Below are 115,343 nucleotides of genomic sequence, written 5' to 3'. Positions count from 1 at the left end.
TCGATGGAAATCGGCAAGCCGTTACCGAACATTTCGGCCACGGTGAAATCGCGAAAGAAGAAACTGGGGCCAAGATTGCCGTGCAGCACGTTGTTCATATAGATGAGATACTGCTGCCAGAGCGGCTCATTGAGGTTGTAGATCTTGTTGAGGTTTTCCATCACCTTGGGATCGAGCGGACGCTCAAGATCGAAGGGCCCACCGGGCGCCACACGGATGAGGAAAAAGGAAAGCGTGACAATGATGAACAATGTCGGGATAGCGGTTAGCAAACGCTTGAACACATATCGCAGCATAATGCGTCCTTCTGAGTGAAGTCTTCCGCGCTCATTCGCCTGATAAACGCAAGGCAAATACGCAGTTTGTCTGAAACCTGGCCAAGCCTCTCTATCGGCAACGGCACTATGGTACCGGCCAAAGAAGCGCAGAAGGCGGCTCGAATTGCAAAAGCCCCTATCAGGTTCACATCGTCTTTTTTCTTAATAAAGCTTTAACGCTTCTTTATTGGCAATTCCAACAACCAGACCGCAAAAGGAAATCCTTTTCACGGCGAACGGTCACAAAAGGGCTGCAATGCGCAGCCCTTTTGCGATTCGTGAACGGATCAGTCCTTGGACATCCAGCGAGACGGATGAACGTTCAGCAGGTTGTCTTCCCAGCCATGCAGCTTGTCGGAGACAAGGCTGAGGGAGCTGTAGTACAGCAGCGGGACATAAGGCAGGTTTTCCATGAAGATTTTCTCTGCCTTGAAGAGGATCGTGGCACGTTTGTCGAGGTCAACGGTCTTGGCTGCCTCATCCATCAGCGTATCATACTCGGCATTCTTCCACTGAGCATAGTTGAAGCCGGAATCGGATTCGACAAGCATCAGGAAGTTCTGCGGATCCGAATAGTCACCGATCCAACCCGCACGGGCAAAATCGAACGGAGCATGCTCACGCAGGTTTGCATAGTGGGTCTTGGTGTCGGTGTTCAGCAGAGTGGTCTTCACACCGATCTGCTTCCACATGTCGGCAATGGCGACAGCGGTGTTCTTGTGGTTTTCCGAGGTGTTGTAACGGATTTCCACTTCCAGAGGCTTGGCTTCGCTATAACCGGCTTCTTCAAGCAGTTTCTTGGCTGCGTCTTCGCGGTCGAGCTGGTCCATGTCCTTGTAGTCGGCATAGGCTGGTTCGCCGTAGTTGGCGATTCCAGGAGGAACCAGAGAATAACCAGCCAGCATGGTGCCACCCCAGATATCGTCAGCGAGGAATTCGCGGTCGATAGCCATGGACAGAGCCCGACGGACCTTCGGATCAGCCAGTTTTTCTTCGGTGGTATTCACGGCATAGTAGTAGGTGCCAAGATATGGAGCCACGCGGAACTGGTCACCCAGATTTTCACGCATGAAATCAACCTGTTCGACCGGAGCGTCGTTGTTGGAATCAAGCTCTCCGGCCTGGAAGCGACGCAGGGCAGCGCCACGGTCCTCGGTCGGATAATACATGACCGTGTCAATCTTCACGTCGGCAGCATCATGGAACATCGGGTTCTTGACGAGCTTGATGTGGCTGTTCGGAACGAACTCAGCCAACGTGAAAGCACCGTTGGAAACCATGTTGCCGGGCTTGGAGAAATCCTCGCCGAGTTTTTCCACGCTGGCCGGATGCACAGGAAGACCGGACTGGTGGCACAGCTGACCGAGGAAATACGGGGTCGGAGAATTGAGAGTGATTTCCAGCGTCTTGTCGTCGATCGCCTTCACACCGAGTTCTTCCTTGGGCAGTTCACCCTTGTTGACCTTCTCGGCATTCATGATCGGATACATGATCGTGGAATACTGGGCAGCTGTTGCAGGATCTTCAATGCGGCGCAGGGAATAAACAAAATCACCAGCGACAACAGGATCGCCATTGGACCATTTGGCATCGTCGCGCAGGGTGAAGGTGTAGACCAGACCATCCGGGGAGACGTCCCAGGCTTTTGCAACGCCAGCAACACATTTGCCATCTGCGCTGTAGGCCATCAGGCCTTCATACAGGTCGCGCAGGATATGACCTTCATAGACAGTTTGCGTCTTGTGCTGATCGAGCGTTTCCGGATCAGCCGCGTTGCCGCGGTTATAGACGACTTCAGCTGTCGCAGAGGTGGCTACGAGCGGAAGCGCGCAGACCCCAGCCAGCAAAAGGGCTGCAATAGAATTTTTCATGTGCGAAAATATCTCCCTGTTGTTCCCAAAAGGCTTATTCCGTTTATCGACTGTAGCTAATTCAATTAGTCCTACAATCGCAAGCAAAATGAGGAAGGCCTTCTATTTCTGTTCAAAAAGCGAACAATTTATTGTCTTTTATATCTAACTGACGAGCAGGCAGCTTCCTGCTCATGATGGTGGCTGCCGCCCTCGCGTAACCTCCGCCATTCCTCCCCGGTTCATCCGATGGACCGTGCAAAGGCAGGACTGAACGGACAAACGGACACACCGGACCGTCGGCGGCGACAAAACCTCGGTCTACCCTACAGCATTCATGAATGGTTTGACAAAAGGATATTCGGAACACAATGGCGCAGGCTCAAGGCAGCTGCAGGTGTCCTCAAAATGCGAACGCGCATCCCCCGGGCTGGTTTGCTTTCCAGAGGATGCGCGCTGCAGATGATCAGTCGATCTTGCCGCCGATGGCGACCATGACGCCGCGCAGTTCTGCGAGGCCTCTCAGGCGGCCAATTGCCGGATAGCCGGGGTTGGACCGGCGGGTCAGATCGTCAAGGATCTGGTGGCCGTGGTCGGGGCGGAACGGAACGGACTTGCCAACCTTGTCTTCCACAGCCTTGAAGTGACGGATCACTTCAACCATGTCGACGTCACCGGCCAGATGGTCGGCTTCGTAGAAGCTCTTGCCATCGCGCTTGGTCGAGCGCAGGTGGAAGAAATAGATGTAATCAGCGAACTCGTCGATCATCGCAGCCAGATCATTGTCGCCGCGTACGCCGTAGGAGCCGGTGCACAGGGTGAAGCCGTTGGCCGGGCTCCGGTTGATGGCCCGGAGAGCGCGCATGTCCTCGATGGTGGAGACGATGCGCGGCAGACCGAAGAGTGGACGGGGAGGATCATCCGGATGGATGGCCATGACCGCACCAACTTCGTCGGCAATCGGCAGAACGGTGTTGAGGAACTCGGCCAGATGCTCACGCAGCTGTTCGGCGCTGATGTCCTTGTAGAGGTTGAGCTGGGCGCGGAACTGCTCGATGGTGTAGCTTTCTTCCGAGCCGGGCAGACCAGCAATCATGTTGCGAACGAGCAGAGCCTTGTCGTCTTCGCTCATGGCGTCAAAGCAGGCCTTGGCCGATGCCTTTTCCTCGTCGGTATATTCGTCCTGAGCGGCAGGGCGCTCCAGAATATAGAGATCGAAAGCGGCAAAGCGATCGGCATCGAAGCGGAGGCAGCGAGCGCCGCTCGGCAGTTCCCATGCCAGATCGGTACGGGTCCAGTCCAGAACCGGCATGAAGTTGTAACAGACGTTGTTGACGCCTTCGAGAGCCAGATTGCGCAGGGATTCACCCCAGTTGGCAATCAGCTTCTTGTAGTCGCCACGCTGCAGCTTGATGTCTTCGTGCAACGGAATCGATTCAACAACAGACCAGACCAGTCCCTTGTCTTCGATCATTTTCTTGCGCTCGGCAATCGCCTCGCGGCTCCATACGGTGCCGTTTGGAATGTCATGCAGGGCAGTGACGATCCCGGTGGCCCCAGCCTGACGAATGTCGTCAAGGGATACCGGATCATTGGGTCCGAACCAGCGCCAGGTCTGTTTCATTTTTTGCCTCTTATTTCCAGTTTGTCTTCACTCTCCGGGCGGGGGTCATGTCCCGCAGAGAGCATGGTTCTCGTTATTCCCCGGCTCCGCCGCTTTTTCGTGGCGGGACCAGGCGGTCACTTGCTCAGCTTGACGACCTTGGGAGTCTTGAAAAGATCACCATCGAATTTGGGATCTTCCACGTCCGAAAGCACGAGCAGGGTATTGCGTACATTCTCCAGATGGTTCCACATGGCGTCCCTCGCCTTGCCGGGATCCTTGCGATTGAGCGCCGTCAGAATCTGCTGGTGGTCATCCAGCCACTGCTGACGATAGCTCTCGTCGAAAATCCGGGCATGCAGACCGTCCCAGATCTGGTTGCCTTTCCGCAGGCGCCACATGTCGCTGACCATGTCGATCAGCACGCCATTCTGAGTCGCTTCCGCGATCAGGCGGTGAAACCACTCGTCGCCATCGTAGTCGGCCTTGCCGCTCTCGATAGCCTGAATTTCCATGTCCAGAGCTTCCTGCATGCGCTGGATGTCGTTCTTGGTCACCATGGTCGCGGCAAAGGCTGCGATGTTGCTCTCCAGCAACTGCCGGGCCTGAAGCAGTTCGAAGGGGCCGATGTCGGAGCGCGCAATGGCACTCTTCTCGGACTGGTTCGGCAGCCGCTCGATATAGGTGCCAGAGCCCTTGCGAACGGAAACGAGGCCTTCGATTTCAAGCATGATGATGGCTTCGCGCACCACAGAGCGAGACACATCAAAATCCTCGGCAATCTGCCGTTCGGTTCGCAGTCGCGTTCCCACCGGAAGGTGCTGGTCGATCATTTCCTTTTTCAGCGCTTCAGCAACTTCCTGATAGCGTCTTTTTCCTGCTTCCGTGATCATAACTGGCCCTCGCTCAAAGCCATGTCAGGGATGATGCGCGATGCATCCAAGCGATCCCTGTTTCTTGCTGCTTGCCGTCTCTTGCAGGGAGCGCCTGCCACCATTGGCCCGCCTGTCCCGATCCGGTCCTTGCCCTATTGCTCGCCTTCCTCGCGTTTCTCGGCATAGAATGCCGAAAGCTTGTGAAAGGCTTCCTTTTTCGTTGCCTTGTCGCCGGCGATAAGGCCCTTCTTGTTGCGCCCCTGCTGGAAGATGTTCTGGCGCCGCTCCACCCGGAAATCATAAAGAATCCAAGGGGAAATGCCTTTTACATAGTCCAGCGCACGCAAGGTCGCGATCTGCTTCTCATAGACCTCGGTCTGATAGGCCTCACTGAAAAGGCCTCTGGCCGGACCCGTGGCGCTGATGTCGGCGTCGGCTCCCGTTTCGGAAATGACGACCGGCTTGTCCGGAGAGGAATTCACTCCGATTTCAACGAGATCCTCGAAGTTTTCTTCATACCAGCCGTAATATTCATTGATTCCGATCACGTCGATGAAATTCGACAGACGATCTTCGATCTTTTTCTTGGCGTGGTTGATAAGACAGGCCGCAGACGTCAAACGTGTAGGATCATACTGCTTGGCCGTCTCTGCCAGTCGGCGCATGAAGTCGAGCCGGGCATCGGTATCCGGATTCTCGTTGCCGACAGACCAGATGATGACACTGGCGCGGTTGCGGTCGCGCTTGATCAGCTCGATCAGCTGGTTTTGCGCGTCGCGGAAGGTTGCCGGATTTTCAAAATCGATCGCCCAGTAGACCGGAATTTCTTCCCAAAGCAGGAAGCCCAGTTCGTCAGCTATCCGCGCAGCTTTTTCGTGATGCGGATAGTGGGCAAGGCGCAGGAAGTTGCAGTTGAGATCACGGGCATGGCCAAAGCGGCGGCGCAGGTCTTCCTCGGTCGTCACCTTGCCCTTTTCCATGTCGTCTTCATGGACGGAAATCCCTCTCAGAAACAGAGGCTTTCCATTGAGGAACAGACCGGCTCCGATCTGCTCAATCTGGCGAAAGCCAACCCGGTCGCGCACTTCATCCTCGCCGAGGCGAGCAATAACATCATAAAGGCGCGGATTGGAGGGGGACCACAGGTCCGGGCTGACTTTGATCTCGGCTGACGCCAGGCCATCTTGGGAGGACGCGATGACTGTATTGATGCCGAGATCCGGGATCTGGATTTCAATCTGAGCACCCAGTGCATCAGGACCGTCCAGCGTCGCATCAATGGCGATGGCGCTATAGGTCCCATCCGGCACCAGTCTCACAAAGAGATCACGAATGACTGTTTTGGGGGTCGTGTAAAGCTCGACCTCGCGGTAGACACCGCCATAGTTGAACCAGTCGGTGTTGCGCATCGGCACCCGATCTGTCGTGCGGGTGTTGTTGACGCAGAGCATCAGCCAGTTCCGGCCTTCGCGGAGCTTGCCTGTCAGCTCGACGCAGAAGGGCGTGGAGCCGCCATAATGGTTGCCAAGAAATTCGCCGTTGAGAAAGACCTTGCAGTCATACTGCGCAGCGCCGATCCGCAGGAACTTGCGTTCGTCAGCCTTGAGGGCCTCCACATCGAGAGGACGGGTGTACCAGGCGCTGCCTTCAAAGAAATACCATTTTTCCTTCAGCATCTGCCAGTTGGACGGAATGACGACCTGTTCGCCCATATAGGGGTCATAATCATAAGGTTCGATGCGCTCTTCCGGATCGGCCGGCGTCATCTCAAACCATTTCTGCCTGAGGCCCGTATCGAGCAGATCCACACAGAAGTTCCAGGCACCATCAAGATTTTCTGCCGTGCGACCGCCAACAAACAGCAGCGTTTCATGATTGAGATTCTGCAGATTGTAAGGGGCATCATAAGCTTCGTCATGAAGACACTGCAAGGCGTTTTCCGCCAATTCAGAGCGCTCGAGAACCATCGGGATATCCTGTCGATTTTGGATCCTGCCTATTTCTGACATGCCCAGGCAGGTCGGGAAAACATGGCGGATTTGGCCCGCCATGCCTCAAGTCGTGTTCCCTCGGCGGACCAGCGCCCACCCCGGAACCATGCTACTGATCTTCAGCCAGTTGTTATTTGACAGCCTTGATGCGTTCGATCAGGTCAGCCAGACGAGCAGACTTGGCAGTCAACTCTTCATGCATCGGCATGACAGCCTCGATGAACGGAGCCTTGTCGACCTGAACAAATTCAACGCCCAGCTCAGACTTGGCTTTTTCGATTTCCGTGGTCACGATTTCGTTCCACAGCTGACGATGGTAGTCCATGGATTCATGGGCAGCCTGCTTGATGGCTTTCTGCTGATCTTCGGACAGGGCATCCCATTTCTTGGTCGACATCACCAGAACGGACGGGATCATGGTGTGTTCATCCAAAGAGAAGAACTTGGACACTTCACCGTGACGAGCCGTGGTCATGGCAGTCGGGTTGTTTTCTGCACCGTCGACAACACCCTGTTTCAGAGCGCTGTACAGCTCACCCCAGGTGATCGGGGTCGGGTTGCCGCCAAGCAGCTCAACCATGCGGATGGCCGAAGGTGACGGCTGCACGCGGATCTTCATGCCTTTCAGGTCAGCCGGTGTATTGATCGGCTTGTTGGCATAGAAGGAGCGAGCGCCTTCATAATAGTAGGTCAGACCGATGAAGCCCTTGTCCTTGGAAGACATCAGGATGTCATCGCCGATTTCGCCACCGAGGGATTTGAAGAAGTGGTCTTCGGAGGTGAACAGATAAGGCAGGTTCAGCGCGCTGTAGGATTCCTCGAACGCTTCAAGCTCGGAAGCGTTGGATTTTGCCATGGCAAGGGTGCCATTCTGAACCAGTTCCATGGACTCGCGCTGAGTGCCTAGCTGGGCGTTGGCGTAAACACGAATCTTCACATCACCATTGGTCAGTTCCTTAACGCGATCCGCGAAGAACTCCATGGATTTGTGAACAGGATGATCTTCCGGGTTGTTGTGGCTGATTTTCAAAGTCAGAGCACTTGCTGCAGTTGCAGACAGTGCGAAAGCCGCGCCGACAACAGCACTGATAATGGAAAGCTTACGAGTCATTTTTCCCTCCCGATTGATGTCTCAGTCGGATTGTTTGCCTTGGCACCTCCCCATGCAGGACGGAAGCGCCGTTTCCCCAACCGCAGGACATTTGCAATCCGAAACAGATCCAGATTGCGATCACCACGACTGGCCTAACCAATCATCTTTTTGGTTGACCAAACAATTCTCTATTTTGAAATTTTTGTCAATCAATTTTTATTTTGGTTGACCAATTTTGTTTTTTGCGCGATGTGTATAGCCAACAGAGATGCCGAATGGCACACCGTGTCTGTTTCGATTTTGCAGCCCGCGAACCAAAATGAGCACTAAAAACATGAAAACAAAGTGCTATTTTGGCAGCATTCGCAAAAACAGACCGATTGCAGCTGGTCAGCATCCCTCGCATTCGAGTGGCGGCAACGACTGAAGGAAAGTTGTTATCCAATTTGTCGCTGAACCACTTGCTGCCATATCGGGATTAGGCTGTTGATAAATTGGCCAACCAATTTCTCCCGACAGGCAGCGCTTCGCACCCGGATCCTGTCCGGGTTTAGAGTAAACAGCTATTGGAGTGCAGCCATGAAACAAGCTGTTCGCCTGGTAAACGCGGTTCTGGGAACCCTGACCGTCCTGGTCTTTACCATCCTTGTCGTCTGTGTTGTCTGGCAGGTGGTCTCACGTTTCATTCTTGGAACACCGAGCACCACCACCGACGAGATCGCCCGCTTCCTGTTCATGTGGGTCGCCTTCGTGGGGGCCGCTTACACATTGGGTCTCAAGCGCCATCTGGCAATCGACATCGTCACGCTGATCATCGACGGACCGGCGGTCCGCTACATTCGCGTCCTCGTCCTCCTGATCGTTGCCGCCTTTGCCGGTGTGGTCATGCTGTACGGCGGTCTCGAGTTGATGTTCAAGACGCTCGAATCCGGCCAGATGACCCCAGCCCTTCGCCTGCCAATGGGATATGTCTATGGTGCCATCCCCTTTTCGGGAGCCATGATGCTTTTCTATTGTGCAGCACTGATCGTTGAACTGTTCGATCCGGAAAGCGAAGCCGAAAATGCAGAGGCTTCAACTCCGGCAGCACCGGCCGACCAAGACTAACAGGACCGAAGAGAGAGTATCCAAACCATGGAATGGCAAGCAACTATCACGCTGTTTACGATCTTCATCGTCCTGATGGCATTCAGCGTTCCAATTTCCTTCGCAATCGGCATCGCAACCATGTTCACCTTCATGGTGATCAACATGTCGTTCGATCAGGCGATCTTCATCGTCGCCCAGCAGATGGCATCCGGCCTCGACAGCTTCACGCTGCTGGCGATCCCCTTCTTCATTCTGGCAGGCAACATCATGAACCGTGGCGGTATCGCCATGCGCCTCATCGAGTTTGCCAAGATCCTCGGCGGCCGTCTGCCGGGCTCGCTGGCCCACTGCAACGTGCTGGCCAACATGATGTTCGGCGCCATTTCCGGCTCTGCCGTGGCTTCCGCTGCCGCGGTTGGTGGTGTGATGTCGCCGCTACAGAAGAAAGAGGGCTATGATCCGGCCTATTCCGCAGCCGTCAACATCGCCTCCTGCCCTACCGGCCTTCTGATCCCGCCGTCGACCACCTTCATCGTCTACTCGCTCATCACCGGCGGCACCTCGATTGCAGCTCTGTTCGTCGCCGGTTACCTGCCGGGCATCCTGATGGGCCTGGGTCTTATGGTCGTTGCCGGCATCATCGCCAAGAGACGTGGCTATGGCGTTGCCGAACGGCCGACCCGCTCGGAAATGTGCCAGAAGACCAAGGCAGCCATCCTGCCACTGGGCCTTATCATCATCATCATGGGCGGCATCATCGGCGGCATTTTCACCGCGACCGAAGCCTCTGCCGTAGCGGTTGTCTACACCCTGTTCCTGGCACTCGTCTGGTATCGTGAAATCACGGTTCGCGACCTGCCGAGGATCATTCTGGAATCTGCGGTTACCACATCCATCGTGCTGCTGATGATCGGCTGCTCGATCGGCATGTCCAAGGCCATGGCCTTCTCGGACATTCCTTTCTACATCTCCGATGCCCTGCTTTCGATCTCCGATAATCCGTATGTCATCCTTCTGGTCATGAACATTGCCCTGCTGATCATCGGCACCTTCATGGACATGACCCCGGCGCTCCTCATCTTCACCCCGATCTTTCTGCCAGTGGTTCAGGATCTGGGCATGGATCCGGTGCATTTCGGTGTCATGATGACCTTCAACCTCTGCATTGGCATCTGCACGCCACCGGTTGGTTCAGCCCTGTTCATCGGCTGCTCCGTCGGCAAGGTGGCCATCTCCAAGGTGCTCAAGCCAATGCTGCCATTCTATGGCGTACTGGTCGTGCTGCTGCTCGCCGTCACCTACATTCCAGAGATCTCTCTGGTTCTGCCCCGCTTCTTCCTGGGCTACGGTGGCTAAGACCTCCGACGATCCGGGGTGGCGAAGGGCTTCCCTCGCCGCCCCTCCGAATGCCGAGAGACAAGAGCCAAAAACCAATTCAACCATATGAGCTTGTCAGCCGGACCGGCAGGATTTTGCTCAAGCTTGGGAGACCCTCATGTATCAGCTGAAAAAATGGACCCTCAAGAGCCAGACGGCCACAGGTGTCATTCTGGAAGTGGAAGGGCGACACAGTCTCCAGATCGATATTCTGGAAGACCGCATGGCGCGCGTTCAGCTTCTCAAGGACGGCAGCTATCGCCTTGATCGCAGCTGGACGGTTGCTCCAAATGGAAATGCCCCGCTGGAAGGCCGCAATCGCGCCTCGCTGGAAGGCTTTTCCTGCCCCTCCTTCACCACTGACCTGTCGAATGAGACCGTTACGCTTGCCACCGATCTGCTGAAGGTCACCGTGCGCAAGCCGCTTGGCCTTGTCTGGTTCGGCCGCGCCAGCACCAGCGACGACTGGCAGCAGATCGCCGAAGACCGCCCGACCGGCGCCTACATGCTGGGCCGCAAGGATCATGCCCACAGCCACTTCCTGCGCCGCGCCAAGACGGACAAATTCTACGGCCTTGGCGAGAAGTCGGGAGAGCTGGAACGCTCCGGCCGCCGCTTCGAAATGCGCAATCTGGATGCCATGGGCTACAACGCCAGCTCCACCGATCCGCTCTACAAGCATGTGCCGTTCACCATCACGCGGCTTGAAAGCGGCCTGTCCTATTCGCTGTTCTACGACAACCTCGCCCCTTGCTGGTTCGATCTGGGCAACGAGCTGGACAACTATCATCAGCCGTTCCGCTCCTACCGCGCCGAAGACGGGGATCTCGATTACTACTTCACGCTCGGCCCGACCATTCTGGACCTGAGCAAGGCGCACACGCAGCTGACGGGCGGCACCGCCTTTCTGCCACGCTGGTCGCTGGGCTATTCCGGCTCGACCATGTCCTACACCGACGCACCGAACGCGCAGGAACAGCTGCACGGCTTTGTCCGCCTCATCCAGCAGCATGACATCCCGTGCGACAGCTTCCAGCTGTCATCCGGCTATACCTCCATCGGCCCGAAACGCTATGTGTTCAACTGGAACACCAAGAAGGTGCCTGATGCAAAGGGCATGGCCAAGGTGTTCGCCGATGCTGGTCTCGAGCTGATTGCCAACATCAAACCCTGCCTCTTGCAGGACCATCCTCGCTATGGCGAGGTTGATCATCTCGGGCTGTTCGTCAAGGACAGTGAAACCGGCTTGGCCGAACGCTCCGTCTTCTGGGACGATGAAGGCAGCCATCTGGACTTCACCAACCCGGACACCCAGAAATGGTGGCGCGACAATGTCAAGACCGCCCTTCTGGACTATGGCATCAACAGCACCTGGAACGACAACAACGAATATGAGATCTGGGACCGCCAGGCTCGCTGCGAAGGTTTCGGCGACCCGATCGAGATCGACCTCATCCGCCCGGTTCAGCCGTTGCTGATGACCCGCGCCTCGAATGATGCTCAGGTGGATTTCGCGCCGGAAAAACGCCCCTACCTGATCTCCCGTTCCGGTTGTCCGGGCATTCAGCGCTATGCCCAAACCTGGTCTGGTGACAACCGCACCAATTGGAACAGCCTCAAATACAACATCCGCATGGGCCTCGGCATGAGCCTTTCGGGCCTTTACAACGTCGGTCACGACGTCGGCGGCTTCTCGGGCGACCGTCCGGATCCGGAGCTGTTCGTGCGCTGGGTCCAGAACGGCATCTTCCATCCGCGCTTCACCATTCACAGCTGGAACGATGACCACACGGTCAACGAGCCGTGGATGTATCCGGAAGTGACAGCCCACATCCGCAACGCCATCAATCTGCGTTACACGCTGCTGCCGTATCTCTATACCCTGCTCCATGATGCCGTGGTCAAGGACGAGCCGATGATCCGCCCGACCTTCCTCGACCATGAACATGACGAGCGCTGCTACGAGCCGACCGATGACTTCTTCCTCGGCCGCGATCTGCTGGTGGCCAACGTGGTGGAAGAAGGAGCCAAGACGCGCACCATCTATCTGCCGGACAATGGCGTGGGTTATTATGACTTCTGGTCCGGGGAATATTTCCACGGCGGTCAGGAAGTCACCGTACCGGTGGCGCTGGGCTCCATTCCGCTGTTCGTCAAGGCAGGCACGGTGCTGACCCTGTCACCAGGTGTCAAGCGTTCCGGTGCCGTTGCCGGCCAGCGTCGCCAGATCGTCGTCTATCCGCTTCCCGGACAGGGCAGCTGCTCGTTCGAGGCTGAAGTGTATGAAGACGCTGTCGACAATGTGGACGCTCTTTCGGGCAACCATCGCCTGACCAAATTCACGGTCACGCAGACCGCAACCACCCTTGATATCGACTGGCACCATGACGGCCAGTTCGACCCGGCCCTTGAAGGCTGCAAGGTCAGTGTTGCGACCCGCGATGCCCGCCTGTTGACCGTGTGTGGTCAACACTATGAAACCGGCACTCTGTTGCCATTCTGATCTGGAGATTTTCATGACCATTTCCGATTTGCTCAACGCTCCGGGCAACCCGCAACTGCCCGACTATGACCGCAAGGGTCTGCGCCCACGCCTCATCCATCTGGGCTTTGGCGCTTTCGCCCGCGCCCACTGGATGAGCTACCATCAGGACTTCCTGCTGAAGCATCCGGCCAGTGACTGGGGTGTCGTCGTCAGCGACATCCTGTTCGGGGCCGACCGTTTCGGACAGCTGGAAGAGAATGACCATCTTTACAGCGTTCTGGAACACGGCGACGCTGGCTCGAACCTGCGCATCATCGGCTCCATCGTCAAGACCGCCCATCCCGAGCGCGGAGGCATGGACGCCTTCTTTGCACCGTTCCTCGAAAAGGACGTGGCCATTGTTTCCATGACCATCACGGAAAAGGGCTACTGCCTGGCTGGTGGCAAGCTGGACGAAAGCAACCCGGCGATCAAACACGACCTCGAACATCCGCACGCACCGAAATCGGCCATTGGCGCTCTGGTGGAAGCCCTGCGTCGTCGTCGTGATGCCGGTCTTGACGGGTTCACCATTCTCAGCCTCGACAACCTGCCATCCAATGGCAAGCTGTGCCAGTTGGCCGTGACCAGCTTTGTCGAGAAGCTCGACGCCGAGCTGGCAAAGTGGATCAAGGCGAACGTAACCTTCCCTTGCTCCATGGTCGACCGCATCGTTCCGGCCCTCACTGACGAGAGCCGCGCATTGATCAAGGAAACCCTTGGTGGCATGGAAGATCCGAACGGCATCGTCTGCGAACCGTTCCGTCAATGGGTGATCGAAGACAATTTCGTCAAGGGCCGCCCGGCCTGGGAAGAAGTCGGCGCACAGTTCGTGCCTGACGTCGAGCCTTTCGAGGAAATGAAACTGCGTACCCTCAACGGCGCCCATTCGTTCCTCGCCTACCTTGGTTATCTGGGCGGCTATGAAACCATCGACGCCTGCATGGGCGACGAGAGCTACAAGAAAGCCGCACACACCCTGATGGTCAAGGAACAGCAGCCGACGCTTCATGTTCCCGGTGATGTGGATCTGGATGCCTATGCCGACGCCCTGATCGCCCGCTTCTCCAACAGCCAGCTCAAGCACAAGACCGCGCAGATCGCCTCTGACGGCAGCCAGAAACTGCCACAGCGCATGCTGGCCTCCATCAGTTGGCACATCGATCATGGCTCCGACTGGTCGCTGCTGGCGCTCGGCGTTGCCGGATGGCTGCGCTTCATGACCGGTACCGACGAGAAGGGTCAGCCAACCCCGATCAACGACCCGCTGGCCAACCAGATTGCCCAGAAGGCGCTGCAGTTGCCAAACTGGGAAGCCTACATCAACGGTGTTCTGCAGATGGATGCCATCTTCCCGGCAAAGCTGGCCCAGAACCCGGCTTTCGTAACGCGCATCAAGGCAACCTATTCGACCCTCGCCCAGACCGGTGCGAAGGCGACTGTTGCCGCTGCGATCGCTTGATCTTTCAAGACAGATCGAACCGACACGTAAGCCTTCAGGTCTGCTGATCTGAAGGCTTGTTTTTCATGTAGCCCTCGCTCATGACAGGAGAAAACACCATGCAACCATTTCTGGGCCCGGATTTCCTGCTCGATACCGCAGCCGCCCGTCACCTTTATCATGACGTCGCGGAACACCTGCCGATCGTCGACTATCACAACCATCTCATTCCCGAACAGATCGCCAATGACAGGAAATGGGAAACCATCGGCGAGGTCTGGCTGGCGGGCGACCACTACAAGTGGCGCGCCATGCGCTGGGCTGGCGTTGCGGAAGAAAAGGTCTCCGGTGCCGCTTCCTTCAGGGAAAAGTTCGATGCCTTTGCCGAGGTGATGCCGAAATGCTTCGGCAATCCGCTCTATCACTGGACCCATCTGGAGCTGCAGCGGGCGTTCGGCATCACGGAATGCCTTTCGCCGAAAACCGCCGATGCGATCTGGGAGAAGGCCAATGGCATGTTGGCCGAGGACAGCCACTCCGCCCGGGGTCTGCTGCGCCAGTTCAAGGTCGAGTTTGTGGGCACCACCGACGCTCCATGCGATGATCTGGCCTTCCACAAGCAGATGGCTGCAGACGCCAGCCTTGACGACATGATCGTTGCCCCGAGCTTCCGCCCGGATGCGGCCTACAAAATCGACCTGCCGGGCTTTGCCGGTTTCCTCGATGATCTGGCCAAAGTGGTCGGATATTCCGTCGACAGCTACACACCGCTGATCAAGGCTCTCGTCGAACGCCTTGACCATTTTGTGGCTAACGGCTGCAAGGCAACAGACCATGGCATCGAAATCCTGCGCTATGCCAAGCCGGTTGATGCGGCAACCCTTGACGCCATCATCGCCAAGCGCCTGTCTGGCGAAGCGCTCTCCGAGCGAGAGATCGCCCAGTTCCAGACCACCATGTTCGTCGACCTGTCCAAGGCCTATTACGACCGCAAACTGGTCATGCAGCTGCATATCGGTGCCGTGCGCAACAACAACCATCGCCTGTTCCAGTCCATCGGAGCCGATGTTGGCGGCGATTCGATCAATGACCGCCCGATCGCCGTCGAACTCAACGGCCTGCTGGGCGAAATGGATCGGGATGGCCACCTGCCCAAGACCATTCTCTACCACCTCAATTCGGCCTTCAACGAAGTGATCGTCTCCACGGCAGGCAACTTCCAGGATGGCGAAATTGCCGGCAAGGTGCAGGCAGGCTCGGGTTGGTGGTTCAACGATCAGCTCGATGGTATGGAGCGCCAGATGACCCATCTCTCGCAAATGGGGCTGTTCTCGCATTTCATCGGCATGTTGACCGACAGCCGCTCCTTCCTGTCCTTCCCGCGGCATGAGTATTTCCGCCGTCTGGTTTGCCAGATGGTCGGCCGCTGGGTTGAAACCGGCTATGTGCCCAATGACCCGGAGCTGGTGGACAAGATGGTCCGCGATGTCTGCTATCAGAACGCGGCAAACTGGTTCCTGCCCGGCAAGTAAGCCTCTTGGTATAGAGGCCATGCTGCCCACCTCAGGCAATCGAGGGCAAGACACGCGATCAACCGGCGGAATAACTCCCGCCGGTTTTTCTTTATACATCAATCTCTTTTGGCATCTTTTAATTGCATTAACGACGCGGGATAAATTTTTGGCAAGCTTTCTTCAAATATGATATATATCAAATTGAGAACTGTTGCCAGAAAGAGGGGACATCTTTCTGGCATTTGAACAAAATCAGCCAAAAATCAAGTTCATCTTTCATGATGCTTTGATTGTAGATCCTGCCAACAAAGAAACAAAAGGGATATACCATGCATCCTAAAGTCTCCCCGTTGCTGTCGGGAACCAAGGTCATACCGGTTCTCGTCATCGAGAACCCCGATGATGCCCAGCCGCTTGGCCAGTGTCTTGTCGACAATGGACTGCCGGTTCTGGAAGTCACCCTGCGCAGCGATGCTGCGTTCAAGGCGATTGAGAATATTGCCAACAAGGTTGATGGGGCTATTATCGGAGTGGGCTCGATCCTCACCGAAATGCAGCTGAACTCCGCCCAATCCGCAGGTGGCTGGTTCGGCGATTCTCCCGGTGTTTCGGAAAGGCTGTTGCGGGCACTTGAACTCAGCGACTGGCCGTTTCTGCCCGGCGCCGGTTCACTATCGGAAATCCTCGCTCTCAGGGAGGTCGGCTTTTCGGAACAGAAGCTGTTCCCGGCGGAAGTCTCTGGTGGGGTCTCGATGCTGAAATCCATTGCCGGACCGGTGAAGGATGTGGCGTTCTGTCCGACAGGAGACGTCAGCTCTGCCAATGCCAGTGAGTATCTCAAACAGCCGAATGTCTTTGCCATCGGCGGCAGCTGGATTGCGCCCCCCGAACTGATCTATGCCCGAGACTGGACCGAGATCGGCCGCCGGGCACGCGAGGCTGCCGGGATCGGCATGCAATGGAAAACGGCGGTCTGACGACCTCCCCTCCCGCACACGCTTTGACTGCAGGGCCAGGGATCCTTTTGCCGACCCTGCTGCTGGCCCTTTTCCTTGTCCGTTCCCACCTCCCCCCGCAAACAAGACAGGGGTTGTTGCCATTTCCCAACTGGACCGTTTCGGTGATTTACCATAGCATCACGGCCAAATCGATTTGATTTGTCCATTGCCGGAGCCGTTCCAATGACCATCAAATGTCCCCGTTTTTCCAGCCTGTCCTCCTTGCGCACCATCACCATGGCCACTCGTCATGCTGCGGGGGCTCTTGTGGTGGGAACGCTCGCCCTTTCCGGGTCTGATGCCCTCGCCGAGGACGGGGATCCCTCCATAGACTTGCGGCTCTTCGGGCAGAATGTCATCGAGGGATATGAGGGCTGCCACCTCGCTTTCTGGCAAGCCAACAAGTCTCCCGAGATCGACAAATACGCCTATGTGCTCTATGCGCCGTTCAACGACGGCGAGGAGCTGCCTGCCTGGATGAAGGTGGGTCAGACCGTCTATGAAATGCAGCGTGAAGACACTGTCTCAGTCAACGACCGGGCGCTTGAACCCCTGCGGCTCTATCGCAACTCCGATAGCACCTATACGGCTCTGCTCGAGGTCACCGATCAGCATACCGACAGAGACAATATCATTGCCGACAAGGCCAAGCTGACGATCACCCAGTCCAAGCACTATCCCTTTGTCATTTCGGTCAAGGGTGGGATCTATTGCCCTGCCACAGCGCCGTCTTCCCAGTCGAGCAAGGCGGCCCCGGCTCCTTCCGGCGAACAGCCCTATGGTGATCCCATTCCGCTCGGCCCGGCTGTCCCGTTTGAGAAACTTGATGCCATCCCTGCCGGCGTGCGATCCGTGGTTACCAGCGACGCCCCCGAATGCGCCATGGACCAGACCGCAGGACAAGGCAACCATTATGCCATCAGCGATGCCGTCACCCTGTGGGAGGTGCCCTGCAATCTCTACGCCCGCACAGGCAGCTCGGTCTATGTGGTCAGCATGAACGAGAATACCGACTATTCCACGTTGCTGACCGTGCCGCCACTGCCCGGCTTTGAGGATGCCGACCCCAATCACGAGATTCGCAACCCGCAGATGGACACAGAGAGTGGCACGGTGACGTCGGAATATTATGACGGCGATGGAACCTGTGGCACCTTCGAGGCTTACCAGTTGCGATCGGTCGAGGGAGAGGCGCTGGAATTCTTCCTCACCGAATTTCGCGAGAAGCCGGAATGCGATGGCGTAAAGGCAAGTGCGCGTCAGTTCCCGCTGGTCTACAAGGCACAATAGATCCTCCACCGGGAAGATCGGGAGCATCGCGACCAATCGGCTTCCCCAGACCGCCGCTGACCATCTGGACACCATCTAGGCTCCATTGCAGAACCGGACCAGGCCAAGAGCGAAAAAAGGCGGGCCTCAAAGCCCGCCTCTCCATGGTCAATTCAGTAAATACTGACGATCAGAAGCTGATCAGGTTGAGCCCCGAAAGCAGGATCAGCAGGATCGCAATCGGCGCGATAAAGCGCAGGATGAAGATCCAGGTCTTTGCCAGAAGCCCCGGCTCATTGTCGCCGCACACTTCCTTGTAGGCGCGGGGCGTGATGACCCAGCCCACGAAAATGGCGATCAGGAAACCACCGATCGGCAGGATGAGGTTCGACGTCAGGAAGTCCATGAGGTCGAAGAAATTCTTGCCGAAAATGGTGTAGCCACTCCAGATGCCCATCGCCAGCGAGCAGGGAATGCCCAGCAGGAACGACAGGAAACCCGAGGTAATGGTGATCTGGCTGCGGCTGAAGCCCTTGGTCGAGAAGAAGGCGACCAGCGGTTCAAGCAGCGAGATGGAGCTCGTCAGCGCAGCGATGCTCAGCAACAGGAAGAACAGGGTGCCGAAGAAAATGCCGCCGGGCATTGACATGAAGACCGCAGGCAGCGTGACAAATGTCAGCCCGGGTCCTGCGCCGGGGTCCATGCCGAAGGCAAAGACGGCTGGCAGAATGGCCAGACCGGCCAGAATGGCAACGGCGGTGTCAAGGAAGGCCACCTGCCAGGCGGACGAGCCCAGCTTGGCGTCCTTGCCCAGATAGGACCCATAAGTCAGGATCGCGCCCATGCCGAGGGAAAGCGAGAAGAAGGCCTGCCCAAGCGCCGCCATGATGGTTTCTCCCGTGATCTTGGAGAAATCCGGCGCAAGGAAGAATTCGATGCCCTTTGCAGCACCGGGCAGGGTTACTGCGCGGATCACCAGAGCAAGAAGGATGAGGAACAGGATCGGCATCAGGATCTTGCCTGCCCGCTCGATGCCGTTGGCAACACCGCCCAGCACCACGATAACCGTCAGGGCGACGAAAATGGCCTGATAGATGATCGGCTGGACGGGGTCGGCGATGAAGCCGCCAAATGCCTGTCCCAGCGCAGCACCATCCATGCCAGCAAAGCCACCACTGGCAAAGCGGAAGATATAGTCGATGGTCCAGCCAGCAACGACGCAGTAGAAGGACAGGATCATGAAGGCAGCAGCGATGCCCATGTAGCCGACGATGGAAAAGAAGCCCGGTCCGAGCTTCTTGAAGGCATGGACTGCATCGGACTGGCTGGCGCGGCCGATCATGATCTCGGCCAGAAGCACCGACAGACCAATGGTAAAGACCAGAGCCAGATAGACAATGATGAAGGCCGCTCCCCCGTTGTCACCGGCCATATAGGGGAATTTCCAGATATTTCCCAGACCAACAGCCGATCCTGCCGTGGCCATGATGAAACCGAGGCGAGAGCCCCAGTGTTCTCGTTTGACACTCATTTTTGAATTCTTCCCAAAGAACCAATTATCAGATGTCGGCTGTCCTCGTTGATCGGCCGCATCCCGTTTTTGTAACAGAAAGGTCCTGTCCGCCAGCAGGGAATACTGATTATTTTTCCTTGAATACTCCCCCGGCAGCTGCCGCTCCGCCAAACCGTTTCGGGACGAACCATGAGGGGTGGCCTGCACCCGCTCCGGCCAAGACCCCGAACCGGGTTTCAGCAGCGATCGATCTTGCTGGATCCAATCGTTAAGACCTTACTAACAGCGATGCTTTTTTGCGCAAAGACTGCTCAAAAGTCGATCAGAGATTCAATAAAAAGTCAAAAATTGAAGAAATTCTTCGTTATTCAGCGCATTCTTCTGCGAAAATATTCACAAAAGCTGCTAACTGTCCTGTTTTTTAGTCAATTGAGCATCAAAAAGGCATCATTTGGCCGGAAGGGCCTGCCTACAGGAAAGCCCGGCCAAAGATGATCACCAGCCCGAGCATGATCAATCCGACCCGGTTGAGCGGCCTGAATCTGGCGATCAGACCATAGGACAGGGCAGCCAGCCCCAGCCCGATCTGAACCGTCACCAACAGGGCAGCAATCGGCTGCTGACCCAGTGCGATCAGTTCCGGATTGGCGATCATGCCAAGCGGGATGATATAGAGCCCGATGCCAAGGGACATGGCCGTCAGCGCTACCTTCAGCCAGTCTTCCCCGACCATGCCAGCGGCAATGAACACCGCCCCGCAGACCGGCGGGGTTATGGTCGACAGCAGGGCAAACCAGAAGACGAAGAGATGAGCTTGCAACGGCTCCAGCCCGGACTGCACCAGCGCCGGGCCGGCAACGGATACGCAGATGACATAGGCCGCCGTTGTCGGTACTTCCATGCCCAACAAGAGGCAGGCAAGGGCCGTCAGCAACAGCGATGGCCACAACAGGCCCGAAGAGCCGGACAGGATCAGTGACGTGATCTTGACCCCCAGCCCGGTGACGGACAGCACGCCAATAATGATGGAGGCACACAGGATGATCGAGGCGATCATCGCCACCTGCCGGGCAGAGGTGATAAAGGCAGTTTCAAACCGGGCAATGATCTGCCCCGGCACGGCCTTCAGATTGCGGTTGAACAACAGTAACAGCGCTGCTGCCAGAATTGAAAGGGTTGCTGCATATTGCGGCGTATAATCGGCGGCAAACATGCCCAGCAGCAGAACGCAGAAGGGCACCAGAAAGAAGGCGGAGGTGATGATCACGTCGCGCAAGGGAGGACGGTCAGCCTCGGCAATGCCGGAAAGCTTGAAGCGGGTGGCATAGGCGTTGATGCCGATCCATACGGCAAAGAAATAGAGGAAGGCAGGCAACAGCGCTGCCATGATGATCGATGTGTAGGGCGTGCCGGTCAGTTCCACCATGACAAAGGCACCCGCTCCCATCAGCGGCGGCATGATCTGGCCACCGGAGGAGGCCACCGCTTCGACCGCACCGGCAAGACGGCGGGGATAACCAAGGCTGGTCATGGCAGGAAGGGTGATGGCCCCTGTGGAGGCAACGTTGGCGCTGGCCGATCCCGAGATCGATCCAAACAGTGCCGAGGAAATCACAGACACCTTGGCGCCACCACCGGTCAGCCGGCCCGCAGCGGCGGCGGCAACATTCATGAAGCCCTGCCCGGCCTCACCGGCATTGAGCACCGCGCCGAAGATGACGAAAATGGCAACGACCGAGACAGACACGCCCGTCAGACTGCCCCATAGCCCGCCTTCAGCGATGGTCAGGGTGCCGAGGAACGAGCCGAGCGGCATGGGTGAATGGCCGAATTCGCCCGGAATATATTGCCCGAACAGGCCATACATCAGGGCCAGAAAGGCAACAATCGGCAAGGGCCAGCCGATGGCACGACGGGCAGATTCCATCACCACGACAATGAGCACAATCGCCATGGCGATCTGCCCGTTGCCTTCCAGAAAGCCATACTGGTCAATCAGGTCGGACTGGTTGAAGGCGATATAGAGGCAGGACAGTATCCCGGCCACAGCCAACAGCCAGCCGGACAGGCGAAATGCCAGAGATCCCATGGCTCTGGGGCCGATGACCAGAATCCACGGCAAAGCCAAGGCCAAATGCACCGGGCGAGAGACCAGATTGGGCGTCAGGCCGGAGAAGATCAACCCGAGATGAAAAACCACAAGCACAAGGGCCAGCAGGAAAACAATCAGCCGAACAGGCATGCTCTTGGACTCAGGGGCTTGCATCATGGATATGCTCTACTTCTATCGTGATCGATTGGCGGCTGGAAAGGGAGAGGCATCAGCTAGGCAGGATATAACAAGGCCGTGGCCGGGTGGCCACGGCTAATTTCAGCGTTGGTTCAGAAACTTACATCTGGCTTTCGGAAAGCTCGAAACCGGCTTCCTTGTAATATTTGACCGCTCCGGGATGCAGTTTGGTGGTGATGTTGCCCATCAGCTCCTTGGTGACGCCTTTCCACCATGGGGCGGTTTCGGTCATCTTGGCTTTCTGTTCCCAGAAGGTTTTGGTCAGCTCGTAGGCGGTTGCGTCATCCATCGCTGCGGTGGCATAGGCGACAACCGGCAGGGAGGTGGTGCTTACATCGGCATCCTGACCGGCATAGGTTCCGGCCGGGATGACCAGCTTGGCCCTCTTGGTTGCAGCGATCTGCTCATCGGACAGCGACAGGATGGTGACATCCGTGGACGCAGCGGCTTCAACCACGTTTGGGGCCGGATAGGAACCGGAGGTCACGAAGCCATCGATCTGGCCGTTCTTGAGCGCCGGAACGGCGTTGGACAGTTCAACCTGAGACAGGTTGATCTTGCCCTCAAGACCGAAGAGCTTGAGATATTTCTCGCCTTCGCTGGCCCCAAAGGTGCCTTTGCCCAGCAGAATCGACTTGCCTTCCATACCGGCAAAATCCGTGATGCCGCTGGCCTTGGATACGACGAAATGCATCGACAGGCTCGGAATCGGGAACAGCGCCCGGATATCGGCAAATTTCGGGCTGGTCTTGCCTTCAAAGGCACCCTTGCCCGCCTGGGCCAGCCCGACGAGAGCCGGTGGCGTGGTGAACACATAGTCAGCGCCGCGACCGCGAACTTCCATGACATTCTGCACCGAGCCCTGGCTTTCCTCGACCGTCACGATGATGTTGCCATCCGTGCCAGCCTTGATGGCTTCGGCGATCTGCACACCCATCTGATAATAGGATGAAGAGGTTTTCGCAGACTTGTAAGTCACCCGCGTTTCAGCATGTGCCAGCCCTGCGGTCATGGCAATGGTTGCCGCTGCGAGGAGCGTTCCACCCAATTTGAGCATTGTATTTCCTCCGCTTTTTGGAAAAGTGCGTTTTTGTTGGCCCCACACTAGCCAAATTTGCGAGGGCTGCAAGGAAAAGCAGAACAGCAAGCGAAATTTTTGACAAATTTTCGGCATCAGACGCAAATTATTCAAATCTTCCACTAACAAAAGCGCAAGAAAGCGAACAGAAGTTGTCAAATCAGCTGCCACTCTTCCCCCTATTGCATTCTGCTGACGAGGGGAAATAACATCGCAACCAACGGCTTTAGAGGATCACGCCTTGTGAGCGCAGGGAGCAAGATTCCGGGCGAGAACAATGATCAGCAGGGCCAGAGCCGAGAGCAGCAGAAAGGCCCAGCGGATGGAAAAGGCATCGGCCAGGAATCCGATCACGACCGGGCCGAACAGGCCGCCGCCATAGCCGAAGGTTGCCACCGCCGCAATGGCAGGTCCGGGCGACATCGTGTCATCATTGGAGGCGCGCGAAAAGGCCAGCGGCACAACAAGGGCATAGCCGATGCCCATCATCGCAAAGCCGACAAGAATGGCCGGCATCGTGGCCACCGTCACGGCAAGCAACGACCCGGCTGCGGCCACAAGACCACAGAGGCGGGCCGTTCTGACCGCGCCCAGTCGGGCGATGATGACATCTCCGGCCAGACGCATGATGACCATTGCCACGGAAAAGCAGGTGTAGCCAAGGGCTGCGGTGCCTTCGTTGGTCAGCGCGATCTGAACAAGGAAGATTGCTCCCCAGTCCCCCATGGCCCCTTCACCGAGCCCTGCGCACAACCCCATCAGCCCGACAAAAGCCAAGGCCCCTTTCGGGAAAACGAAAATCGGATGGGAGCTTCCGGGCTGTTTGCCGGTTCTGGGTGACTGCCACGGGATAAAGCCGAACGGCAGGGCAATTGCCAGCACAATGATGCCACCGATGAGAAAATGCACCATCGGGCTCGCCCCGAGATGAACAGCGAGAAAACCGGTTGCCGCCCCGAGCCCGGAGCCAAGGCTCCACATGGCATGGAAAGAGGACATGATCGGCTTGCCCCGCGCCTTTTCCACTTCGCCAGCCCAGGCGTTCATGGAGACATCCATAGCGCCATGGGCGGCGCCGAATGCGAACAGCGCCAGGCCCAACAGCAGAACACCGGGCGCAAAGGCAAGCCCGGCAAGGGTTACGCCATAGGCAATTGTCAGCCCCTTGGTCACCGGCGCGCTGCCCATGCGATCGACAAGGCGACCCGCCAGTGGAAAGGAGGTAATGGCTCCCGCACACATGCACAGCAGCAGGATGCCAAGCACCGCCTCGGACAGCTGATGCATTTCCGCGATTGCCGGAACACGAGAGGCCCACATGCCATAGAAGGCACCGTTGAGCATGAACATCGCCGAAACGGCACGACGCGGCGTGCGCAGGCCCCGCCAGACGACAGGCTGGCTGATCATGGTGTTCGGGTTATGCATGGAGAATCTCCGCTCCCGCTGCCGCAAAGGGCTGCATTATTGCTTCGTCCGCATCTGTAACGATGGTGGTAATGGCGTCGACCGGCAGCACCCTGTGGCGGGCCCGTTGGCCAACCTTGGTCCGGGAGCACACCAGTATGGTTTCATTGGCCGCACGGATGAGTGTGCGTGTCATGCTCGCTTCATCGGCATGATCCATGCTGAGCCCGAAATCCCGGTCCAGTCCGCAAATGGCGGGGAAGGCCAGATCGGCGGCGACATTGCCGAGCGCGGCTTCCGCCTCGCCACCAACAGCGCAGCCACCCCAAGGGCTCAGGCGGCCGCCAATCAGGTGAGTGGCAATGCCCTTTTCCAGCATGATCGAGGCAATCGCCGGGGCGGGCGTGATCACCAGCAGATTGTCGAGCGGCTCCAGCCGTTCGGCCAGATGGGTCATGGTTGCGCCGCCACTGAGGATGATGGTCATGCCCTTCCCGATGCGCTGAAGGGCAGCCCCGACGATCGACGAGCAGTCCGTCTCGGGGGTCTGGCGGCGTTCGGAAAACGGCGTGAAGGTCGAGCGGACCGGAATGGCCCCGCCACGCACCCGATGGGCGAGCCCGCGATCCTCAAGCGCCAGCAGATCGCGGCGGATGGTATCGAGCGAGATCTCGAACTCTTTGGCCAACGCGGTTGCCACCAGTTGGTCACCGCTTTCAAGGCGCCGAAGCAACATTTGCTGTCTGACAGACGGGTTGTTGAGAGGAAGGTCGATCATAAGGCTACTCTGGTCGGTGGGCTTGGTATGTGAGCTTGGCGTTTGTAAAATGCACATTCCTGCAACATGTCGCATAATATTGCACATTTCTGCACAAGGGTGCAATAGCCCATTTGTCACATCCGTCGCAGCACTTGACATTGCCCAATGAGACAACCCCTCGTGAGACAGCTCGTCCGGGGCTTTGTCTCGCTCTCTTTACTCCCTCCCCCCCCTTCCCTTCCCCCCTCTGGCGAAACTCATCAAGACTGCGGAAAGCAAGGCAAATGCGGAATTTTCTTGACAGACTGCTTGACCGCGACTAGAGCCTCTTCGCTGCCGCCGTGACAGGCAGCGTTTCCCCCGGCATGGCTCCTATTTCGCAGCAACAGGCGGGGCTCACCAGAAAGCAAAAGACATGGTTGGAAAGCCATTTCCTTCGGGCAATCTGCTTGCGGACCGCCGGGCAGAATTCGCTGCGACGATGGCCCAAATGGGCGATTGGGCATCTGCAATCGAAGTGCTCTCGGGCGCGCTGGAAGAAGCGCCAGACTGGGGTGCGGGCTGGTTTCTGCTGGGCGAGTATCATGAACAGGCCCACGATGCCGGGAAGGCCGCCGAAGCATGGCGGCGCGCGATTGCGCTGGACCCGAGCGATCCGTTCGGGGCGGGCTTGAAGCTGGATCTGTTGCGGGATGTGCCGGTTGCCGAGAGAATGCCGGCCGCCTTCGTTGAAACGCTGTTTGACCAATATGCGCCGCGCTTTGAGGAATCGCTACTGGAGAAGCTCGACTATCGCGGACCGGAACTACTGCTCCGTGCCTTGCGAGAAAGCGGCTTCAGCCATGCCCGCCGGGCGCTGGACCTTGGCTGCGGCACCGGCCTGATGGGCGTGCAGCTGCGCGATTGCTGCGATTGGCTCGGCGGCTACGACATCTCCCGCGGCATGCTGGACGAGGCCGAATCCAAGGGCATCTATGATCTTCTGGAAAAGCATGACATTGGCGATCTCGCTCCCGGCACGGAAACCTATGATCTGATCATTGCCGCCGATGTGTTCATCTATCTGGGGGCTCTGGAACAGATTGTCGGCTGGTGCGTCGGGGCACTCGAGCCTGAGGGACGGATTGCCTTTACTCTTGAACGCGGCGACAAGCCGATCGAGCTGCGCGAAAGCCGCCGCTTTGCCCATTCCCCGGCCTATGTCACCGAGCTGTTGCAGCAGGCAGGGTTCCAGAACATCGCGATGCAGGATTGCGTGCTGCGACAGGATCGCGGAGCGGACATCCAGTCTTTCTGTGTCGTTGCCTCTCTCAAGACCGTCGGTACAGATCGTGATCTGGATGGCGAAGCCCAGGTTTTTGCCTGAACGCCTGTCTGTTTGGTAACTCAGGATCGGGAAGGCGCCAGTCCCTTCAGGCTCCCTTCAGGCTCCCTTGCGCCTCCCCTCGTTCCTTTCCCGCAATGGGATGCGGCAAGCCCTCATGGTCCGCCTGAAGATGTGCGAAATTTCGTCAGCCATCTTCCGCAATTGTCTTTCTTCCTGTTTCCAACTATCTTTCTTCCAGAATTGAAAAATCTGGCCCGTCGCGTCTTTCCAAAGCATCGCAGTCGTGGGGCATTTTCTGGCCTTTGCTGGCGATTGTCTTTCCACGATCGCTTTGCTGTGGCCGTGTGTTTGGGTCGGTTCGTTGGCATCCACACCAAACTGGACTGCCGGAGAAAATGCGTAGTAATCGACCCTGACCATTCGCCCGGACCTTATTGCATCAGAAAAGCAGGCACAGCATGAACACGAAAGATCCAATTCTTGGCGCGGAGGGTGGCCACTGGAACCGCCAGTCGCACGAAATGCTCTATGGCCAGAATCTGAACAATGGCCTGGCCGACTTTATTCTTGATCATATCCAGCCAACGGATTTCATGGAATTCGGCTCCGGTCTGTGTGCTCTTGCCGACTATCTGGGGCATAACGCCCGTCTCGGCACCTCCTGCCTGCTCGAGCCCGATGTGCAACTGGACAGGCCACTGGCGCCAAACCTGCATCTGCTCAACGTGAATGTTCTGACGCAACCGGCTCCGGCAATCCTTGACCGCACCTTTGACATGGTCCTGTCGATCGAGGTTGCAGAACATGTGCCTCGGGAGCAGCATGCCGCCCTGTTCGACTTTCTGGTCGCACGGGCCGGACGCCATATCGTCTTTTCCGGCGCACGGCCCGGTCAGGGGGGACACGGCCACATCGCCGAGCGTCCGGAACTCGAATGGCGCGCTGAATTCACGTCACGGGGTTGCCGGTTCGATCCGCAACTGACCGCCCGAGCCCGGACCATGAGCAACCGGCGCAACATCAATCACCGGCGCAACCTTCAGGTTTTCCACGCACCGAAGCGCTCTCAACGGATGATCCGTCTGGAAGCCCGGATGAAGCCCTATCTGCAGGATCTGCTTGACATCGCGCTGATGAACCCGGGAGGGTATACGGGCAATCTGGCCTATGTCGACCTCAAGGGAGCAAGAGGCTTGCGGCCTGAGCATTCCCTGCACTGGAAGCGCGAGAATCTGGCAGAACTGGCCGAACATGCAAGATCCATACTCGAGGTCGGCTTTGCCGGGGGGCATTCGGCGCTGTTGATGTTGCTTGCCAATCCCACATCAAAGCTGACCATCATCGATCCGCTCGAACTGCCCCACGCCCGCAAGTCGTTTGACTATCTGAACGCCATGTTCCCGGGTCGCTTGACACTGCTCCCCGGTTTTTCAACCGAGCGGCTGCCTGAACTGGCCCCGGCGTCCTTCGATCTGGTTCATCTGGATGGCGGCAAGGACAAGACCATCGCCAGCGATCTTGAGCTGTTGCGCCCACTGGTCACGGCAGATCATATCCTGTGCATCGATGACACCCAGAATGAAAGTCTGAGTGCCGAGGTTGAGCGCTGGAAGGCTCGGGGCGATCTCGACATGGCGGGGTTCGAAGCGATGAATGCGGCCTCCAGGCAGAGCCGCTGGACCCATTGCATCGCCCGGTTTGGCAATCTCGACATGGTGCATGACCGCGTCATCGAGAGAGTTCGAACCATTTACAAGGGGGTGGATCATCCCTCTATCTACACCAATCCGGAACAGCATGGAGCGCGGCGCTCGGACTATCTGATCAAGGCGATCCGGGACATCGACCGCCAGCGCCTTCCGGGCGCCTTTGTCGAAATCGGTGTGGCCGCCGGTCACTCCAGCGTCATCGCAGCGCTGGCCTCAGCCAAGATATTGGGTCGCCCCTTCTTCCTCTATGACACCTTTCAGGGCTTTGAGGAAAACCTGCCTGACGAGAAGGACCTTCAGAACCGTTCGATCAAGGACTATGACCTGACGAAATCCACCAATGGCTCCTGCTCGGTGGAGGCCGTGCGCGGGCGCATTCTGGCGGCCGGTCTCAGCGACAACCGGCTCTTCACCATCGAAGGTCCGGCCCAGCACACGCTCCAGTCCATTCAGCCGGAGTCTGTAGCGATCCTGCGGCTTGACGCCGACCTGTTCGACCCGACGCTCGCCGCGCTGGAACAGCTCTATGACCGGGTTGTTCCCGGGGGGTATATCATCGTGGACGACTATGGGCATTGGAAAGGCTGTGCCGAAGCGGTAGACACTTTCTTTGCCCGACGTGGCGAAACTATCTCGTGGACCGAAATCGATTACACCTGCATCGGATGGAAAAAGTGAAACCGAAGATCGTGGCTTTTGTGAATGCCAACTATATTCCCGTTGCGAAGGTGTGGTTGCAGCTTCTGGACGAGCAGGATCTGCTTGAGCAGGTGTGCCTTGTTGCCCTTGACGAGCAGGTGCAAGCGGCCTTTCCCCATATTGAGCTGCTCTATCGCCCCCTTCCAGTGGCGGATGTCGGCTTTGGTGCCCTGTGGGCGCACAGGATTGCCGTGTTGAGCGAAATGCTCAAGGCCGGGCAGGCAATCATCCATTCCGACGTTGACGCGATGTGGGCGCGGGATCCATGGCCAGTCATCAAGGCCTGTGGTGCCTCTGCAGTCTTTTCGCAGGGCACCTTCTGGCCACGCGACGTGCATGAACAGAATCGGGTGGTCGTCTGTTGCGGCCTGTTCTATCTGGCGGCAGACGCCGCTGTGCTGGCCTTTCTGGAAAAGGTGGATGAGGTTCTTGAAGGCGTTCAGGACGACCAGATTGCGATGAACCGCGTGATAGCGGCCGGCATTCCGGGCTGGTCCATGAAGGAGCCTTACGAAATTCCGTTCCGGGAGACCAGCTTCCTCGCCTCCCGCACGCCGATGCATGCTTCGCTTGATCTGGGCGAAGGCCAAAGCCTTTCGCTCGCCGTCCTGCCCCACCATGCCTTTCCCCGCCTGATCGAGGAGATCAATGACGAGGTTGTGGTCGCCCATCCCCTGTCGGGAAAATCCATGGTCGAGAAACGCGATTGCATGTCAAGACTCGGTCTTTGGCGCTCGCTTTAGCCGGAAGCCTTGCGAACAGCCCCTTTCATGAACAGCAGACAAAGTGCGAAGGCGACCTCGACCACGATGGTGATACCATAGGCCGGAGCGAAGACCGGGGAAAGATCTGGCAGGAAGAGGCTGAGCGCACTGCCTGCCAGATAGACCGTTCCGGCCAGCATAAGCCCATATCCCAGAACTCGACCGAACAGCGGTGTGGCAAGAACAAGTGCCCCCATCAGTCAGCCGTTGACGCCGAAAAACACCAGCCCCAGATCATAGCCAAAGGCATGCAGCTTGAGATACACCAGCGCCAGCTGTGAAGGATCGGCACCGATTGCAGCTTTGTCGCCAGAGAGCAGCAAAAAGGCTGCCTGCATGGTCATGAGGTTGGCGGCAATGAGCACCGTCTGGATCAGTCGAAAAACCATCGCCGACAGGGCGAGGCTCCGGACGGCCCCGGATGCCCTTTCGGAAAAGATGAGATAGAGCAGGATAGCCAGCCCGGCATCGCAAAGCGCCATGACAAGGTCTGCCCCCATCGCCAGACGGAACAGGCCGGGTGCCGACCGGATGACTTCTGCGGTTGCCTGCGGGTTGGTAAAGTCGATGAGCCTTGCCCGTATCCCCAGTTCGGCAGAGAGCCCGGTGACGATGATCACGCCATAGAGGCCCCCTGCCAGACGGGACATGACCTGCAGCTGCACAGAGCCATGAGTAACAATAAGGGCCCGGTTGGTCATCCGTCTGTCTGCTCCTGCATCAGTCTTGCACTCACGGGTGTTTCCTTGCGCCCGGTCGGGGCAGTGCCGGTTGCGGCGGAGCCGGTAGCCACTCTCTGCCCAACCCAGACTGACCCGAGCACGACCACCGCGCCGATCAGCTGGACCGTCGACAGCGTCTGGCCCAGCCACAGCCAGCCAAGGACAACGGCGGTGACCGGGCTCATCATCCCGAGCATGGAGACGGCACTCGGCTCCAGTCTGGCCACCCCACGAAACCACAGCCAGTAGGTGAAGGCGGCACCAATGAGCCCGAGCCAGACGAGACCGGCCAAATTGGCCATCGTCAGCGACGGGAGCGCAGGTTCGACGCACAGGGCGAGCGGCACCAACAGAAGGCCACCAGCCGTGAGCTGCCAGGCGGTAAAGGTCAGGGCGGGCACAGGCGGGTGCCACTTGCGGCTGAGCACCGTGCCCGCTGCCATGGAGGCGGCCCCGCCCAGACCGGCGGCAATGCCGATGGGGTCAAGCGCTGCGTCCGGCCCGAGCAACAGCAGCGCCACCCCCGCAACCCCGGCCAGAGCGGCAAGGATCGCGCGGGCGCGCAGCGGCGTTCCCAAGAGGCCACGCGCCAGCAGGATGACCATCAGCGCCTGAACGGACCCCACCGTTGCGGCAACGCCCCCCGGCAGGCGGTAGGCGGAGACGAACAACAGCACCCAGAAAATTGCGAAGTTGAGCATGCCGAGCAACAGGGACCGCCAAAGCCAGATGCCCCGCGGCAAGCGTCTCGTGACGATCAGCAGCAACAGTCCGGCAGGCAAGGCGCGCAGCACAGCCAAGGTGAACGGAACCCCTGCGGGCAACAGTTCCGTTGTCACCAGATAGGTGCTGCCCCAGATGGCCGGGGCAAGAGCCGTGAGGAAAATATCGCGGGACCGTGTCATGGAGGTCTCCTTTTCATGATCAGCGCAGAAGATGCAGGGAAACGGGAGACCATTCCGGTCGTGGTTCAAGCCCGATATCTTTCATCAGATAGGGAGGCAGGTTGCAAGGCACGCGACGATAATAGGGGACATGCCGTTCCTTGCGTCGGAAGCGGGTGATAAAGCGCATGGCCGTAAACCCGGACCGCGATCAGGGTGCATTGACCGTCGGCCGCAAGGAACATGCTCCTGTGGCCAGAGGTTCAATGCACCAGCCGACGGTCCTCAGGCAACCTCCCTCTCAAGGGTCGAGGCGGCGAGACGGGAGGCAATCCGGGCCACATGCTGGCCCTGAAACCGTGCCCCATCGAGATCCGTCGTGGTTGGCTGCAGGCTGCCATCTGCACCGGCGATGGTTCCTGCACCATAGGGCGAGCCGCCAATGATGCCATCCCGCGATGTCTGTCCGGCAAAGCTGTAGGGCAGACCGGCGATCAGCATGCCGAAATGCATGAGCGGGATCTGGGTGGAGAGCAGTGTCGCCTCATGGCCACCATGCTGGGAGCCGGTGGAGGCAAAGACCGCCGCCACCTTGCCGACCAGAGCATTCTGCGCCCAGAGGCCTCCGGCCTGATCGAGAAACTGCTTCATCTGCCCGGCCATCATGCCAAAGCGGGTCGGGGTGCCAAAAATGATGCCATCATAGTCAGCCAGATCGGCCGGGGATGCAATCGGGGTTTCGTCTTCGATAAAGCCGGCATTGCGGCGGACCTCTTCGGGCACTGTTTCGGGAATGCGGCGAATGTCGACGCAGGTCCCCGGAACACTGAGCGCCCCTTCGGCTTCGGCCTGAGCCAGATCGCGAACGTGGCCGTAACTTGAGTAATAGAGAACAAGAATGCGTGTCATGATAACCTCTCCAGTTGTCAGCTTGCTATGCCGGAAAGGTAGCGCGGGCCTTTGGGCGGATTAACCACTGCGGTTTCACATCAGTCTTTACGAGGCGTCAGCAATTCTCGGTGCCCCGCTGTGTCAGCGATGGAACGCCTTCAGCGCCGATTGCAGATGATCAAGAAAGGCCGAGACCTTGGCATTCATGCCAAAGCGGGAGGCGGTGACGGCAAAGATTTCCCGCGGGGGCAGGTCATATTGGGGCAGGACACGCACCAGCTCCCCGCGTTGTTCCGGCTTCAGGGCAATGAAATCGGGCAAGGTGCCGATGCCGTAGCCCGCGATCAGAAGATCACGCAACACAAGGCTGTTGCCAACCTTCAGCGAGGGCTCAAAGGCAACAGAGATCGGCCCACCCGGTCCACGCAGTTGCCACTCGCTGAGATGATCGGCCAGAAGGAAGCCGACGATCCGGTGGGCCTTGATATCTTCGGGGCTGTCGAGCCGCCCTGCCCTTTCCAGATAGGCCGGGGCAGCGTAAAGGCGCTGGTGCATCCTGCCAAGGCGTCGGGCGATCAGGGAGGAATCGGGCAGGCTCGCCCTCACCCGGATCGAAACATCGAAGCCACCCTCCACCATGTCGACCACATGGTCATCAAGCGACAGCGTCAGCCGCAGATCCGGATGCCTTTCAAGAAAGGCGGACAGCATTGGCGCGATGACTTCCTGACCGAAGGAGTTGGGCGCATTGATCTTGAGGGTGCCGCCGACCGTGCCCGCAGCTTCGCGGATACGGCCATCCAGTTGCCCCACTGCGTCAAGGATTGCCAGCGCCTCGGCATAGTATTTCTGCCCGGCTTCGGAGAGCGACATGCTGCGCGTCGTGCGGGTGAGCAGAACGCAGCCAAGACTGTCTTCCAGCAACTTGATTTCCTTGCTCAGCAGGGCAGCGGACACACCAAGATCCTCGGCCGCCCGGGCAAAGCTGCCGCGTTCGACTATGCGGCAGTAGGCCGTCATGACTGATAGTTTGTCCATAGGCTTGCCCGTTGCTCCCAGGTCCTGGCGCCGCTCGCGGCCTTGCCAAGGGCTGCCGCGTTTGGAGTACCATGCCGTCAAAGCCGGATCGTTGCAACCATTCGGGGCGAACGGCGGCGACAGGAAGGGGCGCAAAGACAAAAAAAGACCCCGTTACCGGGGCCTTGAGGGGCACTGCCAGACGGGATCTGGCAGTGGTGTGTCTTAGGCTTTATTTGCAGTGATAGAGGCCTTACTTGAACAGATAGGGCAAGGCTGTCGAAATCGGCGGGATCATCGTGATCAGCAACAGCGCAACGACAAGCGCACCGAGATAGGGAGCCGTGGACTTCATGACCTTTTCGAGCGGCACCTTGGTAATGGCACTGGCAACGAACAGATCGAGGCCAACCGGCGGGGTGATGCAGCCAATGGCAAGGTTCACCACCATGATCACACCGAAATGGATCGGGTCGATGCCCATGTTGATCGCAACCGGCAGAAAGATCGGCGTCAGGATGACGACGGCGGCCGACGCATTGACCAGCGTTCCGAGCACCAGCAACAGCACGTTCATGATCAGCAGGAAGACGATGCCGGAGCTGGTGAACTGGATGACGGCCTCGCCGATCATGTGCGGAATCTGCAGGTTGGTCATCAGCCAGCCGAAGACCTTGGCCGCGCCAACGAGGAACATGATGAGCGTTGTGCCGATCACTGCCTTGAAGACGATTTCCGGAAAGTCCTTCAGCGTCAGTTCCTTGTAGATGAACAGGCCGACAACGATACCGTAGACCGCAGCCACGGCTGCAGCTTCCGTTGGCGTGAAGATGCCGCTATAGATGCCGCCAATGATGATGACCGGGGTCATCAGCGCCCAGAAGGCATCCTTGATGGCAAGAGCCAGACGCTTGCAGGAAAACGATCCATCAGGAGGGATCTGGCCTTTCTTGGCAAGATACCAGCCCATGCCGCACATCACACCGCCCATCAGCAGGCCGGGCAGAACGCCAGCCATGAACAGGTCGCCGATGGAGACATTGGCGATAACCCCGTAGACCACGAAGGTGATCGAGGGCGGAATGACGATGCCGACTGTACCGGCCGCCGCAACGATGCCGGTTGCCATTTCGCGCTTGTAGCCCTTCTGCTCCATCTCGTTGACCATGGTGGAGCCGATGGCGGCAGTGGTGGCTGCCGACGAGCCGGAAATGGCGGCAAAGAACATGCCCGCGACGGCGACGGCCTGAGCCAGACCGCCCGTGAAGGAGCCGACCATGGCCTGCGCCACACCGACCAGACGCGAGGTCACGCCACCAGCCGACATGAAGGCACCAGCCAGCATGAAGAAGGGCACGGCCATGAAGGAGAAGGAGTCGATGCCGGAAAACAGGTTGTTGGTGATCAGGACCTGCGGCAGGTCCATGTAGACCGCCAGCACGAAGGACACCGACAGGGCCAGGGCGTAAGCCACCGGAACCCCGATCAGGGCCAGAACGACGAAGGAAAGGATAAGGGCAATTTCCATGATATCTGCCTCCCGCTAGTCCGTTACAACCGATGTGTCATCGGCGGTCTGGTCTTCTGCCTTGCTGGAAAGCGAGCGGAAGATCTTGATGGTATCCTTGATGTGGTACATCAGCATGAGAACACCGGAAACCGGCATGATGGCATAGACATAGCTCATCGAGATACCAAGGCCCGGAGAGGTCTGGAAGGTCATGGTCTGAGCCATTTTCCAGCCCTGAATGATCAGCAGCAGAATGAAGACATAGCCACAGGCATTGATGAACAGGTTGAGCAGAAAGCCCGGCTTTGTGCCATTGAGCAGACGCGGCAGCAGTTCAACGGCCAGATGCCCGTCTTCTCCCATGATCAGCGCCGAGCCGAGGAAGACGACCCAGACGAACAGGAAGCGGGCCAGCTCTTCCGACCACTCGAAGGAGAAGCCGAACAGATAGCGGGTTATCACCTGTATGAAGATGATGGTCAGCATGACAAGCATGGCTATGACGGAAATGCCATACAGCAGCTTGCGCAGGATTTTGAAAATGGCTTCCATGAGGTAGGACCTTTTATCGGGGCCGGAAATGCGGGCAGCAAATCTCCGGGCCAAGCCTTGGAGTTGATTGGATCAGGACTTGGTTTGATACGGCGCGTGTTGTGGCAAGGGGGACCCAGCACACCAGCCTGACTAGGCCTGGTGTTGAAAGGCTGGCCCGGCGAGTGCTTGAGCCGGGCCAGCCATGACCCAAGTTTGGGATGAGCCCGAGGGCTCACTTGGGGCTGGGGTTAGTCCGCCAGAGCGTTGATCTTGTCGATGTTGTCCTGACCAACGGTGTCGGCGAACATCTTGATCACTGGGGCGGTCGCTTCCTTGAACTTGGACCGGTCTACGTCGATGACTTCCATCTTGCCGGTGGCCACAATCTTGTCCCAATAGGCGTTGTCTTCATCTTCGGAGACCTTGCGCTGCCATGCGATGGCTTCCTTGGCGGCATCCTGAATGATGGCTTTCTGTTCGTCATTCAGTTTGGCCCAGCTGATCATGGAGATGATCATCGGCTCCGGAGAATAGGCATGTGCAGTCTTGGAAGCGTATTTCTGAACTTCATAGAAGCGTTTGGTGTAGATGTGGGCGGACGGGTTTTCCTGACCGTCAACCGTGCCCTGCTGCATGGCGGAATAGAGTTCGCTCAGAGCCATCGGGGTTGGCGATGCGCCAAGAGCCTTCATCATTTCAACAAACACCTTGTTGGTCATGATGCGGATCTTCAGGCCCTTCATGTCTGCCGGTTCCGTGATCGGGCGTACGTTGTTGGTCATGTGGCGGATGCCGTTTTCCATGTAACCAAGCAGCTTGATGCCACGGCCTTCGAGTTTCTCGCCCAGCTCAAGCCCAACGGTGTCGAGCGACTTGTAGGCGTGCTCGCGATCCTTGAACAGGAACGGCAGGTCGAAAATGGAAATCTGCGGCTGGAATTGGCCCAGAACAGCAGTGCCCACCAGAGCCATGTCAACAGCGCCGAAGACCATGCCCTCGATCAGGTCCTTCTGACCACCAAGCTGGGAGCTCGGGAAAACCTTGACTTCGATGGAGCCGTTGCTCTTCTCGTTGACGAGTTTTGCAAAATAGTCGGCGCCCTTGCCATAGGGGTGATCTGCCACGGCGATGTGGCCGAGCTTGAGGGTAACGTCAGCAGCCCAGCTTGGAGCGGCAAGAGAAAGCGCCATAAGGCTGGCACCGAGAATACTAGCAAGACGGATCATAAGGTTCCTCCCTATCCTGTCTTCATTTGACCATGCGGTTCACTATGCGCCCGGTTACCTCCACGTGACCGGGCAGACCTTGCTGGACAGACGCCTCTTCAGACGACCAGTGTCCACCATTCCCCCTATGAAGAGCAAGGGCCGTGCCAAACAGCATCCGGCAAGGGGTGAAATGATCAAAATCGTTCTCCTTCGCGCCAGGCCGTTTGCAAGAGAATTTTCGTAAACTTCTGTTATTGTTCACCATTCGCGAAATTCTTCAATCATGAATGCGGCCTTGAAAAACTGATGATACCAAGCAGCCGAGCTGTTGGTCCTGTTAATTCCCACGCGCCGGACGAGATTGCCCTAGCCCTTGGTATAAGGCTCGGCCGGCTGTGTGTGCGGATTTCCGGACGGATGCCAAAGCCCAGTGTCACGAAATCCGCACATAGACCAAGGTTGCAAGAAAGGTCTTCCGGCTGCAAAGGGCGAAAGGTTGTCGCCAAACCGGACAGAATCGCCCGTTCGTCGGCTTTTTTCGGTCGCAACGGTTGGTAATTGAGCGCAAACCTCGACCAACAGGCTGCAATGTGTATAAAGTCGAGCAAGAGGAGAAGCCGTGCAGGGAACCCGCGTCAGATCATCGGCAGCAATACCGGTGAAACAGAACGCAGGAAGCATGGTTTGGGCGCTGTCGGCATGCCATCGCGCAGGCCAAGGCGCAGGGAGGGCATTTGACACAATGAATCCAAACAAGAGTTCTAGGAAACCAGGCAAGAGATCTGGGAACCCAGGCAAGAGATCTGGTGCGCCCGTCCGGTGTCACCTTCCTGTTGGCCATCCACCCCGCTCTGCGGTAGCATGCATCATGCCCCTGTCAGCGAGGACCGAATCGTGAGTCAAATCGATATTTCAATAGTCTATATTGAAGATGACAAGAGCGTGCAGTTCGCCTATCGGCAGTCGATGGAGATCTCCGGCTTTACCGTGCTCGTCGCTGACAATGCTGAAGACGGATTGAAGCTGGTCCGCAAGAATCCTGCCTGTGTGGTTCTCACCGACATCCGGCTGCCCGGCATGTCGGGCATCAAGCTGATGGAAAAGGTGCTGGCCGTCGACGAGGCCATCCCCGTCGTCCTGATTACCGGTCATGGGGATGTGGAAATGGCCGTCCACGCCATGAAGCTGGGAGCGCATGATTTCATCGAGAAGCCCTGCAACAATCAGCGCCTGACCGAAATTCTGCAACGGGCAATCGAGAAGCGGCGGCTGGTTCTGGAAAATGTTGCATCCCGCCTGCAGCAGAAGGCCTCAGACGGGCCGGTGATGATAGGGTCCAGCAACGCGATGCAGCGCATTCGCGAGATGATCCTCAATATTTCCGACACCGATGCCGACGTTCTGGTTCAGGGCGAAACCGGCACCGGCAAGGAAGTGGTGGCCAATGCCATCCACATGTGGAGCTCGCGCCGCAGCGGCAATTTCGTGCCCCTCAATTGCGCCGCCTTTCCCGACACCCTGTTTGAAAGCGAAATGTTCGGCCACGAGGCAGGCACCTTCACTGGCGCAACCAAGAAGCGGATCGGCAAGATCGAATATGCCCACAAGGGCACGCTGTTCCTCGACGAGATCGAGAGCATGCCACTCGACATTCAGGCCAAGTTCCTGCGCGTCCTGCAAGAACGCACGGTCGAGCGTCTGGGCAACAATGTGCATGTGCCGGTCGACTGCCGCGTGGTCGCCGCAACCAAGGAAGACCTGCAGGTGCTGAGTGAGAAGAAGGCCTTCCGCTCGGACCTCTATTACCGGCTCAATGTCGTCACCATCCATCTGCCGCCCTTGCGGGAGCGGCGCGAGGACATTCCCGAGCTGTTCTATCATTTCGCCTCACTGGCGTCCCGGCAGTATCGGCGCCCGATGCCCGACATCAAGCCCGAGCTGATCATCTGGCTACAAATGCAAGCCTGGCCGGGCAATGTCCGCGAGCTCAAGCATTTCGCTGATCGCTACATCCTGGGCTTTGTCTCGCCGCAGATCGACGGCTTTGCCATTTCCGATGAAAACCGGATGAGCCTGACCGAATGCCTTGATTCCTTTGAAAAACAGCTGATCGAGGATGCCTTGCGTCAGACCGGGGGGAATGTGGGTGCGGCGGCCAAACAGCTGCTGTTGCCGCGCAAGACCCTCTATGACAAGCTCAACCGGCACGACATCAAGCCGGACAGTTTCCGCTCTGGCTCGGGCGCGCAGACCGATTGAACGGCCACTCCGACCACCTACAACCGCATGTCACTGCTCAGCCGTCGCCACATCGATCCATTCGCGCCATTTGATGACAAATTCGGCGCCACCATCGGGATGGTTGCGGGCAATGATCGAGCCACCCGAGTGCTCCACGATCCCCTTGACGATGGCCAGCCCCAGACCGGTGCCCTGCTGCTTGGTGGAGAAATAGGATTCAAAGATCTGCGACGGGTCGGAGATGCCGCTGCCATTGTCCCGGATCGTCACCACGACCTTGTCAGGTCCGCTGGTCCGGCTCTTCTCCTTGCTGATGCGGATCTCCAGCCGCTTCTTCTCCTGTGTGGCCATTGCCTCAATGGCATTGGTGATGAGATTGCTGAAGATCTGGCCAAGGCCGATCTCGTTGCAGGGAACCTCTATGACATTGTGGCTGGCGTGAAAATCGAGCGGCACATTGTTCTTTTTCAGCGTTGCCTGAAACAGCCGGATGGAGGAATTGGCGACCAGCACCACATTGGCATTGCCGCTGGCGATGCGGTGGCGGCTGGCGAAGGATTTCAATTCCGAGATCTGCTGGGTCATCCGCTCGATATGGCTGGCAACGAGCGCCAGATTGTCATCGACCTGCGGATAGAGCTTGCGCGCCAGCATCAGCCGTGAAGTGTCAAGCAGCATGTAGATGGCCGAAAGCGGCTGGTTGAATTCATGGGCCAGTTCCGTCGCCATCTGGCCGATGGAGGCGAGCTTGCTGTTTTCCACGAGCTGGGTGCGGAGCTTGAGGATGCTGCGGTTGTATTTGTTGCGGAAGTTGCGGAAGGAGAATATGACGATGGCATAAACCAGCACCACCAGCAGCAGCGCGAGCCCCGCCAGGGCATAATAGTAATGGGTGCTCTGCAGCGAGAGGATCGTCCAGCCATAGGTGATGATATTCTCTTCAATGGAGAATTTCCCCGGCAACAGACAGCCGAACATCGAATTGCTGTAGAAGGTCATGTCGCCGACCCGATAGCAGGGCTGGAGTTCGATCGGGCTCAGCAGATGGCGGACGAACTGCTTTTCGGAATCGACCTTGTCGATGGCGATCTGGCTGATGTCGCCGAAGGTCTTGTTCTTCCATGCCTTGTTCGAGCTCAGAAAGATGATGTTATTGCGGTCATGGACGAGGATTTCGTCCGGTCCGGACCCCCACACATCCTCAAGGCTTGACAGGTTGATCTCGATGGTAATGGCACCGACTATCGCGTCACCGGAGCGCAGACCATAGGATATGAAATATCCCGGCGTCAGAGAGGTGATGCCGACACCATAGAACTGCCCCAGCCGACCAGCCATTGCCTCCTTGAAATAGGGCCTGAAGCCGTAATTCTTGCCAATATAGCTGTCCTTGCTGTCCCAGTTGCTCGAAGCAATGGCCCTGCCGGAGCGATCCTGCACGAACACGGTGGCGACATTGGTGGCATATTTGATCCGCTGCAGGAAAAAGCCGCTTTCGGTTGCGTTGAGATCGCCGGAGACGATATCGACGATCTTCTGGTTCTGGGACAGAATGAACGGCAGGAACTTGTACTGATAGATCGAGGACTCAAGGCTCGATTTGTACATGTTGATGATCAGCGCACTGGAATTGATGCGGTTTTTCATCTCTTCATAGAAGGGGAAAGAGATGATGATGAAGAGAAAGGAGATGATCAGCAGATGGAGCGACTTGGTCCTTATGAAGGGCATCAGCTTGGCAAGCATCATCTTCATCCGTCAGATGGCTGGTTGGAATGCCCTGTCACGGCAGGGCAGCGTCGTGCGGGACATCATACCCGTGCTTTGGCAGAAATGACCAGCCCTGAATAGGCGAGCCCGCAGCTGACGGCCAGCACGCCAGAAACAGGCCCGACACAAGCCTGAGTCCCGATAGGGGCGGGTGGAGCACGCGCGAAAAAAGGGGCTCAGGAAAGCCCCTCTTCTCACATGATCCGGCCTTCAGCGACAGCATGTCCCCGGGCTCAGACGTCCACCCAGCCATCGCTGAGGTCGGCAGCATAGAGCGCGTCGATGGCGGCCTGGTTGGCGCGCGAGCTTTCAAGCGAGAACAGGGTAACATCCTCACCGGCAATCCTGTCGCCAATGGCCTCGACCTGCAGCTGATACTGGTAGGCTGTCTGGAAGTTCCATGTCTTCACTTCGCTATGGGACGCATTGTAGAGACTGACGCTGACCGCATCATAGTTCAGCGTGTTGAAGGGTGCGGATACCTCGATCATGCCCTTGTCGCCATGGAAGGTCATGCTCTGGCGCAGCGCCAGCTGGGTTGCGCAATAGAAGGTCATGTCGAAGCTGCCGAAATCATACTGGCAGTTGGCATAGATGTCGGTTCCGAAATTCGGATCCCGCTCGATTGAGGCTCTGGCTCGCAACGGTTCCTTGCCGGTGGCGAACCGGGCGGTGACCGTCGGGTAGACGCCAATATCCGGCAAGCCGCCGCCACCAAGTTCCACCTGGTTGCGCATGTTGTTCGGATCGACATTGTAATAGGTGAAGACGCCCTGAATATGCTTTAGCACACCGATGGCCCCATCGGCCAGAAGCGAGCGAACGAGCTGCCACTGCGGATGGTAGGTCACCATGAAGGCTTCGGTTGCCACAAGACCGCTCTTGTCACGGGCCTCTATCAGCGCTTCGATTTCCCTTGCATGCAGTGAAATCGGCTTTTCGCACAGCACATGCTTGCCAGCTTCAAGGCAACGCCGGGTCCATTCCACATGCTGCGATGTCGGCAAGGGGATATAGATGGCATCCACATCCTTGCTGGCAAGCAACTCCTCGTAGCTGCCAAACGCCAGCGGCATGCCAAATCGCTCGGCAAAGGCTTTTGCGTTTTCCCCGTTCCTGCTGGCAACAGCCTGCAAGAGCCCATTTCTGGATGCATGGATGGCTGGCACCAATTGTTCACGTGCTATCTTCGCTGTTCCAAGTATACCCCAACGGATCATTTGCTTCTCCCATGTTTCTTATTGGGATTGTACCAGTTGATATGTCCCGATCACAACGTTCAAGGCCACAATTTTGCTCGGTTTCAACTCGAATTCCGTCTAAATCGAACACTTGGGTACGATAATTGGGCTGAACGATGGAGTGTGGTGGTGCCGAGATATAATTTGTTTTTCCATTCGAACGAATTGCCCCAAACCTTCGAGGAAGGTGAACAGGATATGGCCGCCTTGAAGACCTGGAGCGAGTCGTTCGAGAAGGTTGTTGTCAATCCGGGCAGCGTCCTGAAGCAGTCGATGATGGTGACGCTTGACAATGTGGAACTCATGCCGGTGGGAGAAACACTTTCTGCCTACGCCGAAATCCAGGTCAAGAATCCCGATGAGGCCGTGAAGGTCGCCAGGAGCTGGCCGATCCTCGACAAGGGTTATGTGATGATTTCCGAAGTGGTCGACATGGAGTTGGACTGATCGGCGCATGATGCGCGGTCCGTCTGACAGTTTTCTTCACCAAGAATGAGAAGGGCGCTCCGGCGCCTTTTTTGTTGCCTGCCACAAGCGGCACCAACACAACACCCAATCCACAAGGCCCAGGGCGCAAAGCCCACGACACACCGTACAAAACACCACGAACCAATGCCATCGCTGGCAGGTGACAGGAATTCGATTTTCGCGGAAGAAAAGAAGAGAGATGGCGCGCCCGAAAGGATTCGAACCTCTGACCCCCAGATTCGTAGTCTGGTGCTCTATCCAGCTGAGCTACGGGCGCTTCCCTCTTTGCCGGCTGATTTGTGCTCGGCAAGTGAGGCTGTTGTCTAATCCCTATTGACCGACTTGGCAAGGGCGTTTGCGTTTTTATTTCACTTTTTTAACAGCGTAGCTTTTGCCTGTGAAAAGTGATGCACCTTGTTGCCCGGAGCATGGCTGCAAAAGGGGCTTCCAAAGCCAATCGCTGCTTGCAAGAGATCAGGATCAGCTTTGCGCTTGCCAGCTATCCGTTTGCCACATATGCGTAAATGCCTCCCGATAGGTCGGATAGCGCAGAACGCCGCCGATCAGTTCGTGCAGGCGGATGTTGCTGCAGCGCTTGTTCTCGCCGTAGAAGCTGCGGGCCATCGGAGTCATCTCCGCTTCCGCGAAGGTCTGCTCCTGCGGGCGAGGCAGGCCCATCAGGTCGGCACAGAAATAGACCACCTCCTGCGGTGCGGCCGGTTCATCATCCACGACATTGAGAATGCCCTTGTGGCGCCGTCTGGCGGCGATGGAAACGGCAAGGGCGATGTCATCGACATGAATGCGGTTGAACATCTGGCCGGGTTTGTTGATGGCGCGGCAGGTGCCTGCATCGAGCTTGATCATCTGGTTCCGCCCCGGACCATAGATGCCTGCCAGCCGGTAGATGCCTAGAGGGACATCGATTTCGGCGGCCAGCGTCTGCCATGCGGCTTCGGCTGCAACCCGCTGGACCGAACGCGTCGATACCGGCCGGCATTCCGTCTCTTCGTCAACCCATACCCCCTTGTGGTCGCCATAAACCCCGACGGTGGACAGATAGCCGATCCAGCGCAGCGACGGCATGGCCTTGATCTCGGCGAGCAAGCTATTGAGCACAGGATCCCCGTCCGCATCCGGCGCGATGGACACCAGAACATGGGTCGCTTCGGCCAATGTCGCTTTCAACTGGTCCGAAGGCGTCTGGCCATCAAACAGGATCGCCTCGACATCGTCGGCGCGCATGGCTTCGGCCTTGCTTTCAGATCGGGTGGTTGCGGCAATCCAGTCGCATTCGGGAGACAACTCCCGTGCAATCGCCCGGGCGCTATAGCCATATCCGAAGATAAACAGTTTCATTATGCCATTCCTTTCAGCGCCAATTGCCATTCTTCCTTTACATCGGGATCCTGTTCCGGACCACCCTGGTCTTTTGCCAATTGGGCAAAGTCCTGTTGATGCATCAACTGTCCAAGCGCCCAGACGGCAGCGCCCCGCACCATCGGATCGGCATCGCCCAGATGCGGCATGACCCTGCCAACCAGATCCGCCCTGCCCGCATTGCCCGCAGCTATCAGCACGTTACGCAAAAAGCGGTTGCGCCCGATGCGCTTGATCGGCGAGCCGGAAAAATGCTGCCGGAAGGCCGTATCGTCCAGCACCAGGAAATCGGCAAGGGCGGGTGCCTTGAGATCATCACGGGCCTTGAGCTTTGCCTCGCTCGCAGCCTCGGCAAACTTGTTCCACGGGCAGGCCGCAAGGCAGTCGTCGCAGCCATAGATGCGATTGCCGATGGCGCGGCGGAGCGCATGGGGTACAGGCCCTTTGTTCTCGATGGTAAGATAGGAAATGCAGCGCCGGGCATCAATCTGGTAGGGCCGGGGGAAGGCCCCCGTCGGGCAGGCTTGTTGACAGGCAACACAGGAGCCACAGTGATCGCTTTCCGGCCCATCAGGGTCCAGATCCAGATTGGTGAAGATCGCGCCCAGAAACAGCCATGAGCCAAGCTCGCGGCTGACCAGATTGGTGTGCTTGCCCTGCCAGCCCAGACCGGCAAGCTGGGCCAGCGGTTTTTCCATCACCGGCGCGGTATCGACGAAGACCTTGATCGCACCGTCAGGCTGGCCCTCGCGCAGGCGCGAGAGCAGTTTGGCCGACAGCTGCTTGAGCCGTCCCTTGATCAGGTCGTGATAATCGCGATGGCGGGCATAGACCGAGATATTGGCCTTGTCCGGGCTTGCCAGCAACAGGCGCGGATCCTCATCGGGACCATAGTTGAAGCCGAGCATGATGATCGACTTGACCTCGTCCCAGAGGTTGGCCGGGTGGGCGCGCCGTTGCAGCGTCTCTTCCATCCAGTCCATCGAGCCGTGATAGCCCTCACCGACAAAGCGCCTGAGGATCACCTCACGGTTTTCGGCATCCTCGGCACGACAGATCCGCATCCGGGCAAAGCCCAATGCCTCGGCCTCCCTTTCCAAGAAAGCCTTCAATGTCGCCTGTTTATCCGGATTTGGCACGATCATGCCCCATCATTGTCGGAGAAATGCCTAGAAGTCCAGATCCATGTAATGGCTCGACGGGGGAATGCCCTTGAGACTGTCATTGAGCAGCGGACGGAAGGCCGGACGCGACTTGATGCGCTGATACCACTCCTTGACCATGGGTTCCTTTTCCCATGGCACCTCTCCCAGATAGTCGATGGAAGACAGCATGGCTCCGGCGGCAAGATCGGCGTAGGAGAAATTCTCGCCAGCCAGCCATTTGCGCCGTTCAGTCAGGTAGGCAATGTAGTTGAGATGGATCCGCAGGTTGGCCCGCGCGGCCCTGAGCAGGGTCGAATCAGGCGAGCCGCCTCCTTCGCTGGGGCGACGCATGCGCTTGTAGACCTTCTCCTCGATGAAGAAACCTGCGCTTTCATCCACCGCCTTGACCAGAAACCAGTGCACCAGACGGCGCACTTCGGCGCGATGGTTGGGATGATCGGGCATCAAGCGGCGTGTCCCGAGCGCATAGCCGCGGGTCTCATCCAGATACTCCGCAATCGTCATCGCACCACAGACCGGCGGCCCGTCATTTTCCCTCAGCACAGGCACTGTGCCCGCCGGATTGACCAGCAGGAAATCTTCCGTCCGTTCCCAGGGCAGAATTTCCTTTAATTCAGCCGTTGCCTTACATTCGGCCAGAATCAGGCGTGTAAAGCGCGAAGGAATAGACATCATGGTGTGATAGAGCAGAAGCATTGCCCGTGAGTTTCCTTTCGTCCTCATGCTTTGTCGAGCAGAAAACTGGCAAAAATGTGGATGCCAGTTCATTCAAGTATGAAATGATTATCAGCTATTTAATGGACATGATTTATAAGCGCCCATTACGAGGCTGGCCCCGGTCCGGGGAGTAGAACGCGAACATAGTGGCAGAAATATTTTTCTGCCAGAAAAAGATTGGGATAAAAATGGATCTTGCCACATATTTCGAAGCCGTCATTTTGGGGCTTATTGAAGGCCTGACGGAATTTCTACCCGTGTCCTCAACCGGTCATATATTGCTGGCCGGTCACTTCCTTGGATTTCAGAATGATGGCAAGACCTTCGAGGTGCTGATCCAGCTCGGTGCCATTCTGGCGATCCTGACCGTTTATTTCCATCGCCTCCTGAAGATCGCCATCGATCTTCCCACCAGCCGCAAGGCGCGGATGTTCGTTATCGGCATCCTCCTGGCCTTTCTTCCCGCTGCCGTGCTCGGGGCAAGCCTGCATGGCTTCATCAAGCAGGTGCTGTTCGAAAGCCCGCGGCTTATCTGCACGACGCTGATCATTGGCGGCGTGGTGCTCGCCTGGGTCGACCGGCTCGACCTCAAGCCACGCTATACGGACATCATGGACTACCCGCTGTCGCTGTGCTTCAAGATCGGCCTGTTCCAGTGTCTGGCGCTCATTCCGGGCATGTCGCGGTCCGGCTCGACGATTGCAGGCGCACTGGTGATGGGTACCGACAAGCGATCGGCTGCTGAATTCTCGTTCTTTCTGGCCATGCCGACCATGGCTGGCGCCTTTGCCTATGACCTCTACAAGAACCGGGACATCATCAGTCTCGATCAGGCTGGCGTCATCGGCGTCGGCTTCGTGGCAGCCTTCATCGCCGCCGTCTTCGTCGTCAGGCAGCTCCTCGACTTTGTCTCCCGCCACGGCTTCATGCCATTCGCCATCTGGCGTATCGTCGTCGGCGGGTTGGGGCTCATCGGGCTTTATGTGGTGGGCTGACGCCGGGTTACGCCAGACGCTGGACCTTTCCCTGAGACCCGGCCCTATCCCTTTTGGCGGGTCATTTCCGACAGTATCTGACTGAATTGCTCGACGCCAACGGCACCAGGCACCAGATATTTGCGGTCAATGATCACGGCAGGCACGCTGTTGACGCCCTGCTGTTGCCAGAAAGCCATATCTTCACGCACTTCCCTGTCATAGCGCTGCTCGCTCAGGATGGCGCGGGCCTCGTCGGCGTCAAAGCCCAGATCGGCGACAATCCCGACCAACACTTCGCGATTGCTGATGTCGAGCCCGTCGGCGAAATAGGCCTTCTGGAAGGCCTGCTTGACCTCGGTATCGCGCCCGGAGAGCGCAGCCCAATGGATGAGCTGATGGGCATCATGGGTGTTGAACATACGCATGTCGTCGGTGAAATTGAACCGGAAGCCAACCTCTGCACCAAGCCGCGTGATGTGGTCGCGGTTCTGCTTGCTCTGTGCCGGGGTGACGCCATATTTCTGGCGCAGATGCTCGCCCAGATTCTGCCCCTCCTGCCCCATGTCCGGATTGAGCTGAAAGGGCTGCCAGTGGATCTCGGCATCAAGGCCCAGCCGTTCCAGCGCCACGCGCAGCTGGTTGTAGCCCACGGCGCACCACGGGCAGACAACATCCGAGACAATGTCGATGTGAAGGGGTTGGGTCATGTCAGCTTCCTCTATAAGGGATAATCCTGAGCATATAGGAAGCCGACCCTGGCGATTAAAGCCCCAGTTTGCCTTCGCGCAGCCGAAACAGGGTGATGCCGGTTGAGATGGCGAGATTGAGGCTCTCTGCCCGGCCTGCCATCGGGATCTTGACCAGATGGTCGCAGCTCTCGGCGAAATCGTCCGGCAAACCCGACTGTTCGTTGCCCATCATCACCATAACCGGTTCCTTCGGCTTGACCGTGCGATAATCGACTGCGCCCTTGAGATGGGTGCCGACGATCTCGCCGGGCCAGCTCTTGCGCCAGCTCAGGAATTCCTCGCGGGTGGCCCGGTAGAGCGGTACGTGAAAGATGGACCCCATGGTGGCGCGAACGGCTTCAAGGCTGAATGGATCGGTGGTCTCGCCAATCAGCAACAGGGCACTGGCACCGACAGCGTCAGTCGTCCGGATGATCGTCCCCAGATTGCCAGGATCCTTGACCCCTTCGAGCGCCACGGCCATGTCGGCACCAGAAGCTGCCATGTCCTTTGCCAGATCGGCGAGCGTACCGATGCGTTGACGGAAGACGCCGATGACATGCTGCGGGTTGTCGCGGTGGGTCAGCTTGGAAAGCACCTGTTCGGAAACCTCAAGAATGAGCCCGCCACGAGCATAGACCTTGGCGGCCACCTGCTGCACCAGCTCGTGGCTCTTGATATTCTTGGCATAGACCAGAATGTCGGCATCCCAGCCCGCGTCCAGCGCGAAGGCGACCAGCTGCAGCCCCTCGGCCATGAACTGGCCGGTTTCGGCGCGCACCTTGCGGCGTTCAAGTGACCGGATGTCCTTGATATGCTGGTTGGAGACGGCAGTGATTTCCTTGATCAGGCCCTTTTTCGTGGCGCGGCTTTCGGTTTCCATTATTGCTCCGCCTCCTCCTGTTTGGTGAGTGGTCGCCAGCGGGTGTAGAGCGAGGTGTTGAGCTTGCGCTCGCCCTTTTCTTCCGACAGCATCAATTCGCCCGATTCCACGATACCGCCCTCTCCGGTCATCACCTCGATCATCAATTCATCGAAGGCGGCATAGGAGGCACGCATCGCGTAGCAGGTGAGCGTGAAGAACAGCGCCTCTTTCGAGAGGATCTGACGGCAGGCATCCAGCATTTCGGGCAGCATCTCGAACAGCTGCCAGACCTCACCCTTGGGGCCGCGGCCAAACTTGGGGGGATCGAGCAGGATGCCGTCATAGACGTTGCCGCGACGGATTTCGCGCTGGACGAATTTCATGGCATCATCGACGATCCAGCGGATCGGCTTGTCGTCGAGACCGGCCAGCATCTGGTTTTCCTTGCCATAGCCGACGGCCTTCTTGGAGGCATCGACATGGGTCACCTCGGCGCCGGCCCGGGCGGCGACCAGTGAGGCGACACCGGAATAGCCGAACAGATTGAGCACGCGCGGCGCACGGCCAAGATAGGCCGAGCGGATCTGCCTGTCCATCCACGCCCAATGGGCGGCCTGTTCGGGGAAGAAGCCGACATGGCGGAAGGCGGTGAAACGGCCATAGAAGCGGATGTCATCCCAATGGGTTTCCCATGTCTCACCCAGAGGCTCAGGATAGCGCCAGCGCCCTGGCCCTTCTTCCTCCAGATCGCCGGAGAAAAAGGCATCAGCAGCATCCCACACAGCCTTGGCAAGGCGCGGACTGCCCATGGCCTGCGGCTCCGGACGGACGATGGTATAGGGGCCGTAGCGCTCCAGCTTCTGGCCGTGCCCCATATCGATGAGAGCATAGTCGTCCCACGGATCCGTCACCATCAGCGCAAAGGGCGTGCGACGGGGAACGGGCCCCTCAGGCCGTGGCGGCAGCACGAAAGGCTCGCGGGCCTCTTCCTGCGGTTTGGGGGCCTGCTGTGCTTCCCTTGCCGTGTCCTTGCCCTGATTGTGCTTGACAATACGTCCGGGCTTGAAGGCTGGCTTGCGCCCATTGGCATTGGGCTCATAGGCGCGGTCATCCCTGTTGCGCGACGCACCGGACGGTTTGCTGCGGCCACCGGAGCCCGCTTTTGCTCCCCCTTTGGGGTTACCCTGTCTGGACGAACTTCCACCGCGCCTCTGAGCCATGACTATCCTTGAGCATCCTCTGTCTGCACCATCGGCGCGAAGATCGGGCCGGGTCCTTTCTATAGCGGTTGACTGATTGGCACGCAAGAAAAAGGGCGGGAAACCCGCCCTCTCATCATGACTTTATCCATTCGAGATCCATGTGACCCGATTTAAGGTCGACCCGTCAGGCGCTCGACACCTTGATCAGGAACTGGTCGACTGTATTGGCAAGGCCAGATGCGCACCGGTTGACATCGATCGACACCGCACTGACTTCGTCAACCGCCTTGTGGGTCTCACCGACCGCATCAGACACAACGCCGATATCCTGGCTGAGCGCCGTGGTGCCTCTTGCAGCTTCCTGAATGGAATTGGCAATTTCATTGGTTGCCAGACTCTGCTGCTGCACCGCTTCGGAAATGGAGGCGGTGAAGCCATTGACCTGCTCGATGGTCGTGCCGATTTCCTCGATGGATTGCACCGCTTCCTGAGTTTCGCTCTGGATGGCATTGATCTGGGCGGAAATCTGCTCCGTCGCCTTGGAGGTCTGGTTTGCCAGTTCCTTGACTTCGGATGCGACCACCGCAAAGCCCTTGCCCATTTCCCCCGCGCGCGCCGCCTCGATGGTCGCATTGAGCGCCAGAAGGTTGGTCTGCTCGGCGATATCCTGAATGAGGCTGACCACGTCACCGATCTGCTGGGCGGCAGCGGCCAGCGAGCCAACGCGATCATTAGCAGCGCCGGTGGTGATCATGGCCGTGTTGACGGCACTCGTCGCCTGATCGACCTGACGGGCGATCTCGCCGATGGAAGCGGAAAACTCCTCACTGGCCGCCGCAACCGTCTGGACGTTGGAAGACGCAAGCGAGGCGGCTCCCTGAGCCTTTCCAGACCGCTCGGCGGTGCGGTTGGAGAGGGTGGAGAGGTTGCCTGCGGTGGCTTGCAGACGCTGCATCTGCTCGGATACCACGCTCAATTCGCCCGTTGCCTCGCTGCGGAAGGCCTCGATCAACCGATCGATCTGGATCTGCCGCTCGGCGCGGGCTGCCTGATCCTTTTCCTGCTGGGCAGCAAGCACCTTGCGTTCTTCCCGCATGTCACGGAAGATCTTGACGGATCCGGCCATTTCGCCAAGCTCATCGCTGCGCCCTTCAGCCGGGATCACATCCACAGCATGATCGGAGGCCAGACGCAGCATGGTTTCCTTGAGGGCGTGCACCGGATGGATGATCGAGCGGATTGTGAGCCAGGCCGCAAGAAGGCTGATGATCAGAACAATGCTGCCGATGAGCAGCATCATCCGGGTGTTTGACCAGAGGATGGCCTGCAGGTCATCGATATAGACCCCGGTGCCCACCACCCAACCCCAAGGGGCAAAGGCCTTTACATAAGAGAGCTTGTCAACGGCATTCTCGGACCCGGCCTTTGGCCACATGTAGCCGACGAACCCCGCACCCCCGGTCTTGACTGCCTTGACGAAGGCAGGAAAGATATTGACACCGTTGGCATCCTTGAGGTCGGAGAGATTCTTGCCATTCAGTTCAGGCTTGGCAGCATGCATCACGATGACACTGTTCATGTCATTGATCCAGAAATACTCGCTCCCCCGATAGCGCATGAACTGGATGGCCTTGGCCGCAGCAAGCTTGGCCTCATCCTCTGACATCTCTCCCGACTTGAAGGCGTCATATTTCGATTGCGCCACGTTGACTGCAGCATCAACAAGGCTCTTGAGTTCCTCAGCCTTCTGATCGGACAATTCGCTTCTGAAACTCCTGTCCATGGTAAAGCTCAGGCATGACAGACCGATAAAAAATATGCCCACCAACAGATAGAGGCGTTTCGCAATGGTAAAGCGCATGAGATGTCCCTTTCCGTTGCCACCGCAACAGTGCAAACCCGACAAAGCTCCGCTCAGCGATCACCTTGTGGACCCAAGGTCCTTTCCCTCCATTTTGGCGAATGAAAAGCAATGTTTGCAGGCGGGAATGCGGAGCCGTTGTAATGAGGCTACGGGAACATAGTGGATGGTTCGTTAATATGACAGAGAAGTTATTGGGATAATTACTGAGAAATTACTCAAATACAGCAGACAGACAAGACAAAAGATCAATTAAATCCTTAGTTGCCAAAAAACTTCTTTACCCCTTGCATCTAAACTAAAACAGCATCAATAAAAAAGCGGGCATCCCTGCCCGCTTACGCTATACCATGCATTTCCCCGCGCAGACGTTACGCGGTTTCTGCCTTGGTCGTGGCCTTCGCCGCGATCTTGATCTTCGCATTGGCCAGAGACTTCACTTCAGACGAGGCGGCAACGGTTCCGTCCGTTGCGTAGGCCTGATGGTGCTCCTCGATCTTGTTCTCGTCGTAGAGATAATTGACCATGACACCCCAGCTGATGCGCCTGCCGCGTTCGGACAGGTCGGCGCTGGCGTGAACCTTGTGCAGGATAGCGCCATTGCCGAGGTGGAAATTGGCAACCGGGTCGAAAGCCGTACCCTTCTTGCTGCGCGCGTTGAGCAAATAGCGGGCGGCAAGCGGAGCCACAAACTCGTCGGCAGGAACCTCGTCCTCGCCAAGGGCGGCAAGGGCTGTCCGTTCTTCCGGCTTGAGGAGCGGATCTTCGCTTTCGATGGCACTCTTGATCCAGCGGCGGAAGCCCGGCACCGGCGACAGGGTCACGAAGGTATGCAGCGACGGGAATTCCTTCTGCAATTCGGCGACAACCTGCTTGATGAGGAAGTTGCCGAAGGAAATGCCCCGCAGGCCGAACTGACAGTTGGAGATCGAATAGAAGATCGCAGCCGACGCGCTGCGCGGATCGACACGCTCGCGCTCCTGCTCCAGAATGGACGCGATGGATTTCGGAATGGCACGGGTCAAGGCCACTTCGACAAAGATCAGCGGATCGCTCGGCATGGCCGGATGGAAAAAGGCAAACAGGCGTCGGTCCGGATCGGCCACTCGCTGGCGCAGATCGTCCCAGCCGTGAATGCGGTGTACGGCTTCATAGGCGATGATCTTTTCCAGAATTGCTGCCGACGTGGACCAGTCGATCCGTTCGATCTCAAGAAAACCGCGGTTGAACCAGGACGAGAACAGATGCTGGAAGTCATGATCAAGCCCCTTCAGTTCGGGCTCGTCCTTGACATGGGCCAGAAGGTCGGCGCGCATGTTGACGATGCGGGCCGTGGCGCCGGGCACCCGGTTGAGACGCCGGATCAGCTCCTGGCTCTTCGGCTCGGCGGCAAAATACAGATCGCGGGCAGATGCCTGATCGCCGGGCTCCCAGGCGGCAACCGCCTTGGAGAGCATCTCGTGGTCGACGCCAAATTCCTCGGACACTTTCACGAAAAAGGCATGGCGCTCTTCCGGTGTGGCAGCTTCATAGATATCGAGAATCTTCAAGGCATTCTTCAGGCCGGAGGCTTCGCCCTTGTCACCAACAAGCTCCTTGCACAGCGGGATCAGCTGATCTGCCGACAGCGCCGCCTTGGTTGACAGGAAGGGCCCTGCGTTCGCAATGCGCTGAAGCATATCGCTCAGAAAACTCTTTGCTGCCATGGTCATAAACCTCTTTGTCTTGCTGGTCAGGAAGCGAAATTGTCACCATGAATGATGTCAATTTTTTGAATTGCCTTCCAAAGATAGGGGGCGTGAAGGGGGAGAAACAAGTTATCTCTTTGCACCAGTCCCATGACCATGGCGTATCACACCAGTCCACGACGAACGGCGTGCGCGCGAACTCGACCAGCAAGCCACTGAATTATATTAACTTTTCCAGAGGAAACAGACCATCGACCACCCCGCCATACACTTTACCGTGAGGCCGTTCTGCATGTTGGCCATGCATCAGGCGCCTGCCTGCTCTGGCGCATCAACAGGCAGCGGATGAGGGGAAGCTCTTTGCCGTAGCGGTGGTTCCGGGCTTGCGCGAATGAGCGGGGCCTTGGCTACTTGTCGTAATAGTCGCGGAACCAGTTGATGAACTTGCCCACCCCCTGCCGGATATCCGTCTGCGGGGCATAGCCGGTCAGAGACTTGAGCAGATCGCAATTGGCCCATGTCTCATAGACGTCACCCTTCTGCATCGGCAGATAGTTGCGTGTTGCCTTGAGGCCCAGTTCAGCTTCGATCGCATCGACAAAATCGAGCAGACGCACCTTGTTGGAGTTGCCGATATTGACCACCCGATAGGGCGCAACCGGCGAAAGGCTGTCGCCCTCTGCCACCTTGCCATCTTCCTGGCGCTCAGGCACCGCATCAATCAGCAGGCGGATGGCGTTGACGAGATCCTCGACATAGGTGAAATCACGATACATCTCACCATTGTTGTAGATGTCGATCGGCCGACCATCCAGAATGGCGTCGGTGAATTTGAACAGCGCCATGTCGGGGCGTCCCCACGGGCCATAGACCGTGAAGAAGCGGAACATGGTCACCGGCAGGCCCCACAGATGGGCGTAGGAATGGGCCATGCTCTCGCAGGATTTCTTGGTGGCGGCATAGAAGGAGACCTGCAGGTCGACCTTGTCGGTTTCGCGAAAAGGCTGGACTTCGTTGGCCCCATAGACAGACGAGGTGGAGGCCATCAGCAGGTGTTCCACCTTCAGCGCATTGGCCGCTTCCAGAATGTTGAAACTGCCCACGATGTTGGATTCCAGATAGGAGCGCGGATTTTCCATGCTGTAGCGGACGCCCGCCTGCCCGGCCAGATGCACGATGACATCAGGCTGAAAGTCGGTCATCACCCGGTTGAGCAAGTCAGCATCTTCCAGCATGCCGACAGTGGTCTGAAAGCGCTCATTCTGCAGCAGCATGGCCTGGCGGCGTTCTTTCAGTCTCACATCATAATAGTCGGTCATGGCATCATAGCCATGGACTGCAAAGCCTTCGGCAAGGAGCCGTTTTGCGAGATGAAAGCCGATGAAGCCGGCGGTGCCCGTAATGAAAACGCGTTTCAAGGTCTGATTCTTTCTTCTGTCGGACGGGCGCAGTCTCTTGGACGCGCCAGAGCCATCCGGATGATCAGCCCCGTGCTTAGCCCATCAATCCGGTGGCATGCAACCCTTTATCAGCCGACGCGACGAAAGGGCCTCGTCCCGTCATCACGACAGCAAAAGAAAACCGGCCCCAATTGCCCGGGGCCGGTTTTCCTGTCAGTTGACTGCCTGCTGTCTTATGCAGACAGGATGTTGACCGCATGCTTGGCGATCATGAATTCTTCGTCCGTCGGGATGACCAGAACCGGAACGGAATCCTCGGCAGAAATCAGTTCAACACCGCGGGTGTCATTCTTGGCGGTATCAAGCTTGATGCCCATGAATGCCAGGTCGGCACAGACCTTGTCGCGGATGATCGGGCCGTTTTCGCCGATACCTGCGGTAAAGACCAGAGCGTCAATCCCGCCGAGGGAAACGGCCAGAGAGGCAATCTGCTTGGCGGTGCGCTGGCAGAAGATGTCCAGAGCCAGAACGGCGCCCGGCTCCTGATTCTCCTCGATGTCGCGCATGTCGTTGGAGATGTCGGAAATGCCCAGAATGCCGCACTTGTAGTAGAGCAGTTTTTCCAGATCGTTGACGTCCATGTTGTATTCGCGCATCAGATAGACTAGGACACCCGGATCCATGCTGCCCGGACGGGTGCCCATCGGAATGCCGTCAAGGGCGGAGAAGCCCATGGAGGTGTCAATGCTGACGCCATCACTCAGAGCGGAAAGGCTGGCGCCGCTGCCCAGATGTGCAACAACGACTTTGCCCTTGGCAAGGTCGGGTTTGTTCTGACGCAGGTTGTAGGCGATATACTCGTAGGACAGGCCATGCATGCCATATCGACGAACGCCAGCGTCGGTATATTTCTTCGGAATGGCGAAGGTGCTGTTGACGGCCGGAATGGTGCGATGGAAGGCGGTGTCGAAGCAGGCAACCTGCGGCAGATCCGGACGGCTGGCAGCGAGTGCCTTGATGGCGGCCACATTCTGCGGCTGATGCAGCGGAGCCAGCGGAGCAAGGTTTGCGAGCTTCTCGATGATCTCGTCATTGATAAGCACCGGCTTGTCGAAGGCTTCCCCACCATGCACAACGCGGTGACCGGCACCGATCAGCGGCAGGTCGGCGGGCAGCTTGCTTTCGATCCACTCGAGCAGATGCGGCAGGATGGCAGGAACGGTGCCCTGATCCAGATGAGCCCAGGACTCGTCTGCCAGCAGTTCCTTCTTGGCAGTCTTGACCTTCAGCTTGGCTGAAGAGCCGATACCGTCCAGTTGCCCCCCAAAGAAGAGCGCAATCTTCTGCTCACCATCACCGATCTGGAAAACCGTGAATTTCACGCTTGAGGATCCACTGTTCAGGACCAGCAGAGCGCCTTTTTTAATGTTTGTCATCGTTTTTTCTTTCTATTCAAACTGCAATGCCAGGATGGTCCGCGTCTAGTTATTGGACAACAAAACAGCCAAGGCACATGAAGCAAGGCGAGCCGACAGACTGTCGGCACGACTGGTCAGAATTACCGGAACAGCAGCCCCCAGCACGATACCGGCGGCATCGGCATGGGACAGAAAAGCGAGCTGCTTGACCAGCATGTTTGCGGAAGCAAGGTCCGGAGCCAGAAGGATATCCGGATCACCTGCCACCTGGGATTTGATGCCTTTGGTCAATGCAGCTTCCTTGGAAATTGCAATGTCGAAAGCCAAAGGTCCGTCAAGAATTGCACCCTTGATCTGGCCGCGTTCTGCCATCTTGCACAGAACGGCCGCATCAACGGTGGAAATGATTTTGGGGTTCACCGTCTCGATGGCGGACAGAATGCCCACCTTCGGCGTTTTGACCCCGAGCACATTGGCAAGACCAACGGCATTCTGAATGATATGCGCCTTGTCATCGGCATTCGGGAAGATATTTATGACGCCATCGGTGATCAACAGGGGCTTTGGATAGGTCGGCACGCTGACCACGAAAACGTGGCTGATACGGCGATAGGTGCGCAGGCCGCCGTCACGTCGGACAACCGCCGCCATCAGTTCGTCGGTGTGCAGCGAACCTTTCATGACAGCTCCCACGTCTCCGGCTTTTGCCAGCGCCACGCCTTTGGCCGCGGCGTCCTTTTCATGCCGTGCATTGATGAAGCGGAAAGCGGAAATATCGAGCCCGTTTTCGCGCGCCAGAGCCGTAATCACATCCAGCGGACCAACCAGAACCGGCTCGATCAGACCGAGACGAGCACCATCGCAGGCTCCTTCCAGCGAGGTGCGATCGCAGGGATAGATGACGGCTGTCGGCAGCGGATCAAGGTCCGCGCATTTCGCCGTCAATATGTCGAGTTGGTCGTGGGCGATGAACTGCAGGTCCGGCAGGCTCTGTGCATCCTGATCCAGATGTTCCAGTGGCGGAATGACCGTGGCCGAGCCTTCGACCAGCAAACTGCCCGTCTGGTCGATCAGCGCACAGTCCAGTTCCACCAGATGACACCCCCCGGGTGTCACCTTCTTGGCAGCCACCGTCACGGAGGCCGTCACATGAGCGCCAAGCAGGATCGGCGCCAGAAACTTCAGATTCTGCTTGTGGTAGATGGTCCCCGGACCGGGAAGGCGCGTGCCCAGCAACCCCGAGAACAGAGCGCCAGCCCACATGCCATAGCCAACCGGCTGCTGAACCATAGCGTTGCCAGCCCCTTCACGAAAATGAAGCGGATCAACGTTACCAGACATCGTCGCAAACAGATTGATATCTGTCTGCGTCAGAATCCGGGATACGCTGGCACATTGGCCAATCGCCAGCTCATCATAGGTCAGACTGGTGAGCGTGGTGATCGGCTTATGGAGTGCAGAGGGGAGGACGGTCATGAACTCTCTACATCACTTCATTATCGATTTTAGACGTTGGTATAGCATCTGCGTGGAACGCACGTCCAGATCACGACCTATTCCTAAAGTGCAGATCTGATACCAGATTAGCATTTTTGTGCAGTGCAATCAAAATTGGAATCCTTCCAATTGTTGCTTTAACGTGCTGGTTTCGCAACGTCGAATTTAATTGCATATCTGCCATGTTTTAATGGAACATCAATAGGCAGATCAAAAATAAATTCAAAGATTTCCAAATAGGTACAATTACTTAAATCAGACCTTCGAATGCCAGACTATCAGGAATCGTGCGAAATGAACAGGATCAATCCGGGCGCTCATGAGCCAAAGCTGCCCTCGCCATTAAGGGCATCGCCCCCTGCTTTTATGGGCTGGCAGCGGATGCAAACAAGAAAGCCGCCCCCTGGCAATAGGGGACGGCGCATTGTCATGCGGTCACAATACCGGCCGGGTTATCTCTCCCGAAAATCCGGAAGCCGACGCGGCGAGATCGCGATTGCCGAACTACATGCGGCAATAGGTGCGCGGGCCGTTGTAAGGCTGATAGGTGCAATCATAGGCACGGAAGCTTCTGTAGCGAGAAGCGCAGGCTGGCACGTTGCACCAGTTAGGCGCACGATAGCCATAAGCTGGTGCGCGGTTCTTGCGTGCGATATCCGCGGCGATAGCCCCCGCTGTCAAGCCGATGATGGCGCCCGCAACGCCCGCTCCGATATTGTTGTTGTTGCGCCGTATCGGACGCCGAACCGGGGGGCGTCCACCGTAAGGTCTGCGCCATCTCGGAGCAGGCTGAGCCTGTGCTTCCGAAACACCCAGAAGTCCTGTAGAAGAGCTGACGCCACCGAATGGCAATCCGGTCACGCCCATGCACAATGCTATAGCTGAAGCCACAATTGTCTGTTTAAGTTTCATGATCTTATCCCCGTTTGCCAAGTTGTTTGCCACACCCAAACTTCTTTGCCGAATACTTCCGGAATTGCACGAAGGATCATGGTTTTGGGGCCTGTTACAGCATTCCATTGAGGGCTTGGCCCCCTGTGGCGCCTTGACCGGAGTAGATCCCACGTCAAATCCATTGCCGTAGGTTTCCAGTATGACACAAATTTCAGCTTGCTGCCATATGATGCTACATCCGGCCTAGCCCATGCTCCCTTGTTTCGGCCTGAAGCCTGTTTGAGTGTAACGCACTCGGGGGCCAAATGTTTCCGTTGCCCTGTCACTTTGTCGTGACGGAGGACCCGGGCAAGGCAGTAGACGCACAGACAGGAAGGCCCTGCCAGACTGCAGGCAGGGCAGCCTGGCGGAACGAGCCCGGACTGTCAGGAGATCAGTCGTTCATGAAAAGATCACGAGTGAAGACCTTGTCAGCGACATCGCGGATCTGCTCGGTCCAGCGGTTGGACACGATGAGGTCGACCTCTGCCTTGAAGCTGTCCAGATCCCGCTCGACACGGGAGCCAAAGAAGCTGTCTTCCTTGAGCGCCGGTTCATAGACGATCACTTCGATGCCTTTGGCCTTGATGCGCTTCATCACCCCCTGAATGGAGGAGCTGCGGAAATTGTCCGACCCCTGTTTCATGACCAGACGATAGATACCGACCTTGCCGGGTTTGCGCGCCAGAATGGCATCGGCAATGACATCCTTGCGGGTGCCGTTGGCATCGACAATGGCATTGATGAGGCTCTGCGGAATGTCGGCATAGTTGGCCAGCATCTGCTTGGTATCCTTGGGCAGGCAATAGCCACCATAGCCGAAGGACGGGTTGTTGTAGCCATCCCGGATGCGCGGGTCGAGGCAGACGCCCTTGACGATATGCTCGGGGTTGAGCCCCTTGAGCATGGCGAAGGAATCAAGCTCGTTGAAGAAGGAAACGCGCATCGCCAGATAGGTGTTGGCAAACAGCTTGATGGCTTCGGCCTCGGTCGAATCCGTCAGCAGCACCGGGCAATCGTCAATAGCGGCGGCGGACTTCAGAAGGTCGGCGACTTTCTCGCCGCGTGCCGTCTGGTCCCCCACGATGATGCGGGAGGGGTAGAGATTGTCATAGATGGCCCTGCCTTCGCGCAGGAATTCGGGCGAGAAAATGACCCTGTCGGTTTCAAACTCTTCCCGGATGCGCTGGGTGTAGCCCACCGGAATGGTCGACTTGATGACGATGGTGGCGTCGGGGCTGAGTTTCAGAGCCCGCTCAATGGAAGCATCCACCGAACTGGTATCGAAATAATTCTGCTGCGGATCGTAGTTGGTTGGCGTCGCGATGATGACTACGTCCGCACCGGAAAGGGCCTCTTCGGGATCGAGAGTTGCCATCAGATCCAGCGGTTCCTCGGCGAGAATCCGGGAAGCCTCGTCATCCTGAATGGGCGCCTCGCGAGCGCTGATGGCCGCGACCTTGCCCGGATCAATATCGAGCACCCGCACCGAATGGCGCCGTGCCAACAACAGCGCCATAGCCAAACCCACATAGCCAAGACCGATGACAGAAATTTTCATCATTCACTCTTCCGTTTGGTTCGGGCTCCTGACGCACCCCGTCTGGCGCAGCATCCGTCCCGCTCTCTGTTGCAGCCAACTTCTTCTGGATGCTGCTGCGACAGGCCCTTGTTAAACATGGCAAAAGGCTAACACAGAAATGTCTCGGAACTGAGACAGCCTGACCATTGCCCCCCGAAAAATCATGTTTCCAGACCGTTTCAGACGATGGTGAAGGCTTCAATCAGGCTGAGCCCCTTCCTGAGCATGGCGAGGGCGGCATCCTCATCTTCAGCTTCCACATAGCAGCGCATTTCGGGTGCATTGCCAGAGGGGCGAAAATGGATGGTCCGGCCATTGTCGAGAAACACCCGCAGACCATCGATGTCGGTCTTGCTGGTGACCTGCCCCACCTCGGCCAGGAAGGAAGACAGATTTGCATCGGAGCCCCTGAGATGCTCCATCAGGGCCGCGCTGCGCTCAAGGGCATAGCCCTGAATGCGATCGGCATTGGCCACTGGCAGACGATAGGCCTCAGCGAGCCCCGAAAGCGTCTTGCCGCTCTTGGCAGCCAGATAGAGCACGGACAGGATTGGCAGGAAACAGTCGCGGGTCGGCAGGGCTGAGAATTCCTTGCCCGCCGGAGCGAAGGACGTGGCCGTCAGAAATCCGCCATTGGCCTCAAAGCCGATCACGCCGCCCTTGTTGGCAGCCAGGGCTTCAAGCATGCCCGCGATGACATAGGGCGACCCGACGCGGGTACGGATGACTTCGAAGGTACCGTTCTTCTCGATACCGGAATTCGACGTCACGGGAGTAACAACCACATCGGCACCAAGAAATTCAGCCGTCATCAATCCAACCAGATCACCGCGCAGCGGATTGCCCGTTTCATCGGCAACCAGCGGGCGGTCGGCATCTCCGTCGGCGGACACAATGGCATCAAAGCCCTGACCGGCCCAGTCTTTCAGAAACCGAACGGTTTCCTCGGATACGGCCTCGGTGTCCACCGGAATGAAGGTTGATGACCGTCCCAGAGCAACCACGTCTGCGCCATAGTGGCGGAGGATGTCGATGAACAGATCCCGCGCCACGGTGGAATGCTGATAGACGCCGATCTTCATCCCGGCGAGAGCCCCCTCGGGCAGCACGGCCTTCTTGCGGTTGAGGAAATTCTCGCACGCCAGATGATGGGCGTCTTCGGCTTCGGCACCATCCGCGCCAGTGCTGTTATCCAGCCGCTCGGCCCAGTTGGAAATGGAAATCTCGTCATCCTTGGTGATTTCACCATCAGGCAGATAGAATTTGATGCCGTTGCGATCGCCGGGGATATGCGAACCGGTCACCATCACCGAGGCCGCCTTGTTCAGCATGCCGTGATAGGCCAGAGCCGGGGTCGGCAGAACGCCGCAATCAACCGGCTGGAAACCGCAGGCCCGGATCGCCCTGATGCAGTTGCGGGCAATGGTCGGGCTGGACTCCCGCAGATCCTGACCAACGAGAATGGGATCCCCCTTGCGGGCAAGGCCTGCCTCTTCAAGATGATGGCAGAAAGCCTTGGTGTAGATGATCGACGGTGCGCCCATGAGATCCACTGACAGGCCGCGCAATCCACTGGTTCCAAACTTGATCGACATAAAAAGAGACCCTTATGTATGCTTTCGAATATTCATATAGGCAACTGAAACAGGGAGCTTCCGGACATCGAACCGGTTCCTTCGTGAAAGCCGAAGGGAAACCAGACATCACGCCGCCTCACCCGCACCGACCGGCCGACCTGAAGACACACCCTGTCTAGCAAGAAAAAACTTGCCTTGAAAAGAGAGCAGAAGTGGTGCCGTCATCCAAAGCCGACAAACCTTGCCCACTATAGCATCTACGTCATGCCATTTTTTTTGGCTGCAGACAATGGGAACGGCAGCATTGTTGCTGCAAACATGGCTGTTGCAAGCAGTCGGCAAGACGCGGGTTGAAGAACTCGGCATCGAGGTCATCGGCGCCGACCAGCACGCAATCCATTCCGGTTGCGGCTTCTTGCCGGGTGACATTTTTATGCGCCTTTATGCGTCATATCCGCATGAAAAAGGCGGGGCCCGCTTGCCGGATCCCCGCCCTTCCTTTCCTGACGCTCCTTTGCAACGTGTTGCAAGCTAGCCTTTCAGGATCAGAGCATCGACGTCTGCGCGGTCTGGTACGGCCTCGCTTGCGCCCTTTCTGGTGGTGGCCAGAGCTCCGGCAGCGGAGGCAAAGCGCAGGGCCGCGTCCAGCTCCATGCCTTCGGCCAGCGCGGCAGCCAGCCCGCCATTGAAGCTGTCACCGGCGGCCACTGTATCGATTGCATTCACCTTGAAGGGCTCCAACTTGCCGCTCCGGCCATCCTTGCAGGCATAGGCCAGCCCCTTTGCTCCGAGCTTGACGATGACCGTCTGCGGTCCGCGCGCGCAGAGGCTGCGTGCGACATCCAGCGCCTCATCGAAGGTGGCGGGCATTTTGCCAGAAAGGCCCGCCGCTTCGGTTTCATTTGGGGTGATGATGTCAGCCTCTGCCAGAAGCGCATCCATGCCTGTGGCAGCAATCGGAGCGGGGTCGAGAATGACCGTGGCTCCGGCTGCTCGCGCCTTGCGCATGGCCGCGATGGTTGCATTCTGTGGCGTTTCCAGCTGAAACAAAGCCACCTTGCAGCCTTCGAAGCACTCGGCATCCGGTCCGTCGGCTGGCCACGCCATATTGGCACCTCCCACAACCGTGATGGTGTTCTGGGAGGTCGCATCGACATGGATGAGAGCCATGCCGGAATCATGATCCGGCATGGTAACGAGATGATCGGTATCGACGCCCAGCCCTTCAAGACTGGCCCTGAGGCTTGCCCCGAAGGCATCCGCCCCGATGGCTGCCACGAACCGCACCGGACAGCGGGCCAATCGGGTTGCCGCGACAGCCTGATTGGCGCCCTTGCCACCGAGCCCCTTGAGGAACCCGGTGGCATGGCTGGTAACGCCCGGTTCGGGCATGAGGTCGACGGAAACCGTCAGGTCCAGATTGACCGAGCCGAATACCGTGATCGACATCCCCTTGCCTCCTATTCCGAAAGAGCGCTGATCTTCTTGCGATAGAACTCAGTGCCCTGCTCGATACGATCGATGACCGCCCCAAGCGCCCAGAATTTCTCTTCGATGTCGAAGGGAACCACGCGGCTGTGGATGCTGGAGAAGGTGCCCATGCGCTGGTGATAGAGCTTGGCCATCTTGGGATAGCCCATCGGCTCGACCTGAGCGGCGAGGACGAGGAAGACCGAAAGCTCTTCGCACAGCTCGGGATGGTCCTTGCCGTGATCCTGAACCCAGCGGTAAAGGTCGGGGTGGATGTTGTTGAAGACGCCGCAGAAACCGGCAGATCCGGCAAACATGGCCGGAGTTGCAATGGCCGCGTTGGCGTTGCAGATCTTCATCGGTGTGCCCTTGACCAGCCCGACGCGACGGGTGACGGTTTCCAGATCGCAAGAGACGTCCTTGACGATGACGAAGCGGCCGGACTGGGCGCAGTAGGTCACTTCCTCGTCGCTCATCAGACGGCGATAGGGAGCCGGGCATTCATAGAGGCCAAGCGGCATGTCGGCGGGCAGGAAGTCGAGCAGTGCATCGAGATTGCTGCGGAAGGCTTCGGCGCCCTTCTTTTCCGGATCGAGACGGTTGGTCACCAGAACGATGGCGTCCACACCGGTTTCGACCATGGCACCAAGCTCGGTCTTCTGGTCTTCCAGCGAATCCGAAATGTGGCCGGAAGCCATGACCGGCACGCGCCCGGCGACCTTTTCCATCGTGAAGCGGGCCAGCTCCACCCGTTCCTCGACACTGAGGAACAGCATTTCGGAAGACTGGCAAACCGCAAACAGGGCCTCGGCACCGTTTTCGAGATACCATTCGATGAGGCGTTCATAGCCTGCCCAGTCGATCTTGTTGTCGTCGGTGAACGGCGTCAGCACAACCGGGATGATACCGGAGATTTCTTTGGTCATTTTCTTATTCCTCCAATGAGACTTACTGGACTTGCCGTTCAGAGTTTCAGGGTTTCGGGGTTGACGACATAGGGCAGCAGCTCCTTGGGATCGCCGTGCAACCAGGCCAGAATGTTATTGACGCAGCGCATGGTCACACGCTTCTCGGCCATCTTGTCCATGCCGGAGACATGGGGGCTCAGAATGACGTTGTCACAGCTGCGCAGGGCGCTGTCGGCCGGAAGCGGCTCGGTTTCGAACACATCGAGACCAGCGCCGTAGACCTTGCCGGACTTGAGGGCATCGACCAGCGCCGTCTCGTCAATGAGCGGCCCGCGCGAAGTATTGATGACAATGACGCCATCCTTCATCTTGGCGAAGGTTTCCGCATTCAGCGTGTGGCGCGTCTCGGGCGTTGAAGGGGCATGCACAGAGATCAGATCGCTCTCGGCCAGCAACGTATCGAGATCGCATTTCTCGACGCCAGCCGCTTCTGCCTGTTCTTCGCTCACATACGGATCGAAAACCAGCACGCGCATGGACTGGCCCTTGAGGCGACGCGCCATGGCGCCACCGATGCGGCCAAGACCGATGAGACCGGCGGTGCGTTCCCATAGGCCCGGGTGGAAGCCGTCGAACATCCAGGTGCCACCATGAACCATGGCATCGCGGCGGCCTATGCCACAGGCGAGCGACAGGGCCATGGCATGGGCGTATTCTGCGACGCTCTCATGGTTTTGGCCAAAGGCCATGGCAAGCGGGATGTCATGGGCGGTCGCTGCGGGGACATTGACCTTGTCATACCCAACGCCCCAACGGGCGATGATCTTGAGATCTCTGGCGTTGGCGATCACGTCAGGGGTGTAGGGCTCGCCACCGGCAATGGTTGCCACCACGCCGCTTGCCAGCATGGCCTTGAGAGAGGCTTCGTCGGGAAGACGGCTGGTTTCGTTGACCACCACCTCATATCCGGCTTCACGCAACGGATCGAAAAGCGGGCATTCGTTTGTAAACTGTTCTGTCAGAACAAGGATTTTTTGCTTTGTCATAGCTAGTTGACCAGGTTGGGCAGGAACGTGACGAGATCCGGCCATATGATGAGGAATGAAATTGCGGCGATCTGGGCGGCGAGAAATGGCAGGATGGCCCAGAACATGCGTCCGATGCTTATCTCGCCGATCTGCGCTGCCACGAAGAGGCAGATGCCGACAGGCGGGGTCATCAGGCTCATGGTGCCAGACAGCAGGAAGACCATGGCAAACTGCATTTCGTCGATGCCGAGCCCGCGGGAGATGGGCAGGAAGATCGGCGCCAGCAGCAGCACCTGAACCCCCGGCTCAAGAAAGAAACCGGCGATGAGCAGGATGCCCAGCACGAAGAACAGGAAGATGGTCTGGTTGTCCGAGAACAGCACCGTCAGCGACCGAACCGACGAAATGGCACCGGTGACAGTCAGAATGTAGGACAGGACCGATGCACCGGCGATCACCAGATAAAGGCTGGCGGTGGTGCGCATGGATGCCCTCATGCAGGCAAGCACACTGCGGCCCGAAAGGGTCTTGAGCACGAACCGGCCAATCACCAGCGCATAGACGCAGGCAATGCCACCGGCCTCGGTTGCCGTGAAGACACCGGAGAGTGTGCCGAAGACGATGAACATCGGGATCGAGAAGACCAGAGCCGTTTCAAAAGCCAGCTGCTTGTCGGATTTGTCGACCGCCTTGATCTCGCCCTTGGGCAGCCCCTTGGTCAGCGCCGTGATCAGCACGATGACCGCGCAGGCCCCACCGAGCATCAGCCCCGGCACGATACCGGCGACGAACAGCTTGATGATCGAGACCTGAGCCACGGAGGCATAGACGATCATGATGACCGACGGGGGAATGATCGGCCCGATCATCGAACTGGCAACGGTAACGGCGGCAGAGAATTCCTTGGTATAGCCCTGTTTGGGCATGCCGTTGATGAAGATCTTGCCAAGGGCTGCGGTATCGGCAATCGCCGTCCCGGAGATACCGGCAAACAGCACCGATGCCAGAATGTTGGCATAGGCGGCACCACCGGCCACGAAGCGGGTGATCTTGGCAGCAAAGGTGATGAGGGTTTCGGTAATCCCGCCCCGGTTCATGACCTCGCCGGCAAAGATGTAAAAGGGAGCGGCCAGAAGCGAGAAGTTGTCCAGCGAGCTGAAGAAGCGCGTCGGGATGATGACCATCGGCAGGTGGGCGAACCAGGCCGCCGATGCGCCAGTGAGGCCCAGTGCGACCGCGATGGGGGAACCGATCAGCACCAGAAAGAAGAAGGCCGAGAAGATTGCTGCGGGGCTCATTGTGCCGTCTCCTTATTGCCAAGGACGGGCTGCTCGATGTAACCGGCGATCGCCTGAATGGCGATCATCAGATATCCCACGACCACTGCGGCGTAGGGGATCCACATCGGCAGGCGCATGGATGGGGAAACCTGCCCGGTATCCATCAGGAACGGAATGCCGAGGGCAACCACGATTGCTGCCAGCACCAGTGTCGTCAGCAGCGACAGGAAGGCGGCGATGCGCCGGATTCTGTCGGAAGGAATGATGACGATGAGATCGATCATCATCTGCTCACCGTGGCGGAAGGTGGCTCCGGCGACCAGATAGACCGCCCAGACGATTGCATAGCGAAGGGCTTCTTCGCTCCAGCCGATCGGGTCGGCCAGCACATATCGGGCCCCAACGGCCATGAAGTTGACCAGAACGATCCCGGCGAATATCGCCACCGCCACATATTCCGTGGCGTTCGACAGCTTTGCTGTCCAGCGCAGATAGGTCTGCGTCAGGGAAGATGCCATGAGAAATGTCCATTTGGGTAAGGCCCGCCGGTTCCCTCGAAGGAGTGTTTGAAGGGAGGTTTGGAACCGGCGGAGCCAGACGTTACGACACGGGATTATTTGCCGTAGAGTTGGGTTTCGGTTTCCGAAACAGCGGCCAGAAACTTGTCTACATATTCAGCGCCAAGCTCCTTGGCGAGGAATTCGCGGACCGGCTTCTGGGCCTTCTCGCCAAATGCCTTTTTCTCGGCAGGCGAGTTCACATAGACTTCCACGCCCAGATCACGAATGCGCTGGGTATCGGTGAGGTAGCCCTGACCTTTGCCTGCAAGCATGATGGTGGTGTAGAGATTGACCCCATCGAGCACGGCGGCGCGGTTCTGTTCGCTCAGACCGTCAAGGAAGGACGGGTTGGCATAGGCAAACACGGCCGAGAAGATATGCTCGTCAAGCGACATGTATTTGATCACTTCACCCCAGCCGCCATTGATGACGGTGGACGGCGGGTTTTCACCCCCATCAACAACACCCTGACGGATGGCCATGGCGCTTTCCGGGAACGGGATTGGCGTCGGGGCAGCCCCGAGGCTCTTCATCAGCGCGATCATGACCGGGCTTTCCATGGAGCGCAGCTTGAGACCTTCCACGTCGGCAGGGGTCTTGATCGGATGCTTGTTGTTCACGAAGTTGCGGAAGCCGTCTGCAGCGAAGCCTATGATGCGCAGGCCTGCCTGCTTCTCCACATCAGCCACGAACTCACCCATGACCGGGGAGTTGTTCATGAACTCAACCGCATGGCGGGTGGAACGGAACAGATATGGCGTCGAGAAAACCTGCACGCCGGGATAGAAGGAGGCAAGCGCTCCGTCCGTCGTGGCGGTCATCTGGAAAATGCCATTGCGCACGCTTTCGAGAATTTCGCGGTCACCACCAACGCCACCGTGCAGCAGCTGCACGTCGATTTCGCCGTTGGTGTGGAATTCGACATACTGCTCGAATGCCTTCATGGCATGGGTTTCTGGATTGTCTGCTTCCGGCAATGTGGTCGCAAAGCGCAGGGTTTCAGCCTCGGCGGCAAAAGAAACCATTGCGGAAAGGGCTACGGCGGCGACACCGGCCAGCAGTTTGACTGAGCGTTTCATAAGTCCTCCTATTTCCTCCGTCGCATCAACGCCTCCACGCGTCTGATGCAGGCCCCCTCATTAACATGTAACTAACATGTTAGCAATGATCCTTTTGACCAGTTAGAATTTTCACGTTAAACATGTTAGTTACATGTCAGTGTTTTCCACGCGCGCGAAGAGGTTGAACTGGCTCACCATGACGAGTATTGAAGAACAGATCACAACGCCGAATCTCAGCCGCACAGCGCCTGACACAGGAAAAACAATGCTTAAGCGCGCCGCCTATGACCGCATCGTGGAACTGCTCAATCAGGGGGGCTTGATGCCCGGACAGATCGTATCCCAAAGGGAACTGGTCGAGACCACCGGCGCGACGCTGGGTTCGATCCGGGAAGCCATTCCGCGGCTGGAAGCAGACGGTCTGCTCCAGACCCTGCCCAAACGCGGGCTGATGGTGCCAACCCTCGATGTCTCCTTCGTGCGGGACGCCTATGAGTTGCGCAGCATTCTGGAACTCAGCGCCGTCCGGGCGGCGATTGATGCCATCCCGACGGCGCGGTTTTCCGGCTGGATCGAACGGCACGAGCGTTTTCTGGCCAATATCCAGGCCAACTCCAATCAGGATGCTGCGGACGAGATGCAGAAGCTTGACTGGGACATGCACGCTGCCTTCATCGACAGCATGCAGAATGTGCTGATCGCCAATGTCTACCGCGTCAATTCGATCAAGATCCACATGGTGGTCCAGTCTCGGCTTCAGGTCACACCGTTCAACGCCGAGAGGATCATCGGCGAGCATCTGGCCTTTCTGAGGCCGATGCTGGCTCGCAACGTCGCAGCGTCCGAACAGGCGCTGAAGCAGCATATCGACAATTCGCTGCATCTTGCCCTCGGCGGTCGTCTGTAGAGATGCTCGAAGCGGCCAGACACCGCGCCTTACCTGTCAACAATGAAGAGTTGGATTGATCCCGCCCGCGCGCCTGTTATAACGGGAGCACAGGCAGGATCAGGAAAGAGGCACTCGCGTTGTCGGCCAACAAGTTCAAGCACAGTGTAGCGACCCATCTCAAGACCATCCGGGCCCAGCGCCAGCTCAGCCTTGATGAGGTTGCCAAATTGACCGGGGTCTCCAAGGCCATGCTTGGCCAGATCGAGCGCGAAGAATCAAGCCCCACCATCGCCAAGCTCTGGCAGATTGCATCAGGACTGGAAACCTCCTTCTCGGCCTTTCTCGATCTGGGGACCGATCCCAACGAGGGCCTGAGCGTTCCTGAAGATCCCGGCATGAAAATGGTGTCGGTCTTTCCCTACAGTTCAGCGGTGAATTTCGAAATCCACGAGATCACCCTTTCCAACCATCACTGCCAGATGTCAGAGCCCCACGCCCACGGGGTGATCGAAAGCGTCATCGTACTTTTGGGAGAGCTTGAGATCCTGTCGGACGGGCACTGGCAGGCCATCGACGAAGGAGGCACGTTCCGCTTTTTTGCCGACCAGCCCCATGGCTACAGGGCCGCCAGCGAACGGGTCGTCTTCCAGAATATTGTCAGCTACTGATAACGCTCGATCTGATAACGGTCGAAAATGCTGTAGGCAACGGCGGTCTGCGCCTCTGTCGGCGTCGTGAAGGAATGGAAGCTGTCCGCCATGCGAAAGGCGCTGTATTTGGCCTTGCCCAGCTCATGATAGGGCAGCAGTTCGATGCGGCTGCCGGGCAGGTGATCGCGCATGAAGCGGGCGGTTGCCTCAAGATTGTTTTCCTCCAGATTGACTTCCGCAATCAGGGGAATGCGGATTGTCATGGGAACGCCCGAGGCATGAATCCTTTTGGCATTGTCAAGGATAGTCTCGTTGCCCTGGCCGGTGAAGCGGCGATGGCTCTCGCTATCCATATGCTTGATGTCGAAGAAGATGTGGTCGATGCCTGCCATCAGGTCCTGACAGGCTTCCCATTTGAAGAAACCGCAAGTTTCTACCCAGACCGAAACACCCAGCCGCTCGCACCCGGCCATCAGACTGCGCAGGAACTGGTGCTGGACAAAGGGTTCTCCACCCGAAAAGGTCACCCCGCCGCCGGAATGGCGAAAGAAGATCTCATCGCGGCGGATCTGCTCCATGATGGCGTCGGCATCCATTTGCTCGCAAGCCAATTGCAGAGCCTTTTCAGGGCAGGCGGCCACGCAGTCCCCGCAGAAGGTGCAGCGGGTCGCATCAAAATCTCCCGCCGCCGGGTCGAGGCCTTCAGGGCAGACCGTCCGGCAGCTTTGGCACCCCCGGCACTTGTGGGCGTGATAGGCCAGTTTCCTGTGTTGGGTCCAGCTTTCAGGGTTGGCGCACCACTGGCACCGGAGGCCGCAACCGGCCAGAAAGATGGTGGTGCGCACCCCGTCTCCATCATGAATGGAATAGTCCTGCATCTGCAGGACCGTTCCCATTGTGCCGTCTTTTGCCTTGTCAGTAGCTGCCATGGGCCGAGCGCGCGATGATCGCTTCCTGCATTTCCGGTGACAGGTTGACAAACTGGGTGCTGTACCCCGCAACCCGCACCAGCAGATCCTTGTAATCTTCGGGGTTCTTCTGGGCCTTGCGCAACACGTCTGTCGACAGGGTGTTGAACTGCACGTGGAAGGCGCCAAGGGAGAAATAGGCCCGGATGATACTGCCCAGATCGCGCTTGCCCTTCGGAGTGCTGACCAGATCTTCGCTCAGGCGCAGGTTGAGCAGCGTTCCGCCGGTATGGACATCGTGGTTCATCTTGGCGCTGGAGCGCATCGCCGCCAGCGGGCTCTTCACGTCGCTACCGGCATAGGGCGAAACGCCCTCGGTGATCGGTTTGGTCGCCTTGCGTCCGCAGGGGGTGGCGCCGACGATCCGGCCGGTCGGGATGTAGTTGGAAATGCCCATGAAGGCCGAGTTGAAGGGCGAGCCGAAATTGTCCTTGTAGGCCCGGGTCTTGCGATAATAGTAGTTGGCCAGATCGCGGGCGATGGCGTCGACATAGTCGTCGTCATTGCCATATTTGACCACCGCCAGCGCCTTCGTGCGCAGGGCGTCATGGCCTTCCCAGTCAGCGTTCATCGCCGCGTCCAGTTCGGCGAGCGTGGTGACCTTGTCCTCGAACACCAGCTTCTTGATGACGGCCAGCGAGTTGGCGACCACTGCAAGGCCGATACCGGTCAGCACGGGGCCGACATTGTATTTCGCGCCACCGCGGGAAAGATCCCTACCCTCTTCCAGACAATGGCCGATACAGGTGGACAGGAACGGTCGCGGCACCATTTCCGCATGCAGTTTCTGAGCGATGACGGTGGAAACCACGGAATGATGGATGAGGTTGCCTACCTGCTCGAAGGTGGCATCCTCGATTTCCTGATAACTTGCGTAGCTGGCCAGCGGCTTGGCATCAAGCCCCATCTTCTCGCCTGTCAGGCGGCTCTTGCCTTCATTGAGGGCATATTCCATTGCGGCAGCGAAGTTGACATTGACAGCGCTGGTCCATTGGCCGGTCTGGCGGAAGTGCGGCACGACGCAGCCGCAGTTGTTCCAGTCGCGAGCGTCTTCGGGTTCGTATCCGGCCTGCAGCAGCATTTGGGTTCCGGCCTGATCATTGTGAATGGCCGGGAAGCCCGTTCCCTTGCTGACCAGATCGGTCACCGCGTAAAGAAATTCCTGCGGACAGTCCGACTGCACGCGCACGCTGAGCCCCGGCTGATGGGTGCGCACCTCGTCGGTTGCCTCAAGGCAGAGATAGGTCAACTCATTGGTGGCGTCACTGCCGTCGCGCTTCTTGCCACCGACGGTCAGGTTCTGGAACTGGTTGTAGCCTGCGAAATAGCCGGTGGTGTTCTCCGAGATGGTCCAGACCCATTCGGAATATTTCAGCCAAAGCGCATGGATCAGTTCCTTGGCCCCGGCCTTGTCGAGCTTGCCACTGTCCATGTCCGCAGCATAGTAAGGATACATGAACTGGTCAAAACGGCCGGGATTGAGCGCCAGCGGGTTTTCGGTGATGATGCCACCCAGCTGGACAAACCAGATGAATTGTGTGGCTTCGTGGAAGCTTTGCGGTGGATACTCCGGCACCCGACGGCAGACGCGGGCGATCTCCAGCAATTCGGCCTTGCGGGCGTCGTCCTGCTCTTCGGCTGCCATGCCTTCGGCAAGATCGGCATAGCGATTGGCCAACAGGATGATGGCTTTCGCCGACAGGATCGTCGCCTTGTAGAAATCGATCCTGTCGATATCCTCGGCGTTGAGATAGTCGAGCGCGGCGAGCTTTTCCTCGGCATCTTTCAGGATGCCGCCATAGCCCTTGACGAACAGATGGCCCTCATAATCCGGCGTGATCTCGCCCACCGCCTGACGCCATTTGGAATCATTGTCGATGATGCCCGTATCGACCGCAATCCGGGCCGTCTCTTCCGGCAGCGCCGCCAGGAAATGTTCTTCCAGTGACTTGCCATGCCAGTAGGGGAAGATCTCGGAGCGGATGGTGGCGCATTGATCCGGCGTGATCAGATAGGGGTCCTGCGGGCGGGTCGGGAAGGTATCCATCTCCTTGTCGACCCATTTCCAGGAATATTCCGGCGTCAGGATGCCCGTGCGGCGAAACCTGCCAGCGGTTCCGACGATCAACTCATCCTCGAAGATACGCACCTCGAATTTGGCGCAGAAATCATGGAAGGCTTCAGCGCGGCGCAGGATGACCGACTTGCCCTCGGTGCGCTTGTGCGACTCGGTGTAGAGTCTGGCGCGCTCATAACAGATGGAAGGCTTTGTATTGACGTAGTTTTGCCGTAGCCGCTCGATGCGTTCCGAGACGCCAGTCACCGTTTTCAACATGATCCTGTTCCGATTCACCATCGCACAGGCGCAAGAACCGGGCCTTGTGCGTTATAACGTACAAGGCATTTCTAGGAAACCACCGCTTGCAAGTCAATTGCTTGTCGCAAGGCTAAGTGTTCGTACTTATTCAGATTTTCAGGCCGCCGGACGTGCATTCAGCGGCATCCGACGGCCTTCCCCCAAGCAACCGATCCTTGTTCAATTGGCCTCAGGCGCGCGTCCGCATATGGGAATGGCGCGGCACCAACGGGCAGGGAACCCTCGTTTCCTTCATGGTAATCTCGTCATCGGCCAGAATCATCTCGGCAGCGAGCTGGCCCATTTCGGCATGGGGCAACAGCACCGTCGTCAGGGTGGGGTGCAGATGCTGGGCAATTTCCTGATCGTCATAGCCGACCACCGCAACATCGACCCCGACCTTCAGCCCCAGCTCCTTGAGGGCCTCATAGCAGCCGACGGCGGTCAGGTCATTGGCGCAGAAGATCGCCTCCGGCGGATTGGGCAACGCCATCAGTGCCAACGTCGCCGTGCGGCCACCCGATGGCAGCAGATTGCCCTCCATGATCAGATCCGGATCAATCGCCACGTCGGCGGCATGCATCGCCCGCTCGAATCCCTCCTCGCGCATCTTGGAGGCATCCATCCACGGTTCCCCCTTGATGAAGGCAATGCGCTTGTGGCCAGCCTCTATCAGCACCTTGGCCGCAGCTTCGCCACCGCGCCGCTCGGCCGGAACAATGGCCGGGAAACGCCCCTGCTTGTCATAGCAGTTCATCAGGATGCATTTGTGATTGAGCAGCAGATCCGGCGGCGAAACCACATGCGTCAGGATAGAGCTGTAGATGACGCCCCGAACCCGATCTGCGGCCCACTTGCGCAGGATAGCCCGTTCATATTCCTTGTCGCCACCGGTCATCACCGTTTCGACAATGACATTTTCCTTCCAGGCCGTGGCCTGAATGGCATCAATGGAGATGGCCGCAAAGGGGCTGGTGACAATTTCGTCGACGATGAGCCCGATCACTGTCATCCCCACCCCCTTGGGTGGACGTCCGGCGCTTCTGGGACGGTAGCCCAGATCGCGAACAGCCTGCAAAACCTTGGCCCGCGTCTCACTGCTGATACGCATATCCTCAACACCGTTTAGCACAAAGGACACCGTCGATTGCGAGACACCGGCTGCCAGAGCCACGTCTCCCATCGTCACGCGCACCGCTTTTGCACCTGGCTTTTCCTCCATGCCCGATTCCTCCCTTGCATGACCGGGTATTCAATGCTAATAAATATTGCTAATAATATTAGCGCAAGCATTTTCTGCCATGGGAGGAACAAAGTGGCGGTTTATGGATGGTCAGGCAAGCGGCTGGGGCAAAAATCCTCAGCGGCGCTGTTGCTGACGCCTTTTGTCGTGGCCTACCTGGCGTTTCTGGTCATCCCGTTTCTCAACGGGATCTGGATCAGTCTCCATAACTGGAATCTGATGGCCGTCGCCTTTGATCCCAATGCCAAGGAATTCGTCGGTCTACGCAATTACGAGCGAATCCTCTGGGGCAAAAACATCGTCTGGTCGCCAGCCGCAAGCCCGCTTGTCCAGTGGAGCGCAGCTTTCGTGCTCCTGTCAACCCTGTTGCTGACAGCATTTGGCAAGATCAGCCGTGGAACGGCTGTTCTGGTCGGCTCGATTGCGCTCATCCTGTTTGTTGCCTGCGGCTTCCATCCGGGGGCCGGTGGGCGCTGGTATGATCGCCGGTTCTGGCCAACGGTTGGCAACACCATCCTGTTTGTCGCCCTGACCGTGCCGTCCATCACCATCATCTCCCTCAGTCTTGCGGTGTTGGTCAACCGCGAGAGTCGGGCAATGGCCGTCTTCCGCACCATCTTCTTTCTCTCTCAGGTGCTGTCGGTAACGGTGGTCACGCTGATCTGGCAATTGCTGTTCTCGCCGCGGCAGGGGCTGATTGCCAATGTCATCACCCTGTTCGGCGGATCGCCCATCCACTGGCTGACCGACGAACGCTTTGCCATGGCCGCCATCGTCATCACCACCGTGTGGTGGTCGCTGGGCATCGCCATGATCCTTTTTCTGGCCGGTCTGCAGGATATTTCCCGCGACATCTATGAAGCTGCCGCCCTTGACAATGCCAAGGGCTGGCGCGCCTTCCGCCACATCACGCTGCCGAATCTCAAGCGCACGATCACGCTGGTGGTGGTGTTGCAGATCATTCTGCATTTTCAGGTCTTCGGCCAGTCGCATCTGATGACCGGAGGCGGCCCGAACGACAGCACCCAGACCCTCGTGCGCTATATCTACCAGACCGGTTTCAGAGACAGCGAGCTGGGTCGGGCGACGACCATGGCAGTGTTTCTGTTCGTCATCATGGGCGCCTTTTCGCTGGTGCAGTTCCTGCTCGGACGGGAGGACAAAGACTGATGCAATCCAATCGCTCCTACTACTGGCTGGTGACGCTCATCTCCCTTCCTGCCTTTCTCTGGCTGGTGCCCACCCTGTGGATGCTGTCGCTGTCGTTCCAGCCCAATGACGTATTGGCGCGGACCACGTCCTCGACCTTCTTCGGCCTCATCCCACTTCCCTTCACGCTCGACAATTATGCCGCGCTGTTTTCCTATGGCCAGACGCCTGTCTGGTTTCTCAATTCCACCATTGTCGCCGTCGGTATGACGCTGGCGGTGCTGTTTGTCTCGACCACGGCAGGCTATGCGCTGGCCCGGCTGTCCTTTCCGGGCAAGAATTTTGTTATCATCTTCTGCCTCATCGGACTGATGGTGCCGGAACAGGCGGTGTTCATTCCGCTCTATACGATGTTCGCTGATTTCGGCTGGCACAACAGCTATCACGCGCTCATCCTGCCGCGAGTCGCCGTGCCCATCGGGGTGTTCCTGATGATGCAATTCTTCAAGGCCATCCCGCGCGACATCGAAGAGGCGGCACGGCTGGACGGGGTCAGCTGGTTGCAGATTTTCTGGCATGTGATGCTGCCGCTGGCGCGCCCTGCCATGACCACCCTTGCCATTCTGACGTTCCTCTACGCCTGGAACGACTATCTGTGGCCGCTCGTCTCGGCCCAGAAACGGGAAATGTTCACCATCACCCTCGGGCTTGCCTCAATCCAGACCAACTTTGCCCAGTCGGAAGGGCTTGGCCGGATCATGGCGTCCGGCGTCATCGCCACGTTACCTGTGGTGGTGCTGTTCCTTTTGTTCCAGCGCTATGTGGTTCAGGCGATGACGGCGGGAGGCACCAAGGGATAGGAGGCGCCACGTAAGGCGGTCGTCTCCGGCCATACAGTTTCGAGACTTGTTTCACTTATTTGATAGAACGGGAGGTTTATCATGAAACAGATCATTCTAGCCACCATGCTGGCAGCCGGGTTCGCCTCGCCAGTCATGGCCGAGGACATTTCCCTTGGCCGTTTCTTTGGTGCCTGCGAGAATGCTGGCTCCGACACCAAGACATCGGTCGGGGAGCCCTGCATCATCCAGTCGATCATCAACGCGGCCAGCGAGCAGATTGATGGCGTGACCGTCAACACCCTGCCCACCGACTGGGGCAACTATTACGACCAGCTCAAGGCGGCCTACGCAGGCAAGACGCCACCGAATGTTCATGTCATGCACCGCTACCGGGTGGCCGAATTTGCCGGAACCGGCGCGCTTGCCGACCTGACCGACGATCTGGCTGGCGCCGGAATCGATGTCTCCGACTGGGAAGCCGCCGCCAAGGCTGGCGTTACCTACAATGGCAAGATCTATGGCGTGCCGATGGATTTCCACGCCAACCTCTGGCATGTCAACATGGACATCATGCAGCAGGCCGGGCTGGTCAAGGATGGCAAGCCGGTGCTGCCGACCTCCGTGGACGAGTTGATGGCACAGGCCAAACTGGTCAAGGAAAAGACCGGCAAGGAATATCTGATCGGCGATTTCTCGCAGTTTGAAACCGGCGTCCGCGTCGTCATGAGCCTGATCTGGCAGCAGGGTGCCGACCTCTACAATGGCGATACAGCCACGGTCAACACACCGGAAGCCAAGGCCGCCATCAAGGTGCTGACCGATCTGTTCGCCGCTGGCTATGCCGACCCGAAATACAATTACACCGACAGCCAGCAGGCCTTCCTCAATGGTGAAGGGGCAATTCTGATCAACGGCACGTGGGTGGTCGACTATTATGACTCGCAGGCAGCCGATCCGGCCGTCGCCCTCAAGAACTACTATGCCGCCACCTTCCCGATCCTGTTCAAGGACAAGGCAGCCTGGGCTGGCAGCCACATGTGGGCGATCCCTGCCATGTTGAAGCAGAATGATCCAGCAAAATATGCCGCAGCCCTCAAGGTTTTGGCCTTCATCAACGACCATGATGGCGACTGGGCTCGCACCGGCCACATGGCCGTTCGCAAGTCGGTCCTTGCCAGCGACGCCTACAAGGCCCTGCCGCATCGCACCGAATATGCCACCACAGCCGGTCTTGCCAGAACGATGCCTCCGTCCAAGCACTATGGCGCCATTCAGGACACGCTCAACCGGGAATTCCAGGCTATCTGGCTAACCAACAAGGATGTTGACGCGGCCCTCTCCGACGCAGAGCTGGACATTCAGGACCTTCTGGACCGCTAGGCCCGACACGAAGAACGACCTGCCCGGCAGCTTCGGGCAGGTTCCCTCAAGACACGCGGACATGATCATGAACAGCAATCTATTTTCTCCCTGGACCAGAGACAGGGCACAGGCATGGTGGCAGGGTCAGGGTTGGCCTTGCGGCTTCAACTATCTGCCCTCCAGCGCCGTCAATTTCCTCGAAATGTGGATGGCCGACCGCTTCGATGCGGAGGAGATTGCCCGCGAGCTGAAATGGGCTGCCGACATCGGCTTCAATTCGGTGCGCACCAACCTGCATTATCTGGTCTGGAAGCATGACCGCGATGGACTGCTTGCCCGGCTTGAGACCTTTCTTCGCCTTGCAGCCAAATGCGGTCTCTCTACGATGCCGGTGCTGTTCGATGATTGCGGCTTTGGCGGCGCCGAGCCGGTCTATGGCCCACAGCCCGAGCCGGTTCCCGGCATCCACAACAGCCGCGCCGTGGCCAGTCCCGGGCGGGCAGCGGTGATGGATCGGAGCCTCTGGCCCGACTTCGAGGCCTATGTCAAGGACATCATCAGCCAGTTTGCCGATGACGACCGCATCCTGATGTGGGATCTCTACAACGAGCCCGGCAACCGCATGATCTTTTCCCCCGATGGCTCGTTCAGCGAATATGACCCGGCGCTGGGGCCTCGGAGCGAAGCCCTGATGGCGGCCTCCTTCGACTGGGCGCGGTCGGTTGCTCCGTCCCAGCCGCTGACCGTTGGCGCCTGGCGGACACCGGCGGCGGACAAACAGGTTCCCCCTTACGAGAACTCGACCGACCAGCTGGCGCTGGCGCTGTCCGACGTCATCACCTTCCATGCCTATTGCGATCTTGAGCATCTTGAGCGCTATGTGGCCAATCTTGCTCCCCACGGGCGCCCGCTGCTCTGCACCGAATGGATGGCACGATCGGTGGGTAGCCGCTTCGATGCGCTGCTGCCCTACTTCCACGACACGAAAATCGGCTGCTATAACTGGGGCATGATCAAGGGACGCACCCAGACCAATCTGCCCTGGCCGAACAGCCTGACCAGCCACCATGGCGCTGATGACACTGCGGACGCCACCGCCGAATGGTTTCATGACGTGCTCTATGCCGATGGCACCCCGTATGACGAGAGCGAGACGGCCCTGATCAGCCGCCTCTGTGGCAAGACCGCAGCGTAACAGGAGCAACAGCATGTCTGGTGTAGAGTTGAAGAATGTGGTCAAGACATTCGGGGACATCGAGGTCATTCACGGTGTCGACCTGACGGTCGAGGACGGCGAATTCTGCGTCTTTGTCGGCCCGTCAGGCTGCGGCAAATCCACCCTGATGCGTCTTGTCGCCGGTCTTGAAAGCATCACTGACGGCACGATCCGCATCGGCGAGCGCGATGTCACAAAGCTCGACCCGGCGCTGCGCGGAGTGGCCATGGTGTTCCAGACCTACGCGCTCTACCCGCACATGACGGTCGAGGAGAACATGAGCTTCGGCCTCAGGATGAATGGCGTGCCCAAGGACGAGATCCGCCGCAAGGTGTCAGAAGCCAGCCGCATTCTCAAGCTCGACGACTATCTCAAGCGCAAACCAAAGGCGCTGTCCGGCGGGCAGCGCCAGCGAGTAGCGATCGGACGCACCATTGTGCGGGGACCAGAGGTCTTCCTGTTTGATGAGCCGCTGTCCAACCTCGATGCAGAGTTGCGGGTGGAGATGCGCGTGGAGATTGCCAGGCTGCACAAGGAGCTGGGCGCCACAATGATCTATGTAACCCACGATCAGGTAGAGGCCATGACACTGGCCGACAAGATTGTCGTGCTGCGCGATGGCCGGATCGAGCAGATCGGCAAACCTTTGGATCTTTATAACGATCCGGACAACCGGTTCGTGGCTGGCTTCATCGGCTCGCCGTCGATGAACTTCCTCGCCGCAGACGTGAGGACGGGCGCAATCCAGTCCCCTGCCCTCGACCAGCGCCTCGATCTGCCCTCCGGCAAGCCAGCGGACGGCACGAGACTGGAAGTCGGCATCAGGCCGGAACATCTGTCAATTGACGCAGATGGCTCCTATTTCAGGATCGACCTCATCGAGCGCCTCGGCGGAGTATCCTATGTCTATCTGACGGGACAACAAGGTGAGCGTGTGATCGTCGAAGAAGGCGGGAGCAGTCGACTGCAGGAGCACGACCATGTCGGGCTGGCCTTTAATGCGGCTGACTTGCGCTTCTTCGACGCAGACAGTGGCTCCCGCATCCGCTGACACAAGGGTCTTCCGACACAGTCACCATCGAGGGCCGGGAGAGGCCGGGGCGCAAATCTTCGCCCCGGTTGCAAGTGTCTAGCCTGCGCGCACCTGATCGATGAACTTGTCGACCTCGGCGCGGAGCATTTCGGCCTGTTCGGACAGCTCCTGCGAGGAGGCCAGAACCTGACTGGATGCACTGCCCGCTTCCTGTGAGGCCTTGTTCACCTCGAAGATATTCTGGTTCACGAGCTCGGACCCTTGGGCGGCCTGATGGATGTTGGATGCAACCTCGTTGATGGCCACATTCTGTTCTTCCATGGCCGCGGCAATCGCCGCCGAGATTTCATTGAGGTGCTGGATGACCTGACTGACGTCATTCATCGAGTCAGATGAGTGCCTGGTTGCAGCCTGCACCTCGGAGATCTGCTTGACGATTTCATCGGTTGCCCTGGCCGTTTGACCAGCCAGCGCCTTCACCTCGCCAGCGACGACGGCAAAGCCCTTGCCCGCCTCTCCGGCCCGCGCCGACTCGATGGTGGCGTTAAGCGCCAGCAGATTGGTTTGCTCGGCAATCGTCGAGATCATTTCCACGACATTGCCGATCCGCGATGCACTGTCGAGCAGCGTTGCCATCTGTTCGTTGGTCGATCTGACCTTGGTAACGGCTTCGGTTGCAGACTGCGAGGCAATGGCGACCTGATGGGAAATCTCGGCAATGGTGCTGGTCATTTCCTCGGTCGCGGTGGCAATCGTCTGCACACTGCTGGTGGTCTGCTGCGAGGAGGAGGCGGCCTGCGTTGCCTGTTCCAGTGTCAGGCGGCTGACGTCGGTCATTGACTGGGCGCTGGCATTCAGTTCAACCGAGTTGGACGAAACCGCCTGCACGATAGAGCCGACCTGCCGTTCAAACTCGTCGGCCATCTGCATCATGATCTTGCGCTTATCCTCCTCGGAACGGCGCTTCATTTCCAGTTGCTCGGCCTCCAGCTCCTTGCCCCTGATGATTTTCTGCCGGAAAAACTCGACCGCTGCGGCCATCATGCCCAGTTCATCCTTGCGGCCCCGACCGGGGATCTCGGATTGCACATCGTCCTGAGCCAGTCGCCCCATGGAAGCGGTCAGGTCATTCACCGGCCGGGTAATTCCACGCGTGATCACATAGGCAAACAGGGCACCGACCAGAAGGGCGATGGACGAGACGATCAGCAGGTTGGTTTCAGCCTTGGCAAGGTTGGCGTGAAAAGCTTCACGCATGGCCAGATCGTCTTTCTCTGCGGAGGCTGCCGTTGCCTCTGCCGAAGAAAAGATGGTGTCGGTGCTCTTGTTCAACTTGCCCTTGAGGATGGCGTTCCGGTTGGTGATCACGTCCTCAAGCTCAACCGCTGAGGTTTCATAGTCTTTCGCCAAGCCTTCCGTAGTGACGAGCAGCTTTCTGCGGTCGGGATTGGACAGGGACGCCTTCAGTTCGGCGAGCGCCTTGTCGAATGCGAGCAACTCGTCATTGGTTCGCTGCATCGACTCGCGGCTGTTGTCATCAAGAAACTTCATCACATAGAGGCGGGCGAGCAGCAGGTGCTCCTGTGCCGTGCCGGCAAAACTGGCGGCTTCAAAGTCGCCCGCAGTGAAGGCCCCGGAGCGAATGAGCGTCAGGTTTTCCTGCATCTTGAGGCCGATCGGCCCCAACTGGTCATAAACAAGCACATTGCGGCGATCAATCAGGGTGGACACCTCGTCGACGCCGGACTTGTAGACTGTGAGAGCCTCATCGATGGTCTTGAGATGGGAAACCCGTTCGGGATTCTGGATAGCGACCTTGGCTTCCTTCATCAGGTCAGAAACGGTCTGATATTGACCGGCGAATGCGACCTTCTCGGCATCGGCCGACGTCTCGAAATAGCTCTTCTGAGCCAGCTTCGTCCGGACCACTTCCGAATTGAGGCTTTCAACCAGACTGGCGTCAGTGGCCATGTCGCTATAGAGCGAAAATTTCTCGGCCTGATCGCGGAAAGCCAGAATACACATGGCCGACAGGATAATCATCAGAAGGATCTGGACAAGGAATCCTCCATAAATCCGCTGTCCGATCTTGAACCGGGACAAGAGCCCAGCCCCGCTTGGCGAGCCTGCCTGTCCGCCATTATTGTCTGGTAGTGCTAGCTGATAGTCGCCCATGATGAATACATCCTGAAAAGGGAGGTTAAGTGGGTCGAAGGCCGAATTTCGAATTATCCAACAACAAACTCTCTACAACCATGGTTAACAAAATCTTATCTCTACACTGCAACCATGGATTTTATTTCATCTCAGACCCATAAACTACAGTTTGCGGTAAATTCTATACTTTCTTACCATTATTTTGTTTTTGATTGTCTATAATTATAACCCCATTATACTTTCATCATTCAAAATATTGCCAGCACATCGGATATCGGTTGTTTGGTGTGGATCCGGATCTGTTCAATTTTCCCTATCGCCCTTCGTTGTGTGGCGCTTTTCCTGACGAGTGACTATTCTTGCGCCCTGAGCGAGTTCTGGAGGCCCGCCGGGCTGTCCTCCACTGACGCACGCACTGTCTTGCCCGCCCAAGTCCTGACCAATTTGCGTGTCTGGATGCAAGCCCGGCACGCATTGCGCGGAGGCTGGCAACGAAAAGGAGAAGGTCATGACCTATACGATCGACAAGACACTTGCTGGTGTCAGTTTTGAAGATGCGGAAGCCAAGGTTCGCGCCGCTCTGGCGGACAAGGGCTTCGGCGTTCTCACCGAAATCAATGTCAAGGAAACCCTGAAAAAGAAACTTGATGCAGATGTGGCGCCCTACAAGATCCTCGGCGCCTGCAAGCCGCAGATGGCACACAAGGCGATGACCGCAGAGCCCAAGATCGGCGTCATGCTGCCCTGCAACGTCATCCTGCGGGAGACGGCAGAGGGTATCGAGGTGAGCGCCGTGGACCCGATTGCTTCCATGAGCGCCATTGAGAACCCGGCTCTCCAACCCATCGCCACCGAAGTTCAACAGCTTCTGACGGCGGTCATCGCGGATCTGTAAGATTCGAGCCAGTTGGCCGGTGTGGCGAGAGGCCGCCCGGGCAGTCCTGCTTGCCTGTCGGCTCCTGCGGTTACAGATCAGACGCAGGCCTGCCCTTCAGACAGGCAGCAGATGGCGTTGTGTCCCTTGGCTAGAGACTGAACCAGAGACCTAGCCAAACATCGCAGTGGAAAGGTGGAAACAACCGCCCACGACAGTCTATTTGTGTCCTAGAAAGCAAGGAAACCGGCAAACGCTGGCATCCCTTACTAAACTTTAAGATCTTCTCAAAGATTTTCCATGAACGTCTTCTTATCTAAGTTTCAGGAAAGCCCATCCAGAGTGGGAAAGATGCGGGGAAGCGTCCCATCAGTTTGTCATGCTTACTGCCCGTTTTCTCAGCGAGAGGCCGCATGTGACCATCAATAACCCCACTGAGGGCACGAAACACGATCTGTTCGCATTGGGGCGAAAGGCCGCCCCCATCGTGCTGACTCTGGCGCTCTTCGCGTTTGGCATATATGCGCTCTATCATTTGCTCAAGCCAGTCAAGGCTGCCGATGTGATCGCGCAAGTACATGCCACTCCATGGGGCACCCTGCTTGCTGCGCTGGTGGCCACCGCAGCCAGCTACGCCGCCCTCATCGGCTATGACTGGGCAGCACTCAAATCCCTCGACAAGAAGGTGCCGCTGCGCTCGATTGCCGTGGGCGGCTTCCTTGGCTACAGCTTCGGCAATACGATTGGCGTCAGTGTCCTTTCCGGCGGCGCGGTGCGCTATCGGGTCTATTCGGCCTTTGGCCTCAGCCTGTTCGAGATCGCCAGCGTATCAACCTTTGCCGCGCTGGCCTTCGGTTTCGGCATCACGGTCATCGGTCTGGCGTCCCTCGCCATTCATCCCCATGCGCTGGCCAACATTGTGCCGCTTGCGCCGGACAGCCTCAGGCTCTGGGCGGGCATTGCCGCCATTGCGGTTACGGCCTTCCTTGTCATGCTGTCGCTCAGTGGCAAGAGCCTGCGGCTCGGTCGCTTCGAATTGTCGGCACCGACACCGGGCATTCTGTTTTCGCAGTTGGCCTTCACGCTGATCGACACGTCGATGGCGGCCCTGACGCTTTATGTGCTGCTGCCGGGCCTCAGGCCGGATTTTCTCACCTTCTTGCCGGTTTTTGCCGCCGCCTCGATGACCGGCGTGCTCAGCCATGTACCAGGCGGGGTCGGTGTCTTTGAAACGGTGATCATCGCCGCCCTGCCCAAGGGTGTTCCGCTTGATCAGGTGGCAGCGGCCCTGCTGCTCTATCGCCTGATCTATTATCTCATCCCCTTCGGGCTGGCGCTGATCTTCGTGGCCGTCAATGAAGCCCGCCTTGCCGGTGGCTTCATCACCCGCCTGTTCGGCGATGTGCCGGACCCTCTGCGCCCGGTCCTCAAGGCCGCAAGTGGCGCCGCGCCTACCCTTATCGGCCTTACGGCCTTCGGCATCGGTGCCTATCTGGTGCTGATCGCACTGATGCCTTCTGTCCGGCCCGAGGACATCGACCCGGATGATCTTTTGGCCGCGATCCTGCTGGAAGGCGGCGTGCTGCTGTCGGCGGTGCTCGGTGTTTTGCTGCTGATCCTCAGTCAGGGGCTCGTCCGACGGATCTCCGGTGCCTTCTGGCTGACCCTTGTCACGCTGGCCGTCGCCTCGGGTGTATCGCTGCTCAACAAGTTCGATCTGGAAACCGTGGCCCTTTTGCTCGGCACAGCCGCCGTGCTCTGGCCATTTCGGGGCAGTTTCCACCGTTCTGCCAAGCTCACGCGCAGTGTCCTCAGCCCCGGCTGGTTCGCGCTTGCGGGGGCCATTGCGGTCAGCGCTGCCGCTGTCTTCTTCTTCATGCATGAGACCACGCCCTACAGCACCAGCCTGTGGATTGAGTTCTCCGAAGGGGCCAACACCTCACGCGCTTTGCGCGCTGGTCTTGCGGGGTCGACCTTCCTGTTCTTTGCCACGGTCTGGCTGGCCATTCAGCCGGCCGTCTCGCACACCAAGATGCCGGATCGGGCCAGCCTCAAGAAGGCGGAGGCGATCATTGCCCGGCAGAATGACCCCAAGAGCTGTCTGGCGCTGACCGGCGACAAGGAGCTGTTCTTCAACGACAGTGAAGATGCCTTCCTGATGTATGCGGTGCAGGGCAACAAGTGGGTCGCCTATTCAGACCCGGTCGGGCCGCGCGAGGCCATCGAACCACTGGTCTGGTCCTTCTGGGAAGAGGCCTATGACAATGCCGCTCATCCGGTGATGTTCGAGGTCAGCGAGACCTATCTGCCGCTCTGGATCGAGATGGGCTATTCCCTGCACAAGATCGGCGAGGAAGCTGTGATCCGGCTTCAGGACTTTTCGCTTGCAGGGGGGCATTTCAAGTCGATGCGGGCCGCCCATAACAGGGCACTGAAGGACGGGGTGGAACTGGTCATCAATCAGCCGCCACACAGCGTGACCTTCATCGAAGCGCTGCGGTCGATTTCCGATGCCTGGCTGGAAGACAAGGTTGGCGGCGAGAAAGGCTTTTCGCTCGGACGGTTCAGCGAAGATTATCTGCAGCATTTTGCCATTGCCACCGTCCGGCGTGAGGGGCAGATTCTGGCCTTTGCCAACATTCTCCGGCCGGGCGACGGTTCGCATGTGTCGATTGACATGATGCGCTATCCACCAGATGTGGCAAGCGGCCTGATGGAATTCCTCTTCATCGAGCTGATCGAGCAATCCCGTGCTGCTGGCGCAGAAGAATTCAGCCTCAGCCTCGCTCCGCTCTCGGGCATCGAGGCACGCAAGGGAAGCCGCCTGTGGAACCGGTTCGGCGCCATCATGTACCGTCACGGTCGGTCATTCTACAATTTCGAGGGATTGCGGGCCTTCAAGCAGAAGTTCCACCCGGAATGGCAGCCGCGCTATGTCGCCGTGCCGCCGGGTGTTTCCCCGATTTCGGCCCTCAAGGACGTGACCTTCCTGATCTCGGGCGGCGCAGGAAAATTGCTCTGGAAGTGACATCGCCATGGCCAGACAAGGCAGGGGCTGACAACGGCAGGACCTTCCAACATCACCGCTCTGCACGACCCAAAATGACAAAGCCGCCACCGGATGCTCCGGCGGCGGCTTTATATTTGATCGGGTCGCCCGGCGCAGACATCAGAAATAGACGATGTAGGCAAAGAGCGAGGAAATGACCGTTGTCAGCATCATCAGCGGGAAAGACAGCTTGAGGAACTGCATGAAGGAGATCCGCTGCCCGGCCCGTTCGGAGAAGCTGGCAACCATGACGTTGGCACTGGCACCGATGAGGGTGCCGTTACCGCCAAGACAGGCGCCCAGCGACAGACACCACCACAAGGGCTCGATGGCCTGCGGTCCGCCAAGGTCGGTCTGCATGGCCTTCAACAGCGGGATCATGGTGGCAACAAACGGGATGTTGTCGACGATGGACGACAGCACGGCAGAAGCGTAGAGCACGATCATGCCAGCCAGTTCGACGTTGGTGCCCGTAATGCCCAGAAGCTTGCCGGCGATGATCTTCAGAAGGCCGGTATGCTCGACGCCGGAAACCAGCACGAATAGGCCAAGGAAGAAGAAGATCGTTTCCCATTCCACCTGATTGAAGGCGGAATGAACTGCGTGCGACTGCTCTTCGGGCTTGCCGCCGAGGGTATGCAGCAACAAAAGGAAGGCGGCGCCGGTGAGAGCGATGGTGCCCGGCTCCCAGCCCTGACCGTGGCCATAGATGAAGCCAAACAGCACAAGGGCCAGAGTGATCAGCGACTTGGTCAGCAGGACCTTGTCCTCGATCGCTTCGAAGGCGTTGTATTGCATCATCGCCTGCTTGTCTTCCTCAGCCGCCGTCATCTTGCGACCCCAGATGAAGTCGAAAATGAACAGGCAGACCACGAGGACAAGGATTGCGATGGGGCTGACCCACTCGACGAAGTCCATGAAGCTCAGGCCGACGGCAGAACCGATCAGGATGTTCGGCGGATCACCGATGAGCGTCGCCGTGCCACCGATGTTGGAGGCAAAGATCTGCGAGAAGAGGAAGGGATAGGCCCGGAGCTTGAGCTGGTCTGTCAACAGCAGGGTTACCGGAACCACAAGCAGCACCGTGGTCACGTTATCAAGCAGGGCGGAGAAGAGTGCAGTCACAACGGCCAGGGCAATAAGCAGGAGCCGTGGATTGGCCTTGACCAGTTTGGCGGTGTAGATCGCCACAAACTGGAAGACGCCGGATTCCTTGGTGATGGCAACAATGACCATCATGCCCGTCAGCAGGAAGATCGTATTGAAGTCGATGCCCTGAACGACAAGTTCAAAATTCAGGACACCGAGCAGAACGAGCAGACCAGCGCCCAGCAGGGAGACAATCGCCCGGTTTATCTTTTCCGTGATGATGAAGAAGTAGGCTGCAACGAGAATAACAGTCGCCACAATCATGGGCGGCCATCCAAAAATAGCGCTTGAGGCTATCTCACTGGCATTTTCCATTGATCAACTATCGCTTTTTTCTGCCGACCGATGGGGCACAATTGACTTGCCCCCCCCCTGTCGAGATTGTTGAAAGTGCTAAGCTGTCGATCAGGAAGAACCGGACGTGATCTGTTCCAGTTCGGTAATGGCGGATTGTTCCGTCAGAATGCCGAGGAACGTGTTCGTCTGGCTCTCGACGACCGGCAAAGGGCTGCCGTGTTTGGTCAGCTTGAGGATTCCCTCCCACACCGACAGGTCCGGGCTGAGAACGATTGGCTTTTCGTCCATCGCGCAGTCCACCGTCTTGGCCTTGAGGTCCTTGAGGCGGTTGGCAATGTCAGGTTTGGCGCCCCGGGCGAAGTCAAGATGTTCCAGACCATCGGCCATCGTGACAGAAACGGGTAGCACCTTCTTCATAACGGACATGAAGCCAAACATGCCCAGGAGTGTATTGTCTTTGGAAAGGACGGGAGCAGTTCTGATCCGCTCGGCTTCGAGAATAGCGAGAGCTTCCTCGATCGTAAGATCCGGGGTCAGGCTGATCACCTTATCGATCATTGCGTCTTTGCAAGGCACTGTAACCTCCTTAATCTGTTCGCATAGCGAACGCCACAGTGCTTTCGGCCCGGATTATATCCAAATTGTGGCATACCAAAGTAGAGATCGCCACATTTTGGAAATGATGAACAGAAATTGCAAAATCGAAAACTGCGCTTTTAAATGCCTGTTCTTCCGTTTCTCCTTAAAACTGATAGAGACGTGGGGCGCAGGTCAATACTGAAGCAGAAACCCGGAAGCGAGCACAGAGGTACACAAAGGCAATAGCCCGAGCGGTTGGCGACAGGCCCCATCAAGATATCGATGCATTCGCTATGGCCCTCGACATGATGGGGCTTCCGAAAAGGCTCATGACTTCATTCGAATGGGAGCTGCCATTCAAAGACGTAGTTCGGGAACTTCAGGACGGTCTTGATGCGGTTAGACTTATCGAGGACTGGGATGAAGAGGAAAGAAAATTGGCTGCGTGGGACGCAGATCCCGACTATTGAGTGTCCATGCTAGATCGTCCATTTTGGACAATATCACATCGATAACAGAGGGAAGGTGGCGTAGGCCGCCTCCCTGTCTACTCCCACCTTTTTTGTTTCTCGGGCGGGGTGCCCCCAGGGATAGCCAGAGTATTACTCAGAAGGTCTCCTAGAGATCTTCTATGACCATCCTTGCACCTAAGCTGCAAGCGACCGTTTGCTGTCGATCTGTTCACTAAAGACAGTCAATTCTGAAAGAAAAATGCTAGATCTCTTAGCGATCGCGTCTGAAAGCGGAAAGTGCTCGTTTTTCACAGAGAAACAGATCTCCGCATCCCATCCTGATATCAGTGCACGAAGATCGGCAAAGCTGGACGACGCGGGATTTGACCAATTAGTCTCCCTTCTTGAGTTGAAGGAGGAAGATCATGAAGTCACTTGTTATTTCCAATCAGCATCAAACCTCATGGCTTGAACGACAAGCGCTTGGTGATGCGGTTTCTGGCAAAAGCGAGAAATGGCTACAGCAGCTACTGTTTGAAAATCCTGATCTCGTTCCCATGAATGACTTGCATCCCGGCTCTTCTGGCTTGATCCCTATTTGTCGCGAACTGTCGATCCCCAATGGTGGACGTTCGGTTTTCCTTGATCTGATGGGCGTAACAGCAGAAGGACAGCTGGTGCTGATCGAATGCAAGCTGTGGCGAAACCCTCAGGCTAGACGTGAGGTTATCGCTCAGATACTCGAATATGCAGCATTGTTGCGAAAATGGAGCTACGGCGATCTTACCGTGAAGGTTAAGAAATCCACAGGATCGCAGCACCCTAATCCCCTCTACGATTTAGCATCAAAACGCAGACCCAACATAAATGAAGCCGTCTTCGTAGATCGCATCTCGGATACCCTAAAGCGAGGTGATTTCACACTGATTATCGCAGGAGACGGAATAAGAACAGACGTTCAGGCCATCGCAGAGCATCTCAATCGCTCCAGTGGGCTGACTTCAAAGCTCGCTCTTGTAGAGTTCCAACTGTGGCACAGCACAGATGGGCATACCATTATCATTCCAGCTATCCCGGTTAGAACGGAAATCCTACAGCATCGCGTTGTCGTCGATCAGTCTGGTTATCCTCTCTTGTCCGATCCAGCCGAAGAAATTGCAGACACGCCTTTATCAGATCAAACCACTGAGTCATCGGCAAAAAAAGAGGCTGATCGCGCTTTCTGGCAGACAATCATTGATCAGATGCGTTTCGACCATCCCGATCAAATCAAACCAAGACATGGGGGCCAAAACAATATTCGTATCCCTATGCCAGATCCTGTTGGCTGGATCACCGCCTACCGCACGAAAACAGGAGAAGGAGGCATTTTCTTCACCCTAAAAGGCGACGAAGGAGAACGGCTCTACAATGATATCGAGCTTGCAAAGGAAACGATAGAAGCCGAAATTGGGTTGGGCTTTATCCAGAGTCAAAGAACATCCATACCCTTTAGCGGTGAAGTTACTTGGCATTACGCAAACGATGCGTCAGATGAGCCCGAATTTACCAAATGGCTGTTGGATGTTGCCAACAGGCTGGTCGGCGTAGTACGCCCCATGCTCAACACGTTAGGTGAGTGAATGAATTTCATCCTTAAATGCCGCTGTCCTATTCACGCCGATTAATGTCATCACTGCGCCTGTCACACATTGCCATCAACTTTCGGAGCAGAGGACCATTGATGTCGTTATGCTAATTGTCTAGAGCGATATCTGGGCTAATGGGACTACCTCGAGAAATAGCAGAAAGCTGCGTCTAATAACGCTACCCGTGTTTTGAGAGAGCTATGAAGTCGCCTTAATTTCTGCCCGAAAGAAATTGCCTCAGCGGCTACTAAAATCCCAAGCACTGAACTTTTAGAAAAATTTCTGAAGCCATATATCGGAGAGGAAGAAAGCAAGTTTCCCCCTTGGGGCACCTAGGCTTTGCCGAATGGCCTATACCACCAGTCTTCCACAGAAGAGGAGGTACATAAACAGATACACGGAGCAGGGAAAAGGGTACACCGGCGCCCCTCAAGGGCGTTGAATCTATTGCGTTTTATGAGGGGATGGTGCCCAGGAGAGGACTCGAACCTCCACGACCGTACGGTCACTAGCACCTGAAGCTAGCGCGTCTACCAGTTCCGCCACCTGGGCACTTAAGGTGTGAGGCGGTATTTACGGCTCTGGCATGCTATTGTCAACGCATAGATTTTGAAAAAATGCACAATTCACATCATTCATACAAAAATTCTTCAAAGCGTCTTGAAAACTTCAAAATGCGGCCGCCAGATCCTGTCGGCTGTGGATGAAAAATGAGGACGCTCAACTTAAGCCCATATGCACATGCGTGGATTTTCATATAAAAACACAGTAGGTTGCATCTGGAAGGAAGGCCCTTGCGTTTTACCCACAGGCCCCCGAAGCTGAGGCAAAACAGACAAGTGGCCAGACCTGCGGTCCAGACACTCCAGAAGACCCGGACAATCCAGAAAGCAATGTCCACACCAATCGAAGACAGGAGAATGCAATGGCGAGTTCGACGGGACAGATCGTGACAGTTTTCGGCGGCTCCGGCTTTCTGGGGCGCCATGTGGTGCGGGCATTGGCAAAGGAAGGCTATCGCATTCGCGTCGCCGTGCGCCGCCCGGATCTGGCCGGATTTCTGCAGCCCCTCGGCACCGTAGGGCAGATCATGCCGGTGCAGACCAACCTGCGGGACAGGGAATCGGTTGCGCGCGCGCTCGCAGGCAGCGACGCTGTGGTCAATCTGGTCGGCATCCTGTTTGAAACCGGCAAGGCAACCTTCGACCGGGTCCAGCATCTTGGCGCCAAAACGATTGCAGAAGAGACAGTCAAGGCCGGGATTTCCCGTTTGGTACAGATTTCGGCGATCGGAGCGGATGCCACTTCGCCTTCTGCCTATGCCCGAAGCAAAGCACAGGGCGAGGCGGCAGTTCTGGGGGCGCTGCCACAGGCAATCATTATCCGTCCGTCGCTGCTCATTGGCAGTGAGGATGATTTCTTCAACAAATTTGCCTCCATGGCAAGGCTTTCCCCCTTCCTGCCACTGATTGGCGGGGGCAGAACGCTATTCCAGCCAGCATTCGTCGGCGATGTGGCCGAGGTGATTGCGCGCGGCGTAAAGGGCGAGCTTGTCGAGGGGATGACCTATGAGCTTGGCGGGCCGGAAGCCAAAAGCTTCAAGGCACTGCTGGAGCTGATGCTCAAGGAAACCCATCAGAAGCGCCTGCTGCTGCCGCTTCCCTTCTGGCTGGCATCAACCATGGGGCGGGTGTTTGAGATGTTGCCGACGAAACCGGCAGTGACACGCGATCAGGTGACCCTTCTGAAAAAGGACAATGTCGTCTCAGAAGCCGCCAAGGCCGAAGGGCGGACCTTCGAAGGTCTCGGCATCGAGCCGCTTTCCGTCGAAGCGGTCATTCCGACCTATCTGTGGTCCTATCGGCCCTCGGGCCAGTATGAGGCCAACCGCCGAGGCTAGCAGTCGGCCCTGATGATTTGCCCTAACTGAGTGGCATGCGGGGCATCAGCTCCTGTCGACGCTCAAAGCTCGCCCAGTCCTTGTTTTCCGGCTTTGTCCAGGCGCTTTCGGCGATGGCGCTGAGGCGCGGGAAGACCATGTGGTTGAACCGCGCCAGCCCGGTGAGATTTTCACTCCAGATGCAACCTTCAATGCCAACAAGCTTGTCCGGGCAATCAACAACCGGGCCAACCGGATCGAAGCCATAGGTCGTGGCCGGACTTGACGTTCCCGCCCAGCTGAGGCCCGGTTCCTGCCAGTCGTCCGATTGGGCCATGTCGAGATAATAGGCCTCGCCGGGGCACATGATGACCCGGTAGCCGAGCTGCGTCAGCTGATGGGCACTGCGGGCGCTGGTCCAGGCCATGAGGATCGCCTGCTCAGGATCAAGGCCGCCTCCCTTGGCGGCTTCCTCCCATGCAAGCGGCACCTTGCCTGCAGCCACCAGCCGGTCGGAGACGAAGCGCAACATGGCGGCCTGCATCTTCATACTGTCGGGCTGGCCGTCTGCGGTCAGATGCCCCTTGGCGCGGGCCCAGCTGTTGGCCGCCCGGGAACCGGACCATGCCCCATCAGCGACCTCGTCGCCACCGATGTGGACAAACGGGCCCGGAAACAGGTCAGCAACCTCGCCGAAAATGGTTTCCAGAAACAGCCATGTCGCCCCGAGGCCGGGATTGAGCGCATTGTTGACATAGCCCTGCACGGAGGCGCCGCCCCTGAGCGCGCTGGGGTCAACCAGTTCCGGCAATGCCATCATGGCCGCATGACAGTGGCCCGGCACGTCGATTTCGGGCACAACGTCGACCCCAAGGCTTCCCGCGTGGCGGAGAATGTCCCTCACCTCGTCCAGATGATAGAAGCCACCATAGCGATGCGCACCGGAGCCATGCTGCGGATAGAGCAACAGGCCATGGCCGCGCCAGGCGCCCAGTTCTGTCAAGTGAGGGTAGGTCCTGCTTTGGAGCCGCCATCCTTCATCGTCGGTCAGATGCCAGTGGAACCGGTTGAAGCGGTGCCAGGCGAGCCGATCGAGAAAGGCCTTGACCGTGCCGACCTTGTAGAATTGCCGGGACACATCCAGATGCATGCCGCGCCAGTCCTGCAGCGGCCAATCCTCTATCATGCCCTCCTCGGGGAAGGCCCAGAGGCCCGGATCCTGACGATTCGCATGCCAGATCTGGGCAAGGGCGATGAGCGCATTGAGCGTGGCTTCCTCATCGGCTTCAACCGCAATGCCCTGAGGCGAAAAGCGCAGGCGGAAGCAGCCCTTCGCGCCCTCTCCGCCACCGGTCGGCTGCTGAAGGGGTGCATGGCTCACCGAGAGGCCCGCCCCACCATCACCAAAGGGTGGTTCCGTGGCAAACAGGCGCTCGTACAGCGCATTGACGATCGCCCCGGTTGGACGCAGGGCCTCGGAGAGGATGAGACGCTCAGGCTCAGGCGCACGCCCCCGCCAGCGGCGAATATCGACCCGATTGGCCATGGGCAGCAGCCCCAAGGTGGGAGAGACCATCTCGCCCGGCAAGGCAGGCTCGGCATCCACTGAAGGGCTGGCGGCTGGCGGCTCATCTACCGAGGCTCTTTCAAGCGGCAGGCAGGCGATATCGACCACGCCATGATCGGGAAGGATGAGAAAGGCCGAAGACGGACCATCGGTGCAATGGTGCGGACGATGGGACAGCTCTGGAATGGTCAGCTGCCAGAGCAAGCCATCCGCACCGGCCTCAAGCGGGCCGAGCGGAGCGAGTTCGTGATAGTTGGCCGTGCGGGCCACATAGTCAGCGCCGACAAGGCGCGTCTGGGGCGGAATGCGCACCAGAGAGGTAAAGGCCATGTGCACCGGGGCCGGGTAGAAACCATGGGGTTTTCCTGTCAGCCGCAGCTCGATCCGGCCGGTCTTGCTGCCATCATCCAGCCACTTGCTATGCAGGACCAGCTCAGGAATATTCTTCTCGCAAAGTGTCATGCGGCACCTCCTTGGCTGCGGATAGGTCATTCCAATTTCTAGTGAAAAATCACTGCAAAGAAAAGGAAAACCACTGCACAGATCACCGTCGTCTGATGTGCTGGGCTGCTGTGAACCAGCCAAGGGCCAGACAGAAAAAGGGGCTGCAAGGCCCCTCTTTGAGATTTAGTTTTCCTCCCTGCCGCAGCCCGCAACCAGTCAGCGGCCTCTAGTCTCACGATGCAGGATGTAGAAAGAGGCGGCGAGAATGAGCAAGGCACCGATCCAGAACTGGCCGACCGGCGCAAAGCCGAAGACGGCCCAGCCGAGCGCCACGTTGAAGGCCAGCTTGACATGGTCGAACGGCTGCACATAGGCGGCATCGGCAACGGAATAGGCCCGTGCGCAGAGCAGCTGGGCGATATAGACCATGAGGCCGGACAGGATGATCAGCCCAAGCCCAAGCATTGATGGCATTGCCAGATCGCTGCCCAGCAGCATGAAGGCATTGACCGGCGTCATCAGCAGCAAGAGATAGATGGTCACGGTTTCCGGAGCTTCGTCGCCAGTCAGGGTCTTGGTCATCACGGACGTAGCCGCCCAGAAAGCGGCGGCGACAACCGGCCAGAGGACATGAATGGAGAAGGCGTCGGACCATGGCGCCAGGATGATCATGCCACCGACGAAGCCGATCACCGTTGCCATCAGACGATGCGGGCCGACCTTTTCATGCAGGAACAGATAGGCTCCGAGGGTGACGAAAAAGGGAGATGTCATGATCAGGGCGATGGCCTGCCAGATGGGCACATAGGCCAGACCGGCGGTCCAGGCCTGAGTGCCCAGTACCGCAAAGATCACTCGCAGCAAATGCTTGCCGACCTGCCGGGTGCGGGCGGCGCCAAGACCGATCTTGAACAGCCACGGCAGACTGAACAGGAAGGCGATGAAATACTGCCCGAATGCCACGATCAACGAGCTGACGCCCAGTTTCATGGTGAGGAACTGGCTCGAGAGATTGACCAGCGCAAAGGCCAGACCAGCCAGAATCATGTAGATGGCAGCCCACAGGGCGCCAGACCGCATGAGCGGCAGGGAGACCGTATTGGAAGATTGGGAAATCTGATTCATTTCGCATACCTTGAAAGGATCCGTCCCCGCCGAATGCAAGAGCAGACCAAAGCCAAAAGAATCAGGACGCACGGACAGCACGCGCATGTCCGGTCGGGAGGGACCTGTCGACATGTCTCTCTGTCACGTTCTCTTTCATCCGGACTGTAACCGTCGGCTCCGGAGTTGCACCGGATCTGCTGACCATTCCCGCTGAGTCTGATAAAGGCGCGTCGGGAATGCGCTCGCGGGCTTTCAGGTGCAGAGCCTTGAGGCTCCCGCGTCCTGTTACCGCCGGTGGGGACTTTCACCCCGCCCCGAGAACACGCTCAACCAGAAGTATTTCGGGCCAAGCCGGGCTAAAATGGGGGAAATATGCCGAAATTGCAAGGATGCATTTGCTAATGGGATCCATGAGCCAATTCGATTGCCGGGCCCGGATCCTGAAGCCAAAGAAAAAGCGGGAACGAGGTCCCGCTTCCAGATCGTCTCTTCAATATGGTTCGAGAAAGCGCCCCCGAGGTGGGGGCGCTGACCCTGAGCCTGTCAGCCCTGATAGGGGGCCTGATAGCCGCCGTCATTGGAGGGGCCACCCTGAGGGGCGGTCGACCGGGCATTATGGCGGGCAGCCATGAAGCGGTCGAACTCCTCCTTGTCCTTGGCGCGATTGAGCTCGGCAAGGAACTCCTCGAACTCGGCCTTTTCGGCTTCCAGCTTGCGGCGCTCTTCTTCCAGGCGTTCCAGCTCTGCCTTGCGATATTCGTCAAAGGCCATGTTGCCGGTTTTCTCGTAACCGTATGACCGATGGCGTCGGCTGCATCCGGATCCTTTGAACTCGCGATCGATTCTTGTCTTGAAGTCCTTGAACATTTCACGCATTTCATCACCCCAGATCATATAGGCCAACACTGCAAGACCAAGCGGCCAGAAGAAAATAAAGCCAAGTATCATCAGAGCCACATGGGAACCCTTCCAAGATGATTTGGCTGCTACACTGCGTGACATCGTCTCCCTTTCGTTCGGTTTACGTCTCATTTTTACATTGAACATGAAGTATTCACTCAAGAATATCTTCGAATAGTTCAACTCACTCTCACAACACAAAAGGTGGTAAAGTAAAATTTGAACTTCAAGGGAATTTGTCCCAAATATATTTTTGCCTCCGGATCTTGAAATGGCAGAAAAGCTACCTTCTGCCTGTCAAGAGGAGTCACTGGCAAAACTTTGAAAGGAAAGACCTTCGCAATTGTGTCGGCTTATCAACATACTGGTGCATAAAAGGCATTTCAGAACGGCGTAATTTGCGATAGAAACAATCAAGTATCTGCAACTTTTGCAGAAATAGAATTGGTCAAACTCTGCCGAACTGGCAAGATATTGACGCCGAACCAATCGTATTTCGGCGACGGCATTGGCTGCCGACGATCACTTGGCTTGTGGGATATCATGCTTTTTGCTTCCCTGGCGGATCCGATTTTCGCCAATCGTCAGATTAAACTCGATACACTTGTACGGCTGCGCTGGCTGGCCATCGGCGGCCAGTTGGTTGCGGTGCTTCTGGTCGCCCTCGGCTTCGGCTATCATTTTCATGCCCGTTATTGCCTGCTGCTGATCGGCCTCTCGGTGGTGCTCAATCTGGTTCTGCAGATGGGCTTTCGCAAAAGCGTACGGTTGTCGCCCCTGCCCGTCACGGGGCTGCTTTCCTATGATGCCGCCCAGTTGGGCGCGCTGCTCTATCTCACAGGCGGTTTGCAGAACCCGTTCGCGCTGTTGCTGCTGGTACCGGCGGTGGTTTCCGCAACCATGCAGCCTGCCCGTTTCACCGGCTTCCTGTCGATCCTCATCACGGCCATTGCGACGGCGCTGATTTTCTTCCACCAGCCCCTGCCGTGGGCCGAGGCGACCCCGCCCGACTTCCCCAAGCTCTATGTCTTTGGCGTGTGGGTGGCGCTGATCGTGACCATGCTGTTCCTGAGCATCTATACCTCGCGGATCGCGCAGGAGGGGCATCAACTGGCCAATGCGCTGTCGGCCACCGAACTCATCCTTGCCAACGAACAGCATCTGACCAGCATCGACGGACTGGCCACCGCTGCCGCTCATGAGCTGGGCACGCCGCTGGCGACGATCCAGCTTGTCGCCAAGGAACTGGAGCATGAGCTGATACCCGACGACCCGATCTTCGAGGATGTCGCCCTCATCCGTTCGCAGGCCGAGCGCTGCCGGGACATTCTGGGCAAGCTGCGCTCCCTTTCCGGGGACGACCACAGCAATTTCACCACAATGCAGTTCGAGGCCCTTATCGACGAGGTTGTCGAGCCTTTTGAAAACCCGGACATCGAGATCGAACGGATATTCCCGGAGAACAGACATAGCCAGCCCGTGCTGAGGCGCAATCCGGGCGTGCTGTTCGGGCTCAGCAACCTCGTAGAGAATGCTGTCGACTTTGCGCACAGCCGCGTCATTCTGGAATCAAGCTGGGACGAGAGCCGTGTCCGGCTGATCATTGCCGACGACGGGCCGGGCTTTTCGGAGGCGATCATGACCCGGTTGGGCGACCCTTTCGTCTCCAGTCGCATGGACAAGGCACATCGTGACCGCGATGCAACCTCCGGGCCAGATCTGGTCGGCTGGCAGAATTCGGGCAATATGGGCGGGGGGCTCGGGTTGGGTTACTTCATCGCCAAGACCCTGTTGGAGCGCAGTGGTGCGAAAGTTTCCATCCGCAAAAATAGAACAGCTCAAAAGGAACACTTTACGGAAAAGATAAATGAAATCAGTGGAGCAGTAATTGAAATAACATGGCCACGGGTTTTACTTGAGACAGATCAATAAAAGAAGCAATTTTGTTGCTAGATTAAAAAACGAGACCGATTGCCACACCCCTTTTGATATCGTATTTTGAGACATGAAAGACGCGCAATCATGACAGGACGAGCAGAAATGACAGCAATTGACCAAGGAATAAGCACTCAGCCCGGCTATCTCCTGCTGGTGGATGATGACCGCCCGTTTCTTATTCGTCTGGCGCGCGCCATGGAAAGCCGCGGCTTCACCGTCCAGTCTGCCGATACCGTCGCCGATGCCCTGACTGCGGTCAAGAGCGAGCCTCCCCGCTATGCGGTGGTGGACATGCGCCTTGGCGACGGCAATGGGCTGGATGTGGTCGAAGCGATCCGGGATGCCAATCCCGACGCCCGTTCCATCATGCTCACCGGTTATGGCAACATCACCACGGCCGTGACCGCCGTCAAACTGGGGGCTGTCGACTATCTGGCCAAGCCTGCCGATGCGGACGACATCTATGCTGCCCTGATCAGCGACGGCGAAGCAAAAGTCGAGCCGCCGGAAAACCCGATGTCGGCGGATCGCGTGCGCTGGGAACATATCCAGCGGGTCTATGAGCTTTGTGACCGCAATGTCTCCGAAACGGCACGGCGTCTCAACATGCACCGCCGCACCCTTCAACGCATTCTGGCCAAACGGGCCCCTCGCTAAGGCCTGAGCCTCATCCCGCCTCACCCACTGGTGGGCAGCCCCGTCAACCGGCGGGGCTTTTTTGTGCCGCGTCCGGGCACAGCATCCTGTAATCCGGCTTACAATTTGGTTGGTTCGATAACGATCGGCACGCCGGGGTCGTGAATCGCATGCAGACGCGAGGCTGCGATCTGGGCAAAATGCAGAGTGATCGCCTTGCGCCGGGCGGCCGCCAGTTTCTGCTCTTCCACATGGCGAATGATCTCGGCCCCGTGGGCGTCGGCGATGATCAGCCCCGCCTCGGCAGGGAAGATCTCCTCCGGAGTTTCCTGATTGGTGGCAAAGAACAGCCGGTCGCAATAGTCCCAATAGTCCGGCCATTTCCTGTCGGCCCGAAAGTCCGCCACCGACGACTTGATTTCGACAATCCAGACCTCACCCTTGGGGTTGATGGCCAGCAGGTCGGCGCGCCGCCCGGATTTCAGCGTAACCTCAGGCAGGCAGACAAAGCCATGGCGTCGCAACAGCCGCCCGGTTCCACGCTGGATTTCAAGGGCCCGTTCCGACTGACGCCCGTCCACGGGCGCAGTGAGATCCGGTTTGATCATCTTGCTCATGCTTTTGTCCGGCTTTGCTCTTCAATTGGGCTGGATAGATGATCCATTTGAAGCCGATTCATGCCCCACTGCAAGCCTTTCCTGACCCTGCTCGTCTCTCCTCTCCGAAGATCCCGCTTACGGTTCAGGAAGGACTAGAGCGCTCTGCCAGCCGCCGCACCGGACGCCCAGGCCCATTGAAAGTTATAGCCGCCCAATTGGCCCGTAACATCCACCACTTCGCCGATGAAATAGAGCCCCGGCACGTCATTGGCCTGCATGGTCTTGGAAGACAGGGCCTTTGTGTCAACGCCGCCCAAAGTCACCTCGGCAGTGCGGTAACCTTCGGTGCCGACGGGGATGACCTGCCATCGGTGCACAGCCTCGTCCAGCTTGCGCAGCAGCTTGTCGCCCTGTTCGGCGATATGCCCCTTGATGCCCTCGCGCTCGATGATCGCCTTGGCCAGTCGCTTGGGCAGGATCTCGGACAGGCTGGTGGCAACATCCTGTTTGGGGTTGCTCTTGCGTGCCGCCATCAGGCTCTCAAGGCAATTGGTGCCGGGCGCCAGATTGATGGTCACCGGGTTGCCTTCCTGCCAATAGGAGGAGATCTGCAGGATCGATGGCCCGGACAGTCCGCGATGCGTAAACAACAGGCCTTCACGGAACATCACCTTGCCAAAGCGCACTTCAGCGTCCACCGAGAGGCCCGCCAATCCGGCGGCAAAGCTCTTCTGGCTGTCGGAGAAGGTCAGAGGCACAAGGCCCGCCCGCGTCGGCAGCACCTCAAGTCCGAACTGCCGCGCGATGTCATAGCCGAGCCCCGTCGCCCCCATCTTGGGAATGGATTTGCCACCCGTCGCAACCACCAGCGCCCGGGCCTTTTCGCTGCCCCGACCGGTTGCCACATGGAACAAGCCGTCCCGGTGCTCGATACCCTTGATCTCGGTGCCCATCTGCAGCCGCCCGCCTGCCTCATCAAGCTCAGCGAGCAGCATGGTGACGATGTCCCTTGCGCTTTCGTCACAGAAGAGCTGGCCGACGGTCTTCTCGTGCCAGCCGATGCCGTGGCTGTCGACCAGCTTGAGAAAATCGACGGGCGTGTAGGCCTTCAGCGCCGAAATGCAGAAGCGGGGATTGCCGGATAGATAATTTTTGACGCTGGCATTGAGGTTGGTGAAGTTGCAGCGACCGCCGCCCGAGATGCGGATCTTCTCGCCTGCGGTGCGGGCGTGATCAAGGATCAGGACGCGTTTGCCCCGACGCGCGGCAACTATGCCAGCCATCAGTCCGGCCGCCCCTGCCCCCAGAATGACGGCATCCCAGATGCCCCCGGAGGATCGTTCGGCAAAGGCGAGCGTATCTGTGCGGCGGTTCAACTTGTCTTCAGACATATCGGTGCAACATCCCTATCGCTCGCAAAAGGCCATTTTCGGCCTTCTGGCAATAGTGGACCCACCCAAAGAGGTCAAGCAAGAAGGATTATCCGCCGCCCATTGTCAGTGATTGACGATTTTTTCCCCTTGAAGCCGCCCCTGCTGAACCGGTTCCGGCTTGGGCAGGGTTATCGTCAGGATATGCTCCAGATCACAGATGGCTTCGGACAGGTTGGCCGTCAGTTGCATCATGTGGCCAGCCCCTTCCTGATCCAGTTCTGCAGCCGTCATGTCGCGCCATGAAAGGCACAGGTCGAACACCGACCGGGCCCCTATATTGGCCGCAGCCGAACGCAGAGCGTGGGCGCCGTTGCGGAAGTCTTCGTCGTCGCGATCATTCACGGCCCGTTTCAGGCGCTGCAGGGCGAGGATACCATCCTCGCTGAACTGATGCGCAAGATCGACCACGAACTGATCGCCCCCAAGATCTCTCAAATCTTCAATAACCTGAGATGAAAACATTTCTTCTAACCCCCAATTGTCAGAAATATCAGTATCCATTTTTGAATAAGCAGATAGCTGCTTTTGCTCGACAAAATGCGTGAGCAATTCCTTCATCCGATTGCGTTCAATCGGTTTGAGCAGACAGGCAGACATTCCGGCCTGTCGACATCTTTCTTCCATTTCCATGGTTGGATCTGCCGTCAACGCATAGAGCTGCGGGCAGCCTTGTGGTAACGCCTCCTTGTTCATGGCCACCAGACGACGCGCCGTCTCCAGCCCATCCAGCTCGGGCATGCGGATATCAAGAAACGCAAGATCGAAGGCCTCTGACCTGATGGCGGCAATTGCCTCTTCGCCATTGACCGCCAGATGCGCCTTGTGACCAAGGCTGTCGAGCATCTTTTCCAGCACCATCAGATTGGTCCGGTTGTCATCGGCAACAAGGATGTGCAGGCCGGGAGCCTCGCCATCGGCCTGAGCGATCTGATGCGCCGGGAGCCGACCGGTTTGGCCTCGCAGCTGTTCGGCGAGACGCAACAGCTTGCAGACGCGATATTGCAGATCCCGACGGCTGACGAAGGCCAGTCCGTGCTGCGGATGAACCCGCGCCAGATTGGCCGGCTTTTCATCATCGCGGCAAATCCAAAGAATCTGAGGCGGCGTGCAGCCCCCGAAAGCCGTCACCTGCTTCTGAGTCAGCGCGATATCATAGCCGCTACCCGCTCGGTCGATCAGGATCAATGGCGACCTGTCGGCATCTGGCAAGGCGGCAAGCTTGCTAAGGGCAAGACCCAGATTGTCATAGCGTGTGGAGCGGATCGTTCCATGCGGCAGGAGGTCTTCCACGGCAGGATCGTCGGAGACCAGCGCGATAGGGTGCCCGCTTGCGTTCTCGGCTTCCAGACTGGCAAGCAGAGCACGGCTGTTCTTCAGCACAAGCCCGAAGGAGACCTCAAAGGCAAAGGTGCTGCCCTGCCCCAACGTCGAGCTGACATGAATGCGACCGCCCATCAATTCGGCATATTGGCGACAGAGCGCCAGCCCCAGACCGGAACCTCCGAATGTGTCCAGAACCTCGTCGCTGGACTGGGTGAAGCGATCAAAGATACGGCTCTGTGCGTCGCTCTCGATGCCTATGCCCGTGTCGATGACTTCGAAACAGATGCGGTGCTCGCGCAGACCTTCCTCCAGCAACCGCATGCGCAGCGTGATCCGGCCTTGCGACGTAAACTTGATCGCATTGCCCAACAGGTTGTGCAGGATATCTTCCAGAAAGCGCAGATTGCCGTGATAGAGGCGCCTCAAGGCGGGGTCGACATGAAAGTTGAACGCCAGTGATTTCCGGTTCGCCTCGGCTGAAAACAGACGATTCAGCCTGCCGGAAAGGGCAAACAGGTCGAAGTCTTCCTCACGAACCGGCATCTTGCCGTTTTCCGTTCGGGCATAGTCCAGAAGATAATTGATGAGGTTGAGGAGCGACTGGCCCGATTCCGAAATCGTCCCGACCATGCGCCGCTGTTCCGCGTCCAGCCTTGTGTCACCCAGCAGATCGCTCAATCCCTTGATGGCCTGCAGTGGCGTGCGTACCTCGTGGCTGACGCCTGCCAGAAAGGCAGACTTGGCCATGCTGGCATTCTCGGCGGTCGCGATCGCCTCCCGGATGGTCCCGAGGAAGGTCGACATAACCAATGCCAGAATGAAGACGAAGGCAACCTGAATGAAGCTGACCACATAGCTGGTCTCCCACAGGCCGAAATAGTGATAGTGACCGGACAGGGCGATGACCGTCACAATCGCCGACGCCAGAAGATAGGGCGTCCCATAGCGGAACCCGGCGACAAGCATGAGCCAGAGATAGAGGGGATAGAGAGCAGAGCCGGTTTCGCCAAGACCAAAGGCAAAATAGGTCAGCAGCAAGAAGTCTGAGACAAGGCCGACGGTCAGGCGTCCCCACCGCATCTCTGGGGCAAAGGCCAGATGCTGCGACTGCAGCGCCAGACCAAGGCAATAGAGCCCGGTTGCTCCCATCACTTTTCCATAGGTGTCTGCGGACAGTTTGTGAAAGAAAAGAATGTCAAAGCCGATGAAGCACCAGATGCCCAGAATGAGGCCATACCGCAGGATCTGGGCAGCTTGTTCGGACTCAGGCCGCTGCGAAAGGACGTGACGCAGCTGCATGACGCTTTGAACAAGGAGCCTTATGGGATCATGCCGTAGTTTCATGGAGGTCCAATCTTGAAATCAGGCCCGCATCAGGCCGTTTTGCGCGTTACTTGCGACTGGACCGCCAGCTGCAACGCCTCGGCGGTTTGCGGTTTGCCAAAATAATACCCCTGGGCCTTGTCGCAATGCTCCAGTTCGAGATGGCGGACCACCTCCTCGGATTCGACCCCTTCGGCGATCACCTCGAAGCCGAGGGAATGGCCAAGAGTGATGGTGGCCCGCACGATGGCGGCGTCCGATGGATTGTTGAGCAGATCGCGCACGAAAGACTGATCGATCTTGAGCCGGTCGACCGGGAAATGCTTGACGTAGGAAAGCGAAGAGCAGCCGGTTCCGAAATCATCGATGGAGATCTTGACGCCGAGATCCCTGAGCTGCTGCAACTGCAGGGCAACCTGCTCGCGATCATGCAGAACGATGCTTTCGGTCAGTTCCAGATCGAGCAGATGCGGCGGCAGTCCCGTTTCGGACAGGATGCGGGCGACCAGCAGAGGCACCGACTGGCGCTGGAACTGGACAGGCGACAGATTGACCCCGATGGTGAATTCCGGCAGCCCCATATCGAGCCACCTTGCGCCCTGCTTGCAGGCTTCGCGGATCACCCATTCGTTGATCGGCATGATGAGGCCGTTGCGTTCGGCGCGGGCCAGAAACTCGCTTGGGGCAACCAGATTGCCATCCATGTCGCGCATGCGCAGCAAGGCTTCGCAGCCGGTGATGTGGCCACTGCGAATGTCGATCTGGCGCTGATAGAGCAGCTCGAAGCGGTTGCTTTCCAGAGCCTCGCGCAGCGTGTTGTCGAGCCGTCGTTCCTCGCGGGCGCGGGCGTCCATGTTGGCAACGAAGAAGCTGAAGCCATTGCCGTTGGCGGCCTTGGTGCGATACATCGCCAGGTCGGCGTTGCGCATCAGATGCTCATAGCTGTTGCCGTCTTCCGGGTGGATCGAAATGCCCACAGATGCGGTCACGGGCGTTGACAGCTTGACGCCGGCAATCGCACCTGGCATCGCCTCCATGGCGGCTCGGCACAGGTCCTCGACCTGGGAATCAGATGTGATGTTGCCTTGCAGAATGGCGAATTCATCGCCGCCAAGACGGGCCACGAGATCGTCCGGCCCGGCGATCATGCGCAAGCCGTCCGCCACGCGGGTGAGCAGTTCGTCACCTGTGGCATGGCCATGGATGTCGTTGACCTGCTTGAAGCCATCAAGGTCGATGAGATGCAGGGCAAACCGGCCATCGCCACGACGGCAGCGGCCGATCTCGCGCTCGACCCTGTCCTTCAGCAGCGCCCGGTTGGCAAGACCGGTCAGCGTGTCATGATGGGCCAGATGATGCAGATGGGTTTCGGCTGCCTTGCGGTCGGTAATGTCCTGAGAAGAGGTGACCACACCGATCACCTTGTCGCCTTCAATGAGCGGTGACTTGGTGGTCAGGAAAATGCGCTTGTTGCTGTCGGCACCGATGATCTCTTCTTCAAACGAGCGAATGCCGTGCTTTGACGTGATGACGAGCTGGTCGATGGAATCATAGCGCTCGGCAATCTGCGAGCCGAAGATCTCGGCCCTGTGCCGACCAACAACCTGTTCCACCCGGAGGCCAAGATAGTTGGCCTGATTGACATTCATGAAGAGGTAGCAACCATCAAGATCCGTGGCGCTGACCATGACGGGAAGGGTATTGATCACGTTGACAAGGCGGGAAGCGCTCTCGCGCTGCGTCCAGGCCAGAATGCTCTCGCTCTTTTTCAGGGACTCGAGCAGGGAATTGGCCCGATTGGACAGGACCTTGCTCTGGCGATGCATCTTGAGGAGGTTGCGGGCGCGGGCGATGAATTCGCGGTGGTCAACCGGACTGATGAGAAGGTCCGTCGCGCCCGCATCCAGTGCGCGCAGACGAAGGCGCCGGTCTTCGAAAACGGTAACGACGATGATCGGAATGTCCGCCAGGCGCCTGTCGGAGCGGATCTGGCCAATGAAGTCGTCGCCCCGCATGCCGGGCATGCTGAAATCCGTGAGAATCAGATCGGGCGTGTTTCCCCTCAACCAGGCAAGCGCATCAATCGGACCAGAACAGGTCACGACCTCTACTTCAGCCTCGATGCGCCGCGCAATCTGGGCATAGATCTGTCTGTTGGTATTCTGATCATCAACGATCAAGATGAGTGCCATTTTGAGCCCCGCGGTCCCCTTGCGTTGTTCGCCCTTCCCCAAGAACGAATGGCTTTTGACGTAATGGAGCTACCCTAGGGCAAAGATGTTAATGACACAGGTCAAAAGTGTTACGCCACAGGCCCGCGTATCCAAAAGCTTCAGCTATCGTAAATAGAGAGTTTATTTACCCGCTGTTATGGACTCGTTCCGCACAGACAGACCCGTCGCAGGCCCTCAATGGAGCGTTGCCAGAGACGATGGCAGTGCGAATCTGCCGACTCACAAGCAGATGGGATAGCCGGGGCGAATACCCGGATCAGCGCATGCCACTCCAGGGGTCACCGGAAGTCCCGCGACCAACAGCCCTTCCAGACCGGGGCTTGTCTGCCGACGCCATCTGACGGGCTCGCTCGACGACTGCGGCGGTCTGGGGATCGTTTCTGGCATATTCGTTGCGCATGCCCGATACGGTCAATTGCCCGGTTGCAGCCAGATAGCTGTAGATGGCAATCACGGAATCGGCCCGGGAATAGATTTCCAGCTCACGGGCATCCAGAAGCGATACTTCGGCGTCGAGAATGTCGAGGTAAGAGCGCTGCCCGGCCTTTTCCTCGATCTTGATGCCGCGCAAAAGATTGCTTGCCGCGTTGACTTCGGCCTTGGCCTGCCGCGTGGCGGCTTCAGCAGCCTTGTAGCGCAGGAACTGCTCCCGGGCGCTGGCCTTGATCTTTGCGGTCAGGGCGTTGGTCTGATGGACCTGCTGGCTTCTGGCCGCACGCGCCCGTTCAACCTCTGCCGAGCGGGCACCACCATCAAACAGCGGCAGGCTCAGCCGCAGGGACAGGCTACGGTCAGACTTGTTGGTCTCGGCGACGCTTGAGGCAAAATTCTCCGAGACGTTGCCGCTCAGGTCCAGCGTTGGCAAAAAGGCTCCCTGAGCGGACTTGACTGCATAGTCTGCAGCCCTGTCGCTGGCTCTTGAAGCCCTGAGATCGGGATGCATCTGCAAAGCCTTTTTCGCCGCTTCATCGGGCGTGGCAGGCAGATAGCGGACAGGCATCTGCGGATAGATGAGGTCACCCGGCCTGTAGCCGACCAGCGCTTCATAGCGACCTGCGGCGCCACCGAGGTCCGCCTGCGCGCCTTCCAGCGAGGCATAGGCCCGATAGAGCAGCGCTTCGGTCTTGGACAGATCGGTTCGCGTCAGCTCGCCAGCTCTGATCCGTGCTTGCGTCGCGCGCTTCTGTTTTTCCAGATTGGCAACATGCTCACGCCGCAGGGTGATCATCTTGCGAGCGGCGTAGACATCCATATAGGCCTTGACCGCTTCAAGAAGGATTTCGCGCTCGCGGCTGCGCACCTGATAGTAACCGGACTTCTCTTCGTATTTGGCCTTGATGAGATTGTTGCGGTTGCGGAAGCCATTGAACAGACGCTGGCTCGCCTCGATGCCATACTGGCTGGTGCGCGTCCGGTCGGTGCCACCGGCCTTGAGGTTTTCCTCTACCATCGAATGGGAGGCATAGGCGTTGACTTGCGGCATGAATGCGGACGTAGCCTTCTTTGTCATCGCCTTCTTGACGTCAAGTCCGGCCTCCTCGGCCTGAATTTCAGGGTTGTTGTCATAGACATCATAGAGCATCTGCGCCAGATTGTCGGCGCAGGCAGGCGTTATGGAAAAGACCGAGACGGCAACAAGCAGGGCTGCGACCAGATGCTTTCTGGTGCCTGCTTTTATTGCAGCAGCTCTTTTGCTGCCCATGGCGTCTTTTGCCTCAAACATTGTCTTCTGCTTGCTCATTCCTGCCCATTCCACTGCGAGGCGCGACCGACCGCGCCTTGAGCGTATTACACCCCTCCAGTCTTAGGTATTTATGGTTAATAAAGCGGAAAGGAACGAAAAGACGGCCGTTTAATCCGCTCGAGAAGGCCTTGATGGCTAGCGTTCGGAGAAGGCAACGTCCATCGAGCGATAGACTGGCTTGAGCAGATAGCGGGCCAGCGACTTGGAGCCCGTCACGATGTCTGCGGTCACGACCATGCCCGGCAGCACAGGGTAGGACATATCCTTGCGGTTGAACTCGTTCTTGTCGAGCGCAATCTGCACCTTGAAATAGGGCTGGCCGTCCTGATCTTCAAACGAGGTGGCAGAGATCGTCTTGACCTTGCCCTCAAGCGAGCCGAAGACATAGGGGTCGAAGGTGGAAACCGTCACCTTGGCGTCAGCGTCCAGATGAATGTGGCCAATATCCTTGGGCTTGACGCGGACGTCGGCGACGATCTTACGATCATCGGGCACGATGCGGGCCACGATTTCGCCAGAGCGCACCACGGCGCCAACCGTATTGATTGGCAGCTCCTGCACGATGCCATTGGTCGGCGACACCAGATCAAGGCTAGCCACGCGATCCTGCTGCTTGGTCAGCAAGCGGGTGACCTCGGCCAGCTCACTGGCATTCTTTGATTTTTCCTTGGCAAGATCGCTGAAGATCTTGGCGCGGGCCTCATCAAGCTGGATCTGCGCTTCCTTGGCCTGTTCCCGGGTGGTCGAGATCTTGCCATCCAGCGAGTAAAGGCGCGAGCGGGATTCCTCCAGTGTCGCTTCCGCTTCCAGCACCGAGCGGCGCGAGGCATAGTGCTGCTTGAGCAGGCCGTCGAGCATGCCATATTGCTCTTGGGCAATTTCCACCCGCTTGACGGCGCTCTTGTGCTCGGAAACGGCGGCCCTATACTCGGCTTCGCGGCGGGCAAGCTGGGAAGCATATTTGGCCAGTTCGCGGTTGATGCGTTCCTTCTCGGAAGCAAAGACATCCTGCTGGGATCGGGCAATGTTGGCATAGCGCTGATCGCCGCTATCAAACAGCAACAGCTCCTGTTGCCGGGTCAGGGCATCAATGGTCGCGATGGACATTCTGAGAGAGGCCGCACGGATTGCCAGCTGGTCGCGCTCGCTTTCCGTTGCTGTCGGGCGCAGCCTGACAAGCGGCTGACCGACTGTTACCCGGTCGCCCTCGGCAACAAGGATCTTGTCGATGTAGCCGCCTTCCAGATGCTGGACAGTCTGCACCGAGCCGAGCGGCTGGATCTGGCCACCGGCATGGGTCACCTCAAGCACCGAGGTGACAAAGGCCCAGATGATGAAGACAGCCAAAAACCCCAGACACCCGGTCACCACATAGGCGAACAGCTGCGGCGGCTGTTCTGCCTCCAGCGCCAGCGGCAGTGTCAGCGTCTTGGAATCAAGACCAGTGTTTTTGGACACGAACAATTTCACAGATTCAATCCTGGAAATGCCTTTTGCGCCGTTGCCAGCAACCGCACAAAACCCTTCCCGTTCTACTCTTCACACTCAAGAACAAAAAGGCCAAACCCTTTTCGCACTGAAGCATGACCCGCACGTGATTGCATGATGCAACCCTAGCCACACCCGGCCTCAGAATAGCGCGAGGAGGGTTAATACATCCTTGCCTAAAAATCTCGATTTTTCCGTTTCCCGCCCGGGGTTGTCGGAAATGGGAGCTGAGATCAGGCAACCGATTTGTTGAAGGCATCCAACTGCGGAAGGACCTTTTCTGGCGGACCGTTCAGAATGACCTGCCCCTCATGCAGCAAAAGAATGCGATCGGCCATCTTCATGTGGCTCGGACGCTGGGTGGTGAACAGAATGGTCGACGTACCACGCATCGTTTCCAGATGATCCATGAACTTGCGGTCGGTTTCAAAATCCAGATAGTTGGCCGGTTCATCAAGGAAATAGTAGGTTGCCGCCTTGCTGAAGCTGCGACAGAGCAGCAGTTTCTGCTTGAGGGCGTCGGGCATCTGATGGATGGTCTCGGCCTTGAGGCGGGTGTCCAGCCCTTCGGGCAGATTCGGATCATCGGCCTCGATGTTGAACTGCGCCATCAGATCAAGCATTTTGCTGCAGTTCGTTTCTGGATCGTTGAGATGGAAATTCTGCGCCACGGTGCCGTAGAAGAAAGTCGCGTTGTCAGGCTGATAGCTGATTTCGAAGCGCAACTCTCCCAGATCCATCTGCCGGATGTCGAGATGATCAAAGCCCACAGCGCCCGCGACCGGTCGGTAGATACCAGCCAGTAGCTTCAAGAAGGTCGATTTGCCACCGCCACTCGGGCCGGTAATGGCGACGATCTCGCCGGGGTTGATGACCACATTGGCGCTCTTGATGGCAGCATCAGCAGCCTGCGGATAGCGGAAAGACAGATTCTTGGTCGAGATATGCCCCTTGAACTTGCGCGAGATGCTGGGCACGACGCCGGGCATGCGCTCGGTCTGGGTGCGCATCAGGTTGTTCACCATGCGGACGGCTTCGATCAGCTTGCCGATACGGGACAGGCTGAGAAAAGCATTCTGCAGCGGCGCCAGAACACGCCAGATCAGGGCCATGATGGCGATCAGGCCGCCAACACCAAGGTTGCCCTCCATGACCATGATGGTGCCAGCGCCCAGCGTGGCGATGCCTGCGGCCATGGACAGGGCCTGACTGATCGTCTGCACCTGACGGGAAAAATGCTGTGCCCGGAAATCGAGCGCGGCAAAATTGGCCGATGCTTCCTCATAGCGCTTCTGCCAGATGGCCTCGCCGCCGACACTCTTGATTTCCCGATGCATCAGAAACAGCTCCATCATGATGTTCTGTTTCCTTGATTTGGCATCGCCTGACTGCATGGTCTGGCGCTTGGCAATCGGGACCGTCACCAGCGCCAGAACAATGTAGCAGACGACCAGCATCGACGGGATCGCAGCGATCCAGCCGCCGATAAGGGTGATGGCCGTGATGAACACCAGCACGAAGGGCAGATCGAGCACCGCCGTGCCAAAGGAGCCCAGAAAGATCTCGCGCAGCTTTTCAAACTGCCTCAGGCGCGCCAGCTGTGCCCCCATCGAGGCATTCTGCACCATGGTGTAGGGCAGATAGAGCAGACGCTGAAAGACCTCAACGGAAAGCGCTGTGTCAAACCGGGCGCCGACATAGGCCAGAATGCGGGTCCGCAACGCCCTCAGCGCGTGGTCGGCGGCAATGACCAGACCGACCCCGATGACAAACATCATCAGACTGCCCGGTGCCTTGGAAGGAATGGCGTAGCCATAGACCGTCATGATGAAGATCGGAACCGCCATGGCAGCAATGTTGATGCCGAAGTTGATCACGAACAGCGACAGGAACAGCTTGCGGAAGGAAGCAGCGGCATGGGTCACCCAGCCGAAGGACTGAACAAACCGGTTCTGGCTGGCAACATCGATCGGCTTGATATAATAGACCAGCACCGGACGTCCGGGACAGGCGATCTCTTCTTCCTGCCCGGTCAGGCCATTGAAGCAGCTTAAACGGCGGGTCGCATAGTCGACGGCCAGCACGATGCGGACAAGACCGTCCTCATCCTCATAGAGGCAGGGCATCTTCTCGTTCGACAGCTGCTCCAGTCTGGCTTCATCGGCGATGGCCACATAGTTGAGCCGCGTCAACACGGCTCTGAGGCCGGTCATGTCGTTCACGGTGTTGAAATGCGGCAGAACCTGCGCCAGATGGCGGCCACCGCCAGCCCAGCCGATCAGCGCCAGCAGAACCTGCACGCAGCGCCCCGCCGAGCTGTGATAGTCGATACCGGACCAGCGCTCGCTGATCCCCAGTCGCTCTTCAAGATCCGAGAAGGGAACCGGTTCAAGCTCCGCTTCAGGCGACAGCAGGACAGCATCGCCTGCAAACGGGTCTTCCTCATCCAATGCATCTGCCTGCAAGGGCGGGTCGCCAGCAAGGTGGTGGTCGTTGGAATATTGCGCCAGATCGGACAGCGCGACGTCCCCCTCGTCCAGCTGCCGCGCAGCCTCGGCAAAGGATGCGCCTTCAAGTGGCCGCCCGGATGGCTGCCGGAGCAGAACCGGATTGCTGCGTTTCTTGCCCTTGTTGCTGCGCTCGGCCGGCCGGATCGGCCGAAAAGCGATCTTGCGGCTGGTGTCAGAAACGCCGGTAGTGGCAGATGGCGGGAGGTCGGGTCCGGATGTCTTGTCGATCATACCGATCCTCCGGCTGCAACAGTTCTGGGCGCAGGCGCCCTCAAGTCCTGACCGTCTGAAGCGGCAGGTTTACCAGCGTCCGGCTTTTGCGGCTCAATTGGCTGCAGCCCCCCGTCCCTCAGGCAAAACTGCCTGTCGGCGAGCGCCAGAAAGGACGGTCGGTTGGACAGGAACACAATCGTCATGGAACCGCGCAGGTCCTCAAGCCCCTTGCGCAGAAGCGCGTCCGAGCGCTGGTCGAGCAATGCGTTGGCTTCTTCCAGTACCAGAATTTTCGGCTTGCGGGCAATCGCCCGGGCAATACAGATGCGCTGCCGGAAGCTTGGCGGCAGAGTCTCGTTGCCGCCCATTCCAAGCGGCATGTCATAGCCATGGGGCAGTTGCTGGATATCGCTCTCCAACCCGATCAGCTGAGCCGCATAGCGCGCATCATGCAGCCCCTCGCGCGGGTTGAACAGCGTGAGATTTTCCAGAATCGTGCCGCTGAAAATGGCCGGACTGTTGGAAACATAGGCAATGGAGCCGGACAGATCCGCATCTATCAAAGCCTCAAGATCTTCCCCGCCCATACGGATCTGTCCCTGATCAGGCAGAGTCACCGCCCGCAGGATCCGCAGCAGGTGATGATCATCGCTGACCCTGTTGCCCTTGATGCCGATAAAGGTGCCGTGCGGAATGGTCATCGAGATGTGATATTCATCCTGCCCATCGCGCATCCGCGACCGGATGACAACGTCCTTCAGCGTGATCTCGCCCGTATCGAGGCCGAGCGAAACGATTTGCCGGTCCGGTTCGGGGTTGATCGAAAGCAACTCGTCAACATTCTGCTTGACCAGATCGAAGTTGCTCAACTCGCTCCACGAGCGGATCGATCGCACCAGAACCTCCACCGCGCGACCGCCCAGCAGCAGACAGCAGGCAAGCGAACCGATGGACTGTGACCCTTCGATCACCAGCAGGGCGCCGCTCGATACAATGGTGATCATGGTGATCGAGGCAAAGGATGCACTGAGCGACTGGGTCGCACCATCCAGCTTGACCGAGCGGTGGAAGGCAACCGCGATCGCTTCCTGAAGACGTTCATAGCGCCGCATCATCTGTGGCTCGCAGGCCATGGTCTTGATCGCCTCGATGCCGGAAAGGGCCTCGATGACAAAATCATATTTGCGCCGGTCCAGTTGCTGCCGTTCGTCCTGCAGATCCTGAATGTTCCTTGCCCGGACCAGCAGACGCCAGGCGAAGACGGCAAAGACGCAGACCAGCAGGCCGGCAATAGTCGGACTGACGATGGCCATCACCCCCAGAAAGATGAAAATGAACGGCAGGTCGACAAGCCCCATGCGCGCCGGGCCAGCAAACATGCGGGCCGTTATCGACAGGGCATTCATGCGGTCGATATGAGTGCTGGCGGGGTTCTTTTCGAGTGCTTCAGGCGTTGCCAGCAACACACGGCGGATCGCTTCGACACCGGAAATATAGTCGATGTAGGACGAGGACCAGCCGGAAATATGGGAGCGTACGATCTTGAGCATGGTGTCGATAACCAGCACGATGGCCAGCCCCATGATCAGAAAGAACAGCGTCGAATAGGACTGGTTCGGGATGATCCGGTCATAGATCTGCAGAATCACCAGCGGCATGCCAAGCCCCAGCATATTGATCACGAAGGACGCAGCCATGATGCGTTTGGGCACACGCACCTGCTCGGCGAACCAAGTCGTCCGCATCGAATTTGGCGGCTGAAAAACGTCGTGGAACCGCGCAAGGCCAGCCTTGAAGGTGGCGAGCAGTCCTCGTCTATTCTCGGTCTTGCGACGGTTCATCATCTCATGGGCTCATGCATCATTCATCGTGCTCTTATCCGGACAGCAGGACAAATGAGTAAACGGAAATTTCCAAACAGCTCCCATATGACGCCAACTCTCTTGATCTTTTCTTAACCAACTTTGCAATTTTTGGACAATTCAAATTCAAACCAATAAGAAATTGAACATTTTACGCCTCGCTAACCATTCCAGGAAAGGGCCGATTAAGCACGCATACTATAGCGTCAGAGCCCAATGTCCGTTCGTTGATGACGAAGTAAAGTTAAGGATCCTGGCAATGGCTGACACCAAAGCACCAGACTTGAAAGCAGAAGCAACCCAATCGAAGTTCGAAGCAAACCGTGTTCAGCAGAATATGCAGAAAGCGGAAGCCCAGCGTGCCAGCGATTATGACACCGGCGACCATCTCGCCCTGCGTCAGGATATCCTGAACCCGAACCTGCATTACGGATTGGCCAACGAAGACGAGGTGCTTCTGCCTCTTACCCAGTCAGGGGACGTTCAGTCCGGTGTCGCCGATACCGGCTCGGGACCCGCCGCGACGGGCGATGGCTCCAGCTTCCCGAGCACCAGCGATGGTGCCTTGTCTTCGCCTTCCGCATCTTCCGGCCTGTCAGCCCCGGAAGAGATCGCCTTCGTCGAGCCGGAAAGCCCACGCCTCTCCATCAACAATGCCCCGACCGGAACATCCTTTTCCCAGCCGGATCTTGGCGGAGAAGAGCCCATAACCATTGCGACAGCAGCCAGCAAGCCCATCGACGGCGGCTCGGCATCTGGCGGTTCCATGCCCCCTGCGGCAGATGCAACGCAAGACGTCAACCATGATGTCGAGGCCATTGACAGCACGGAAAGCGTTGCCGAAGGATCGGTCCTCGACAGCTCCGTCACCGCAACCGACCTTGATGGCGATGCCATCACCTATTCCCTCGACGGTCAGCCGTCTCAGGGTTCCGTCAGCCTCAATGCCGATGGCTCCTACAGCTTCAACCCCGGCTCAGACTTTGATGACCTCGCCGTGGGCGAGAGCCGCACCGTCTCCTTCAGCTTCACCGCCGACGATGGCAATGGCTCAACCGATCAGGGCACCGTCACCATCGAGGTGACCGGCACCAATGATGCCCCGACCGCCATTGACCTCTCGGCCAGCTCCGTGGACGAGAATGCCGCCGGTGCCGTCATCGGGACCCTCTCCACCACCGATGTGGATGCCTCCGACACCCACAGCTACACCGTCTCCGACAGCCGCTTCGAGGTGGTCGAGGATGGCTCCGGCAATATGGTGCTGCAACTGAAGGACGGCGTGGCGCTTGATCATGAGGCTGAGGCTACGGTCACCGTGACCGTCACCTCAACCGACAATAATGGCGCCTCGGTCGCAGAGGACTTCACCATCTCGGTCAACGACCTCAACGAGGCCGTCACCGCCGATGATGCTTCCGAGACCACGTCCGAGAATGTCACCCTCGACAGCACGGTCACCGCAACCGACCTTGATGGCGACACCATCACCTATTCCCTCGACGGCCAGCCGTCCGGGGGTTCCGTCAGCCTCAATGCCGATGGCTCCTACAGCTTCAACCCCGGCTCCGACTTCGATGACCTCGCCGTCGGCGAGAGCCGCACCGTCTCCTTCAGCTTCACCGCCGACGACGGCAATGGCTCCACCGATCAGGGCACCGTCACTATCGAGGTGACCGGCACCAATGATGCGCCGACCGCCATTGACCTGTCCGCCAGCTCGGTGGACGAGAATGCCGCCGGTGCCGTCATCGGGACCCTCTCCACCACCGATGTGGATGCCTCCGACACCCACAGCTACACCGTCTCCGACAGCCGCTTCGAGGTCGTCGAGGATGGCTCGGGCAACATGGTGCTGCAATTGAAGGACGGCGTCTCCCTCGATCATGAGGCAGAGGCTACGGTCACCGTGACCGTTACCTCCACCGACCCCAATGGCGCCTCGGTCGCCGAGGACTTCACCATCTCGGTCAACGACCTCAATGAGGCCGTCACCGCCGATGATGCCGCCGAGACCACGTCCGAGAATGTCACCCTCGACAGCACGGTCACCGCAACCGACCTTGATGGCGATGCCATCACCTATTCCCTCGACGGCCAGCCGTCGGAAGGTTCCGTCAGCCTCAATGCCGATGGCTCCTACAGCTTCAACCCCGGCTCCGACTTCGATGACCTGGCCGTGGGCGAGAGCCGCACCATCTCCTTCAGCTTCACCGCCGACGACGGCAATGGCTCCACCGATCAGGGCACCGTCACCATTGAGGTGACCGGCACCAATGATGCGCCGACCGCCATTGACCTGTCGGCCAGCGCCGTTGACGAGAATGCCGCCGGTGCCGTCATCGGGACCCTCTCCACCACCGATGTGGATGCCTCCGACACCCACAGCTACACCGTCTCCGATGATCGCTTCGAGGTGGTCGAGGATGGCTCCGGCAATATGGTGCTGCAATTGAAGGACGGCGTGGCGCTTGATCACGAGAGTGAACCGACGGTCACCGTGACCGTTACCTCCACCGACCCCAATGGTGCCTCGGTCGCCGAGGACTTCACCATCACCGTCAACGACCTCAATGAGGCCGTCACCGCCGATGATGCCGCCGAGACCACGTCAGAGAATGTCACCCTCGACAGCACGGTCACCGCAACCGACCTTGATGGCGATGCCATCACCTATTCCCTCGACGGCCAGCCGTCGGAAGGTTCCGTCAGCCTCAATGCCGATGGCTCCTACAGCTTCAACCCCGGCTCCGACTTTGATGACCTGGCCGTGGGCGAGAGCCGCACCGTCTCCTTCAGCTTCACCGCCGACGATGGCAATGGCTCCACCGATCAGGGCACCGTCACCATTGAGGTGACCGGCACCAATGATGCGCCGACCGCCATTGACCTGTCCGCCAGCTCGGTGGACGAGAATGCCGCCGGTGCCGTCATCGGCACTCTCTCCACCACCGATGTGGACACCTCCGACACCCACA

General features: G+C 58.0%; 85 protein-coding genes, 2 tRNA genes, 1 pseudogene and 1 riboswitch (1 of these 89 running past the window's edge). Of the genes and pseudogenes, 28 read left to right on the top strand and 60 right to left on the bottom strand.

All coding sequences use genetic code 11. The features are described from left to right. From DSL70_RS15745 to DSL70_RS15720, 6 genes are all read right to left on the bottom strand, one after another. Positions 1-296: the 5' end (the start) of an ABC transporter permease gene (locus DSL70_RS15745; protein ID WP_119308914.1), read on the bottom strand. 628 nt of this gene lie to the left of the window's left edge; 296 of the gene's 924 nt are visible here — the first part of the coding sequence; its start codon is at positions 294-296; its stop codon lies off the left edge, out of view. Between the two features lie 308 nt (positions 297-604). Then, on the bottom strand, positions 605-2,188 hold the full coding sequence (locus tag DSL70_RS15740; RefSeq protein WP_119308913.1) for a peptide ABC transporter substrate-binding protein: 1,584 nt from the start codon (positions 2,186-2,188) through the stop codon (positions 605-607). A 445-nt stretch (positions 2,189-2,633) separates the two neighbouring features. Then, entirely contained in the window at positions 2,634-3,791 is a 1,158-nt protein-coding gene (gene uxuA / locus DSL70_RS15735) for a mannonate dehydratase (RefSeq protein ID WP_119308912.1), read from the bottom strand. Between the two features lie 116 nt (positions 3,792-3,907). Continuing rightward, on the bottom strand, positions 3,908-4,663 hold the full coding sequence (locus DSL70_RS15730; protein ID WP_119308911.1) for an FCD domain-containing protein: 756 nt from the start codon (positions 4,661-4,663) through the stop codon (positions 3,908-3,910). Between the two features lie 134 nt (positions 4,664-4,797). Then, positions 4,798-6,612, bottom strand: a complete 1,815-nt coding sequence (locus DSL70_RS15725; RefSeq protein WP_119308910.1) for a glycoside hydrolase family 2 protein — start codon at positions 6,610-6,612, stop codon at positions 4,798-4,800. A gap of 154 nt (positions 6,613-6,766) precedes the next feature. Further along, a complete protein-coding gene (locus DSL70_RS15720) occupies positions 6,767-7,747 on the bottom strand; it encodes a TRAP transporter substrate-binding protein (protein WP_119308909.1) in 981 nt (326 codons plus the stop codon). Between the two features lie 561 nt (positions 7,748-8,308). Between DSL70_RS15720 and DSL70_RS15715 the strand changes: the two genes are divergently transcribed. From DSL70_RS15715 to DSL70_RS15685, 7 genes are all read left to right on the top strand, one after another. Further along, on the top strand, positions 8,309-8,836 hold the full coding sequence (locus tag DSL70_RS15715) for a TRAP transporter small permease (RefSeq protein ID WP_119308908.1): 528 nt from the start codon (positions 8,309-8,311) through the stop codon (positions 8,834-8,836). A gap of 27 nt (positions 8,837-8,863) precedes the next feature. Continuing rightward, entirely contained in the window at positions 8,864-10,174 is a 1,311-nt protein-coding gene (locus DSL70_RS15710; protein ID WP_119308907.1) for a TRAP transporter large permease, read from the top strand. Positions 10,175-10,313: 139 nt separating this feature from the next. After that, a complete protein-coding gene (locus tag DSL70_RS15705; RefSeq protein ID WP_119308906.1) occupies positions 10,314-12,698 on the top strand; it encodes a glycoside hydrolase family 31 protein in 2,385 nt (794 codons plus the stop codon). Positions 12,699-12,711: 13 nt separating this feature from the next. Beyond that, complete coding sequence (locus tag DSL70_RS15700) at positions 12,712-14,181, top strand: mannitol dehydrogenase family protein (protein WP_119308905.1); 1,470 nt, start codon at positions 12,712-12,714, stop codon at positions 14,179-14,181. 98 nt (positions 14,182-14,279) lie between these two features. Further along, positions 14,280-15,692, top strand: a complete 1,413-nt coding sequence (gene uxaC, locus DSL70_RS15695; protein ID WP_119308904.1) for a glucuronate isomerase — start codon at positions 14,280-14,282, stop codon at positions 15,690-15,692. Positions 15,693-16,003: 311 nt separating this feature from the next. After that, positions 16,004-16,651: a bifunctional 4-hydroxy-2-oxoglutarate aldolase/2-dehydro-3-deoxy-phosphogluconate aldolase gene (eda, locus tag DSL70_RS15690; RefSeq protein ID WP_119308903.1), complete on the top strand. Its 648-nt coding sequence runs from the start codon at positions 16,004-16,006 to the stop codon at positions 16,649-16,651. Between the two features lie 204 nt (positions 16,652-16,855). Then, positions 16,856-17,962 carry a hypothetical protein gene (locus DSL70_RS15685; protein ID WP_162916773.1) on the top strand — a complete coding sequence of 369 codons (1,107 nt, stop codon included), beginning with the start codon at positions 16,856-16,858 and terminating at the stop codon, positions 17,960-17,962. A 169-nt stretch (positions 17,963-18,131) separates the two neighbouring features. Here the strand turns inward: DSL70_RS15685 and DSL70_RS15680 are convergent, their stop codons facing one another. The 5 genes from DSL70_RS15680 to DSL70_RS15660 all read right to left on the bottom strand — a co-directional run bounded on the left by DSL70_RS15680 (position 18,132) and on the right by DSL70_RS15660 (position 25,007). Continuing rightward, positions 18,132-19,472: a sodium-dependent transporter gene (locus DSL70_RS15680; RefSeq protein WP_119308901.1), complete on the bottom strand. Its 1,341-nt coding sequence runs from the start codon at positions 19,470-19,472 to the stop codon at positions 18,132-18,134. 451 nt (positions 19,473-19,923) lie between these two features. Then, positions 19,924-21,723, bottom strand: coding sequence for a TRAP transporter permease (locus DSL70_RS15675; RefSeq protein WP_425359363.1), 1,800 nt, complete (start codon positions 21,721-21,723; stop codon positions 19,924-19,926). A 121-nt stretch (positions 21,724-21,844) separates the two neighbouring features. Further along, on the bottom strand, positions 21,845-22,801 hold the full coding sequence (locus tag DSL70_RS15670; protein ID WP_119308900.1) for a TAXI family TRAP transporter solute-binding subunit: 957 nt from the start codon (positions 22,799-22,801) through the stop codon (positions 21,845-21,847). 255 nt (positions 22,802-23,056) lie between these two features. Continuing rightward, positions 23,057-24,250, bottom strand: coding sequence for an MFS transporter (locus DSL70_RS15665; protein ID WP_205563292.1), 1,194 nt, complete (start codon positions 24,248-24,250; stop codon positions 23,057-23,059). Next, positions 24,243-25,007 carry a DeoR/GlpR family DNA-binding transcription regulator gene (locus tag DSL70_RS15660; RefSeq protein WP_162916771.1) on the bottom strand — a complete coding sequence of 255 codons (765 nt, stop codon included), beginning with the start codon at positions 25,005-25,007 and terminating at the stop codon, positions 24,243-24,245. Before DSL70_RS15660 ends, DSL70_RS15665 begins: the two co-directional genes overlap by 8 nt. 397 nt (positions 25,008-25,404) lie before the next feature. On the opposite strand from DSL70_RS15660, the gene DSL70_RS15655 reads away from it, so the two are divergent. The 3 genes from DSL70_RS15655 (at position 25,405) to DSL70_RS15640 (ending at position 29,467) form a co-directional block, all read left to right on the top strand. Continuing rightward, the gene (locus DSL70_RS15655; protein WP_119308898.1) at positions 25,405-26,355 is read left to right on the top strand and encodes a class I SAM-dependent DNA methyltransferase; all 951 of its coding nucleotides are present in this window, start codon (positions 25,405-25,407) and stop codon (positions 26,353-26,355) included. 419 nt (positions 26,356-26,774) lie between these two features. After that, positions 26,775-28,703 carry a class I SAM-dependent methyltransferase gene (locus tag DSL70_RS15645; RefSeq protein WP_119308896.1) on the top strand — a complete coding sequence of 643 codons (1,929 nt, stop codon included), beginning with the start codon at positions 26,775-26,777 and terminating at the stop codon, positions 28,701-28,703. Then, a complete protein-coding gene (locus DSL70_RS15640; RefSeq protein WP_162916769.1) occupies positions 28,700-29,467 on the top strand; it encodes a putative nucleotide-diphospho-sugar transferase in 768 nt (255 codons plus the stop codon). Before DSL70_RS15645 ends, DSL70_RS15640 begins: the two co-directional genes overlap by 4 nt. On the opposite strand, the pseudogene DSL70_RS22605 reads toward DSL70_RS15640, so the two are convergent. The 8 genes and pseudogenes from DSL70_RS22605 to DSL70_RS15605 form a co-directional block, all read right to left on the bottom strand. Then, a pseudogene (locus tag DSL70_RS22605) lies at positions 29,464-30,138 on the bottom strand (DUF4386 domain-containing protein). The gene DSL70_RS15640 and the pseudogene DSL70_RS22605 overlap by 4 nt on opposite strands. A gap of 47 nt (positions 30,139-30,185) precedes the next feature. Next, positions 30,186-31,115, bottom strand: a complete 930-nt coding sequence (locus DSL70_RS15630; protein WP_119309176.1) for an EamA family transporter — start codon at positions 31,113-31,115, stop codon at positions 30,186-30,188. 19 nt (positions 31,116-31,134) lie between these two features. Then, complete coding sequence (locus DSL70_RS22295; RefSeq protein WP_162916767.1) at positions 31,135-31,284, bottom strand: hypothetical protein; 150 nt, start codon at positions 31,282-31,284, stop codon at positions 31,135-31,137. A gap of 95 nt (positions 31,285-31,379) precedes the next feature. Further along, entirely contained in the window at positions 31,380-32,003 is a 624-nt protein-coding gene (gene wrbA / locus DSL70_RS15625) for an NAD(P)H:quinone oxidoreductase (protein ID WP_119308894.1), read from the bottom strand. Between the two features lie 123 nt (positions 32,004-32,126). Further along, the gene (locus tag DSL70_RS15620) at positions 32,127-33,023 is read right to left on the bottom strand and encodes a LysR family transcriptional regulator (protein WP_119308893.1); all 897 of its coding nucleotides are present in this window, start codon (positions 33,021-33,023) and stop codon (positions 32,127-32,129) included. Between the two features lie 232 nt (positions 33,024-33,255). Beyond that, the gene (locus DSL70_RS15615; RefSeq protein WP_119308892.1) at positions 33,256-34,530 is read right to left on the bottom strand and encodes a TRAP transporter large permease; all 1,275 of its coding nucleotides are present in this window, start codon (positions 34,528-34,530) and stop codon (positions 33,256-33,258) included. Positions 34,531-34,545: 15 nt separating this feature from the next. Further along, complete coding sequence (locus DSL70_RS15610) at positions 34,546-35,064, bottom strand: TRAP transporter small permease (protein ID WP_119309175.1); 519 nt, start codon at positions 35,062-35,064, stop codon at positions 34,546-34,548. 230 nt (positions 35,065-35,294) lie between these two features. Beyond that, on the bottom strand, positions 35,295-36,272 hold the full coding sequence (locus DSL70_RS15605) for a TRAP transporter substrate-binding protein (protein WP_119308891.1): 978 nt from the start codon (positions 36,270-36,272) through the stop codon (positions 35,295-35,297). A gap of 876 nt (positions 36,273-37,148) precedes the next feature. Here DSL70_RS15605 and DSL70_RS15600 point away from each other — a divergent pair. Then, positions 37,149-38,513, top strand: a complete 1,365-nt coding sequence (locus DSL70_RS15600) for a sigma-54-dependent transcriptional regulator (RefSeq protein ID WP_245418237.1) — start codon at positions 37,149-37,151, stop codon at positions 38,511-38,513. Between the two features lie 30 nt (positions 38,514-38,543). Here the strand turns inward: DSL70_RS15600 and DSL70_RS15595 are convergent, their stop codons facing one another. After that, positions 38,544-40,244, bottom strand: a complete 1,701-nt coding sequence (locus DSL70_RS15595) for an ATP-binding protein (RefSeq protein ID WP_162916765.1) — start codon at positions 40,242-40,244, stop codon at positions 38,544-38,546. 254 nt (positions 40,245-40,498) lie between these two features. Beyond that, positions 40,499-41,485: a Gfo/Idh/MocA family protein gene (locus DSL70_RS15590; protein WP_119308888.1), complete on the bottom strand. Its 987-nt coding sequence runs from the start codon at positions 41,483-41,485 to the stop codon at positions 40,499-40,501. Between the two features lie 219 nt (positions 41,486-41,704). Here DSL70_RS15590 and DSL70_RS15585 point away from each other — a divergent pair, with 219 nt between their 5' ends. Further along, complete coding sequence (locus tag DSL70_RS15585; protein WP_162916763.1) at positions 41,705-41,953, top strand: hypothetical protein; 249 nt, start codon at positions 41,705-41,707, stop codon at positions 41,951-41,953. A 221-nt stretch (positions 41,954-42,174) separates the two neighbouring features. On the opposite strand, the gene DSL70_RS15580 is transcribed toward DSL70_RS15585, so the two are convergent. From DSL70_RS15580 to DSL70_RS15565, 4 genes are all read right to left on the bottom strand, one after another. Then, a tRNA-Arg gene (locus tag DSL70_RS15580) sits at positions 42,175-42,251 on the bottom strand. Between the two features lie 203 nt (positions 42,252-42,454). Continuing rightward, complete coding sequence (locus DSL70_RS15575) at positions 42,455-43,333, bottom strand: SDR family oxidoreductase (protein ID WP_119308886.1); 879 nt, start codon at positions 43,331-43,333, stop codon at positions 42,455-42,457. Further along, positions 43,333-44,499: a tRNA epoxyqueuosine(34) reductase QueG gene (gene queG, locus DSL70_RS15570; RefSeq protein WP_119308885.1), complete on the bottom strand. Its 1,167-nt coding sequence runs from the start codon at positions 44,497-44,499 to the stop codon at positions 43,333-43,335. The genes DSL70_RS15575 and queG overlap by 1 nt, the downstream gene beginning before the upstream one ends. Before the next feature lie 24 nt (positions 44,500-44,523). After that, a complete protein-coding gene (locus tag DSL70_RS15565; protein WP_119308884.1) occupies positions 44,524-45,216 on the bottom strand; it encodes a glutathione S-transferase family protein in 693 nt (230 codons plus the stop codon). A 209-nt stretch (positions 45,217-45,425) separates the two neighbouring features. Here DSL70_RS15565 and DSL70_RS15560 point away from each other — a divergent pair, with 209 nt between their 5' ends. Further along, positions 45,426-46,232, top strand: a complete 807-nt coding sequence (locus DSL70_RS15560; protein ID WP_119308883.1) for an undecaprenyl-diphosphate phosphatase — start codon at positions 45,426-45,428, stop codon at positions 46,230-46,232. 44 nt (positions 46,233-46,276) lie between these two features. Here DSL70_RS15560 and DSL70_RS15555 read toward each other — a convergent pair whose 3' ends face one another. The 11 genes from DSL70_RS15555 to DSL70_RS15505 all read right to left on the bottom strand — a co-directional run bounded on the left by DSL70_RS15555 (position 46,277) and on the right by DSL70_RS15505 (position 60,983). Next, positions 46,277-46,921 (bottom strand): DsbA family oxidoreductase, encoded by a 645-nt coding sequence (locus tag DSL70_RS15555; RefSeq protein WP_119308882.1) that lies wholly within the window; start codon positions 46,919-46,921, stop codon positions 46,277-46,279. 55 nt (positions 46,922-46,976) lie between these two features. Continuing rightward, positions 46,977-47,825, bottom strand: coding sequence for a TrmH family RNA methyltransferase (locus DSL70_RS15550; RefSeq protein ID WP_119308881.1), 849 nt, complete (start codon positions 47,823-47,825; stop codon positions 46,977-46,979). Beyond that, on the bottom strand, positions 47,825-49,027 hold the full coding sequence (locus DSL70_RS15545) for a class I SAM-dependent methyltransferase (RefSeq protein WP_119308880.1): 1,203 nt from the start codon (positions 49,025-49,027) through the stop codon (positions 47,825-47,827). Before DSL70_RS15545 ends, DSL70_RS15550 begins: the two co-directional genes overlap by 1 nt. 166 nt (positions 49,028-49,193) lie before the next feature. Next, positions 49,194-50,870, bottom strand: a complete 1,677-nt coding sequence (locus DSL70_RS15540) for a methyl-accepting chemotaxis protein (RefSeq protein ID WP_119308879.1) — start codon at positions 50,868-50,870, stop codon at positions 49,194-49,196. A gap of 371 nt (positions 50,871-51,241) precedes the next feature. Beyond that, a complete protein-coding gene (locus tag DSL70_RS15535) occupies positions 51,242-52,576 on the bottom strand; it encodes a malonyl-CoA decarboxylase (RefSeq protein WP_119309174.1) in 1,335 nt (444 codons plus the stop codon). 389 nt (positions 52,577-52,965) lie between these two features. Continuing rightward, positions 52,966-53,976: an NAD-dependent epimerase/dehydratase family protein gene (locus tag DSL70_RS15530; protein ID WP_119308878.1), complete on the bottom strand. Its 1,011-nt coding sequence runs from the start codon at positions 53,974-53,976 to the stop codon at positions 52,966-52,968. 215 nt (positions 53,977-54,191) lie between these two features. Beyond that, on the bottom strand, positions 54,192-55,394 hold the full coding sequence (locus tag DSL70_RS15525; protein WP_119308877.1) for an acetate/propionate family kinase: 1,203 nt from the start codon (positions 55,392-55,394) through the stop codon (positions 54,192-54,194). Between the two features lie 45 nt (positions 55,395-55,439). Beyond that, on the bottom strand, positions 55,440-56,852 hold the full coding sequence (locus DSL70_RS15520; RefSeq protein WP_119308876.1) for a bifunctional enoyl-CoA hydratase/phosphate acetyltransferase: 1,413 nt from the start codon (positions 56,850-56,852) through the stop codon (positions 55,440-55,442). A gap of 525 nt (positions 56,853-57,377) precedes the next feature. Next, the gene (locus tag DSL70_RS15515; RefSeq protein ID WP_119309173.1) at positions 57,378-57,785 is read right to left on the bottom strand and encodes a BA14K family protein; all 408 of its coding nucleotides are present in this window, start codon (positions 57,783-57,785) and stop codon (positions 57,378-57,380) included. A gap of 415 nt (positions 57,786-58,200) precedes the next feature. Next, positions 58,201-59,370 (bottom strand): nucleotide sugar dehydrogenase, encoded by a 1,170-nt coding sequence (locus DSL70_RS15510; protein WP_280955356.1) that lies wholly within the window; start codon positions 59,368-59,370, stop codon positions 58,201-58,203. A gap of 197 nt (positions 59,371-59,567) precedes the next feature. Then, positions 59,568-60,983 (bottom strand): phosphomannomutase, encoded by a 1,416-nt coding sequence (locus DSL70_RS15505; RefSeq protein ID WP_119308875.1) that lies wholly within the window; start codon positions 60,981-60,983, stop codon positions 59,568-59,570. A gap of 271 nt (positions 60,984-61,254) precedes the next feature. On the opposite strand from DSL70_RS15505, the gene DSL70_RS15500 reads away from it, so the two are divergent. Then, on the top strand, positions 61,255-61,500 hold the full coding sequence (locus DSL70_RS15500) for a hypothetical protein (protein WP_119308874.1): 246 nt from the start codon (positions 61,255-61,257) through the stop codon (positions 61,498-61,500). Here DSL70_RS15500 and DSL70_RS15495 read toward each other — a convergent pair. The 6 genes from DSL70_RS15495 to DSL70_RS15470 form a co-directional block, all read right to left on the bottom strand. Next, positions 61,497-62,414 carry a ribokinase gene (locus DSL70_RS15495; protein WP_119308873.1) on the bottom strand — a complete coding sequence of 306 codons (918 nt, stop codon included), beginning with the start codon at positions 62,412-62,414 and terminating at the stop codon, positions 61,497-61,499. The two genes, DSL70_RS15500 and DSL70_RS15495, sit on opposite strands and share 4 nt — an antisense overlap. Positions 62,415-62,425: 11 nt before the next feature. Next, positions 62,426-63,361: a dihydrodipicolinate synthase family protein gene (locus DSL70_RS15490; RefSeq protein WP_119308872.1), complete on the bottom strand. Its 936-nt coding sequence runs from the start codon at positions 63,359-63,361 to the stop codon at positions 62,426-62,428. 38 nt (positions 63,362-63,399) lie between these two features. Then, positions 63,400-64,389: a phosphoglycerate dehydrogenase gene (locus tag DSL70_RS15485; RefSeq protein WP_119308871.1), complete on the bottom strand. Its 990-nt coding sequence runs from the start codon at positions 64,387-64,389 to the stop codon at positions 63,400-63,402. A 2-nt stretch (positions 64,390-64,391) separates the two neighbouring features. Then, on the bottom strand, positions 64,392-65,669 hold the full coding sequence (locus DSL70_RS15480; protein ID WP_119308870.1) for a TRAP transporter large permease: 1,278 nt from the start codon (positions 65,667-65,669) through the stop codon (positions 64,392-64,394). Next, positions 65,666-66,169 carry a TRAP transporter small permease gene (locus DSL70_RS15475; RefSeq protein WP_119308869.1) on the bottom strand — a complete coding sequence of 168 codons (504 nt, stop codon included), beginning with the start codon at positions 66,167-66,169 and terminating at the stop codon, positions 65,666-65,668. Before DSL70_RS15475 ends, DSL70_RS15480 begins: the two co-directional genes overlap by 4 nt. A 95-nt stretch (positions 66,170-66,264) precedes the next feature. Next, positions 66,265-67,290: a TRAP transporter substrate-binding protein gene (locus tag DSL70_RS15470; protein ID WP_119308868.1), complete on the bottom strand. Its 1,026-nt coding sequence runs from the start codon at positions 67,288-67,290 to the stop codon at positions 66,265-66,267. A 247-nt stretch (positions 67,291-67,537) separates the two neighbouring features. Here DSL70_RS15470 and DSL70_RS15465 point away from each other — a divergent pair, with 247 nt between their 5' ends. Further along, entirely contained in the window at positions 67,538-68,179 is a 642-nt protein-coding gene (locus tag DSL70_RS15465; protein ID WP_119308867.1) for a GntR family transcriptional regulator, read from the top strand. Between the two features lie 119 nt (positions 68,180-68,298). Further along, positions 68,299-68,829: a helix-turn-helix domain-containing protein gene (locus tag DSL70_RS15460; protein WP_119308866.1), complete on the top strand. Its 531-nt coding sequence runs from the start codon at positions 68,299-68,301 to the stop codon at positions 68,827-68,829. Here the strand turns inward: DSL70_RS15460 and DSL70_RS15455 are convergent. From DSL70_RS15455 to DSL70_RS15445, 3 genes are all read right to left on the bottom strand, one after another. Continuing rightward, the gene (locus tag DSL70_RS15455) at positions 68,823-69,740 is read right to left on the bottom strand and encodes a glycyl-radical enzyme activating protein (RefSeq protein ID WP_119308865.1); all 918 of its coding nucleotides are present in this window, start codon (positions 69,738-69,740) and stop codon (positions 68,823-68,825) included. The genes DSL70_RS15460 and DSL70_RS15455 overlap by 7 nt on opposite strands. After that, positions 69,727-72,114, bottom strand: a complete 2,388-nt coding sequence (locus tag DSL70_RS15450; RefSeq protein WP_119309171.1) for a glycyl radical protein — start codon at positions 72,112-72,114, stop codon at positions 69,727-69,729. The genes DSL70_RS15455 and DSL70_RS15450 overlap by 14 nt, the downstream gene beginning before the upstream one ends. A 211-nt stretch (positions 72,115-72,325) precedes the next feature. Continuing rightward, positions 72,326-73,357, bottom strand: coding sequence for a LacI family DNA-binding transcriptional regulator (locus tag DSL70_RS15445; RefSeq protein ID WP_119308864.1), 1,032 nt, complete (start codon positions 73,355-73,357; stop codon positions 72,326-72,328). A 93-nt stretch (positions 73,358-73,450) separates the two neighbouring features. On the opposite strand from DSL70_RS15445, the gene DSL70_RS15440 reads away from it, so the two are divergent. From DSL70_RS15440 to DSL70_RS15420, 5 genes are all read left to right on the top strand, one after another. Further along, complete coding sequence (locus DSL70_RS15440) at positions 73,451-74,548, top strand: carbohydrate ABC transporter permease (protein WP_205563288.1); 1,098 nt, start codon at positions 73,451-73,453, stop codon at positions 74,546-74,548. Then, positions 74,548-75,387, top strand: coding sequence for a carbohydrate ABC transporter permease (locus DSL70_RS15435; RefSeq protein WP_119308862.1), 840 nt, complete (start codon positions 74,548-74,550; stop codon positions 75,385-75,387). Before DSL70_RS15440 ends, DSL70_RS15435 begins: the two co-directional genes overlap by 1 nt. Before the next feature lie 81 nt (positions 75,388-75,468). Then, complete coding sequence (locus DSL70_RS15430; protein ID WP_119308861.1) at positions 75,469-76,749, top strand: extracellular solute-binding protein; 1,281 nt, start codon at positions 75,469-75,471, stop codon at positions 76,747-76,749. A gap of 67 nt (positions 76,750-76,816) precedes the next feature. Continuing rightward, entirely contained in the window at positions 76,817-77,926 is a 1,110-nt protein-coding gene (locus tag DSL70_RS15425; RefSeq protein ID WP_119309170.1) for a glycoside hydrolase 5 family protein, read from the top strand. 13 nt (positions 77,927-77,939) lie between these two features. Then, a complete protein-coding gene (locus DSL70_RS15420) occupies positions 77,940-78,998 on the top strand; it encodes an ABC transporter ATP-binding protein (protein ID WP_119308860.1) in 1,059 nt (352 codons plus the stop codon). Between the two features lie 78 nt (positions 78,999-79,076). Here DSL70_RS15420 and DSL70_RS15415 read toward each other — a convergent pair whose 3' ends face one another. Then, the gene (locus DSL70_RS15415) at positions 79,077-81,155 is read right to left on the bottom strand and encodes a methyl-accepting chemotaxis protein (RefSeq protein WP_119308859.1); all 2,079 of its coding nucleotides are present in this window, start codon (positions 81,153-81,155) and stop codon (positions 79,077-79,079) included. A 490-nt stretch (positions 81,156-81,645) separates the two neighbouring features. On the opposite strand from DSL70_RS15415, the gene DSL70_RS15410 reads away from it, so the two are divergent. Both DSL70_RS15410 and mprF read left to right on the top strand, forming a co-directional pair. Then, a complete protein-coding gene (locus DSL70_RS15410; RefSeq protein ID WP_119308858.1) occupies positions 81,646-82,032 on the top strand; it encodes a DUF302 domain-containing protein in 387 nt (128 codons plus the stop codon). Positions 82,033-82,426: 394 nt separating this feature from the next. After that, positions 82,427-85,039, top strand: coding sequence for a bifunctional lysylphosphatidylglycerol flippase/synthetase MprF (mprF, locus tag DSL70_RS15405; protein WP_205563287.1), 2,613 nt, complete (start codon positions 82,427-82,429; stop codon positions 85,037-85,039). A gap of 141 nt (positions 85,040-85,180) precedes the next feature. Here mprF and DSL70_RS15400 read toward each other — a convergent pair whose 3' ends face one another. Further along, the gene (locus DSL70_RS15400; RefSeq protein ID WP_205563286.1) at positions 85,181-86,473 is read right to left on the bottom strand and encodes an ArsB/NhaD family transporter; all 1,293 of its coding nucleotides are present in this window, start codon (positions 86,471-86,473) and stop codon (positions 85,181-85,183) included. 141 nt (positions 86,474-86,614) lie between these two features. Beyond that, positions 86,615-87,082: a CBS domain-containing protein gene (locus tag DSL70_RS15395; RefSeq protein ID WP_162916761.1), complete on the bottom strand. Its 468-nt coding sequence runs from the start codon at positions 87,080-87,082 to the stop codon at positions 86,615-86,617. 880 nt (positions 87,083-87,962) lie between these two features. Here DSL70_RS15395 and DSL70_RS15385 point away from each other — a divergent pair. Beyond that, entirely contained in the window at positions 87,963-89,159 is a 1,197-nt protein-coding gene (locus tag DSL70_RS15385) for a PDDEXK family nuclease (protein ID WP_162916759.1), read from the top strand. Between the two features lie 471 nt (positions 89,160-89,630). Here DSL70_RS15385 and DSL70_RS15380 read toward each other — a convergent pair. Further along, a tRNA-Leu gene (locus DSL70_RS15380) sits at positions 89,631-89,717 on the bottom strand. 373 nt (positions 89,718-90,090) lie between these two features. Between DSL70_RS15380 and DSL70_RS15375 the strand changes: the two genes are divergently transcribed. Continuing rightward, positions 90,091-91,065 carry a complex I NDUFA9 subunit family protein gene (locus tag DSL70_RS15375; protein WP_119308852.1) on the top strand — a complete coding sequence of 325 codons (975 nt, stop codon included), beginning with the start codon at positions 90,091-90,093 and terminating at the stop codon, positions 91,063-91,065. Between the two features lie 22 nt (positions 91,066-91,087). Here DSL70_RS15375 and DSL70_RS15370 read toward each other — a convergent pair whose 3' ends face one another. The 3 genes from DSL70_RS15370 to DSL70_RS15360 all read right to left on the bottom strand — a co-directional run bounded on the left by DSL70_RS15370 (position 91,088) and on the right by DSL70_RS15360 (position 95,110). Continuing rightward, positions 91,088-93,073, bottom strand: coding sequence for a beta-N-acetylhexosaminidase (locus DSL70_RS15370; RefSeq protein WP_162916758.1), 1,986 nt, complete (start codon positions 93,071-93,073; stop codon positions 91,088-91,090). Between the two features lie 198 nt (positions 93,074-93,271). Continuing rightward, on the bottom strand, positions 93,272-94,180 hold the full coding sequence (locus tag DSL70_RS15365; protein ID WP_119309169.1) for a DMT family transporter: 909 nt from the start codon (positions 94,178-94,180) through the stop codon (positions 93,272-93,274). Positions 94,181-94,303: 123 nt separating this feature from the next. Beyond that, positions 94,304-94,488, bottom strand: a riboswitch (FMN riboswitch). A 217-nt stretch (positions 94,489-94,705) separates the two neighbouring features. Further along, entirely contained in the window at positions 94,706-95,110 is a 405-nt protein-coding gene (locus DSL70_RS15360; protein WP_245418236.1) for a DUF2852 domain-containing protein, read from the bottom strand. A 495-nt stretch (positions 95,111-95,605) separates the two neighbouring features. Here DSL70_RS15360 and DSL70_RS15355 point away from each other — a divergent pair, with 495 nt between their 5' ends. Both DSL70_RS15355 and DSL70_RS15350 read left to right on the top strand, forming a co-directional pair. Continuing rightward, the gene (locus tag DSL70_RS15355; RefSeq protein ID WP_119308849.1) at positions 95,606-96,994 is read left to right on the top strand and encodes an ActS/PrrB/RegB family redox-sensitive histidine kinase; all 1,389 of its coding nucleotides are present in this window, start codon (positions 95,606-95,608) and stop codon (positions 96,992-96,994) included. A 90-nt stretch (positions 96,995-97,084) separates the two neighbouring features. Further along, positions 97,085-97,657, top strand: a complete 573-nt coding sequence (locus DSL70_RS15350; protein ID WP_119308848.1) for an ActR/PrrA/RegA family redox response regulator transcription factor — start codon at positions 97,085-97,087, stop codon at positions 97,655-97,657. A 98-nt stretch (positions 97,658-97,755) separates the two neighbouring features. On the opposite strand, the gene DSL70_RS15345 is transcribed toward DSL70_RS15350, so the two are convergent. The 8 genes from DSL70_RS15345 to DSL70_RS15310 all read right to left on the bottom strand — a co-directional run bounded on the left by DSL70_RS15345 (position 97,756) and on the right by DSL70_RS15310 (position 112,347). Beyond that, a complete protein-coding gene (locus DSL70_RS15345; protein WP_280955355.1) occupies positions 97,756-98,253 on the bottom strand; it encodes an MmcB family DNA repair protein in 498 nt (165 codons plus the stop codon). Between the two features lie 134 nt (positions 98,254-98,387). Continuing rightward, complete coding sequence (locus DSL70_RS15340; protein WP_119308847.1) at positions 98,388-99,626, bottom strand: BaiN/RdsA family NAD(P)/FAD-dependent oxidoreductase; 1,239 nt, start codon at positions 99,624-99,626, stop codon at positions 98,388-98,390. Between the two features lie 105 nt (positions 99,627-99,731). Further along, positions 99,732-102,335 carry an ATP-binding protein gene (locus DSL70_RS15335; RefSeq protein WP_119308846.1) on the bottom strand — a complete coding sequence of 868 codons (2,604 nt, stop codon included), beginning with the start codon at positions 102,333-102,335 and terminating at the stop codon, positions 99,732-99,734. 29 nt (positions 102,336-102,364) lie between these two features. Continuing rightward, positions 102,365-104,506, bottom strand: coding sequence for a GGDEF/EAL domain-containing response regulator (locus DSL70_RS15330; protein ID WP_119309167.1), 2,142 nt, complete (start codon positions 104,504-104,506; stop codon positions 102,365-102,367). A 298-nt stretch (positions 104,507-104,804) separates the two neighbouring features. Beyond that, positions 104,805-106,271 carry a TolC family outer membrane protein gene (locus tag DSL70_RS15325; protein ID WP_162916756.1) on the bottom strand — a complete coding sequence of 489 codons (1,467 nt, stop codon included), beginning with the start codon at positions 106,269-106,271 and terminating at the stop codon, positions 104,805-104,807. A gap of 156 nt (positions 106,272-106,427) precedes the next feature. Continuing rightward, positions 106,428-107,750, bottom strand: a complete 1,323-nt coding sequence (locus tag DSL70_RS15320) for an HlyD family type I secretion periplasmic adaptor subunit (protein WP_162916754.1) — start codon at positions 107,748-107,750, stop codon at positions 106,428-106,430. 263 nt (positions 107,751-108,013) lie between these two features. After that, positions 108,014-110,521 (bottom strand): peptidase domain-containing ABC transporter, encoded by a 2,508-nt coding sequence (locus DSL70_RS15315; protein WP_119308843.1) that lies wholly within the window; start codon positions 110,519-110,521, stop codon positions 108,014-108,016. Further along, the gene (locus tag DSL70_RS15310; RefSeq protein WP_119308842.1) at positions 110,518-112,347 is read right to left on the bottom strand and encodes an ABC transporter transmembrane domain-containing protein; all 1,830 of its coding nucleotides are present in this window, start codon (positions 112,345-112,347) and stop codon (positions 110,518-110,520) included. Before DSL70_RS15310 ends, DSL70_RS15315 begins: the two co-directional genes overlap by 4 nt. Positions 112,348-112,624: 277 nt before the next feature. Here DSL70_RS15310 and DSL70_RS15305 point away from each other — a divergent pair. Continuing rightward, positions 112,625-115,343 (top strand): Ig-like domain-containing protein (locus DSL70_RS15305; protein WP_119308841.1); only part of this gene is annotated, 2,719 nt, incomplete at its 3' end.

Origin of the sequence: Cohaesibacter haloalkalitolerans, from assembly GCF_003574655.1 — a bacterium.
In the GTDB taxonomy this organism is placed as follows: Bacteria; Pseudomonadota; Alphaproteobacteria; order Rhizobiales; family Cohaesibacteraceae; genus Cohaesibacter; species Cohaesibacter haloalkalitolerans.
Note: the sequence above shows the minus strand (reverse complement) of the source record. Positions and strands in the feature narration are given on the sequence as shown.

What these genes read in the sequence shown, in the direction of transcription:
- DSL70_RS15560 (WP_119308883.1), top strand. Translation starts at nt 45,426, where the DNA reads ATGGATCTTGCCACATATTTCGAAGCCGTCATTTTGGGGCTTATTGAA.
- DSL70_RS15700 (WP_119308905.1), top strand. Translation starts at nt 12,712, where the DNA reads ATGACCATTTCCGATTTGCTCAACGCTCCGGGCAACCCGCAACTGCCC.
- DSL70_RS15575 (WP_119308886.1), bottom strand. Translation starts at nt 43,333, where the DNA reads ATGAAACTGTTTATCTTCGGATATGGCTATAGCGCCCGGGCGATTGCA.
- DSL70_RS15605 (WP_119308891.1), bottom strand. Translation starts at nt 36,272, where the DNA reads ATGATCCGTCTTGCTAGTATTCTCGGTGCCAGCCTTATGGCGCTTTCT.
- DSL70_RS15520 (WP_119308876.1), bottom strand. Translation starts at nt 56,852, where the DNA reads ATGACCGTCCTCCCCTCTGCACTCCATAAGCCGATCACCACGCTCACC.
- DSL70_RS15335 (WP_119308846.1), bottom strand. Translation starts at nt 102,335, where the DNA reads ATGAAACTACGGCATGATCCCATAAGGCTCCTTGTTCAAAGCGTCATG.
- wrbA (WP_119308894.1), bottom strand. Translation starts at nt 32,003, where the DNA reads ATGACACGCATTCTTGTTCTCTATTACTCAAGTTACGGCCACGTTCGC.
- DSL70_RS15480 (WP_119308870.1), bottom strand. Translation starts at nt 65,669, where the DNA reads ATGAGCCCCGCAGCAATCTTCTCGGCCTTCTTCTTTCTGGTGCTGATC.
- DSL70_RS15620 (WP_119308893.1), bottom strand. Translation starts at nt 33,023, where the DNA reads ATGGACAAACTATCAGTCATGACGGCCTACTGCCGCATAGTCGAACGC.
- DSL70_RS15495 (WP_119308873.1), bottom strand. Translation starts at nt 62,414, where the DNA reads ATGTCGATCACGGTATTCGGCTCGGTCAATCTGGACCTGACGGTTTCC.
- uxuA (WP_119308912.1), bottom strand. Translation starts at nt 3,791, where the DNA reads ATGAAACAGACCTGGCGCTGGTTCGGACCCAATGATCCGGTATCCCTT.
- DSL70_RS15360 (WP_245418236.1), bottom strand. Translation starts at nt 95,110, where the DNA reads ATGATACTTGGCTTTATTTTCTTCTGGCCGCTTGGTCTTGCAGTGTTG.
- DSL70_RS15370 (WP_162916758.1), bottom strand. Translation starts at nt 93,073, where the DNA reads ATGACACTTTGCGAGAAGAATATTCCTGAGCTGGTCCTGCATAGCAAG.
- DSL70_RS15720 (WP_119308909.1), bottom strand. Translation starts at nt 7,747, where the DNA reads ATGACTCGTAAGCTTTCCATTATCAGTGCTGTTGTCGGCGCGGCTTTC.
- DSL70_RS22295 (WP_162916767.1), bottom strand. Translation starts at nt 31,284, where the DNA reads ATGCGCTTTATCACCCGCTTCCGACGCAAGGAACGGCATGTCCCCTAT.
- DSL70_RS15340 (WP_119308847.1), bottom strand. Translation starts at nt 99,626, where the DNA reads ATGTCTGAAGACAAGTTGAACCGCCGCACAGATACGCTCGCCTTTGCC.
- DSL70_RS15325 (WP_162916756.1), bottom strand. Translation starts at nt 106,271, where the DNA reads ATGTTTGAGGCAAAAGACGCCATGGGCAGCAAAAGAGCTGCTGCAATA.
- eda (WP_119308903.1), top strand. Translation starts at nt 16,004, where the DNA reads ATGCATCCTAAAGTCTCCCCGTTGCTGTCGGGAACCAAGGTCATACCG.
- DSL70_RS15455 (WP_119308865.1), bottom strand. Translation starts at nt 69,740, where the DNA reads ATGGCAGCTACTGACAAGGCAAAAGACGGCACAATGGGAACGGTCCTG.
- DSL70_RS15535 (WP_119309174.1), bottom strand. Translation starts at nt 52,576, where the DNA reads ATGGCAGCAAAGAGTTTTCTGAGCGATATGCTTCAGCGCATTGCGAAC.
- DSL70_RS15515 (WP_119309173.1), bottom strand. Translation starts at nt 57,785, where the DNA reads ATGAAACTTAAACAGACAATTGTGGCTTCAGCTATAGCATTGTGCATG.
- DSL70_RS15525 (WP_119308877.1), bottom strand. Translation starts at nt 55,394, where the DNA reads ATGACAAACATTAAAAAAGGCGCTCTGCTGGTCCTGAACAGTGGATCC.
- DSL70_RS15450 (WP_119309171.1), bottom strand. Translation starts at nt 72,114, where the DNA reads ATGTTGAAAACGGTGACTGGCGTCTCGGAACGCATCGAGCGGCTACGG.
- DSL70_RS15725 (WP_119308910.1), bottom strand. Translation starts at nt 6,612, where the DNA reads ATGGTTCTCGAGCGCTCTGAATTGGCGGAAAACGCCTTGCAGTGTCTT.
- DSL70_RS15500 (WP_119308874.1), top strand. Translation starts at nt 61,255, where the DNA reads ATGGGAACGGCAGCATTGTTGCTGCAAACATGGCTGTTGCAAGCAGTC.
- DSL70_RS15410 (WP_119308858.1), top strand. Translation starts at nt 81,646, where the DNA reads ATGACCTATACGATCGACAAGACACTTGCTGGTGTCAGTTTTGAAGAT.
- DSL70_RS15685 (WP_162916773.1), top strand. Translation starts at nt 16,856, where the DNA reads ATGACCATCAAATGTCCCCGTTTTTCCAGCCTGTCCTCCTTGCGCACC.
- DSL70_RS15375 (WP_119308852.1), top strand. Translation starts at nt 90,091, where the DNA reads ATGGCGAGTTCGACGGGACAGATCGTGACAGTTTTCGGCGGCTCCGGC.
- DSL70_RS15365 (WP_119309169.1), bottom strand. Translation starts at nt 94,180, where the DNA reads ATGAATCAGATTTCCCAATCTTCCAATACGGTCTCCCTGCCGCTCATG.
- DSL70_RS15400 (WP_205563286.1), bottom strand. Translation starts at nt 86,473, where the DNA reads ATGATTGTGGCGACTGTTATTCTCGTTGCAGCCTACTTCTTCATCATC.
- DSL70_RS15430 (WP_119308861.1), top strand. Translation starts at nt 75,469, where the DNA reads ATGAAACAGATCATTCTAGCCACCATGCTGGCAGCCGGGTTCGCCTCG.
- DSL70_RS15665 (WP_205563292.1), bottom strand. Translation starts at nt 24,250, where the DNA reads ATGCATAACCCGAACACCATGATCAGCCAGCCTGTCGTCTGGCGGGGC.
- DSL70_RS15705 (WP_119308906.1), top strand. Translation starts at nt 10,314, where the DNA reads ATGTATCAGCTGAAAAAATGGACCCTCAAGAGCCAGACGGCCACAGGT.
- DSL70_RS15330 (WP_119309167.1), bottom strand. Translation starts at nt 104,506, where the DNA reads ATGGCACTCATCTTGATCGTTGATGATCAGAATACCAACAGACAGATC.
- DSL70_RS15550 (WP_119308881.1), bottom strand. Translation starts at nt 47,825, where the DNA reads ATGGAAACCGAAAGCCGCGCCACGAAAAAGGGCCTGATCAAGGAAATC.
- DSL70_RS15590 (WP_119308888.1), bottom strand. Translation starts at nt 41,485, where the DNA reads ATGATCCGTTGGGGTATACTTGGAACAGCGAAGATAGCACGTGAACAA.
- DSL70_RS15310 (WP_119308842.1), bottom strand. Translation starts at nt 112,347, where the DNA reads ATGATGAACCGTCGCAAGACCGAGAATAGACGAGGACTGCTCGCCACC.
- DSL70_RS15615 (WP_119308892.1), bottom strand. Translation starts at nt 34,530, where the DNA reads ATGGAAATTGCCCTTATCCTTTCCTTCGTCGTTCTGGCCCTGATCGGG.
- DSL70_RS15385 (WP_162916759.1), top strand. Translation starts at nt 87,963, where the DNA reads ATGAAGTCACTTGTTATTTCCAATCAGCATCAAACCTCATGGCTTGAA.
- DSL70_RS15730 (WP_119308911.1), bottom strand. Translation starts at nt 4,663, where the DNA reads ATGATCACGGAAGCAGGAAAAAGACGCTATCAGGAAGTTGCTGAAGCG.
- DSL70_RS15475 (WP_119308869.1), bottom strand. Translation starts at nt 66,169, where the DNA reads ATGGCATCTTCCCTGACGCAGACCTATCTGCGCTGGACAGCAAAGCTG.
- DSL70_RS15710 (WP_119308907.1), top strand. Translation starts at nt 8,864, where the DNA reads ATGGAATGGCAAGCAACTATCACGCTGTTTACGATCTTCATCGTCCTG.
- DSL70_RS15675 (WP_425359363.1), bottom strand. Translation starts at nt 21,723, where the DNA reads ATGATGCAAGCCCCTGAGTCCAAGAGCATGCCTGTTCGGCTGATTGTT.
- DSL70_RS15740 (WP_119308913.1), bottom strand. Translation starts at nt 2,188, where the DNA reads ATGAAAAATTCTATTGCAGCCCTTTTGCTGGCTGGGGTCTGCGCGCTT.
- DSL70_RS15350 (WP_119308848.1), top strand. Translation starts at nt 97,085, where the DNA reads ATGACAGGACGAGCAGAAATGACAGCAATTGACCAAGGAATAAGCACT.
- DSL70_RS15485 (WP_119308871.1), bottom strand. Translation starts at nt 64,389, where the DNA reads ATGACAAAGCAAAAAATCCTTGTTCTGACAGAACAGTTTACAAACGAA.
- DSL70_RS15630 (WP_119309176.1), bottom strand. Translation starts at nt 31,115, where the DNA reads ATGACACGGTCCCGCGATATTTTCCTCACGGCTCTTGCCCCGGCCATC.
- DSL70_RS15415 (WP_119308859.1), bottom strand. Translation starts at nt 81,155, where the DNA reads ATGGGCGACTATCAGCTAGCACTACCAGACAATAATGGCGGACAGGCA.
- DSL70_RS15585 (WP_162916763.1), top strand. Translation starts at nt 41,705, where the DNA reads ATGGCCGCCTTGAAGACCTGGAGCGAGTCGTTCGAGAAGGTTGTTGTC.
- DSL70_RS15490 (WP_119308872.1), bottom strand. Translation starts at nt 63,361, where the DNA reads ATGACCAAAGAAATCTCCGGTATCATCCCGGTTGTGCTGACGCCGTTC.
- DSL70_RS15465 (WP_119308867.1), top strand. Translation starts at nt 67,538, where the DNA reads ATGCTTAAGCGCGCCGCCTATGACCGCATCGTGGAACTGCTCAATCAG.
- DSL70_RS15470 (WP_119308868.1), bottom strand. Translation starts at nt 67,290, where the DNA reads ATGAAACGCTCAGTCAAACTGCTGGCCGGTGTCGCCGCCGTAGCCCTT.
- DSL70_RS15445 (WP_119308864.1), bottom strand. Translation starts at nt 73,357, where the DNA reads ATGGAGGAAAAGCCAGGTGCAAAAGCGGTGCGCGTGACGATGGGAGAC.
- DSL70_RS15670 (WP_119308900.1), bottom strand. Translation starts at nt 22,801, where the DNA reads ATGCTCAAATTGGGTGGAACGCTCCTCGCAGCGGCAACCATTGCCATG.
- DSL70_RS15715 (WP_119308908.1), top strand. Translation starts at nt 8,309, where the DNA reads ATGAAACAAGCTGTTCGCCTGGTAAACGCGGTTCTGGGAACCCTGACC.
- DSL70_RS15425 (WP_119309170.1), top strand. Translation starts at nt 76,817, where the DNA reads ATGAACAGCAATCTATTTTCTCCCTGGACCAGAGACAGGGCACAGGCA.
- DSL70_RS15420 (WP_119308860.1), top strand. Translation starts at nt 77,940, where the DNA reads ATGTCTGGTGTAGAGTTGAAGAATGTGGTCAAGACATTCGGGGACATC.
- DSL70_RS15645 (WP_119308896.1), top strand. Translation starts at nt 26,775, where the DNA reads ATGAACACGAAAGATCCAATTCTTGGCGCGGAGGGTGGCCACTGGAAC.
- DSL70_RS15595 (WP_162916765.1), bottom strand. Translation starts at nt 40,244, where the DNA reads ATGATGCTTGCCAAGCTGATGCCCTTCATAAGGACCAAGTCGCTCCAT.
- DSL70_RS15545 (WP_119308880.1), bottom strand. Translation starts at nt 49,027, where the DNA reads ATGGCTCAGAGGCGCGGTGGAAGTTCGTCCAGACAGGGTAACCCCAAA.
- DSL70_RS15610 (WP_119309175.1), bottom strand. Translation starts at nt 35,064, where the DNA reads ATGGAAGCCATTTTCAAAATCCTGCGCAAGCTGCTGTATGGCATTTCC.
- DSL70_RS15565 (WP_119308884.1), bottom strand. Translation starts at nt 45,216, where the DNA reads ATGCTTCTGCTCTATCACACCATGATGTCTATTCCTTCGCGCTTTACA.
- DSL70_RS15355 (WP_119308849.1), top strand. Translation starts at nt 95,606, where the DNA reads ATGCTTTTTGCTTCCCTGGCGGATCCGATTTTCGCCAATCGTCAGATT.
- DSL70_RS15505 (WP_119308875.1), bottom strand. Translation starts at nt 60,983, where the DNA reads ATGTCGATCAAGTTTGGAACCAGTGGATTGCGCGGCCTGTCAGTGGAT.
- DSL70_RS15660 (WP_162916771.1), bottom strand. Translation starts at nt 25,007, where the DNA reads ATGATCGACCTTCCTCTCAACAACCCGTCTGTCAGACAGCAAATGTTG.
- queG (WP_119308885.1), bottom strand. Translation starts at nt 44,499, where the DNA reads ATGATCGTGCCAAATCCGGATAAACAGGCGACATTGAAGGCTTTCTTG.
- uxaC (WP_119308904.1), top strand. Translation starts at nt 14,280, where the DNA reads ATGCAACCATTTCTGGGCCCGGATTTCCTGCTCGATACCGCAGCCGCC.
- DSL70_RS15540 (WP_119308879.1), bottom strand. Translation starts at nt 50,870, where the DNA reads ATGCGCTTTACCATTGCGAAACGCCTCTATCTGTTGGTGGGCATATTT.
- DSL70_RS15555 (WP_119308882.1), bottom strand. Translation starts at nt 46,921, where the DNA reads ATGACCCAACCCCTTCACATCGACATTGTCTCGGATGTTGTCTGCCCG.
- DSL70_RS15680 (WP_119308901.1), bottom strand. Translation starts at nt 19,472, where the DNA reads ATGAGTGTCAAACGAGAACACTGGGGCTCTCGCCTCGGTTTCATCATG.
- DSL70_RS15345 (WP_280955355.1), bottom strand. Translation starts at nt 98,253, where the DNA reads ATGAGCAAGATGATCAAACCGGATCTCACTGCGCCCGTGGACGGGCGT.
- DSL70_RS15435 (WP_119308862.1), top strand. Translation starts at nt 74,548, where the DNA reads ATGCAATCCAATCGCTCCTACTACTGGCTGGTGACGCTCATCTCCCTT.
- DSL70_RS15655 (WP_119308898.1), top strand. Translation starts at nt 25,405, where the DNA reads ATGGTTGGAAAGCCATTTCCTTCGGGCAATCTGCTTGCGGACCGCCGG.
- DSL70_RS15510 (WP_280955356.1), bottom strand. Translation starts at nt 59,370, where the DNA reads ATGATGAAAATTTCTGTCATCGGTCTTGGCTATGTGGGTTTGGCTATG.
- DSL70_RS15315 (WP_119308843.1), bottom strand. Translation starts at nt 110,521, where the DNA reads ATGATCGACAAGACATCCGGACCCGACCTCCCGCCATCTGCCACTACC.